Origin of the sequence: Rhodococcus jostii RHA1 (assembly GCF_000014565.1) — a bacterium.
Classification (GTDB): Bacteria; Actinomycetota; Actinomycetes; order Mycobacteriales; family Mycobacteriaceae; genus Rhodococcus_F; species Rhodococcus_F jostii_A.
In genome coordinates, this window is record NC_008268.1 from 5906397 (window position 1) to 6019699 (window position 113303).

The 113303-nt window shown below is 68.3% G+C and carries 112 protein-coding genes and 1 pseudogene (2 of these 113 cut by a window edge); 62 read left to right on the plus strand and 51 right to left on the minus strand.

Annotated features, from left to right (window positions below; translation table 11 throughout):
* Together RHA1_RS26755 and RHA1_RS26760 are read left to right on the plus strand one after the other, a co-directional pair.
* A protein-coding gene (locus RHA1_RS26755) for a dynamin family protein (RefSeq protein ID WP_011597677.1) crosses the window boundary here: on the plus strand, positions 1-1554 show its 3' portion. 291 nt of this gene lie to the left of the window's left edge; 1554 of the gene's 1845 nt are visible here — the last part of the coding sequence; the start codon falls outside the window, past its left edge; its stop codon occupies positions 1552-1554.
* Positions 1551-3047, plus strand: coding sequence for a dynamin family protein (locus RHA1_RS26760; RefSeq protein ID WP_011597678.1), 1497 nt, complete (start codon positions 1551-1553; stop codon positions 3045-3047). Before RHA1_RS26755 ends, RHA1_RS26760 begins: the two co-directional genes overlap by 4 nt.
* 5 nt (positions 3048-3052) lie before the next feature.
* Here RHA1_RS26760 and RHA1_RS26765 read toward each other — a convergent pair whose 3' ends face one another.
* The 4 genes and pseudogenes from RHA1_RS26765 to galT all read right to left on the minus strand — a co-directional run bounded on the left by RHA1_RS26765 (position 3053) and on the right by galT (position 7052).
* The gene (locus tag RHA1_RS26765; RefSeq protein WP_011597679.1) at positions 3053-4372 is read right to left on the minus strand and encodes a DUF2252 domain-containing protein; all 1320 of its coding nucleotides are present in this window, start codon (positions 4370-4372) and stop codon (positions 3053-3055) included.
* A gap of 42 nt (positions 4373-4414) precedes the next feature.
* Positions 4415-4564: pseudogene (locus tag RHA1_RS53660) on the minus strand (UDP-glucose 4-epimerase GalE); the annotation flags it as partial.
* A 134-nt stretch (positions 4565-4698) separates the two neighbouring features.
* Positions 4699-5889: a galactokinase gene (gene galK, locus RHA1_RS26770; protein WP_011597680.1), complete on the minus strand. Its 1191-nt coding sequence runs from the start codon at positions 5887-5889 to the stop codon at positions 4699-4701.
* On the minus strand, positions 5886-7052 hold the full coding sequence (galT, locus tag RHA1_RS26775) for a galactose-1-phosphate uridylyltransferase (protein ID WP_050787392.1): 1167 nt from the start codon (positions 7050-7052) through the stop codon (positions 5886-5888). Before galT ends, galK begins: the two co-directional genes overlap by 4 nt.
* Positions 7053-7263: 211 nt before the next feature.
* Here galT and RHA1_RS51350 point away from each other — a divergent pair, with 211 nt between their 5' ends.
* A complete protein-coding gene (locus RHA1_RS51350) occupies positions 7264-7956 on the plus strand; it encodes an RNA-guided endonuclease InsQ/TnpB family protein (RefSeq protein ID WP_237727025.1) in 693 nt (230 codons plus the stop codon).
* 215 nt (positions 7957-8171) lie between these two features.
* On the opposite strand, the gene RHA1_RS26785 is transcribed toward RHA1_RS51350, so the two are convergent.
* Positions 8172-8714 carry a DinB family protein gene (locus RHA1_RS26785; RefSeq protein WP_011597683.1) on the minus strand — a complete coding sequence of 181 codons (543 nt, stop codon included), beginning with the start codon at positions 8712-8714 and terminating at the stop codon, positions 8172-8174.
* A gap of 132 nt (positions 8715-8846) precedes the next feature.
* On the opposite strand from RHA1_RS26785, the gene RHA1_RS26790 reads away from it, so the two are divergent.
* Positions 8847-9167, plus strand: coding sequence for a hypothetical protein (locus RHA1_RS26790; protein ID WP_237726962.1), 321 nt, complete (start codon positions 8847-8849; stop codon positions 9165-9167).
* Between the two features lie 70 nt (positions 9168-9237).
* A complete protein-coding gene (locus tag RHA1_RS26795; RefSeq protein WP_005238337.1) occupies positions 9238-9498 on the plus strand; it encodes a hypothetical protein in 261 nt (86 codons plus the stop codon).
* A gap of 6 nt (positions 9499-9504) precedes the next feature.
* On the opposite strand, the gene RHA1_RS26800 is transcribed toward RHA1_RS26795, so the two are convergent.
* Positions 9505-10071 (minus strand): hypothetical protein, encoded by a 567-nt coding sequence (locus RHA1_RS26800; protein WP_009478757.1) that lies wholly within the window; start codon positions 10069-10071, stop codon positions 9505-9507.
* 300 nt (positions 10072-10371) lie between these two features.
* On the opposite strand from RHA1_RS26800, the gene dnaK reads away from it, so the two are divergent.
* The 4 genes from dnaK to RHA1_RS26820 are packed head-to-tail and all read left to right on the plus strand — an operon-like array spanning position 10372 to position 14477.
* Positions 10372-12216 (plus strand): molecular chaperone DnaK, encoded by a 1845-nt coding sequence (dnaK, locus tag RHA1_RS26805; protein ID WP_009478758.1) that lies wholly within the window; start codon positions 10372-10374, stop codon positions 12214-12216.
* On the plus strand, positions 12213-12863 hold the full coding sequence (gene grpE, locus RHA1_RS26810) for a nucleotide exchange factor GrpE (RefSeq protein WP_009478759.1): 651 nt from the start codon (positions 12213-12215) through the stop codon (positions 12861-12863). The genes dnaK and grpE overlap by 4 nt, the downstream gene beginning before the upstream one ends.
* A 22-nt stretch (positions 12864-12885) precedes the next feature.
* Positions 12886-14070 carry a molecular chaperone DnaJ gene (gene dnaJ / locus RHA1_RS26815; RefSeq protein ID WP_011597685.1) on the plus strand — a complete coding sequence of 395 codons (1185 nt, stop codon included), beginning with the start codon at positions 12886-12888 and terminating at the stop codon, positions 14068-14070.
* A complete protein-coding gene (locus RHA1_RS26820) occupies positions 14070-14477 on the plus strand; it encodes a heat shock protein transcriptional repressor HspR (RefSeq protein WP_011597686.1) in 408 nt (135 codons plus the stop codon). Before dnaJ ends, RHA1_RS26820 begins: the two co-directional genes overlap by 1 nt.
* A gap of 86 nt (positions 14478-14563) precedes the next feature.
* Here RHA1_RS26820 and RHA1_RS50630 read toward each other — a convergent pair whose 3' ends face one another.
* Complete coding sequence (locus RHA1_RS50630; RefSeq protein WP_162130654.1) at positions 14564-14704, minus strand: hypothetical protein; 141 nt, start codon at positions 14702-14704, stop codon at positions 14564-14566.
* Positions 14705-14757: 53 nt separating this feature from the next.
* Positions 14758-15234: a hypothetical protein gene (locus RHA1_RS26825; RefSeq protein ID WP_009478762.1), complete on the minus strand. Its 477-nt coding sequence runs from the start codon at positions 15232-15234 to the stop codon at positions 14758-14760.
* 289 nt (positions 15235-15523) lie between these two features.
* On the opposite strand from RHA1_RS26825, the gene RHA1_RS26830 reads away from it, so the two are divergent.
* On the plus strand, positions 15524-16150 hold the full coding sequence (locus RHA1_RS26830) for a response regulator (RefSeq protein ID WP_025432069.1): 627 nt from the start codon (positions 15524-15526) through the stop codon (positions 16148-16150).
* Position 16151: 1 nt separating this feature from the next.
* Positions 16152-17336: a sensor histidine kinase gene (locus RHA1_RS26835; RefSeq protein ID WP_009478763.1), complete on the plus strand. Its 1185-nt coding sequence runs from the start codon at positions 16152-16154 to the stop codon at positions 17334-17336.
* A gap of 16 nt (positions 17337-17352) precedes the next feature.
* Here the strand turns inward: RHA1_RS26835 and RHA1_RS26840 are convergent, their stop codons facing one another.
* From RHA1_RS26840 to RHA1_RS26860, 5 genes are all read right to left on the minus strand, one after another.
* Positions 17353-17916, minus strand: coding sequence for a type 1 glutamine amidotransferase domain-containing protein (locus tag RHA1_RS26840; RefSeq protein ID WP_009478764.1), 564 nt, complete (start codon positions 17914-17916; stop codon positions 17353-17355).
* 69 nt (positions 17917-17985) lie between these two features.
* On the minus strand, positions 17986-19464 hold the full coding sequence (locus RHA1_RS26845) for an FAD-dependent oxidoreductase (protein ID WP_011597687.1): 1479 nt from the start codon (positions 19462-19464) through the stop codon (positions 17986-17988).
* Positions 19464-20645 carry a zinc-dependent alcohol dehydrogenase gene (locus tag RHA1_RS26850; RefSeq protein ID WP_011597688.1) on the minus strand — a complete coding sequence of 394 codons (1182 nt, stop codon included), beginning with the start codon at positions 20643-20645 and terminating at the stop codon, positions 19464-19466. Before RHA1_RS26850 ends, RHA1_RS26845 begins: the two co-directional genes overlap by 1 nt.
* The gene (locus RHA1_RS26855) at positions 20642-21049 is read right to left on the minus strand and encodes a ChaB family protein (RefSeq protein ID WP_011597689.1); all 408 of its coding nucleotides are present in this window, start codon (positions 21047-21049) and stop codon (positions 20642-20644) included. The genes RHA1_RS26850 and RHA1_RS26855 overlap by 4 nt, the downstream gene beginning before the upstream one ends.
* Positions 21050-21107: 58 nt before the next feature.
* Positions 21108-21602, minus strand: a complete 495-nt coding sequence (locus RHA1_RS26860) for a CinA family protein (protein ID WP_009478768.1) — start codon at positions 21600-21602, stop codon at positions 21108-21110.
* Positions 21603-21776: 174 nt separating this feature from the next.
* On the opposite strand from RHA1_RS26860, the gene RHA1_RS26865 reads away from it, so the two are divergent.
* Positions 21777-23354, plus strand: coding sequence for an AMP-binding protein (locus RHA1_RS26865; protein ID WP_011597690.1), 1578 nt, complete (start codon positions 21777-21779; stop codon positions 23352-23354).
* 111 nt (positions 23355-23465) lie between these two features.
* Positions 23466-24632: an FAD-binding oxidoreductase gene (locus RHA1_RS26870; protein WP_009478770.1), complete on the plus strand. Its 1167-nt coding sequence runs from the start codon at positions 23466-23468 to the stop codon at positions 24630-24632.
* 9 nt (positions 24633-24641) lie between these two features.
* Here the strand turns inward: RHA1_RS26870 and RHA1_RS26875 are convergent, their stop codons facing one another.
* Positions 24642-25394 (minus strand): FAD-binding oxidoreductase, encoded by a 753-nt coding sequence (locus RHA1_RS26875; RefSeq protein WP_011597691.1) that lies wholly within the window; start codon positions 25392-25394, stop codon positions 24642-24644.
* Positions 25395-25453: 59 nt separating this feature from the next.
* Positions 25454-26674, minus strand: a complete 1221-nt coding sequence (locus tag RHA1_RS26880) for a globin domain-containing protein (protein WP_011597692.1) — start codon at positions 26672-26674, stop codon at positions 25454-25456.
* A 191-nt stretch (positions 26675-26865) separates the two neighbouring features.
* On the opposite strand from RHA1_RS26880, the gene RHA1_RS26885 reads away from it, so the two are divergent.
* The 6 genes from RHA1_RS26885 (at position 26866) to pyrE (ending at position 34015) form a co-directional block, all read left to right on the plus strand.
* Positions 26866-27903: an alpha/beta hydrolase gene (locus tag RHA1_RS26885; protein WP_009478773.1), complete on the plus strand. Its 1038-nt coding sequence runs from the start codon at positions 26866-26868 to the stop codon at positions 27901-27903.
* 169 nt (positions 27904-28072) lie between these two features.
* Positions 28073-30625 (plus strand): ATP-dependent chaperone ClpB, encoded by a 2553-nt coding sequence (gene clpB / locus RHA1_RS26890; RefSeq protein ID WP_009478774.1) that lies wholly within the window; start codon positions 28073-28075, stop codon positions 30623-30625.
* Positions 30626-30768: 143 nt separating this feature from the next.
* A complete protein-coding gene (locus RHA1_RS26895) occupies positions 30769-31704 on the plus strand; it encodes a DUF5666 domain-containing protein (RefSeq protein WP_011597694.1) in 936 nt (311 codons plus the stop codon).
* Between the two features lie 94 nt (positions 31705-31798).
* Positions 31799-32602, plus strand: coding sequence for a TtfA family protein (locus tag RHA1_RS26900; protein WP_041812485.1), 804 nt, complete (start codon positions 31799-31801; stop codon positions 32600-32602).
* Positions 32603-32669: 67 nt separating this feature from the next.
* Positions 32670-33464 (plus strand): SDR family NAD(P)-dependent oxidoreductase, encoded by a 795-nt coding sequence (locus RHA1_RS26905; RefSeq protein WP_009478777.1) that lies wholly within the window; start codon positions 32670-32672, stop codon positions 33462-33464.
* 20 nt (positions 33465-33484) lie between these two features.
* The gene (gene pyrE / locus RHA1_RS26910) at positions 33485-34015 is read left to right on the plus strand and encodes an orotate phosphoribosyltransferase (protein WP_011597696.1); all 531 of its coding nucleotides are present in this window, start codon (positions 33485-33487) and stop codon (positions 34013-34015) included.
* A gap of 57 nt (positions 34016-34072) precedes the next feature.
* On the opposite strand, the gene RHA1_RS26915 is transcribed toward pyrE, so the two are convergent.
* From RHA1_RS26915 to RHA1_RS26930, 4 genes are all read right to left on the minus strand, one after another.
* A complete protein-coding gene (locus RHA1_RS26915; protein ID WP_011597697.1) occupies positions 34073-35341 on the minus strand; it encodes an MFS transporter in 1269 nt (422 codons plus the stop codon).
* A gap of 34 nt (positions 35342-35375) precedes the next feature.
* The gene (locus tag RHA1_RS26920) at positions 35376-35813 is read right to left on the minus strand and encodes a MarR family winged helix-turn-helix transcriptional regulator (RefSeq protein ID WP_011597698.1); all 438 of its coding nucleotides are present in this window, start codon (positions 35811-35813) and stop codon (positions 35376-35378) included.
* A gap of 93 nt (positions 35814-35906) precedes the next feature.
* Positions 35907-36362 carry an SRPBCC family protein gene (locus RHA1_RS26925; protein ID WP_011597699.1) on the minus strand — a complete coding sequence of 152 codons (456 nt, stop codon included), beginning with the start codon at positions 36360-36362 and terminating at the stop codon, positions 35907-35909.
* Positions 36359-37906, minus strand: a complete 1548-nt coding sequence (locus RHA1_RS26930) for a flavin-containing monooxygenase (RefSeq protein ID WP_011597700.1) — start codon at positions 37904-37906, stop codon at positions 36359-36361. The genes RHA1_RS26925 and RHA1_RS26930 overlap by 4 nt, the downstream gene beginning before the upstream one ends.
* Before the next feature lie 130 nt (positions 37907-38036).
* Between RHA1_RS26930 and RHA1_RS26935 the strand changes: the two genes are divergently transcribed.
* Entirely contained in the window at positions 38037-38534 is a 498-nt protein-coding gene (locus tag RHA1_RS26935; RefSeq protein WP_011597701.1) for a DnaJ family domain-containing protein, read from the plus strand.
* Between the two features lie 4 nt (positions 38535-38538).
* On the opposite strand, the gene RHA1_RS26940 is transcribed toward RHA1_RS26935, so the two are convergent.
* A complete protein-coding gene (locus RHA1_RS26940; RefSeq protein WP_011597702.1) occupies positions 38539-39807 on the minus strand; it encodes a benzoate/H(+) symporter BenE family transporter in 1269 nt (422 codons plus the stop codon).
* 245 nt (positions 39808-40052) lie between these two features.
* On the opposite strand from RHA1_RS26940, the gene RHA1_RS26945 reads away from it, so the two are divergent.
* Positions 40053-40346: a hypothetical protein gene (locus tag RHA1_RS26945; protein ID WP_041812091.1), complete on the plus strand. Its 294-nt coding sequence runs from the start codon at positions 40053-40055 to the stop codon at positions 40344-40346.
* A 5-nt stretch (positions 40347-40351) separates the two neighbouring features.
* Here the strand turns inward: RHA1_RS26945 and RHA1_RS26950 are convergent, their stop codons facing one another.
* Positions 40352-40993 carry a ScbR family autoregulator-binding transcription factor gene (locus RHA1_RS26950; protein WP_011597704.1) on the minus strand — a complete coding sequence of 214 codons (642 nt, stop codon included), beginning with the start codon at positions 40991-40993 and terminating at the stop codon, positions 40352-40354.
* A gap of 103 nt (positions 40994-41096) precedes the next feature.
* On the opposite strand from RHA1_RS26950, the gene RHA1_RS26955 reads away from it, so the two are divergent.
* Positions 41097-41825, plus strand: a complete 729-nt coding sequence (locus RHA1_RS26955; RefSeq protein ID WP_011597705.1) for a lysoplasmalogenase family protein — start codon at positions 41097-41099, stop codon at positions 41823-41825.
* Here the strand turns inward: RHA1_RS26955 and RHA1_RS26960 are convergent.
* Positions 41809-42255, minus strand: coding sequence for a hypothetical protein (locus tag RHA1_RS26960; protein WP_009478787.1), 447 nt, complete (start codon positions 42253-42255; stop codon positions 41809-41811). The genes RHA1_RS26955 and RHA1_RS26960 overlap by 17 nt on opposite strands.
* Positions 42256-42369: 114 nt before the next feature.
* Between RHA1_RS26960 and RHA1_RS26965 the strand changes: the two genes are divergently transcribed.
* The 5 genes from RHA1_RS26965 to RHA1_RS26985 all read left to right on the plus strand — a co-directional run bounded on the left by RHA1_RS26965 (position 42370) and on the right by RHA1_RS26985 (position 47457).
* Entirely contained in the window at positions 42370-42966 is a 597-nt protein-coding gene (locus RHA1_RS26965) for a hypothetical protein (RefSeq protein WP_011597706.1), read from the plus strand.
* A gap of 4 nt (positions 42967-42970) precedes the next feature.
* The gene (locus RHA1_RS26970) at positions 42971-43663 is read left to right on the plus strand and encodes a TrmH family RNA methyltransferase (protein ID WP_009478789.1); all 693 of its coding nucleotides are present in this window, start codon (positions 42971-42973) and stop codon (positions 43661-43663) included.
* A gap of 34 nt (positions 43664-43697) precedes the next feature.
* Positions 43698-44816, plus strand: a complete 1119-nt coding sequence (locus RHA1_RS26975) for a glycoside hydrolase family 76 protein (protein ID WP_009478790.1) — start codon at positions 43698-43700, stop codon at positions 44814-44816.
* 68 nt (positions 44817-44884) lie between these two features.
* Entirely contained in the window at positions 44885-46240 is a 1356-nt protein-coding gene (locus RHA1_RS26980) for an LLM class flavin-dependent oxidoreductase (RefSeq protein WP_011597707.1), read from the plus strand.
* Positions 46241-46290: 50 nt separating this feature from the next.
* Positions 46291-47457 (plus strand): GTP-binding protein, encoded by a 1167-nt coding sequence (locus tag RHA1_RS26985; protein WP_011597708.1) that lies wholly within the window; start codon positions 46291-46293, stop codon positions 47455-47457.
* Here RHA1_RS26985 and RHA1_RS26990 read toward each other — a convergent pair.
* The gene (locus RHA1_RS26990) at positions 47454-48119 is read right to left on the minus strand and encodes a DedA family protein (protein ID WP_011597709.1); all 666 of its coding nucleotides are present in this window, start codon (positions 48117-48119) and stop codon (positions 47454-47456) included. The two genes, RHA1_RS26985 and RHA1_RS26990, sit on opposite strands and share 4 nt — an antisense overlap.
* A 25-nt stretch (positions 48120-48144) precedes the next feature.
* Complete coding sequence (locus RHA1_RS26995) at positions 48145-48876, minus strand: VTT domain-containing protein (RefSeq protein ID WP_009478794.1); 732 nt, start codon at positions 48874-48876, stop codon at positions 48145-48147.
* A gap of 204 nt (positions 48877-49080) precedes the next feature.
* Here RHA1_RS26995 and fbaA point away from each other — a divergent pair, with 204 nt between their 5' ends.
* Positions 49081-50115: a class II fructose-bisphosphate aldolase gene (gene fbaA / locus RHA1_RS27000; RefSeq protein WP_011597711.1), complete on the plus strand. Its 1035-nt coding sequence runs from the start codon at positions 49081-49083 to the stop codon at positions 50113-50115.
* A gap of 59 nt (positions 50116-50174) precedes the next feature.
* Here the strand turns inward: fbaA and RHA1_RS27005 are convergent, their stop codons facing one another.
* Positions 50175-51305, minus strand: a complete 1131-nt coding sequence (locus RHA1_RS27005) for an Rv0361 family membrane protein (protein WP_041812095.1) — start codon at positions 51303-51305, stop codon at positions 50175-50177.
* A 138-nt stretch (positions 51306-51443) separates the two neighbouring features.
* On the opposite strand from RHA1_RS27005, the gene RHA1_RS27010 reads away from it, so the two are divergent.
* The 4 genes from RHA1_RS27010 to RHA1_RS27025 all read left to right on the plus strand — a co-directional run bounded on the left by RHA1_RS27010 (position 51444) and on the right by RHA1_RS27025 (position 54471).
* Positions 51444-51860 carry a DUF3151 domain-containing protein gene (locus RHA1_RS27010; protein ID WP_005260038.1) on the plus strand — a complete coding sequence of 139 codons (417 nt, stop codon included), beginning with the start codon at positions 51444-51446 and terminating at the stop codon, positions 51858-51860.
* Positions 51861-51924: 64 nt separating this feature from the next.
* On the plus strand, positions 51925-52992 hold the full coding sequence (locus RHA1_RS27015) for an FUSC family protein (RefSeq protein WP_081437476.1): 1068 nt from the start codon (positions 51925-51927) through the stop codon (positions 52990-52992).
* Positions 52993-53064: 72 nt separating this feature from the next.
* The gene (locus RHA1_RS27020; RefSeq protein ID WP_009478799.1) at positions 53065-53991 is read left to right on the plus strand and encodes a cation diffusion facilitator family transporter; all 927 of its coding nucleotides are present in this window, start codon (positions 53065-53067) and stop codon (positions 53989-53991) included.
* Between the two features lie 69 nt (positions 53992-54060).
* Complete coding sequence (locus RHA1_RS27025; protein WP_011597714.1) at positions 54061-54471, plus strand: hypothetical protein; 411 nt, start codon at positions 54061-54063, stop codon at positions 54469-54471.
* Between the two features lie 3 nt (positions 54472-54474).
* Here the strand turns inward: RHA1_RS27025 and RHA1_RS27030 are convergent, their stop codons facing one another.
* Positions 54475-54936 carry a pyridoxamine 5'-phosphate oxidase family protein gene (locus RHA1_RS27030; RefSeq protein WP_011597715.1) on the minus strand — a complete coding sequence of 154 codons (462 nt, stop codon included), beginning with the start codon at positions 54934-54936 and terminating at the stop codon, positions 54475-54477.
* Positions 54937-54999: 63 nt separating this feature from the next.
* Here RHA1_RS27030 and RHA1_RS27035 point away from each other — a divergent pair, with 63 nt between their 5' ends.
* The gene (locus RHA1_RS27035; protein WP_011597716.1) at positions 55000-55956 is read left to right on the plus strand and encodes a helix-turn-helix transcriptional regulator; all 957 of its coding nucleotides are present in this window, start codon (positions 55000-55002) and stop codon (positions 55954-55956) included.
* A 17-nt stretch (positions 55957-55973) separates the two neighbouring features.
* Here RHA1_RS27035 and RHA1_RS27040 read toward each other — a convergent pair whose 3' ends face one another.
* Together RHA1_RS27040 and RHA1_RS27045 are read right to left on the minus strand one after the other, a co-directional pair.
* Positions 55974-57143 (minus strand): thiolase family protein, encoded by a 1170-nt coding sequence (locus RHA1_RS27040; protein WP_011597717.1) that lies wholly within the window; start codon positions 57141-57143, stop codon positions 55974-55976.
* Positions 57144-57173: 30 nt separating this feature from the next.
* On the minus strand, positions 57174-58580 hold the full coding sequence (locus RHA1_RS27045; RefSeq protein WP_011597718.1) for an MFS transporter: 1407 nt from the start codon (positions 58578-58580) through the stop codon (positions 57174-57176).
* Between the two features lie 107 nt (positions 58581-58687).
* Between RHA1_RS27045 and RHA1_RS27050 the strand changes: the two genes are divergently transcribed.
* Genes RHA1_RS27050 through RHA1_RS27065 form a run of 4 tightly spaced genes read left to right on the plus strand, consistent with a single transcriptional unit; the run spans position 58688 to position 60881 of the window.
* A complete protein-coding gene (locus tag RHA1_RS27050; RefSeq protein ID WP_011597719.1) occupies positions 58688-59287 on the plus strand; it encodes a molybdopterin-dependent oxidoreductase in 600 nt (199 codons plus the stop codon).
* The gene (locus RHA1_RS27055; RefSeq protein WP_011597720.1) at positions 59277-60044 is read left to right on the plus strand and encodes a ferredoxin reductase; all 768 of its coding nucleotides are present in this window, start codon (positions 59277-59279) and stop codon (positions 60042-60044) included. Before RHA1_RS27050 ends, RHA1_RS27055 begins: the two co-directional genes overlap by 11 nt.
* 19 nt (positions 60045-60063) lie before the next feature.
* On the plus strand, positions 60064-60336 hold the full coding sequence (locus RHA1_RS27060) for a DUF6510 family protein (protein WP_005238458.1): 273 nt from the start codon (positions 60064-60066) through the stop codon (positions 60334-60336).
* 41 nt (positions 60337-60377) lie between these two features.
* Complete coding sequence (locus RHA1_RS27065) at positions 60378-60881, plus strand: winged helix-turn-helix transcriptional regulator (protein ID WP_016883536.1); 504 nt, start codon at positions 60378-60380, stop codon at positions 60879-60881.
* Between the two features lie 39 nt (positions 60882-60920).
* On the opposite strand, the gene RHA1_RS27070 is transcribed toward RHA1_RS27065, so the two are convergent.
* Both RHA1_RS27070 and RHA1_RS27075 read right to left on the minus strand, forming a co-directional pair.
* On the minus strand, positions 60921-61694 hold the full coding sequence (locus RHA1_RS27070) for a site-2 protease family protein (protein WP_011597722.1): 774 nt from the start codon (positions 61692-61694) through the stop codon (positions 60921-60923).
* The gene (locus RHA1_RS27075; RefSeq protein WP_029539526.1) at positions 61691-62344 is read right to left on the minus strand and encodes a hypothetical protein; all 654 of its coding nucleotides are present in this window, start codon (positions 62342-62344) and stop codon (positions 61691-61693) included. The genes RHA1_RS27070 and RHA1_RS27075 overlap by 4 nt, the downstream gene beginning before the upstream one ends.
* Before the next feature lie 218 nt (positions 62345-62562).
* Here RHA1_RS27075 and RHA1_RS27080 point away from each other — a divergent pair, with 218 nt between their 5' ends.
* The gene (locus RHA1_RS27080; RefSeq protein ID WP_005260012.1) at positions 62563-63852 is read left to right on the plus strand and encodes an adenylosuccinate synthase; all 1290 of its coding nucleotides are present in this window, start codon (positions 62563-62565) and stop codon (positions 63850-63852) included.
* Between the two features lie 85 nt (positions 63853-63937).
* Positions 63938-64369, plus strand: a complete 432-nt coding sequence (locus RHA1_RS27085; protein ID WP_237724131.1) for a racemase — start codon at positions 63938-63940, stop codon at positions 64367-64369.
* Here the strand turns inward: RHA1_RS27085 and RHA1_RS27090 are convergent.
* Positions 64305-64898: a methylated-DNA--[protein]-cysteine S-methyltransferase gene (locus tag RHA1_RS27090; protein ID WP_371112957.1), complete on the minus strand. Its 594-nt coding sequence runs from the start codon at positions 64896-64898 to the stop codon at positions 64305-64307. The genes RHA1_RS27085 and RHA1_RS27090 overlap by 65 nt on opposite strands.
* A 32-nt stretch (positions 64899-64930) precedes the next feature.
* On the opposite strand from RHA1_RS27090, the gene RHA1_RS27095 reads away from it, so the two are divergent.
* Positions 64931-66469: an alkaline phosphatase D family protein gene (locus RHA1_RS27095; RefSeq protein ID WP_011597724.1), complete on the plus strand. Its 1539-nt coding sequence runs from the start codon at positions 64931-64933 to the stop codon at positions 66467-66469.
* On the opposite strand, the gene RHA1_RS27100 is transcribed toward RHA1_RS27095, so the two are convergent.
* Positions 66442-66654: a hypothetical protein gene (locus RHA1_RS27100; RefSeq protein WP_041812105.1), complete on the minus strand. Its 213-nt coding sequence runs from the start codon at positions 66652-66654 to the stop codon at positions 66442-66444. The genes RHA1_RS27095 and RHA1_RS27100 overlap by 28 nt on opposite strands.
* Before the next feature lie 62 nt (positions 66655-66716).
* Between RHA1_RS27100 and yczR the strand changes: the two genes are divergently transcribed.
* Positions 66717-68201 (plus strand): MocR-like transcription factor YczR, encoded by a 1485-nt coding sequence (gene yczR, locus RHA1_RS27105; protein WP_011597726.1) that lies wholly within the window; start codon positions 66717-66719, stop codon positions 68199-68201.
* A gap of 51 nt (positions 68202-68252) precedes the next feature.
* Here the strand turns inward: yczR and RHA1_RS27110 are convergent, their stop codons facing one another.
* A complete protein-coding gene (locus RHA1_RS27110) occupies positions 68253-69350 on the minus strand; it encodes a CaiB/BaiF CoA transferase family protein (RefSeq protein WP_009478823.1) in 1098 nt (365 codons plus the stop codon).
* A gap of 145 nt (positions 69351-69495) precedes the next feature.
* Here RHA1_RS27110 and RHA1_RS27115 point away from each other — a divergent pair, with 145 nt between their 5' ends.
* Complete coding sequence (locus tag RHA1_RS27115) at positions 69496-69873, plus strand: VOC family protein (RefSeq protein ID WP_009478824.1); 378 nt, start codon at positions 69496-69498, stop codon at positions 69871-69873.
* Between the two features lie 6 nt (positions 69874-69879).
* On the opposite strand, the gene RHA1_RS27120 is transcribed toward RHA1_RS27115, so the two are convergent.
* From RHA1_RS27120 to RHA1_RS27135, 4 genes are all read right to left on the minus strand, one after another.
* Positions 69880-70782, minus strand: a complete 903-nt coding sequence (locus RHA1_RS27120; protein WP_011597727.1) for an SDR family oxidoreductase — start codon at positions 70780-70782, stop codon at positions 69880-69882.
* Between the two features lie 98 nt (positions 70783-70880).
* Positions 70881-72347, minus strand: a complete 1467-nt coding sequence (locus RHA1_RS27125) for a carboxylesterase/lipase family protein (protein ID WP_011597728.1) — start codon at positions 72345-72347, stop codon at positions 70881-70883.
* Positions 72344-73873, minus strand: a complete 1530-nt coding sequence (locus tag RHA1_RS27130) for a carboxylesterase/lipase family protein (RefSeq protein WP_011597729.1) — start codon at positions 73871-73873, stop codon at positions 72344-72346. Before RHA1_RS27130 ends, RHA1_RS27125 begins: the two co-directional genes overlap by 4 nt.
* Positions 73874-73937: 64 nt before the next feature.
* The gene (locus RHA1_RS27135; protein ID WP_011597730.1) at positions 73938-75371 is read right to left on the minus strand and encodes a dihydrolipoyl dehydrogenase family protein; all 1434 of its coding nucleotides are present in this window, start codon (positions 75369-75371) and stop codon (positions 73938-73940) included.
* A gap of 88 nt (positions 75372-75459) precedes the next feature.
* Here RHA1_RS27135 and RHA1_RS27140 point away from each other — a divergent pair, with 88 nt between their 5' ends.
* Both RHA1_RS27140 and RHA1_RS27145 read left to right on the plus strand, forming a co-directional pair.
* Complete coding sequence (locus RHA1_RS27140) at positions 75460-76212, plus strand: SDR family oxidoreductase (RefSeq protein ID WP_009478827.1); 753 nt, start codon at positions 75460-75462, stop codon at positions 76210-76212.
* 9 nt (positions 76213-76221) lie between these two features.
* Entirely contained in the window at positions 76222-77586 is a 1365-nt protein-coding gene (locus RHA1_RS27145; RefSeq protein ID WP_009478828.1) for an NAD(P)/FAD-dependent oxidoreductase, read from the plus strand.
* 1 nt (position 77587) lies between these two features.
* Here the strand turns inward: RHA1_RS27145 and RHA1_RS27150 are convergent, their stop codons facing one another.
* Positions 77588-78847 carry a hypothetical protein gene (locus tag RHA1_RS27150; RefSeq protein ID WP_011597731.1) on the minus strand — a complete coding sequence of 420 codons (1260 nt, stop codon included), beginning with the start codon at positions 78845-78847 and terminating at the stop codon, positions 77588-77590.
* Positions 78848-78951: 104 nt separating this feature from the next.
* On the opposite strand from RHA1_RS27150, the gene RHA1_RS27155 reads away from it, so the two are divergent.
* Entirely contained in the window at positions 78952-79731 is a 780-nt protein-coding gene (locus RHA1_RS27155; protein ID WP_009478830.1) for an FAD:protein FMN transferase, read from the plus strand.
* A 1-nt stretch (position 79732) separates the two neighbouring features.
* On the opposite strand, the gene pgi is transcribed toward RHA1_RS27155, so the two are convergent.
* On the minus strand, positions 79733-81385 hold the full coding sequence (pgi, locus tag RHA1_RS27160) for a glucose-6-phosphate isomerase (protein ID WP_011597733.1): 1653 nt from the start codon (positions 81383-81385) through the stop codon (positions 79733-79735).
* 69 nt (positions 81386-81454) lie between these two features.
* Between pgi and RHA1_RS27165 the strand changes: the two genes are divergently transcribed.
* Positions 81455-82909, plus strand: a complete 1455-nt coding sequence (locus RHA1_RS27165; RefSeq protein WP_029539525.1) for an NAD-dependent succinate-semialdehyde dehydrogenase — start codon at positions 81455-81457, stop codon at positions 82907-82909.
* A gap of 38 nt (positions 82910-82947) precedes the next feature.
* On the opposite strand, the gene RHA1_RS27170 is transcribed toward RHA1_RS27165, so the two are convergent.
* Positions 82948-83244, minus strand: coding sequence for a chorismate mutase (locus RHA1_RS27170; RefSeq protein WP_005238528.1), 297 nt, complete (start codon positions 83242-83244; stop codon positions 82948-82950).
* Between the two features lie 273 nt (positions 83245-83517).
* Between RHA1_RS27170 and pcrA the strand changes: the two genes are divergently transcribed.
* Positions 83518-86004 carry a DNA helicase PcrA gene (gene pcrA, locus RHA1_RS27175; protein WP_011597735.1) on the plus strand — a complete coding sequence of 829 codons (2487 nt, stop codon included), beginning with the start codon at positions 83518-83520 and terminating at the stop codon, positions 86002-86004.
* A 77-nt stretch (positions 86005-86081) separates the two neighbouring features.
* On the opposite strand, the gene RHA1_RS27180 is transcribed toward pcrA, so the two are convergent.
* Positions 86082-87143, minus strand: coding sequence for a M23 family metallopeptidase (locus RHA1_RS27180; RefSeq protein WP_009478835.1), 1062 nt, complete (start codon positions 87141-87143; stop codon positions 86082-86084).
* Positions 87144-87374: 231 nt separating this feature from the next.
* Here RHA1_RS27180 and RHA1_RS27185 point away from each other — a divergent pair, with 231 nt between their 5' ends.
* The 3 genes from RHA1_RS27185 to sucD all read left to right on the plus strand — a co-directional run bounded on the left by RHA1_RS27185 (position 87375) and on the right by sucD (position 91584).
* A complete protein-coding gene (locus RHA1_RS27185; protein WP_011597736.1) occupies positions 87375-89327 on the plus strand; it encodes a hypothetical protein in 1953 nt (650 codons plus the stop codon).
* A 169-nt stretch (positions 89328-89496) separates the two neighbouring features.
* Positions 89497-90666 carry an ADP-forming succinate--CoA ligase subunit beta gene (sucC, locus tag RHA1_RS27190; RefSeq protein WP_005238541.1) on the plus strand — a complete coding sequence of 390 codons (1170 nt, stop codon included), beginning with the start codon at positions 89497-89499 and terminating at the stop codon, positions 90664-90666.
* A gap of 15 nt (positions 90667-90681) precedes the next feature.
* On the plus strand, positions 90682-91584 hold the full coding sequence (gene sucD / locus RHA1_RS27195) for a succinate--CoA ligase subunit alpha (protein ID WP_005238543.1): 903 nt from the start codon (positions 90682-90684) through the stop codon (positions 91582-91584).
* Positions 91585-91644: 60 nt separating this feature from the next.
* Here the strand turns inward: sucD and RHA1_RS27200 are convergent, their stop codons facing one another.
* Positions 91645-92271 carry an IMPACT family protein gene (locus RHA1_RS27200; RefSeq protein WP_009478837.1) on the minus strand — a complete coding sequence of 209 codons (627 nt, stop codon included), beginning with the start codon at positions 92269-92271 and terminating at the stop codon, positions 91645-91647.
* A gap of 126 nt (positions 92272-92397) precedes the next feature.
* Between RHA1_RS27200 and RHA1_RS27205 the strand changes: the two genes are divergently transcribed.
* The 4 genes from RHA1_RS27205 to purH all read left to right on the plus strand — a co-directional run bounded on the left by RHA1_RS27205 (position 92398) and on the right by purH (position 97387).
* Positions 92398-93468, plus strand: a complete 1071-nt coding sequence (locus tag RHA1_RS27205) for a DUF5336 domain-containing protein (protein ID WP_011597737.1) — start codon at positions 92398-92400, stop codon at positions 93466-93468.
* A gap of 112 nt (positions 93469-93580) precedes the next feature.
* The gene (locus tag RHA1_RS27210) at positions 93581-95104 is read left to right on the plus strand and encodes a cell division protein PerM (RefSeq protein ID WP_011597738.1); all 1524 of its coding nucleotides are present in this window, start codon (positions 93581-93583) and stop codon (positions 95102-95104) included.
* A 68-nt stretch (positions 95105-95172) separates the two neighbouring features.
* The gene (gene purN / locus RHA1_RS27215; protein ID WP_009478840.1) at positions 95173-95838 is read left to right on the plus strand and encodes a phosphoribosylglycinamide formyltransferase; all 666 of its coding nucleotides are present in this window, start codon (positions 95173-95175) and stop codon (positions 95836-95838) included.
* Complete coding sequence (gene purH, locus RHA1_RS27220) at positions 95831-97387, plus strand: bifunctional phosphoribosylaminoimidazolecarboxamide formyltransferase/IMP cyclohydrolase (RefSeq protein ID WP_011597739.1); 1557 nt, start codon at positions 95831-95833, stop codon at positions 97385-97387. Before purN ends, purH begins: the two co-directional genes overlap by 8 nt.
* Positions 97388-97442: 55 nt before the next feature.
* On the opposite strand, the gene RHA1_RS27225 is transcribed toward purH, so the two are convergent.
* Positions 97443-97676 carry a hypothetical protein gene (locus RHA1_RS27225; RefSeq protein ID WP_009478842.1) on the minus strand — a complete coding sequence of 78 codons (234 nt, stop codon included), beginning with the start codon at positions 97674-97676 and terminating at the stop codon, positions 97443-97445.
* 402 nt (positions 97677-98078) lie between these two features.
* Between RHA1_RS27225 and RHA1_RS27230 the strand changes: the two genes are divergently transcribed.
* Together RHA1_RS27230 and RHA1_RS27235 are read left to right on the plus strand one after the other, a co-directional pair.
* The gene (locus RHA1_RS27230; RefSeq protein ID WP_050787394.1) at positions 98079-98891 is read left to right on the plus strand and encodes a DUF559 domain-containing protein; all 813 of its coding nucleotides are present in this window, start codon (positions 98079-98081) and stop codon (positions 98889-98891) included.
* Between the two features lie 258 nt (positions 98892-99149).
* A complete protein-coding gene (locus RHA1_RS27235) occupies positions 99150-100244 on the plus strand; it encodes an N-acetylmuramoyl-L-alanine amidase (RefSeq protein ID WP_050787395.1) in 1095 nt (364 codons plus the stop codon).
* On the opposite strand, the gene RHA1_RS27240 is transcribed toward RHA1_RS27235, so the two are convergent.
* Together RHA1_RS27240 and RHA1_RS27245 are read right to left on the minus strand one after the other, a co-directional pair.
* Positions 100245-101210: an alpha/beta hydrolase family protein gene (locus RHA1_RS27240; protein WP_011597742.1), complete on the minus strand. Its 966-nt coding sequence runs from the start codon at positions 101208-101210 to the stop codon at positions 100245-100247.
* A 17-nt stretch (positions 101211-101227) separates the two neighbouring features.
* On the minus strand, positions 101228-101800 hold the full coding sequence (locus RHA1_RS27245; RefSeq protein ID WP_011597743.1) for a DUF4126 domain-containing protein: 573 nt from the start codon (positions 101798-101800) through the stop codon (positions 101228-101230).
* 162 nt (positions 101801-101962) lie between these two features.
* On the opposite strand from RHA1_RS27245, the gene RHA1_RS27250 reads away from it, so the two are divergent.
* Positions 101963-102274, plus strand: coding sequence for a hypothetical protein (locus RHA1_RS27250; RefSeq protein ID WP_011597744.1), 312 nt, complete (start codon positions 101963-101965; stop codon positions 102272-102274).
* Positions 102275-102281: 7 nt separating this feature from the next.
* Here the strand turns inward: RHA1_RS27250 and RHA1_RS27255 are convergent, their stop codons facing one another.
* Entirely contained in the window at positions 102282-102926 is a 645-nt protein-coding gene (locus tag RHA1_RS27255) for an HxlR-like winged helix-turn-helix transcriptional regulator (RefSeq protein ID WP_011597745.1), read from the minus strand.
* A gap of 138 nt (positions 102927-103064) precedes the next feature.
* On the opposite strand from RHA1_RS27255, the gene RHA1_RS27260 reads away from it, so the two are divergent.
* The 4 genes from RHA1_RS27260 (at position 103065) to RHA1_RS27275 (ending at position 107079) form a co-directional block, all read left to right on the plus strand.
* Positions 103065-103478 (plus strand): VOC family protein, encoded by a 414-nt coding sequence (locus RHA1_RS27260; RefSeq protein ID WP_041812110.1) that lies wholly within the window; start codon positions 103065-103067, stop codon positions 103476-103478.
* Complete coding sequence (locus RHA1_RS27265; RefSeq protein WP_011597747.1) at positions 103475-103657, plus strand: hypothetical protein; 183 nt, start codon at positions 103475-103477, stop codon at positions 103655-103657. Before RHA1_RS27260 ends, RHA1_RS27265 begins: the two co-directional genes overlap by 4 nt.
* Positions 103658-103720: 63 nt before the next feature.
* Complete coding sequence (locus tag RHA1_RS27270) at positions 103721-105106, plus strand: ATP-binding protein (RefSeq protein WP_009478852.1); 1386 nt, start codon at positions 103721-103723, stop codon at positions 105104-105106.
* Positions 105106-107079: a vWA domain-containing protein gene (locus tag RHA1_RS27275; RefSeq protein WP_009478853.1), complete on the plus strand. Its 1974-nt coding sequence runs from the start codon at positions 105106-105108 to the stop codon at positions 107077-107079. The genes RHA1_RS27270 and RHA1_RS27275 overlap by 1 nt, the downstream gene beginning before the upstream one ends.
* A 50-nt stretch (positions 107080-107129) precedes the next feature.
* On the opposite strand, the gene RHA1_RS27280 is transcribed toward RHA1_RS27275, so the two are convergent.
* Both RHA1_RS27280 and RHA1_RS27285 read right to left on the minus strand, forming a co-directional pair.
* A complete protein-coding gene (locus RHA1_RS27280; protein ID WP_011597749.1) occupies positions 107130-108152 on the minus strand; it encodes an agmatine deiminase family protein in 1023 nt (340 codons plus the stop codon).
* A complete protein-coding gene (locus tag RHA1_RS27285) occupies positions 108152-109132 on the minus strand; it encodes a nitrilase-related carbon-nitrogen hydrolase (RefSeq protein ID WP_009478855.1) in 981 nt (326 codons plus the stop codon). Before RHA1_RS27285 ends, RHA1_RS27280 begins: the two co-directional genes overlap by 1 nt.
* 162 nt (positions 109133-109294) lie before the next feature.
* Between RHA1_RS27285 and RHA1_RS27290 the strand changes: the two genes are divergently transcribed.
* The gene (locus tag RHA1_RS27290) at positions 109295-109906 is read left to right on the plus strand and encodes a TetR/AcrR family transcriptional regulator (protein WP_005238594.1); all 612 of its coding nucleotides are present in this window, start codon (positions 109295-109297) and stop codon (positions 109904-109906) included.
* Here the strand turns inward: RHA1_RS27290 and RHA1_RS27295 are convergent.
* The 3 genes in view from RHA1_RS27295 to RHA1_RS27305 are tightly spaced (at most 55 nt apart) and all read right to left on the minus strand, a layout consistent with a single transcriptional unit that may run on beyond the window.
* Positions 109866-111446, minus strand: coding sequence for an APC family permease (locus RHA1_RS27295; RefSeq protein WP_011597750.1), 1581 nt, complete (start codon positions 111444-111446; stop codon positions 109866-109868). The genes RHA1_RS27290 and RHA1_RS27295 overlap by 41 nt on opposite strands.
* Before the next feature lie 55 nt (positions 111447-111501).
* Complete coding sequence (locus tag RHA1_RS27300) at positions 111502-112392, minus strand: universal stress protein (protein ID WP_009478857.1); 891 nt, start codon at positions 112390-112392, stop codon at positions 111502-111504.
* A gap of 34 nt (positions 112393-112426) precedes the next feature.
* On the minus strand, positions 112427-113303 hold the 3' portion of the coding sequence (locus RHA1_RS27305) for an NAD-dependent succinate-semialdehyde dehydrogenase (RefSeq protein WP_011597751.1). The gene runs 578 nt beyond the window's last position; only the last 877 of its 1455 coding nucleotides appear in the window; the start codon falls outside the window, past its right edge; its stop codon occupies positions 112427-112429.

A 113303-nucleotide genomic window follows, 5' to 3' on the forward strand; every position in this document is an offset into this window, starting at 1 on the left:
GCGGAACTGCTCCTCGCCGATCCGGGTGCCGACCCGATCCGGGTTCCTCTTCCGCTCGACGAGCTGAACGGCATCACGCCGGCCTCGCCCCGCGCCGAGGGCAGGGAGGTGCTGCGGGTGGAGGTCAACGTCCCGAGCCCGCTCCTCGCCGACGGTCTGGTCCTGGTCGACACGCCCGGCGTGGGCGGTGCCGGCAACCCGCACGCGGCGAGCACACTCGGGCTGATCCCGGCGTCGGATGCCGTGTTCGTTCTGTCCGACGCCAGCCAGGAATTCACCGAACCGGAGCTCGGATTCATTCGCCAGGTCACGAGCCTGTGCCCGTCGGTGGCGTGCCTGATCAGCAAGACCGACCTGTACCCGCACTGGCGAGAGATCGTCGAAGCCGACCGCGGGCACCTCGCGCGGGCCGGTCTCGACGTTCCCCTGATCCCGATCTCCTCGGTGCTGCGTTCGCACGCGCTGCGACTGCAGGACGAGGAACTCAACACCGAGTCCGGTTTCGTCGACCTGTACGCGTTCCTGCGCGAGCGAGTGGTGGCGCGGGCGGAGGCGAACACGCGCCGGGCGGTGTCGCTGGACGTGTCCTCCGCGGCCGAGCATCTCACCCTGGGGATCGGCAGTGAGCTTGCCGCCCTGCGCGATCCGGCGAAGGGCGTCGCCGCGGTCGCCGAACTGCAGAAGGCGAAGGCCGCCGCCGAGGAGCTGCACAAGAAGACGTCGCTGTGGCAGCAGACGCTGGGTGACGGTATAGCCGACCTGGCCGCGGACATCGATCACGACCTCCGGGACCGGTTGCGCCGCGTCACCCGGGAGGCCGAGGAGACCGTCGACGAGGGCGACCCCGGCAAGGATTGGGACGCGCTGGGTCAGTGGCTCGAGCAGGAGTTCGCCACCGCGATCGGCGACAACTTCGTGTGGGCCCACGACCGCGCGCTGTGGCTGGCCGAGGTGGTGGCGCAGCACTTCGCCGAGACGGGTGCGGTCGAGCTGCCGCACCTGGACGTCGCGGACGTCGACGGTGTCCTCGAACCGGTGGCCTCGCTCGCGGACCTCGAGGCCGGACGTATCGGCATCACGCAGAAGGTTCTCGTCGGGATGCGCGGGTCGTACGGCGGCGTCCTCATGTTCGGTCTGATCACCACCATGATGGGGATGGCCCTGGTCAATCCGATCTCGATCGGCGCCGGAGTCCTCCTCGGCACGAAGGCGTACCGGGAAGACAAGGAGAGCCGGATCCTGAAGCGGCGGGCGGAGGCGAAGGCCGCGATCCGCCGGTTCGCCGACGACGCCAGCTTCCAGGTGGGCAAGGAGTCGAAGGATCGGCTCCGGTCGATTCAGCGGTTGCTGCGCGACCATTTCAGTGCGATCGCCGAGCAGGCGCTGCGGTCGATCAACGACTCGCTGCGCGCCGCGCAGGAGGCGGCGAATCTCGAGTCCACCGAACGGACCCGCCGGATCGCGCAGCTCGAGAAGGACCTGCACGTTGCATCCGAACTGAAACAGCAAGCCGCGCAACTCGTCGCAGGCGACGCGGGAGCGGTCACGGCATGACGGCCGCTCCGCTTCACGAGGCCCGGGCACTCATCGCGTCCGCCCGGCAGTTGTACGCGGGCAGACCCGAGATCCGGGATCAGCTGACCGAATGCGCGCGGCGACTGGAACAACCGTTGCGGGTGGCTCTTGCCGGTTCGCTGAAGGCCGGCAAGTCCACTCTGCTCAATTCCCTGGTGGGTCAGGACATCGCGCCCACCGACGCGACCGAATGCACCCGCGTCGTCACCTGGTACCGCAGCGGGTCGACGCCCACCGTGACGGCCTGGTACCAGCCGGACCCCGGTAGCGGCGCCCAGCGTTCCGCCAACGTCCCGGTGCTGCGCCGGGACGGACATCTCACGTTCGACCTGGGCCACCTCACCGCCGACCAGGTGGACCGCCTCGACGTGGAGTGGCCGTCGTCCGCCCTGGCTCATACGACGATCATCGACACCCCGGGCACGTCCTCGTTGTCGAGGGACGTCTCGGCCCGCACCCTCGAGATGCTCACCCCCGACAACGAGGCGTCCGGCGCCGACGCCGTGGTCTACCTGCTGCGCACGCTGAACGCGACCGACGTCCAGTTCCTCGGTCAGATCGGCGACCACGTGGGCGACGAATCGGGACCGCTCGGTGTGGTCGGTGTCGTGTCGCGGGCCGACGAGGTGGGGGCGGGACGCCTGGACGCCATGATGTCCGCGAAGGAAGTGGCGTCCCGGTTCGCGGGCGAACTCGAGCGCACCGGGCTGTGCCAGGCCGTGGTCCCCGTCGCGGGTCTGCTGGCGCTCGGTGCCCGCACGATGCGTCAGGCCGAGTTCACCGCGTTCCAGCATCTGGCCGAGGTCCCGGTGGACGACCTGAACCTGGCGATGCTGTCGGCCGACCGGTTCGCGCGTGAGGACAGTCCGCTTCCAGTGGACGCCCGGATGCGCGCTCAGCTGGCAGACCGCTTCGGGCTCTTCGGGATCCGGATGGCCGTCACCCTGATCCGGCTGGGCACCAAGGACTCGCCGACGCTGGCGGCGGAATTGGTGGAACGCAGCGGCCTCGACGAATTGCGTCAGGTGATCGACATCCAGTTCGGGCAGCGGGCCGACCAGTTGAAGACCCACTCGGCGCTCGTGGCACTCAAGCGGGTGCTCACGGCGCATCCGGTGCCGGGTGCGGGTGAGATCCTGATGTCGGCCGAACGGCTGCTCTCCGACGTGCACGGTTTTCAGGAACTGCGCCTGCTCGGGCGCCTGCGGTCCACCGAGGTGGGGTTGCCCGCCGACGACGTGGCCGAGTTGCAACGCCTGATCGGCGGATTCGGGATCCAGATCGCCGAACGACTGGGCACCGACGGCGACGACTCCGTGGAGTTGCAGCGGATGCGGGCACTCGCCGCGGTGCGGAAGTGGCGCGAACGGGCACGCCACCCGTTGCTCGACCAGTTCACCGCGCGGGCCTGCACCGTCGCCGCCCGCAGCGCGGAAGGTGTTCTGGAGGAACTGAACACCGTCCGACTGTAGCTCGGTTACGTCGCGGAGACGCCCGCGATCTCGCCTTCCCGGAACGCGTTCACGAACAGTTGGTGATCCCTGCGGCTCACCTCGGCGTACGCGATGCCGAAGTCGATGATCTCGCCGACGAACTCGTCCAGCCTGCCGTCGACGACGTTCCGGATGGCGTCCTCGGTCTGGAACGTGACGAGGGTCTGATCGCTGTCCTCGTCGGAGACGCAATGCACCTTCGCCGTCGCCCGGCCGAGGTCCTCGAGCACCGGCGCGATGTCCTCCGGTTCGGTGAGATCCGACCAGTCGAGGTCCAGTTCGTACGGGGAGAGTTCGGCGACCACGAAACCGGTGCCGCCGATCTCCGTGTAGCCGAGCAGCGGATCCGTGTGGACCTGCAGCGCGCGCTGACTCACCACCGTGCGGTGTCCTTCGTGCTCGAAGTAGTCGCGGACCCGGGATTCGTCGACGACGCGGCTGGGCGCAGCGACGTTGCCCTGCTTGAGTGAGAGCACGATGTCGTTCTCGAGCGCCTGGGTCGCCCCTTCGATGAGCACGTTGTACGCAGGAAGACCGGCGCTGCCGATCCCGAAGCCCTTCCGCCCGACCACGTCCTTGATCCGGTAGAACACCGGTCGCGTGGATCGCTTGCTGCTGGGCACCCTCTCGATGTACGTGTCCAGCGCCTCGCACACGGTCGCGCGTTCCTCCTCGTCGAGTTCGCGGACACCGCGGCCCCGCCGGAAACGCCGGTCGTAGTCCTCGATCACCGTGACGGACTCGAGCAGGTCCACCCGGGTGGCGAGGCGCGCGCTCAGCAGCAGGTCCTGGATGGCGCCGCGCGAATTGTCCAGGCGCAGCGCGTACGCCTCGTCCGCTTCCCGCTGCACATAGTGCAGGACGTGCTCGACGTAACTGCGCAGGTAAGTGTCGGCGAGTGCCCGGACATCGCTCTCGGGGAGGGCCTTCTGCCACCCCATCAGTGCGAGACTCGCGACGAACCGGCGAAGATCCCAGCTGAACGGCCCCACGTACGCCTCGTCGAAATCGTTGACGTCGAAGACGAGGGTGCCCTCCGCATTCATGTACGTGCCGAAATTCTCCAGATGCAGATCGCCGTGAATCCACACCCGGCCGGTGCGCTCGTCCGCCCACGGATCATCGAAGTCACGCAGATCGTCGTAGAAGAGGCAGGCGCTGCCCCGGAAGAAGGCGAACGGATCGGCGGCCATCTTCCGGAACTTCGTGCGAAACGCACTCGGATCCGCCTCCATCAGATCGGCGAAGGCCTCGACGAGGACCTCCACGATCCGACCCTGCCTTGCGGAATCGTCGACGTCCACCCCAGCCTCCTTCTCGCGGTCGACGGGACGCGACACGCCTCGTCACGACCGCACTGCACCACGGTAGCGTTCCCGCGCGCCCAGCGACTGCAGATACGTCCACGCATCGGCCACGATCGAATCGAGGTCCGTGTGTCTCGGTCGCCAGCCCAGTTCGGCCTGCACACGTTCGCCGGACGCGATGAGGACCGCTGCTGCAGGATGCCCGCTTTCATAACGGCCACGCGGTCGCCCATGGTCATGGCCTCCACCTGGTCATGGCCTCCACCTGGTCGTGGTCGCCCATGGTCACCGCCTCCACCTGGTCGTGGTCGTCGAAGGGGATCTCAGAGTCGGTGCGCCGAGCCCGACGGCTCGGCGTGCAGGAACTGGGGGACGGGCAGGGACGCGCTGCCGGCGCGTCGGGCGACGTTCTCGGCGACGGCGTTTACCCGGTCGGCGGGTACGAGGGCGATCGCGGAGCCGCCGAAACCGCCGCCGGTCATCCGCGCACCCCAGGCCCCGGCTTCGAGGGCAGCGTCGACGGCGGAGTCGAGTTCGACGGAGCTGACCTCGTAGTCGTCGCGCAACGAGGCGTGCGAGCGGTTCAGGGCGTCGCCGATGTCGGAGATCCGGCCGCGGTCGAGCAGGTCGGCGACTTCCCGGACGCGGCGGATCTCGCCGAGCACGTGCCGGACCCGCTGTGCTGCCGGGGAACTCAGCGCCGCGACGGCCGTGTCGGTGTCGGCGACGTCGCGCAGGGTGGCGACGCCGAGGTCGGCGCAGGCCTTCTCGATGGTGGCCCGCCGGGTGCCGTACCGGCCGTCGACCAGCCGGTGCGGCGCGTTGGTGTCGATGACCACCAGCCGGGCGTCCGCGGAGTCGAAGTCGAGCGGAACGTGCCGGGTGGCGCCGTCCCGGCAGTCGAGGAGCAGGGCGTGGCCGGGGCGGGCGAGCATCGCGACCGACTGGTCCATGCCGCCGGTGGACGCGCCGGCGATCTCGTTCTCCGCGAGGATGGACGCGGTGATCAGCGGCCGGCGGCCGGCGTCGTCCGTGGGCAGGCCGGCGAGGTCGGCGACGGCGAGCGCGAAGGCGCACTCGAGCGCGGCCGAACTCGACAGCCCGGAGCCGACGGGGACAGTCGAATGCACTGCGACGTCGAAACCGGTTCCCGCCGTGAGGTGTCCGGACCGGCGTAGCGCCCACACCACCCCGGCGACGTACGCGGCCCAGCCGGCCGGATGTCCCGGGGCGACGTCGTCGAGCGGACCGTGCCAGGACTCGCCGGTGTGCGTGGACACGGCGTGCAGGATCCCGTCGCCGCGCACGCGGACGGCGACGACGGTCACGTAGGGGAGCGCGAACGGCAGAACCAGTCCGCCGGCGTAGTCGACGTGCTCACCGATGAGGTTGACCCGGCCTGGTGCCGTCCAGACGCCGTCCGCGGCGCCGCCGAACGTGCTGCGGAACAACGCCTCCGCGGGGTCCGCGACCGCGGCGGCGTGGACGGGGGCGACCCACTGCGCCGCACTCACGACGCCACCTCCCGCAGCCGGTCGGCGATGCGCTCGGGGGTGGTGTCGTTGACCCACGCCCCCATCCCGGATTCGGATCCCGCCAGGTATTTCATCCGGCCGGGGGACCGCATCATCGAGAACAGTTGCAGGTGCAGGCGTCCGAGTGGGCGGTCCTCGCCGACGGGCGCCTGGTGCCACGCGGCGATGTAGGGCACGGCGTCGACACCCTCGAAGAACCGGTCGACCCGCCGCAGCAGTTCGAGATAGACGTGGGCGAGTTCGTCGCGCTCGTCTTCGGACAGTTCGGTGAGGTCACGGACGTCGCGGTGCGGTGCGAGATGTACCTCCAGCGGCCAGCGCGAGGCAGCGGGAACGTACGCGGTCCAGTGTTCGGCGGCCAGGACCACGCGCCTGCCGGATCGTGTTTCGGCGTCGAGGACGTCGGCCAGCAGGAGCCGCCCGGTGCTCTCGAAGTGCTCGCGGGAGCGCCGGATCAGCGCGTCCGTGCGGGGCGGCAGGTACGGGTAGGCATAGATCTGTCCGTGCGGATGGGTCAGGGTGACGCCGATTTCCTTGCCCCGGTTCTCGAAGCAGAACACCTGCCGGACCCCCGGCAGCGCCGACAGTTCGGCGGTGCGGTCGGCCCAGACGTCTACGACGGTGCGGACCCGGGCGACGCTCAGGGTGGCGAAGGCGGCATCCGGGTTGCTGGTGAAGCACACGACCTCACATCTGCCGGCTCCCGGTGCCAACGGCCACAACGCTTCTCCGTCGACGCAGTCCGGAAGGTCCTGCTCGGCGGCGGCCGTCGCCAGCGACGGGAACCGGTTCTCGAACACCACCACGTCGTAGTCGTCGGCCGGAATCTCCGTGGGCGCCTTGCCCGGCACACTCGGGGCGAGCGGCGACGCGTCCGGCGGCGGCAGGAACGTGCGGTCCATCCGCTGGGCGGCGATGACCACCCATTCCCCGGTGAGCACGTCGAACCGCATCTGCGCCTGCGACACCGCCGGCGGCAGCGGACGTGAATCAACAAGCTCGCGGGTGGCTCCGCCCGACACGTACGGCTCCGAGTCGTCGAAGTAGATCAGTTCGCGGCCGTCCGCGAGGGTCGTCCGGGTCTTACGCATCCGGAGCCGTGTGCCGGTCTCCCGCGCATCCTGTTCGTCACGCACGGTCATCGACGAGTCCTTCCCGGTTCTCCCGTGTCACCAGCCCACCGGGAATGGTGGGACGGATTCCGTACAGGACTGCTGTCCCGGGCAACGCGTGCAGCCCGAGGTTTGGTCACTGGAGTTCGGTGAGTCCAGATCCGATTCTGTCCTCTGCCCTTCGAAAGTCAACACAAACGAACAATTTTGCAACTTTTCGATCATCGCGTGTTGGACGCCGATGAAGTGCACAGTTGTCGAGAACCCCCGCCTGCTCCGCCGCGCCGAATGCAGGATCGAAAGAGCCCGGCGAGAGGTGGCGAGAAAACAGAAAGGATCCAACAACCGACGAAAGGCGGTTCGCAAGGTCGCTCGCCTGCACGCCAGGGTCGCCGATGCACGCAGGGACTTTCATCACCAGACTTCGACCAGCATCATTCGCGATAACCAAGCGGTGTATATGGAGAATTTGGCCGTGAACGGTCTCGCTCGCACGCGGTTGGCGAAGTCAGTTCACGACGCCGGCTGGTCAGCTTTCGCGTCGATGCTCGAGTACAAGGCGATCCGTTATGGACGCACATTCCATCGTATCGATCGGTGGTTTCCGTCAACCAGGATGTGTTCGACGTGTGGGACTGTCGGCGAAAGGAAGCCACTGAACGTCCGCGCGTGGACTTGCGGATGTGGCTCCGTCCACGACCGAGACCACAATGCAGCCAAGAATATCCTCGCGGCGGGACGCGCCGAGAGACTAAACGCCTGTGGAGCGAGGGTAAGACCGGCAGCGATGTCGGCGCAGCGCGGCGAAGCAGGAACCCACCGAGGTAGCCGACCGGCTGCGGTAGAAAATCCCGACCCCAGGGTCGAGGAGGATGTCAAAATGACTTTTTCTGGGCAAGAAGAAGCTGGGGAGGCGAGTACCACTTTGAGGTAAGGGCCACCTGATAATGGGTTGGGTCCCGGGTGGGGAACCGTACCCCTGGGGTAGGTAGCCGGTGCCCCCGCGGCGGGGCACCATGGTTTTCACCAGTCGGCGAAAGGTTGGACCGCAGGAGGTAAGTCAACACTCGAAACGCCACATGCTGAGAAGAGAACACCTCACCGGAACCCGAACCCGGTGAGGTGTTTTCGTCTGTTCTGCCGGGTGGGTCAGAACTCCATGCCCGCGTCGGCGCCCATCTTCATGGTGGTGTTTCCGCCGTCGAGGGATTCCCGGATGATGTCGGCGTGACCGGAATGGTGGCCGGTCTCCCGGATGATGTGGAGCAGGGTGCGGCGGATCGTCCACCACTGCCGCTCGGGTGCCCAGGGTGCGGTGGGCAGGGGGACGAGCACGTCCAGGTCGTCGAGGCCGGCCACGGCGGCCTCCGTCGCGCGGGCCACCTCGGCGTACTCGGCGAGCAGTCCCTCGAGGGTTTCGTCGTCGCGCATGTAGTACTTCTCCATCGCCCACTCCATGTCGAATTCCGCGTTCTCGTCCGGCTCGAGAATGGTTTCGACCCAGTGCTTTTCCGTGTGGGACACGTGCTTGATCAGTCCGCCGAGCGTCAGGTCGCTGACGGTCGAACGCTGCCGTGCCTGTGCGTCGTCGATGCCGCGGACGGTGATCAACAGGGTGGCTCGCTGCTCCTGGAGGATCTGGAGGAGGTCGGCGCGCTCACCGGTGGCCGGGGACTTCTGCGAAGTGGTCATGAGAAGAACAGTAGAAGCAATTGAGGTCAGAAACGGTCCTCATTAGGAAGGCCTTCTCAGGGTTTTTCTCGGGGTCCAAGTTGGGTGCCTTCCTGGATGTGCGGAAAGCGTCCGCCGCGAAGGATTCTCGGTATGAACTTCGACTCTCCGACACCGGCGCCCCGGCCTTCGCGCCGACGCGTGTGGCCCCGCGTTCTCGGCGGCATGGTGTCGCCCGTCCTCGTCGCCGTCACGGTGGGAGCCGGCACGTTCGCCTACGCCTCGACCGCCGCGGAGAGCGACGCCGGCGGGCAGATGGAATTCAGGCGAGCCCTGACGATTCCACCGCTCGCGCCGGGTGTTGCGGGCCCTTATCTGGGTACCCCCACGGTGACGCGCCATCTCGATATCGCCGGGTCGAGCCGGATCGGCGCGGGCGAACCCGCGATGCCCCACCAGCCCGCACCCGGGTGACCCCGCCCGGTTCTCTCTTCGGAGTCCGCCCAGCCCACCGATGATCAGCCCATCGATGAAAGGAATCATCATGATCCGCACGACGATGACCGCACTGGCAGCCGTGGCTCTCGTGTTCGGCGCCGCGTCCGTGACCCAGACCGCTGCCGCCCACCCGGCCTGCAACTCCTCCTACGAGGGCACGACCAACGACGAGTACGACCCGGACCCCGACTTCACGGGGACGACCAACGACGAGTACGACCCCGATCCCGAGTACTCGGGCACGTCCAACCGCGAATACGACCCGGACCCGGAGTTCCACGGCAGCACCGATCCGTGCCAGGTGTGAGTCCGGTCAGCGGTTCCGGCGCAGCCACGGAGACACACCGGGAGCGAACAGGGCGAGCACTCCCACCGCGACGAGGGCGCTGTAGGCGAGCGGCGCCCATTGCAGCACACCGGCGGTCGCGTCACCGGCGTCGGACAGCAGGGTCCACAGGCCCACTCCGCCGGCGACGCTGAGGACGCCGACGACGGCGAGGGTGATCTGGCCCGCCGGTTTCCGGGCGCGCAGGAGTTGTATGCCCAGCAGTCCGAGGAGGATCAGGACGACGGCGATGGCACCGCTGCCGATCAGCGTCAGGTTCACCGTGTCGGTGATGTCCGTCGCGGAGTCCCCGGGATTGTCCGCGGCGACCGACGCCTCGAGGGCGTCGCGGACGGCGCCCAGGTCGAGCGCGATGGCGCCGGCGATTCCGGCGAGAACGACGAACGATCCCACCCAGGCGGACAGCGACACCGCGACGGCCTTCGGGGTGTCATCGGTGGGGGTGGCGCGCAGCGGGCTGACCGCGAACTCCGGACGCGGCGGTACGGGTCGCGGCGGTTCGGGCCGGCGTGGCGGCTGTTCGGGTGTCGTCACGCTGCGATCCTATCGACCTGCCGTAGCGTGGCGTGCCGACGCGCGGGTCCGCGTCGGCGGCCTCGCTACGGGAAGGCCTCGAAACAAGGCGCCGAAAAAAGATGTGGGCATCCGGGAACAAATCTCCGCACCCCTCCGTTGAGCCTTACGACAACATGAGCGTGCAAGACTCAAGTTCGAATTGACTCCCGACGGTGTCGGAGTGCAAACTTGAGCGGAGGGCGCTCACTAAGCGCCAACATCGCAGTTCAGTAATGAAAAACCTGCCCACAGGACTGCAAAACGAAAGTGAGGAACACTATGGCTCGTGCCGTCGGTATCGACCTCGGTACAACGAACTCGGTCGTGTCTGTGCTGGAAGGCGGCGAGCCCGTAGTGGTCGCCAACGCCGAAGGTTCACGCACCACCCCGTCGATCGTCGCCTTCGCCAAGAACGGTGAGGTGCTGGTCGGCCAGCCCGCCAAGAACCAGGCCGTCACCAACGTCGATCGCACCATCCGCTCCGTCAAGCGCCACATCGGTACCGACTGGAACGTGGAGATCGACGGCAAGAAGTACACGCCCCAGGAGATCAGCGCGCGCACGCTCATGAAGCTGAAGCGCGACGCCGAGGCGTACCTGGGTGAGGACATCACGGACGCCGTGATCACCGTCCCCGCGTACTTCGAGGACGCCCAGCGTCAGGCCACGAAGGAAGCCGGCCAGATCGCCGGTCTCAACGTCCTGCGCATCGTCAACGAGCCCACCGCGGCCGCACTGGCCTACGGCCTGGACAAGGGCGACAAGGAACAGACCATCCTGGTCTTCGACCTCGGTGGCGGCACCTTCGACGTCTCGCTGCTCGAAATCGGCGACGGCGTCGTCGAGGTTCGCGCCACGTCCGGTGACAACCACCTCGGTGGTGACGACTGGGACGAGCGCATCGTCACGTGGCTCGTCGACAAGTTCAAGGCTCAGAACGGCATCGATCTGACCAAGGACAAGATGGCACTGCAGCGTCTCCGCGAGGCTGCCGAGAAGGCCAAGATCGAACTGTCCTCGTCGCAGAGCACGTCGATCAACCTGCCCTACATCACCGTCGACGCGGACAAGAACCCGCTGTTCCTCGACGAGCAGTTGTCCCGCAGCGAGTTCCAGAAGATCACGTCCGATCTCCTCGACCGCACCCGCGCGCCGTTCCAGGCCGTGATCAAGGACAGCGGCATCGCCGTCAAGGACATCGACCACGTCGTGCTCGTCGGTGGTTCCACCCGTATGCCCGCAGTCTCCGATCTGGTGCGCGAGCTGACCGGTGGCCGTGAGCCCAACAAGGGTGTCAACCCGGACGAGGTCGTCGCCGTCGGCGCCGCCCTGCAGGCCGGTGTCCTCAAGGGCGAGGTCAAGGACGTGCTGCTCCTCGACGTCACCCCGCTGTCCCTCGGCATCGAGACCAAGGGTGGCGTGATGACCAAGCTCATCGAGCGCAACACCACCATCCCGACCAAGCGTTCCGAGACCTTCACCACCGCTGACGACAACCAGCCTTCGGTGCAGATCCAGGTGTTCCAGGGTGAGCGCGAAATCGCCTCGCACAACAAGCTGCTCGGCTCGTTCGAGCTGGCCGACCTGCCGCCCGCCCCGCGTGGCGTGCCGCAGATCGAGGTCACCTTCGACATCGATGCCAACGGCATCGTGCACGTGACCGCCAAGGACAAGGGCACGGGCAAGGAGAACACGATCAAGATCCAGGACGGCTCCGGTCTGTCCAAGGAAGAGATCGAGCGGATGGTCAAGGACGCCGAGGCTCACGCCGAGGAAGACAAGGCCCGCCGCGAAGAGGCCGAGGTGCGCAACCAGGCCGAGTCGCTGGTGCACCAGACCGAGAAGTTCATCAAGGACAACGAGGACAAGGTGCCCGCCGACGTCAAGGAGAAGGTCGAGGCTGCCATCAAGGAAGCCAACGACGCTCTCGCAGGCACCGACATCGCGGCCGTCAAGACCGCGGTCGAGAAGCTGGCCACCGAGTCGCAGGCCCTCGGCCAGGCGATCTACGAGGCCAGTGCCGCTGAGGAAGCCGCCAACACCGACGGCTCCGGCGCGAATGGTGCCGACGACGTCGTCGACGCCGAGGTCGTGGACGAGCCGTCCGACTCGGAGAAGAAGTGACGTCCGACAACACCGAGCAGGAACCGGTCACTTTCGTGGACAAGCGGAAGATCGACCCCGAGACCGGTCGGACACGGGACGCGGAGCCGGTAGTGGAGCCCCTCGCGGGCACCGCTGCCGCCCCGCAGCCCGGCTCGGTGGACGAAGGGGCCCTGCCGGAGACGGCAGCTCCGGAGACGGACGAGTTGGCGGAGCGCACCGCCGACCTGCAACGACTGCAGGCGGAGTACGCCAACTACCGCCGCCGCGTCCAGCGCGACAAGCAGGCCGACATCGCGAACGCCAAGGCGTCCGTCGTCGGTGAGCTCATCGCGGTGCTGGACGACCTCGACCGTGCACGCAGCCACGGCGACCTCGACTCGGGGCCGCTGAAGGGTGTGGCAGACAAGCTCACCGGCACTCTCACGTCGCTCGGCCTGAGCGAGTTCGGCGCCGAGGGCGACGCATTCGATCCGGCGCTGCACGAGGCAGTGCAGCACGAGGGCGAGGGTCACGACCCCGTTCTCGGCACGGTGATGCGAAAGGGCTACAAATTCGGTGATCGCGTCCTGCGGCATGCGATGGTAGCTGTGATCGATCGCGCAGGCGATGCCGGCGCGAACACCTCCGACGAGGCGGCGAAGCCCGCCGAGTCGGAACAAGAGTAAGAGCGAGAGGAGGAGACGCCCAGTGAGCCAACGGGAGTGGATCGAAAAGGACTTCTACAAGGAGCTGGGCGTCTCGTCCCACGCATCCGCGGACGAGATCAAGAAGGCGTACCGCAAACTCGCCCGCGACCTTCATCCCGACGCGAACCCCGGCGACACGAAGGCCGAGGAGCGTTTCAAGTCCGTCAGCGAAGCACACGCCGTGCTCTCGGACCCTGCCAAGCGCAAGGAATACGACGAGGCCCGGCGACTGTTCGCGAGCGGCGGTTTCGGGCAGGGCGGCGGCGGATTCAACCCCGGAGCCGGTGGTTTCGGCCAGGGCGGATTCGACATCAACGACCTGTTCGGTGGCGGCGGCGCGGCGGCCGGTGACGGCGGCTTCGGCGACATCTTCGGTGGCCTGTTCAATCGCGGCGCCGGTGGCGGCGGCGCGACCCGCACGACCAACCGTCCCCGTCGTGGCAGCGACGTCGAGACGGAGACCACCCTCGAATTCCGCGAAGCCACGCTCGGCGTCACGGTTCCGCTGCGTCTGACCAGCCCGTCGCCGTGCACCACCTGCCACGGCAGCGGTGCCAAGCCGGGAACCAGCCCGCGAGTCTGCCCGCGTTGCAACGGGACCGGAATCGTCAGCCGCAACCAGGGCGCGTTCGGGTTCAGTGAGCCGTGCGACGACTGCCGCGGTACCGGCTCCATCATCGACTCGCCGTGCGAGGTGTGCCACGGCAACGGCGTCACCAACCGGACTCGCACCATCACCGTCCGCGTCCCCGCGGGTGTCAGTGACGGACAGAAGATCCGGCTGGCAGGCCAGGGTGAGGCCGGCCTGCGCGGCGCACCGTCCGGCGACCTGTTCGTCACGGTCCGGGTGCGTCCCGACAAGGTGTTCGGCCGCAACGGCGACGACCTCACGCTCGTCGTTCCCGTCAGTTACGGTGAGCTCGTGCTCGGAACCACCGTCTCCGTCCCCACCTTGGAGGGGCGTGTCGGTGTGAAGATTCCTGCGGGCACCGCCGACGGCCGGGTTCTGCGGGTTCGCGGGCGAGGCGTCCCCAAGCGTGCCGGTGGCGCCGGTGACCTACTGGTCACGGTCAAGGTCGCCGTTCCGCAGAAGCTCGACGACCCGGCCACCGAAGCATTGAAGACCTATCTGGAAGCAGAGAAGGCCAGCGGATTCGATCCGAGGGCCGGGTGGGCGGGTGCTTGATGAGCGATACGACTCAGGATCCACGCGAGAGCGCCGTTGATCCGGACGCCCAGATCTTCGTGATCTCGGTGGCCGCGGAACTCGCCGGCATGCATGCGCAGACGTTGCGCAACTACGACCGGCTCGGTCTCGTCACCCCGCACCGCACGTCCGGTGGCGGCCGACGGTACTCGCCGCGGGATGTGGCGTTGCTCCGCGAGGTGCAACGCCTCTCGCAGGACGAGGGTGTCAACCTCGCCGGGATCAAGCGGATCATCGAGCTCACCAACCAGGTGGAGGCTCTGCAGCACCGGGTTCGCGAGCTGGCCGAGGAGATCGCGAAGATTCACGCCGGGTACCGGCGCGACCTCGTTCCGATCCCACGGAGCAACGCGCTCGTCGTGTGGAAGCCGCGGCACCAGCGCTGACCCGGCGATCTCTCGGGTGAACCGAACCGATGTCGCACTGGTCCTGTCGGAGTGAACCAGTGCGACATCGGGCCCCAACCCCCGGCTTATCGGTCGCGGTTGCCCCAGCGGGGCCCGCGACGGGTGCGTGATCGCGGAATGTTCATCTCCTCGAGACGTGCCTTGATCTCCTCGGTGGTCCACATCGTGCGGGAGACGGTGGGGGTGGGGGTCTCGGTGACGTGCATGATCATGTTCTGCGGCTTTCGTCGAGTGTTCGGTGGATGGTCGGGATCGGCTGTCAGGGGTGTCCGTACAGGTGGTAGCCGGCGTTCATGTTCGGGTAGCCCGAGTCGATCCAGCTGCTGATGCCGTAGGCGTGGCCGTAGTTGGCGTCGACGCGGGTTCCGTCCACGTCGGTCGTGTTGCTGTAGTTGTCGGCGCGGAACACGGCCTGGGCACCGCCGGGGAGCGAGTACGTGGCATCCACCTCGACGCCGTTCGGGTCGGTGGAGAATGCCTTCACGATCTGGCTGCTGTGCGGGGCGAGGTAGTCCGACGGCGCCTGAATCCACTGCCCGTAGGGGTTCGACGAACCCGCGAGGACCATCGGCAGGTCGGTGTCGTTGCTGATCGTCATCGCGATCGTCGGTCCCGATGTCGGCATCGTGCCCGCCGTGGCAACCCCGGCGGCGGCGATGGCGAATCCGGTGACGGCCACTGCGGTGGCGGGCAGTGCGATGAAGAGTGCGACGCGGCGACGGGCGGTGGTGCGCATGATGGCTTCTCCTGGGTTCTGGAACTTCGGGGGTCTGACGCTTTGGGGTGGAACGTCTGGGGCCGTGGGGTTTTCGGTTTCCGATCTCCCCGTTTCCGGTGTGTGTCAACTATGTCGTGAATGCGCGCCGTCGTCTGTCCACCGACAGGACGGAGGGCGGGATGAATCCGGTGTCCACCGATCGGGGGACAGCGGGCCCGCGAAGTGCTCCGCGCGGGCCTGCTCTCGTGAGAAAGTGAGCAATGGACTTCGCTGGAGTCGCTTCGCATCGGACCACGCCGTGAGCGCCGTGCGGGTCGTGGTGGGCGACGACCACCCGATCTTTCGGGACGGTGTCGTCCGTGCGCTCCTCGCGAGTGGCGACATCGAAGTGGTCGGTGAGGCGGACGACGGTGCGGCGGCGCTCGCCCTGATCCGCGAACTCGCCCCCGACGTCGCACTGCTCGACTATCGGATGCCGGAGCTCGACGGTTCCCAGGTGGCGGCGGCCGTGCGACGAGCCGAACTCGCCACGCGCGTGCTGCTGCTGTCTGCGCACGACGAATCCGCGATCGTGTACCACGCGTTGCAGGAGGGGGCGGCGGGATTCCTGCCGAAGGAGTCGACCCGGGCGGAGATCGTGAAAGCCGTCCTGGACTGCGCACAGGGCCGCGACGTCCTCCCCGCCTCCCTCGCGGTCGGACTGGCAGGCGAGGTGCGTCGTCGCAGTGAACCGGTCGGGCCGGCGCTGAGCGGTCGGGAGAAGGAAGTGCTGGCGCTCATTGCGCGCGGGCAGAGCATTCCCACGATCGCCGGTGAGCTGTACCTGGCGCCGTCGACGGTCAAGACCCATGTCCAGCGCCTCTACGAGAAGCTCGGGGTCAGCGACCGCGCCGCCGCGGTGGCCGAGGCGATGCGACGCGGCTTGCTGGAGTGACGTGCCGCATCCGTCCCAGAGTCGCGTAGTTCGTCGTTACAGCACCGAGGCGGTCCGGGTGACCGCCATACTCCGGTTACCGCTGATCGGTCTGATGGCGCTGCTCGGACCGGTGATCCGCGTGACGCACTGGCAACCCGACGTCTTCGCGGGGCTGCTGATCGGGTATGCGGCGGTCGCTCTCGGCTGGCTGATCTTCGTCCTGGTGCGGGACGTCGGACCGTGGGCGGGCTGGGTGTCCACGGCCGCGGACGTCACCGCGGTGGTGGCGTTGTGCGTCGTCTCCGGCGGCGCGACGTCGGTGCTGCTCCCGGTGTTCTTCCTGTTGCCGATCTCGGTGGCGTTTCAGTACCGGCCGCGTCTGACGGCGATCGTCGGCGTCTGCACCGCCGTCGGGTACCAGGTGGTGTGGATCGTCTACTCCAAGCGCGACGACGCAGTCGGCTTCCCCGACGAGGTGTACCTCTACTTCGGTTTCCTGTTGTGGCTCGCGGCCGCGACGACGGCGTTGTCGTACGTGCTGGTCCGGCGCTCTGCGACGGTGATCTCGCTGATGGATGTGCGCAGGCAGTTGATCGCCGAATCGATGGGTGCCGAGGAACGCGAGCGACGGCAACTGGCCGAGGACCTCCACGACGGGCCCCTGCAGAATGTGCTGGCCGCCCGGCTGGATGTGGAGGAGGCCCTGGAGCGGAACCCGGACGACATGCTCGTCGCCGCCGAGTCCGCCCTCCGCGAGACCGCGGCGCAGCTGCGGTCCACCGTCACCACACTGCATCCGCAGGTCCTCGCGCAGCTGGGCCTCACCGCGGCGCTGCGCGAGCTCGCGGATCTCTACGCCCGGCGGGGGTTCGAGATGACGGTGAGCGTCGACGACGTCGGTCACCCCGACTGCCAGGAGCTGCTCTACCGGGTGGCGCGGGAACTGCTCACCAACGTGTCGAAGCACGCCCGCGCCACCACGATCGAACTCGCACTCACCCGCGCCGGCGGGCGGACCACGCTGACGGTCGCCGACGACGGCGCCGGATTCGACCCGGCCGTCGTCCCGGAACGGGTGGCGCAGGGGCACATCGGACTGGCCTCGCACATCGTGCGGGTCGAAAGCCTCGGCGGCACCTTCGACGTCACGTCCTCACCCGGATCGGGCACCCGAGTGGTGGTGACGGTCCCGGACTCCGGCTGATCCAGGCCCGACGAGGTCACTGTGGGTGGCGGCCCTCGGCGAATTCCTCGACGATCTTCGCGCAGAACGCGGGTAGGTCGTCGGGGTTGCGGCTCGACACCAACCCGTTGTCGACCACCACTTCCTCGTCGACCACGGTTCCGCCCGCGTTGCGGATGTCGGTGCGCACGCTGGGATACGACGTGAGAGTGCGGCCGCGGACGACGTCGGCCTCGACCAACGTCCACGGTCCGTGGCAGATCACGCCCACTGGTTTGCCCGAATCGACGAAGTCGCGGACGAAGGCGACGGCGGACGCGTCCATCCGGAGGTGGTCGGGGTTCGTGGTACCGCCCGGCAGGATCAATGCGTCGAAGTCGGCGACCGACACGTCGCCGACGGCGGCGTCGACGGCATAGGTGCCTGCCGCGTTCACATCCGAGTTCATGGCCTGGATCTTGCCGGGGGACAACGAGATCAGCCGGACCTCCGCGCCGGCGTCCTCCACGGCCTTCCGGGGTTCGACGAGTTCGACTTCCTCGACGCCGTCGGTGGCCAGGATCGCGACCTTCCGGCCGCGAAGTGTCTCTGCCGATGTCATGGGCACTTCCTTCCTTTCGTGGGTACAAGCGACGGGTACCCAGGTGGCCCGCGGCCAATCGGGTGGGGATCAGAGCCGTCGGAGATCGGTGGTTGCGGGGCCCTCGAGAAGTGTTCCGCCGGCAGTGAATCGGGACCCGTGCAGCGGGCAGTCCCACGACGCCTCCGCATCGTTCCAGCGGAGCACACCACCGAGGTGCGGGCAGACGGCGCAGACCCGCTCGGTGTGACCGTTCGAGGTGTACTCGCCGACGGGCAGCAGTCCCTCTCGCACGATGCGAGCCCGGCCCTTCCCGCGTTGTCTCCCCACGAGTGCGTCGCCCCAGCCCGCAGCCATCTCCCTCGCCACCTCGCCGTTCGCCTTCACCGCCGCGGGAAGGTCGAAAAGCTGCGTCGGCGAATAGCTCTGGAAGGCCTCCGCCCACCGCATGTGGCCACCGAGAATGCGTCCGGCGAGCGCAAGAGCGGCGGCGACGCCGTTCGAGAGTCCCCACTTTCCGTACCCCGTCGCGACGAGAATGCCGTCTCTGCCGGGAACCAGTGGGCCGACGTAGGGAAGCGCGTTCAGCGAGGAGTAATCCTGCGCCGACCAGCGGTGGGTCGGCGTCGCCCCGGGAAAGTGACGGCCGGTCCAGGCCAGCAGATCGTCGACCGCGGCCTGTGGCGACGTGCTTCGCCCGACGTCGTGACCGTTGCCGCCGACGACCAGAACACGGCCGTCGTCGGCCGGGCGCAGCGACCGTGTGGGCTGATCGGCGGTCAGGTACATGCCGCCGGGGGCACCGCCCGGCACCCGGAACGCCGCCGCATAGGATCGCTCCGCCGTCAGCCGCGCGAAGAATCCTCCGCGGTCGAGGATCGGCGTTCCCGTCGCGAGAACCACGCGGCGGGCTTCGATGTCGCCGTCCGGCGTCGCCAGGACGTGGAATCGCACCAGCGTCCGGACCGATGTCACGCGACGGTGCTCGAACACGTCGCCGCCGTGCGTGATCAGGTCGCGGGCCACCGCATGGAGAACGGGCATCGGGTCCAGGAACGCCTGGTCGTCGATTGTGACGGCGTCGACGTGGGGCACCGGGATGTCGAGTTCCGGCACCAGGCGGACGGGCAGGCCCGCCGATCGGGCGGCCGTGTATTGAGCGCGCACCGCGTCGACGCCGGACTCGGTCTGCGCGAACGTGAAATCCGGTGCCGTGCCGACGGGAATCCCGCGGTCGTGGCAGTACCGGAGCAGCCACTGCTGGCCCTCCAGATTTCCCTCGACGTACGACCGCAGGATGTGCACTGCGTGACGTCGGCCGATCTCGGCGAGCCGGGTACCTTGCAGCACACTGACCTTGCCCGTGGTGTTCCCCGTCGTGACGGCGCCGATGGTCCGCGCTTCCACGACGGCGACGTGTTGTCCCGCACGGGCGAGCAGCAACCCGAGGATCAGTCCGGTCACCCCCGCGCCCACCACCACGGTGTCGTACCGTCCACGTTCGTCCCATGACCGCCCGGTGACCGCACCGCGGTGCCCGGCGACGTGATCGAGCCACAGAGAAGGCATTACGGCTTCAGGAGAATCTTCACAGCGCCGTCTTCCTTCTTCTGGAAGATCTCGTACGCGTGCGGCGCGTGGTCCAGTGGCAGTTCGTGAGTGGCGAACGTGTCGACGCCCAGGGGGTCGGCGTCGGTGAGCAACGGCAGAATGTCCGGGACCCACCGCTTCACGTTGGCCTGGCCCATCCGCACCTGAATCTGCTTGTCGAACAGGGTGAGCATCGGTATCGGGTCGGCCATTCCGCCGTACACCCCGATGAGCGAGAGGGTGCCGCCGCGCCGCACGATGTCGATGGCCGAGTACAGGGCGTGCAGCCGGTCGATTCCCACCGTCGACATCAGCGGGCCCGCGAGGGCGTCGGGCAGGTACGACGTGACCTGTTGCAGGAGTTTCGCGCCGGGGGAGCCGTGCGCTTCCATGCCGACGGCGTCGATGACGGAATCGGGGCCGCGGCCGCCGGTCATCTCCCGGATCACGTCGCCGAGTTCGCCCTCGGCGTCGGTCAGGTCGACCGTCTCGATGTGTCGTGCCTGCGGGCGGGCGAGACGCTCGGGCACGAGATCCACGCCGATGACACGAAAACCGTTGTGCGCAGCGATGCGTGCCGCCATGTCACCGATCGGCCCGAGCCCGAGAACGACGACGGAACCGCCGTCGGGTATGTCCGCGTACTCGACGGCCTGCCACGCCGTCGGCAGCACGTCGGACAGGTACACGAAGCGCGAATCCGGTGGGCCGTCGGGAACCGTGATGTGGGTGTTCTTCACGTGCGGCACCCGAAGATACTCGGCCTGGCCGCCGCGAACGCTCCCGTACAGTTTCGAATACCCGAACAGCGCCGCACCCGTACCCTCGTCCCGGTTCTGGGTGATCTCGCACTGCGTGAACAGCTTTCGGTCGCACATGTGGCAATTGCCGCAGGATATCTGGAACGGGATCACCACCCGGTCGCCGACCTTCACGTCGGTCACCTCGGACCCCACCTCGCGGACGATGCCCATCGGTTCGTGGCCGAGGATGTCGCCCTCGCTCATGAACGCGCCGAGCACCTCGTACAGGTGGAGGTCGGAGCCGCAGATGTTGGTGGTGGTGATCTCGACGATCGCGTCGGTCTTCTGTTCGATCACGGGGTCGGGGACGGTGTCGACGCTGACCTTCCGTTTGCCCTGCCACGTCACGGCTCTCATCGGGCTCTCCGGTTCGCCTTCTCGATCGCGTCGACGAGTTCGTCCTTGGTCATCGTGGACCGGCCGTGTATGTCGAGCCGCTGCGCGATGTGCACGAGATGGTCTTTGCTCGCATTGGCGTCGACTCCCTCGGCCGTCTCACCGGACGCGTTCGGGCCGCCGCTCTTCGCGCGCTCGTCCGACGGGCCCTTCTCGTCCTTGGCCTCCCAGTGGTCCCCGACCTTCTCGTAGCCGTGTTTGAGGGCGTCGTACGCGACGCGATGCGCCCGTTCCTCGTCCCCGTACTGATCCATTGCGGAGTCGTACACCTTGGCGAACGTGCGCTGCGCCTTCTCGGACGACTTCTTCAGCGTCTCGGGGAGCTCGCTCTTCTTCGGCTTGCCGCTGTCGGTGGTCTTCGGCACGGAATTCCTCCTCGGGTGTAGCGGTGCCCGTTCGGACGAATACCCGACTCTCGGAGATCTATGCGAGCGGCGGAGGAACTCGACCGGGCGCGGAGACCAACGCCTGCTCGAGCAGTTCCAGGGCACGGTCGGTCGTTGCGGTCACGACGTCCTGCGGTTCACCGTCGAATCGGTGCATCTCGGTGTCGATGCGGCCGTGAGCGAAGAGTCCGAACCAGACGGTCCCCGGCGGTTGCCCGTCCTGAGGGTCGGGGCCGCCCGCACCGGTCACCGCGACGGCGATGTCGGCTCCGAGCAGTTCGGCGACCGCTCCGGCCATCGCGCGGGCACTGGCCTCGCTGACGACGGGACCGTCCGGCACCTTCAGCACCCGGTGCTTCACTTCGCTGGAATACGCGACCACGCTGCCCCGATACCAGTCGGAGGAGGCGGGCGCCGCGCCGAGAATGCACGAGATCTGCCCGCCGGTGAGCGATTCCGCCGTTGCGAGGAAGACGTGCGCGCTCTGCGCAGCGGTCGAGATCCGTTCTGCGATTCGGTGCTGCGGACTCATGGACCTCACGTTATCGGACGTGTTCCGGCGCGGAGTTGCCGTCGGCACCCGCGAGCTAGGTGGAACAGGTTTCAGTTTTGCCGGTTTCCGGTTAGGGTGTCGGTGACCCAGGACACAGAAAATCCAGGCCGCCGGACCACGCGCCTCGGCGTCGCGGGAGTAGAAGGATTACAGATGACCGACGAGTTCGCAGATCTGCATCGACCCGCCTTCGCTGCAGACCTCCTCATCACTGCACTGGAACGCAACTCCGACAAGCCTGCGCTCTACCTCGGCGACGTCGTCCTCACCGGCGGTGAGATGCGCGATCAGATCAGTTGCTTTGCGCAGGCACTGGCTTCGCTCGGAATCGGTAAGGGCACGAGCACCGCCATGCTGTCCAAGAACAGGCCCGAAGTGCTCATCAGCATGGGCGCCACCATGATCTCCGGATGCCGCGCCAGCGCGCTGAACCCGATGGGCTCGCTCGACGACCATCTGTACATCGTCGGCGACGCCGAGATCCAGACGTTGATCTTCGATCCCACCGCCTTCGAGGAGCGCGCCGCCGAACTGGAGGCGCAGTCGCCCTCGATCGAGAACGTGTTGTCGTTGGGGCCGTCCGAAGTGGGCACCGACATTCTCGCGCTCGCCGAGACGTTCACCCCGCGACGCCTGCGGGCGGCGGACGTGGCCGCCGACGACAACAGCAGCATGGTCTACACCGGCGGCACCACCGGCAAGCCCAAGGGCGTCGTCGGCTCGTACCAGTCCGGCGCGACGCTCAATCAGATCCAGATGGCCGAATGGCAGTGGCCCGACGAACCGCGTTTCCTCATCTGCACGCCGCTGTCGCACGCCGGCGCCGCGTTCTTCATCCCGACCCTGCTGCGTGGTGGCGCGCTGATCGTGCTGCCCGCGTTCGAGCCCGGTGCCGTCCTCGAGGCGATCGAGAAGCACAAGATCTCGGCCACGATGCTCGTCCCCACCATGATCTACCTGCTGATGGATCACCCCGACCTGCCGAAGCGGGACGTGTCCAGCCTGCAGACGCTGTTCTACGGCGCTTCGGCGATGTCGCCGGCCCGGTTGAAGGAGGGCATCGAGAAGTTCGGCCAGATCTTCTTCCAGTTCTACGGCCAGACCGAATGCGGAATGACCATCGCGGTGCTGCGGAAGGAAGAGCACCTCGCGGACGATCCCAGCCGGCTCGCGACGTGCGGGCGTCCCGTGCCCTGGCTGAACGTCGCCCTGCTCGACGACGACCTGAACGAGGTCCCGCAGGGTGAGCTCGGCGAGATCTGCGTCCGCGGCCCGCTGGTCATGAAGGGGTACTGGAAGAAGCCCGACGAGACCGCCGAGGCGTTCCGCGGTGGCTGGCTGCACACGGGCGACGTCGCGCGCAGGGACAAAGACGGATTCATGACGATCGTCGACCGCAAGAAGGACATGATCGTCACCGGCGGATTCAACGTGTTCCCCCGGGAGATCGAGGACGTCATCTCGGCGCATCCCGCCGTCGGCTCGGTCGCGGTGGTCGGCGTTCCGGACGAGAAGTGGGGCGAGGCCGTCAAGGCGTGCGTCGTGTTACGGGCCGGGCAGACGGTCGATGCCGCCGAACTCGTCGAACGGGTACGGGCCGCGAAGGGATCGGTGCACGCCCCCAAATCGATCGACTTCGTCGACGCGCTGCCGCTGACCCCGCTCGGAAAACTGGACAAGAAGGCGCTGCGCGCCCGGTACTGGGAAAGTGCAGACCGAGCGGTCGGATAGCACGACCAGGGCGGGAAACAAGGGACCTGGTCTGCGGCGTGGCGCCCGCGCCTATAGTCTGCCCAAGTACTTCGCGGCGGGGCCGCGTTCGGTCGGTGACGAGGATGCGCGGTGGATTCACAGGCAATATCGCTGGTCCGGTCGAGTTTCAAGGCTATCGCGGCGGTGCCGGACGGGCCTCAGACTCTGTCGCGGTCCTTCTATGCCCTGCTGTTCGCGCGGTATCCCGACGCCCGGGACTTCTTCCCCGCGGCCATGGACGCGCAGCGCGACCGGTTGATCTCCGCCGTCCAGTACGTGATCGAACGGCTCGAGGAGGAATCCGGGCAGATCCTCGCCTACCTCGCCCAGCTCGGCCGCGACCACCGCAAGTACGGAATCGAGGACGCGCACTACGTCGCCGTCGGCAACTCCCTGATCGCCGCGGTCGAGCAGTTCCCCTCGACCGAGCCGTGGACCGACGAACTCGAGCAGGCGTGGCGCGACGTCCTCGCCGTCGTCGCCGCCACCATGATGGATGCGGCCAACGCCGAGAGCGGCCCGCCGGCGTGGGGCGCGACCGTGATCGAGCACCTTCAGGTCCGCAAGGACGTGTCGATCGTCCGCCTGCAACTCGACGAGCCGATGACCTACACCGCCGGCCAGTACGTGAGCGTGCAGGTGCCGTCGCGTCCCCGGATGTGGCGGTACCTGTCACCGGCGAACCCCGCCAACGACCAGGGCATCATCGAGTTCCACGTCCGACGGGTGTCGGGCGGCTGGGTCAGCCCCGCCATCGTCAGCCAGACCCTCGTGGGTGAGCGGTGGGCGATCGGATCCCCGCTCGGCGACCTGGGAGTCCGCTACGGCAACAGTCGCGACATCCTCATGATCGGATCGGGGACGGGCATCGCCCCGCTGCGCGCGCAGATCCTCCAGATGTCGCAACGCGGACAGGACCGCCGCGTCCACCTCTTCTTCGCCGGCCGGTACCCCTGCGACCTCTACGACCTGGGCACCCTGTGGGCACTCGCGGAGCAGAATCCGTGGCTGACCGTCGTCCCGGTCACCGAGGAGGACGAGGACCCGTGGTGGTACACCGGCCCGAGCAGCGCCGCGTTGCCCGGCATGCACCGCCGGCTGACCGGCAAAGTGGGGCAGGTCGTCGCCGACTTCGGGACGTGGGCCGAGCGCGACATCCAGCTCGTCGGCTCCGACGCGATGATCAACACCACCAAGTTCCGGCTGCACGCGGCGGGCACTCCGCCGGAAAACATCCGGCACGATCCGTCCTACTGACCCGAAGGCTCAGTACGGGTCGAACTGAATGTTCGCCGTGGGCGTCCCGGTGTCGCGGAGACGGTCGAGGGTGGCGCGGACCATCGCCGCCGAACCGCACACCAGCACCTGGTGCTCGGTGAACGCGCCGTAGGACGTCACGACGTCGGGCAGTGAGCCCTCGATGAGATCGTCCTCGGTGAACCCCACGTCCACTCTGGTGCGCTCGTACCATTCGTCGGTCCAGTCCGGATTCACGACGTTCTCCACCACCGGAATGACGGTGAGCCACGGCAGATCCTGCAGCAGCAGGTAGAGCATGTCCGACGCGTAGAGATCGCGCGGCGTCCGATCGCCCGTGAACAGGAACACCCGCGGCGGATTCGGCCTGCGCGACAGGTCCAGCAGGATCGACCGGAACGGGGCCAGGCCGGTGCCGCCGGCGATCATGATGACGTCCGGCCCGTCCTCGTCGACGGACATCGTGCCGCGCGGTTCGAGGATCTGCCACTGGTCGCCGGGCGACGTCCCCGTGACGATGTCGCCGCTGACCCAGCCGCCGGGAACCGTCCGAACGTGGAATTCGAGCTTGCCGTCCAACGACGGCGGCAGAGCGGGGGAGAGTCTGCGCAGCAGCCGCGGGTTCTGGGGCACGCTCACGTCCACGTACTGCCCCGGCACGAACGGGACGTAATCACCGACGAGGCGGATCACGGCGAGGTCGTGCCGCAGACGGTGATGCTCGACGACGGTGCTGGTCCAGGTGGTCTGCGTGGCTTGCATGGCGTGATGTTCTCCCGACGGTCGAACCGGATGGCGGATGGGCGGGGACGGCTGCGGAACTAGATCAGGGGGTCGTGCCGGATCAGTTCGGGCGGTGTACCGCCGCCCTGCAACGCGTACACGGTGGTCTTGATCATCGCCGGCGAACCGGAGATCTGGATCTGCCGGTCCGCCCACGACCCGAACCGGGCGACGACGCGGCCGAGCTGCCCCTGGAGTCGTTGATGCAATCCCGGCGGCGCCTCCGGAGCGGGAATCGTGTGCCACCACGGGTCCTCGTCCTCCTCCGACACGGGAACCACGGTCAGCCACGGATTGCTCAGCGACAGATGCCACAGGGTCTCGATGTCGTACAGATCGCACGGGTACTTGCCGCCCACGAACATGTGGACCCGCGGATTGTTCGACCGCATCGCCATTTCCATCACCTGGGCGCGCAGCGGCGCGATGCCCGTCCCCGAACCGATCATCAGGACGTCCTGCCCGCTGTCGCGGTCGACCTCGAGGCCACCGAGCGGGGAGCTGAGCAGCCAGCGGTCGCCCACCTGCGTCTCGTTCACGATGGCGGGGCTCACCCACCCACCCGACACGCGGCGCACGTGGAACTCGAGCTGACCGTACGGATTGGCGGGGATGGCCGCCGACAGATACCGCCACATCCGGGGCCGTTGCGGGATCTGGACGCTGAGGTACTGGCCCGCACCGTAGGGGATGGGGGAGTCGGTCTCGAGACGGACGATCGCGAGGTCGTCGAGGCGGCGTTCGTGATCGACCACGGTGGCGCCCCACGCGGCGGGCAGGTCGTCGTTGTCCGCGGCGTCGGCCATCGTGTGGAGGAGGAGGTCGAGCAGTTCCGTCCAGGCCGCGGTCAGCGAGGGTGTCCAGATGGCCTGGGTGAAGGAGCTCTGCACGGAGACCAGCAGCGCATTGCCCGACGCGAAGTAGTGCCTGCCCTCGACGCCGTACTTGCGGTGGTCGCGGCCGAGCTGGCTCAGGAAACCGAGGACCCGGCCCTCGTCGTCGAGGTTGTCGATGACGAACTGCAGTGCCTGGAACAGGCGGTGGCCCTGCTGATCCAGCGCAGCAGGGAAGAGCGCGCGGAATTCGGGGTGCTCGGCGAACAGGGTGGCGTAGAACGTGGTGGTGAGCCGGTAGCGTCCGTGTTCGGTGGACACGATCGACGAAAAGCTGGCGCGCAGACGCGAAATCACGAGCGGATCGAGGCAATCTCGTGTCAAGCCGTCCCCTGCCTCCGTGCCTGCTGATTCGAACACCCGCATTCTAGCCGTCCCGCGCGCGGACCCGGGGTTACGGCAACGGCCGGTTGGGCGTTCGCCCCCGGTATTTCGGTGGGTCGCCATTGAGCTGTGACCACCGGCAAGGCACGATGCATCCAGTAAACAGGCGGCGTTACCGAGGGGGGCCCATGAGAGTTGGCTGTGTGCGGGATCGGGGTCGGTTTCGTCCGGGGGTGGCCGGTTCGGTCCGGGTTCGCCGGACCGCCGCCGCCGTCGTGGCGGCCGTGATGTTGACGGTGATCAGCGGCGGAAGCGTCGTCTCGGCGGAACCACGGACGACGATCGAGTCGATCTCGGCCGACGAGGCGCCCGACGGTTCGCGGTTGATCGAAGTCACCCCGGTGGGTGAATCGCAGATGAGCTTCACCGTCCACTCGACCGCCATGGACAAGGACATCACCGTCCGGGTCATCCGGGCCGCGTCGGAGAAGCGTCCCACCGTCTACATGCTCGGCGGCGTCGAGGGGAACTCCGAGCAGTTCGGCTGGGAGCAGAAGGCGGACATCGAGAAGTTCTTCTCCGACAAGGACGTCAACGTGGTCATCCCGTTCGGTGGCCAGTCCAGTTACTACGCGGACTGGAAGCAGGACGATCCCGAACTCGGGCGGAACAAGTGGCAGACGTTCCTGACGAAGGAACTGCCGCCCATCGTCGACTCGGCGCTCGAGACGACCGGGAAGAACGCCATCGCCGGGCTGTCCATGTCGGCCACCAGCGTGCTCAACCTCGCGATCTCCAAGCCCGGGCTGTATCAGAGCGTCGGGGCGTACAGCGGGTGCGCGATGACGAGCGACCCGGTGGCGCGCCGGTTCGTCGAGATCACGGTGTCGGACTTCGGCGGCAACCCCGAGAACATGTGGGGTGCGGCCAACGATCCGCTGTGGGCCGCGAACGATCCGTACGTCAACGCGGAGAAGCTCCGGGGGACCACCCTCTACATCTCCAACGGCAGCGGGCTGCCGGGACCGTACGACACTCTCGACGCCCGGACCGTCGGCGGCGACCGCCGCAACCTCGCGACGCAGGTCGTGGTCGGTGGTGTCATCGAGGCCGTCACCAACGACTGCACGATGCGGCTGGCGGAGAAACTCCGCGCCCTGGACATTCCGGCCACGGTCGACCTCCGGCCGGTCGGAACACACTCGTGGGGGTACTGGCGCGACGACCTGTCCGCGTCCTGGCCGACGATGGCGGCCGCGATCGGGGCCTGACATCCCGCCCCGCGAAGCGTCGCGGGGCGACAGAATGGGTGTAGCGGAACTTTTTTTAAAGTTGAGCGGAACAGACTCAACCCTTCGCGCGTTAAAAAGATGACAGCGTCGCCACGTGCCACTCGGCCGCAGGCGGCGGACCGCTCTACAACGCCAGAAGAGGTGAACAGTGGACTCGTTCAATCCGACCACCAAGACCCAGGCCGCGATGACCGCTGCGCTCCAGTCGGCGTCGTCGGCCGGTAATCCCGACATCAGGCCCGCGCACCTGCTCGTGGCCCTGCTCGACCAGACCGACGGCATCGCCGCCCCGCTGCTCAAGGCGGTCGGCGTCGATCCCACCGTGGTCCATCGTGAAGGGCAGGATCTCGTCGACCGGCTGCCCAAGACGACGGGCGCCACGACCACACCGCAGCTCGGCCGCGAGGCCCTTGCCGCACTCACCGCAGCACAGCACCTCGCCACCGAACTCGACGACGAGTACGTGTCGACGGAACACCTGATGGTCGGTCTCGCCTCGGGTGAGTCGGACGTGGCCGGACTGCTGAAGCGGCACGGCGCCACCCCCGAGGCGCTGCGTGATGCGTTCACCACGGTCCGCGGCAGTGCGCGCGTCACCAGCCCGGATCCGGAAGGGACGTACCAGGCGCTCGAGAAGTACTCCACCGACCTCACCGCGCTGGCCCGCAACGGCAAGCTCGACCCGGTGATCGGCCGCGACAACGAGATCCGCCGCGTCGTGCAGGTACTCAGCCGCCGGACCAAGAACAACCCGGTGCTGATCGGCGAACCCGGTGTCGGCAAGACCGCCATCGTCGAGGGACTCGCCCAGCGCATCGTCGCAGGCGACGTTCCCGAATCGCTGCGCGGCAAGTCCGTGATCTCCCTCGACCTCGGATCGATGGTGGCGGGCGCCAAGTACCGCGGCGAGTTCGAGGAGCGACTCAAGGCCGTCCTCGACGACATCAAGAACTCGGCCGGTCAGGTCATCACGTTCATCGACGAGCTCCACACCATCGTCGGTGCGGGTGCCACCGGTGAGTCCGCGATGGACGCGGGCAACATGATCAAGCCGATGCTCGCCCGAGGTGAGCTGCGGCTCGTCGGCGCGACCACGCTCGAGGAGTACCGCAAGTACATCGAGAAGGACGCCGCCCTCGAACGTCGCTTCCAGCAGGTGCTGGTGGGTGAACCCTCCGTCGAGGACACCGTCGGCATCCTGCGCGGGCTCAAGGAGCGGTACGAGGTGCACCACGGTGTGCGCATCACCGACTCCGCGCTCGTCGCCGCCGCCACGCTCAGCGACCGCTACATCACGTCCCGGTTCCTGCCGGACAAGGCGATCGACCTCGTCGACGAGGCCGCGTCCCGGCTGCGGATGGAGATCGACTCGCGACCCGAGGAGATCGACACCGTCGAACGCATCGTCCGCCGGCTCGAGATCGAGGAGATGGCGCTGCAGAAGGAATCCGACGCGGCGTCGAAGGACCGGCTCGAAAAGCTGCGGCAGGAACTGGCCGACGAACGCGAGAAGCTCAACCAGCTGACCACCCGCTGGCAGAACGAGAAGCAAGCCATCGACTCCGTGCGCGGGGTCAAGGAGCAGCTCGAGACGCTGCGCGGCGAGGAGGAACGCGCCGAACGCGACGGCGACCTCGGCCGGGCCGCGGAGCTGCGGTACGGCCGCATCCCGCAGCTCGAGAAGGAACTCGAGCAGGCGGCCCGCGAGTCCGGCGCCGCCGCCGACGGCGACGTCATGCTCAAGGAGGAAGTGGGTCCCGACGACGTCGCAGACGTGGTCGCCGCATGGACCGGCATCCCGGCCGGCCGCATGATGGAGGGCGAGACCGCCAAGCTGCTGCGGATGGAATCCGAACTCGGCAAGCGGGTCGTCGGCCAGGAAGAGGCCGTCGTCGCCGTATCGGATGCGGTTCGCCGCGCCCGCGCCGGAGTCGCCGACCCCAACCGGCCCACCGGTTCGTTCCTGTTCCTCGGGCCCACCGGCGTCGGCAAGACTGAACTCGCGAAATCCCTCGCCGACTTCCTGTTCGACGACGAGCGCGCCATGGTCCGCATCGACATGTCCGAGTACAGCGAGAAGCATTCGGTGGCCCGGCTCGTCGGCGCCCCGCCCGGATACGTCGGGTACGAGGCGGGCGGCCAGCTCACCGAGGCCGTGCGACGGCGTCCGTACACGGTGGTGCTGTTCGACGAGGTGGAGAAGGCGCACCCCGACGTGTTCGACATCCTGCTCGCCGTCCTCGACGAAGGCCGGCTGACGGACGGTCAGGGACGCACCGTCGACTTCCGCAACACCATCTTGATCCTCACGTCCAACCTCGGTGCGGGTGGATCGCGGGAGCAGGTGATGGATGCGGTGCGGCACGCGTTCAAGCCGGAGTTCATCAACCGGCTCGACGACGTCGTGATCTTCGAGTCGCTCACGGAAGAGCAGCTCGAGTCCATCGTCGACATCCAGCTCGACCAGCTGTCCCGCCGGCTCGCGGCGCGGCGGCTGACGCTGGATGTATCCGACTCGGCCCGCTTCTGGCTGGCGGTCCGCGGCTACGACCCCATGTACGGGGCCAGGCCGCTGCGCCGGCTGATCCAGCAGGCGATCGGCGACCAGCTGGCGAAGCTGCTGCTCGCCGGTGACGTCAAGGACGGCGACACCGTCCCCGTGAAGGTGTCCGAGACCGGGGACGCGCTCGTCCTCGGCTGATCCGTGGGTGAGTGGCGCGGTGTGCTCCCGCACGCCGTGCCACTCACCTGTGTTTTCACAGCGACGTCTTAAGTTTCGCCGTTACCCTGGACCGTCCGTAACCGCAGCACACCGGCCAGACGAACCCGAGGGAGGGGCCGATCATGACGAACCCCGACGACCCGCGCACCCCACAGGAACGTGCGTACGACGGAACGGAGTCGTGGACCCCCGACGATTCCGCGTCGAGGGCTGGTGACGAGGACCCCACCCAGGCATGGTCGCGACAGGACCAGCCGACCGAGCACCTCGGATCGGCTGAGCAGCGCACCGAGCACCTGGGTGACGCAGGCAGGCCGACCGAGCAGTTCTACACGTCCGATCCGACCGCGGCGTACGGGCAGAACCAGCCCAATCCCACCCAGGCCTACCCGACCTACGATCCGCGGTACGACCCGCAGGCTCCGCCGCCGAACGCCACGCAGGCGTACCCGCCGTACGACGCCCAGCAGTACCAGGGCGGATATCCGACGGGGCAGTACCCGAACCCCCAGTACCCGGGCTCGCAGTACCAGGCGCCGGTCGCGGAGAATCCCGAGGAGAAGAAGCCCCGGCGGATCGGCACCTGGATCGCCGCCACGGCAGCCGCACTGCTGTTGATCGCCGTCATCGGTTTCGGTGTCGCCCTCGTCACGTCCGCGCCCAACAACTCCTCGAGCACCACGGCCGCAGGCCCGACCACGTCCCGTCCGCCCGCCACGACAGCGCCGCCGAAGACGACACCGCCGCCGTCGACCACGTCGGAGTCGCCGCTCGATCAACTTCCCGGCGGAATCGGCGAGGCCATCGGTGCTGCGGGCGCCGCGTTCGGAACGATCAGCGCCAACGACGGCTCCACACTCACCCTGGACGCCCTCGGCGGTTCCCGGTTGACGGTTCAGACCAACGCGCAGACCAACGTGATCGCACTCGACGGCACCACGGTCGCCGATCTGAAGCCCGGGTTCACCGTGATGGTGCAGGGAACGAAGGTCGAGAACGGCACGATGATGGCCGAGACGATCATCAGCACCGAGCTGCCGAAGCTCGGCGGTAACTGAGACGATGGGTCCGGGCAAAACCGACACGGGGTGTCCGGGTACCGCTTCGCCTCGTAACGGCGTCGACTCGCTAGGCTGATCACCGATGACGGGAATGTGGTTCGTACTGGCGTTGATCGCACTCGCAGGCGCGTGCGCGCTGCTCTATTTCGATCGCTCGCGTCGTGATCAGACAGGTCGGGTGCGGCAGATCTGGGCCAAGGCCCAGGGCTACACATACGACAACGTCGAAGAGAAGCTGCCCGGCCAGTTCCATCGCGCCGCGCTGGCCAAGCAGGAGTACCTCAGCGCCATCGATGTGGTGAAGGGCGAACGCCGGGGCGAGTCGTTCATTCTGTTCGACCTCGAGGAGACCGCGACCATCGTCGCCGTGCGCCGCCGTGTGGGCTCAGACGTCGACATCGACCTGCGCCTCAAGTCGACCCCGCCGCCGAAGGACTCGGATCTCGAACTCCTCGGTGCCATCGGACCGCGGGTCGTGTTCGCCACCGACCTCGAAATCGCCCGCAGGGTCTGCGATCAGCGCATGGTGGCGTTCACCGAGTCGGTGCCGCCGCACGTGAACATGCTGTGGAGCGAGGGCGAGTGGACCCTCGGTTCGCTGCCCATCGGCAGCAGCGGACGCGAGTGGGATTCGGCCATCGAGGCCGTCGCCCGGCTGTCCGGCATCCTGCACGTCCTGCCCCCGATCACCGAACCGCGGGGACTCGACCGTGGCCACCACGACCCGAGCCGGCCGCGACTGCGGGAAGGCGCTCCCGCCGAGGCGCGTCCCGCGCGTCCGGCGTCTCCCCGGCAGCAGACCCCAGGCGCTCCCCGCCCGCCGGCCCCCGGCGCTCCCCGTCAGCAGACCCCCGGCACTCCTCGCCCGCCGGCCCCCGGCGCTCCGCGCCCGTGAGTGCCTGACGAGTCCTGGGACTCGTTAACCGCGCACAGGCGCGCAGCGCCTTGCTACCGTCACCGGTATGTCGACGCCCCCCAGTTCCGCCCGACCCGTTGCCCTCGTCACCGGCCCGACGTCGGGGCTCGGTGCCGGTTTCGCGAGGAAGTTCGCGTCTCTCGGTTACGACCTCGTGCTCGTCGCGCGTGACGAATCCCGCTTGCAGGCCCTCGCCGACGAGATGAAGGCGTTGTTCGACACCGAGTCCGAGATCCTGCAGGCCGATCTGGCGACGGCGTCCGGGCGCGAGGAAGTGGCGCAGCGCCTCGGGAAGGGTGTCGAGGTGCTGGTCAACAACGCCGGATTCGGCACGTCGGGCGAATTCTGGACGGCGACGCCGGAGCTGTTGCAGTCCCAGCTGGACGTGAACGTGACCGCCGTCATGCAGCTGACCCGCGCGGCGCTGCCCACGATGATCGCGTCGGCGAACGGCACCGTCATCAACGTGGCGAGCGTCGCCGGCCTGCTGTCCGGGCGGGGATCGACCTATTCGGCGAGCAAGGCGTACGTGATTTCGTTCTCCGAGGGATTGGCGAACGGGCTGGGCGGCACGGGTGTGCGGATCCAGGCGCTGTGCCCGGGGTTCATTCGCACCGAGTTCCACGAGCGCGCGGGCATCGAGATGAGTTCGATTCCGAAGCCGATGTGGCTGAGCGTCGACCAGGTGGTCGCGGCGTCGCTGGCCGACCTCGAGGACGGCAAGGTCGTGAGCATTCCCGGTCTCCAGTACAAGGTGCTGACGACTGCCGGTCGCCTCGTCCCGAAGAGTCTGGTCCGAAGGTTGACCAACGTGTTCGGCCGGGGGCGTGCCCGCACGTAGAGGTGGGTAGGGTTTCGGGCATGAGTGATCGCGAGGATCTGGCCGCGTTGGTGCGTGAGCTGGCTGTTGTGCACGGCAAGGTGACGTTGTCTTCGGGCAAGGAAGCCGACTACTACGTGGACCTTCGCCGCGCCACGCTGCATCACGAGGCGGGCCCGCTGATCGGGAAGTTGCTGCGTGAACTGGTGGCGGACTGGGAATTCGACGCCGTCGGCGGACTGACGATGGGTGCCGACCCGGTGGCGATGGCCGTGATGCACGCCCCGGGCAGGCCGATCGATTCGTTCGTGGTGCGCAAGGCCGCGAAGGCGCACGGCATGCAGCGGCAGATCGAGGGGCCGGACGTCGTCGGCAAGCGTGTCCTCGTCGTCGAGGACACCACGACCACGGGCAACTCTCCGCTCACCGCGGTGAAGGCGTTGCGCGACGTCGGGGCGATCGTCGTGGGTGTCGCGACCGTCGTCGATCGCGCTACCGGTGCCGACGAGGTGATCGCGGCCGAGGGTCTCGAGTACCGTTCGCTCCTGGGTCTCCCCGACCTGAATCTCTGACCGCACACATGAGTGGCGAAGTGTGCCGAGGCACGCCTCGCCACTCACGTGGGGTGGTCAGTCGGCGTCGGCGACCGTGACGGCCAGTGCTTCCTCGACGCTGTGCGGTTCGGGATCGTGCTCGTCGACGTGGGCGAGGACCTTGCGTCCGGTCGCGAGCACGATGATCGCGGCGGCGGTGCACACGGCGCCGACCCAGAACGGCATGTGGATGTTGCTCTCACCGAGCTTGCCCGCGACCCACGGTGCGGCCGCGCCGCCGACGAAGCGGACGAAGCTGTACGCCGCGGACGCCGTCGACCGCTCGACGGGTGCGGAGATCATGACGGTCTCGGTGATGAGCGTGTTGTTGACACCGAGGAAGAGCCCGGCGAGCACGACACCGACGACGAGCACGGTCTTGTTGTCGGTGAATGCGGCCATCATGGCGAGGTCGAGGGCGAACAGCGCGAGGGCCAGCATCATCATCGGCAGCGTGCCGAAGCGCCGCTGCAGCCGCGGGGCGAGGAACACCGACGCGACGGCCAGCGCCAGGCCCCACCCGAAGAAGATGAATCCGATCGAGTATGTGCCCATGTCGAGGGGGAACGGTGTGTACGCGAGCAGTGTGAAGAAGCCGTAGTTGTAGAGCAGTGCGGTGATCGCGACGGTGAGCAGGCCGCGGTGGCGCAGGGCGAGGAACGGCGCGGCGATCGACGTGCGGTGTTCCGGTTTGGGCGCGGACGGCAGCATCACGACGATGAGGATGAACGCGACGGCCATCAGGGCTGCGACGCCGAAGAACGGTGCGCGCCAGCTGATGTTGCCGAGGACACCACCGACCAGCGGGCCGACGGCGATGCCGATGCCCAGCGCGGCCTCGTAGAGGATGATGGCCCGGGCGACGCCGCCGCTGGCCGCGCCGACGATGGCGGCGAGCGCGGTGGCGATGAACAGGGCGTTGCCCAGTCCCCAGCCGGCGCGGAAGCCGACGATCTGCCCGATGGTGCCGGAGCTGCCTGCCAGCGCCGCGAACACGACGATGACGGCGAGTCCGGTGAGGAGGGTCTTCTTGGCGCCGATCCGGCTCGACACGACGCCGGTGATGAGCATCGCGACACCGGTGACCAGCATGTAGCTGGTGAACAGCAGCGACACCTGGGACGGCGTGGCGTCGAGTTGTTCGCCGATCGGCTTGAGGATCGGGTCGACGAGCCCGATGCCCATGAACGCGATGACACTGGCGAAGGCGACTGCCCACACCGACTTCGGCTGGTGGAGGAGGCTCGGTGGAGCCTCGCTGGATGTGCTGTTCGTGACGGTTGCGGTCGTGGTGCTCACGGCCACCTCCTTCGATGTACGTCGGGGTGTGGATGGGTGGTCAGGCGCGCGCCGACGACTTGACGATCGAGCGCAGTTCCGACTGGCCCTGTGTCAGTCGTTCGAGTTGCTCGGGTTCGAGGTCCGCGAAGTGCGGGGCGAGTGCACCCGCGATCTCGTTGCGGGCCACGGTCAGCCATTCGCGGCCCAGGTCCGTGATGGACACCCGGACTGCCCGGGCGTCCTCCGGATCGGGTCGGCGGGCGACGTATCCGCGATCGGCCAGCTTCTGGAGGAGGGCGGTGGCGGACGGTTGCGAGCATCGGTCGATGCGGGCGAACTCGCTGATCCGAATCTCGCCCTGGTCGTCGAGCAGGGCGAGGGCACGTGTCCACGGCCGGGGGTGAGCCTCGGATCCGAAGGAGCTCGCGAGCCTGGTGAATCGGTGAGAATTCGTGACCAGGTCGACGAGCAGGCTCTGCAGCCGTGTGTCGTCCATGGGAAACACATTACATAGGCTAACTAACTATGTAAACCCGACGAAGTGCCGCTCGGCCCGCATCCGCCCCTCGGCGAGTGCGGGCCGCGAAGCTCAGGACGAGTGCTTCGCGCCCTGCTCGACCTGACGCCGCAGGGTGGCGTCGGTATGGCGGATCGCCTGCGCGACGAACGGCTCGATGATCTTGCCGAGCGCCTTACCCGCGAGTCCACCGGGCAGGTCGTAGCGGAAGTCGACCGTCAGGCGGGTCTCGGTCTCGCCGATTGCCTCGAACTGCCACCGCGACTGGGTGTACAGGCCGTCGATCGATTCGAGCTCGATCACCGAATTGCGTTCCCACTCGGTGACCTTCACCACAGAGCCGAGAGTCTTGGGGCCGACCTTCATCGCGGCGTCGTAGACCGCGCCGAGGCCCCGGTCCTGGTCGCCGATCGGATCGAACTTCGTGATCCCGAACATCCAGGACGGGACGTGGCGATAGTTGTCCACGTAGTCGAACGCGGCCGCGACCGGTGCGCCGGCGACGGCAGTGTGATGGATCTCGATCATCGTGACTTTCCTGACGGGTGGAGGGCGGGGGACTGCTCTGTCCGGTACGGCCGGATGGCGTAGTTCTCGAGGTCGAATCGGGCGAGGCGACGGCGAAGGGACCCGGTGGACCAGGGCCACGCGGCGAAGTTCCTGCCGTCGGCGTCGAGGTAGTAGCTACTGCAACCGCCGTTGTTGAAGACGGTGGGCTCCAGACCCTTCTGCACGGCGTCGTTGAACCGGCGGAACGGCTGATCGCGCACTTCGAGCACTTCGATGCCCTGTCGCTCCGCCGTGGTGAGTCCGTCGATCACGTAGTCGAGCTGGGTCTCGGCCAGTCCGAGAAACGAGTTGTACACCAAGATGTTCGGGCCCAGCATGATGTACGCGTTCGGTGCGCCGGGCGTCGTGGTGGCCAGGTAGGCCTCGGGGCTCTTCGACCACTTCTCCGACAGCAGCGTTCCGTCCCGGCCGCGGATCCGGCTCGCGATCGGTGGATGGCTCACGTCGAAGCCGGTGCCGAAGATGATGACGTCGACCTCTCGGCGGGTGCCGTCGGCTCCGACGACCACGCGTCCGTCGACCTCGGCGAGGGCGTGCGGAATCAGTTCGACATTGCTCTTCGTCAGCGCCGGAAGATACGTGTTGGACAACAGGAGGCGTTTGCACCCGAGCGTGAAGTTCGGTGTCAGGGCCGCGCGAAGTGCCGGGTCCGGTACCTGCCTGGCCAGCCACCGGGTACCGATGGGGTTGAGGAGCCGGGCGGTACGTTCGCAGCGCATCACCCAAGTGAGTGTCCGCAGGATGACATCGAGGAGCCGCCGGAGCGCGCGCTGCACTGCGGGCACCCGCGCGAACGCCCACTGGGCGATGCGGGGGAACGGAAAGTCCAGGCGCGGCACCACCCAGGCCGGGGTGCGCTGGAAGACGTACAACTCCTCGACGTCCGGCTGGATCTCGGGGATGAACTGCACCGCGGACGCGCCGGTGCCCACGACGGCGACCCTCTTCCCGGTGAGGTCGACGTCGTGGTTCCAGCGGGCGGAGTGGAAGACGTCGCCGTCGAATCGGTCGATTCCGGGTACGGCAGGCGTGCTCGGTTCGGTGATGGGGCCCGCCGCGAAGATCACGTGCTGGGCGACGATCGTGCCGCGGCTGGTGTCGAGGATCCAGCGTCGGCGCTCGTCGGACCATGCGGCTTCGCGAACGTCGGTCTGCATCGAGATCCTGGACTGCAGACCGAACGTGTCGACGGTGTCCTCGATGTAGGACAGCAGCTCCGGTTGCAGGGCGAAGTTGCTGCGCCACCGCGGATTGGGGTGGAAGGAGAACGAGTACACGGGGGCGGGGATGTCGACACCGCACCCGGGGTACGTGTTCTCCCGCCACACGCCCCCGACGCGATCGGACTTCTCCAGGACGACGAAGTCCGTGATGCCGGCGCGTTCGAGCTTGACCGCGGCGGCGATCCCGGACAGTCCGGCGCCGACCACGACGACGCGCAGGTGCCGCTCGTCTCCGCCGCCGTCGGGTGCGGCGGCGTGCTGAGTGGTTGTCGCTGTCATGGCTTCTTCCCTGGGTGGATGCGGAACCGTCGTCACCAGTCCAGTTATCTGAGACGCATTGTCACAGTAAAATGAAGTATGTGTCTTGGCAAGTGCCGTCGGTAACCCCGGGTGGACGGGTCCTGGAAGAATGTCCTCCGTGACCGAGCGCAAACCTCCCGGGGTGAGCTTCGAGAGCTGGATCGACAAGCAGATCCGGTTGGCTCAGGAGCGCGGCGACTTCGATGATCTCCCCGGCGCGGGCAAGCCGATTCCGGCGGGCGATGTCGACGACGAACTGTGGTGGGTGAAGAACTACCTTCGCCGCGAGAATCTGCCCACCGACTCGCTGCTTCCCACTCCGCTGCAGCTGCGGAAGGAGATCGAGCGGTTGCCCGACACGATCCGCGGTCTGCCGTCCGAGCGTGCGGTGCGGGACGTGGTGGCCCAGCTCAACCTGCAGATCGTCGCCTGGTTGCGGGCGCCCTCCGGTCCGCGGATCCCGGTGAGCCCGGTCGATGCGGACGAGATCGTCGCGACCTGGCGGCAGCAGAACCGGCCGTCGCCGAAGCCGCCGGTGACGGCGTCGCCGGAACCCGATCCGGATCCGCCCCGGACAGGCACGCGGTGGTGGCGGCGGGGACGGTGACGGATCACTCCTTCCGGAAATCCCCCGATTCCATCACCCGGGACACGAGCAGTCCGGCGATCAGCCCCCAGAATGCGGCCCCGATGTTGAGGAACTGCACGTTCGACACGGTCACGAGGAAGGTCACGAGAGCGCCGAGCGTGTGCCGGGAGCTGAACGCGGCGACGAACGAACCCTGCAGCGCCCGGAGCATCGCGAGCCCGCCGAGCGTGGCGACGAACGCGACCGGGGTGGCCAGCATCAGCTGAACGAACAGCGGCGCGAACAGGCCGACGACCATGGCGAGCAGCCCGCAGACGACGGCCGCCGTGTACTGCCTGGTGCGCTGCCCCGACGCCACCAGCAGGGCGTTGGTCGGACCCGTCAGGCACGTCGAGACGGCTCCGACAGCGGAGGTGGCGAGGGACCAGACCCCGCACAGGACGGTGCCGACGTTCATCGGCGGCTTGTGGCCGGCGGATGTCAGCACGGCCGCGCCCTGACCGTTCTGCACGACGATGACCGTGATCGCCAGCGGCACGACCAGTTCGGTGATCGCCTGCCAGGTGAACTGCGGAGCCTGGAACATCGGTGCCGCGATCCAGGGTGTACCCGAGCCGGTCGGGTGGAAGCGGCCCGTGACCGCCACCGCGGCTGCCCCGACGAGCAGTGCGCCGAGGATCGGTGGCATCCACCGGCCGAGCGCGGCGCGCGATGCCAGGACGACGAAGACGACGACCATCGGAACGGCCACGGCCGCATCGGTTCCCACGGCACGGACCAGGTCGGTGCCGAACTTCAGGAAGACGCCGGCCACCATGGCCATGACGATCGGCATCGGGAGCATCGCCATGACCTGACGCACCCGCCCGGTCAGTCCGAGGGCGAGGACCAGTAGCCCGGTCACCAGAAACGCGCCGAGGACCTCCGGCCACGACAGGTGGGTGAGCGAGCCGCCGACGATGATCGTGCCGGGGATCGTCCAGAAGAACGCGAGCGGCTGACGGTACAGCCAGCTTGCGAGGGCGGTCATGATGCCGTTGAGGAAGAAGACGCCGAAGATCCACGATGCCATCTGCTGGGGCGACAGTCCGCCCGCGGAGCCGGCGGCCAGGATCACGGCCACGGGCCCCGTCGCGGAAAAGATCAGGCCGATCAGCCCGTTGGCGGCGTAGGTGGCGCCGAGGTCGCCGATCAGGCGGCGCGGGCCCGCGGGCGGCCACGGCGGTCGTTCGAAGCGAGGGGGACGCGTCTGCACGTCGTCGCTGCGAGTCGGTTCCTCGGTGGTCGTCATGAGGCCTTCCTGCTCGGGCGATGCTCACGATGTACGCAGAGCGGTCATTCCATCCGCACTGCGTACATCACGGCTGTGGTCTGGATAATAACCACCCGCGTCCCGAAGCCCCACGCCGGGCCGCTGAACCCTGGGTGGGGCGCATTCCATCCCTGGGGTGCACGACACTCGGGCGGCATCACGACAGACTCGAAAGTGTCGACTCGACACCACCCGCACCGACGAACCATGCGAAGAAGGGCCACATGGCTGAACTCACCCGAATTCCCCGGCAGCGACGCACCGCGTCCGCGCGGCGCGCCACGGTGGCACCGCAGCGTGAACCACGTTGCGTAGTCGAACGGACGTCGACGTTCCTGGCCTACGGCCTACTCGCGTTGTTCGGCGGGCTCGGCATCTTCGGAACGATCTGCTCGGTCGATGCCATCCCGGACGGCGCGCGGATCGCCGTCGTCCAGCCGACGCCGACGCAGTCGCACCCGCTCGATCTGCCACATCCGGCGCCGGACACTCCCGAGCCCACCCCCGGCGGGGTCTGAGCCCGTCAGGACGCGACGTCGTCTCGCAGTGACGCGAGTTCGAGCAGGCGGGGCAGCATGTCCTCCGAAGAAATCGAGGGCAGGAGCAGCGCCCACATGTCGGCCAGTCGCTCGTACAGGTCGGAACGTCCGGTCAGTGCCTCCGACACCAACTGCATGCCGGTGAACGAACTGACCAGGAACCGGGCGAGTGCCGCGGGGTCGACGCTCGCGCGCAGTTCACCCGCCTCCCGTGCCTTGCCGGCGAGTGCGACGAGGGTGTCGGTCCAGTCGATGTAGGGATCTGTGGCCGGGCCGCGGGACGTACCGAGTTCCAGGGTGAGTCGCACCCCCGCGCGCACGATGGGTTCGGTCAGCAGCTGGCGCGCCATCTCCTTGGCGCACAACAGGATCGCCTCCATCGGTGACTGCGCCGTCGCGAGCACTCGCTGCGCTGCCAGCATCGCCATGGCGTGCTGTTCCTTGATCACGGCCCAGGCGAGTGCTTCCTTGGACTCGAAATGAAAGTACAAGGCGCCCTTCGTCACGTCGGCATAGGAGAGGATCCCGCTCAGGCTGGCACCGCCGTACCCGAGCTTCTCGAAGCTCAGTGCCGCGCCCTCGAGTACCTGATGGCGGGTGGCTGCCGCGCGCGCCTGTTTTGCCATCACCTGTGCCCTCACAATCGCGGATTCTCCGTCGCGTCCACTCTCAAGTCAACCACTCTTCGGGCCGGTAACCTCGGCACGTCCGCGAGTGTGGGAGGAAGACGTGAAGTCGAAGAACAACTGGAGTGTCGAGCACGCGGTGTTCGCCGGTGCGACACTGGCCACCGTCGTCGGGGCCGTCACCGGACGTGAACGGTGGCAGCAGGTCGCGAAACCACTGATCGCGCCCGCGCTCGCCGCCCGCGTGCTGCGGCGCCGCGCCGACACGGACCCCGCCGACGCCGCGCTCCTCCTCGCCGGTCTCACGGCCGCGACCGTGGGCGACGTCTTCATGATCGATCCCGACGACGACGCCCGCCTGGTGCGTGGCGCGTCCTCGTTCGCCGTCATGCAGGTCGGCTATTCCGCGTTGTTGCTGCGCCGGGGCGCCCGGCCCACCGCGCCCGCACTGCTTCCCCGGTTCGCCGGCTGGGCAGGCGCGGCGGCGCTGCTCCGCGGGCGGGCGAAGGAGGTCGCCGTGCCGCTGACCACGTACGGGTCGCTGCTCGGCACCACGTCGACCCTGTCGGCCGATCCGTCCCTCGCGCCCGGCGCGGCCGTCGTCGCGAATGTGGCCGTGCCCGGAGCCGACCGTCGCAGCTGGCTCGGCGTGGGCGGGATGCTGTTCACCGCCTCCGACGGCCTGATCGTGGTGCGGCGCTTGTTCATCCGGGGTGAGCGGGGGAGGGCTGTGGCGGAAGGCGTGATCCTCGCCAGCTACGCGGCGGCCCAGTTGCTGCTCGTCGAGGGGATGCTCACGCTCGGGCGCCGCCGGGTCACGGGCAGAGCATGATGTGGTCCCGGTCCTTCGGATCCACGAGGATGGTGATCGTCTCGCCGGGAACGAAGCGGGTCGCGTTCTCCCGCCGCACCTCGTAGACGACGCGTCCGGCGTAACTCTCGGAACCGGGCACGGTCAGCCGCAGATCCAATTCGGTGAGCTCGCCGTTGTCGGGAGTGCGGCTGAGCGGAGTGGCGTGCTCGATCCGCGCCCAGCCCTCGAGCCCGTGTCGTTCGAGTAGGCGGTCGGCGCGGCTGGGCCGTTCGGCCGCCATCATCCCGAACCCCAGCGCCGAACCGAAGGCGGCGACCAATCCCATGATCTGGTACGGGATGGTGGCCGGAGGGGTGTGCTCGATCAACCATCCCAGCCAGACGGCGAGGACGATGACGTAGCCGACCGTGACGAAGCAGACCGTCCGCACGATGCGCTGATGATTCATCGATTGCCTCCACCTCCAGGTTAGCCCGTCCCGGCGTCGCCGAGGCGGCCCCACCGCCGCACTGCCGTTAGAGTGCAGTGTCGGCAGCAGGTAAGCGTGTGTGGAGGTGGCCGTATGGCGTGGCGTCGGGTGTCGTTGGTGTGTCTGAGCATTGGCTCGGCCATGATGCTCGCAGGGTGTGGTGGGTCCTCGGACGCGGTGGCTCCGCCGCCGTCCACGACGACTGTCGCGGCTCCTGTGACCACCACCACGACCACGGTTCCGCTGACCACCACCACGACCGTTGCGCCGCCGCCCACGACGACGGAAGCGCCGACCACGACGCTCGTCGACGTCCCCTACGAGCACAACGAGTCGTACTTCTTCACGTCCCCGGACGGCGGGTTCCAGTGCGGCATCATCAAGCTGCCGAACCGCACCGAGGCCGGATGTCAGGGGTCGACGAGCCCGGTGCCGCCGCGCCCGGCCGACTGCATGGTCGACTGGGGTCACGGCATCCGCGTCGAGAACGACGGCGAGGCGTCGTTCATGTGCGCGGGTGGCCTCGTCTACACGTCGGGCGGCGACGAACCGGACGCGGCCCTGCCCGCCGGGGCGAAACTGACCAAGCTCGGCTACACGTGCAGCACCACGGCCACGGCCGTCACGTGCACCAACGACGAGACGTCGCACGGTTTCACCGTCGCTCCCGATTCGAACCAGACGTTCTGACGTCATGAGCGGAGTCGAAACCGGCCGGGTCGAGGTCGAAAACGCCGAGGCGGGGCCGACCGAATGGGGGGACAACCCGAACGGCGTGGGCCCGTGGACCGAGGAACACGACACCCCGGTCCCCGCCGACCCGCGCTACGACCCCGAACTGCTGGCCGGCGGCGATCGCCGCAACGTGGTCGACGCCTACCGCTACTGGACACGGGAAGCGATCGTCGCGGACATCGACAGCCGCCGCCACCCGCTGCACGTGGCCATCGAGAACTTCGGCCACGACGCGAACATCGGGACGGTGGTGCGCACCGCCAACGCGTTCGCCGCCGCCGCAGTCCACATCGTGGGACGTCGACGCTGGAACCGGCGCGGGGCCATGGTCACCGATCGGTACCAGCACGTCCTCCACCACTCGGACGTCGACGGCCTCGTCGAGTTCGCACGTGAGCGGGGTCTCACCATCGTGGCCGTCGACAACACGCCCGGATCCGTCCCGCTCGAGACGGCGAGTCTGCCCCGTGACTGCGTGCTCCTGTTCGGCCAGGAGGGGCCGGGAGTCACGGACCAGGCGAAAAAGGTTGCGGCGATGACGGTGTCGATCGCTCAGTTCGGTTCCACCCGCAGCATCAACGCGGGCGTAGCCGCAGGAATCGCCATGCATGCGTGGGTTCGTCAGCACGCCGACCTCGACCGTGCCTGGTAGCGGAACCCCCGGCGAATAGGCAAGATCAACTCTCATGCAGGACTCGTGGTCGGCGCGCGCGGACGCCGCTGAAGAAGCGGTGGTGAGCAGGCACCTTCGCCGGCTGTGGGCGCTCCCGGGCACCACCCTGGGCGTCGTCGCCTGGCCGGCGGTGCGGCGCGAGCGGCTGTTCCTCAGCTGGCACTACTGGTGGCAGGCCCACCTGCTCGACTGCGCCGTGGACGCGCTCGAACGGGACCCCACGCCGCGCCGTCGCCGTCGCATCGTGAAACTGGCGCGCAGCCACCGTCTGCGGAACGTGTCGGGCTGGACCAACAACTATTACGACGACATGGCCTGGCTGGGTATCGCCCTCGAGCGTGCCCAGCGAATGCACTTCATAGACAACAGAAGTGCGGTGCAGGCGCTCGAATCCCAGTTGTTCGACGCCTGGGCGCCCGAGGCCGGGGGCGGCATCCCGTGGCGGAAGGGCTCGAACTTCTACAACGCACCGGCCAACGGGCCCGCAGGGATCATGCTGGCCCGCACCGGAAAGCTGTGGCGCGCCCAGGCCACGGCCGACTGGATCGACGACACGCTGCGGGACGTGCACACCAACCTGATCGTCGACGGCATCCATCCGGGCGGTGAAATCGAAAGGAACGTCTACTCGTATTGTCAGGGCGTCGTGCTCGGTCTCGAAACCGAACTCGCCGTGCGCCTCGGTTCGCCGCGGCACCGCAACAGGACGCACCGGCTCGTCGACGCCATCGACGAGCACCTCGCACCCGACGGCGTCATCGACGGCGGCGGTGGGGGAGACGGTGGCCTGTTCAACGGGATCCTCGCGCGGTATCTGGCGTTGACCGCGGTGATGCTGCCGTGGGAATCGCCTGCCGACATCAGGGCGCGGGAGATCGCCGCCCAGCTCGTGCTGAGCTCCGCGGAATCGGCCTGGGAGAACCGGCTGCAGATCGAGGGGCAGCCGCTGTTCGGCCACGATTGGACCAAGCAGGCGCAGCTGCCTGGGCTGGGCGGGGGAATCGCCACGTTCACCGGGGGCACCGTGCGGTCGTCCGGGATCCCGGAACGCGACATGTCCGTCCAGCTCGGAGGCTGGATGCTGATGGAGGCCGCGCACATGGTCTCCGCGGCAGGGTATCCGCGACGCTAGAGCGACGGTTCGAATCACGCGAAAATTAACCGTGTCGTCCCCGATTCGGCGCTGTTAGACAGTTCGTTATGTCAGATCAACAGCGGCAGCTGAGTCTCAACGCGTTCATCTACCCGGCCGGGCACCACGAGTCGGCGTGGCGCCACCCGCTCACGACGCCCGAGCGGCTGTACGACGTCTCCTACTTCCAGGACATCGCGCGGACCGCGGAAGCCGCGAAGCTGGACGCGATCTTCTTCGCCGACGGCCCGGCCCTGCGCAGCGACGTCGAGCACGGCGCCGCCGGAGCGCTCGAACCCATCACGCTGCTGACCGCCATCGCGACCGCCACCGAACGGATCGGTCTGATCGCGACCGCGTCCACGACGTACTTCGAGCCCTACAATCTGGCGCGGCTGTTCGCCTCCCTCGACCACATCTCCCACGGCCGGGCCGGCTGGAATATCGTGACCACCGGAACCGACCTGGCGGCCGCCAACTTCGGGCTGGCCAGCCACCCCGACCACGCCGACCGCTATGCGCGGGCGCGGGAGTTCGTCGACGCGACCGTCAAGCTGTGGGACAGCTGGGAAGACGACGCCATCCTGATCGACAAGGCCGCGGGCATCTACGCGGACCCGTCGAAGATCCACGAGATCAACTACGTGGGCCGCCACCTGCGGGTGCGGGGACCGTTCAACGCGCCACGCTCCCCGCAGGGCCACCCGGTGCTGGTGCAGGCGGGTGCGTCCAACGAGGGTCGCGCATTCGCGGGCCAGTACGCCGAGGCCATCTTCACCGCGCACCAGCGGCTGTCGGACGGGCAGGCGTTTTACGCGGACGTCAAACAGCGCGCGACGCAGTACGGTCGCAACCCTGAGCACGTGAAGATCCTGCCCGGTATCAGCCCGTTCCTCGGCGACACCGAGGCCGAGGCCCGCGACCTGGAACGCGAATTCAACGAACTCACGTCGCCCGAGTACGGGCTCGCCCAGCTCGAGGGCCTCACGGGTTCGAGCGTGCGACACCTCGAACTCGACGCCCCCGTGCCCGCCGGACTGTTCGGCGACGCCGGCGACGTCACGGACAACCAGCAGAGTCGCCTGCAGGTGATCGCCGGGATCGTCGAGCGGGAGAACCCGACTCTGCGTGGATTGCTGCACCGTCTCGCCGGTGCGCGCGGGCACCGGGTGGTCGTCGGGACGCCGCTGCAGGTGGCCGACACCATCGAGGAATGGTTCACGCAGGGCGCGGCCGACGGTTTCAACGTCATGCCGCCGTACTACCCGCGCGGTCTCGAGGTGTTCGCGGAGAAGGTGGTCCCGATCCTGCAGGAGCGTGGACTGTTCCGCACCGAGTACTCGGGCACCACACTGCGCGACCACTTCGGTTTGCCCCGCCCCGAGAGTCAGTACGCGGACGCGTCCGGCGCTGTCGCGTTGTAGTCGAGTACGCCGGCGAATCCCGGCTTAATGAAAACAGTTATCATTTCTGGATGACTGTCACCCGGCCACTCCCCGTCACCGTCCTGTCCGGCTTCCTCGGCGCGGGCAAGACCACCCTGCTCAACCACCTCCTCGCGAACCGGGACGGCCGGCGCGTCGCCGTCATCGTCAACGACATGAGCGAAGTGAACATCGTCCCCCAAGCACTTCGTGCAGGGGGTCCCCCAGCCGCCCTCGTCGCCGGGCAGGGACACCTGGACCGGACGCAGGAGAAACTCGTCGAGCTCACCAACGGCTGCATCTGCTGCACCCTGCGGGAAGACCTCGTCGAGGCCGTCGCGCGGCTGGCGAAGGAGGGCCGGTTCGACCATCTCGTCATCGAATCGACCGGCATCTCCGAACCGATGCCCGTCGCCGCCACGTTCGACTGGGAGTTCGAGGGCGGGCTCAGCCTCGGATCGGTGGCCGCCCTCGACACGATGGTGACGGTCGTGGACGCGTCGACGTTCCTCGGCGAGCTGGCCAAGGGCGAGCGACTCGACGACCGCAACCTCGAGGCGGGGGAGGGCGACGAGCGCAGCATCTCCGACCTGCTCGTCGACCAGGTGGAGTTCGCCGACGTCATCCTGCTGAACAAGACAGATCTGGTGAGCGAGAGTGCTGCCGGCGCGGCGGAAGCCACGGTGCGCAGGCTCAACCCCACCGCGAGACTGCTGCGCACCGCACGCGGCGTCGTGGATCCCGGCGAGGTTCTCGGGACGGGCCGGTACAACCCGGAGGCCGCCGCCGAGCTGCCCGGCCGGGCCGAGGAACTGGCAGGGGGCCACACCCCGGAGACCGAGGAATACGGCATCCGCAGCGTCACCTACCGGGCGTCGCGGCCGTTCCACCCCGCCCGGCTCGATCAGGCGCTGGGGCGGTTCACCGGCGTGCTCCGGAGCAAGGGGTTCTGCTGGATCGCCAGCCGCCCCGACCTCGCCGCCGTGTGGTCGCAGGCCGGCCCGAACCTGGTGATCGAGCCGGCCCAGCTGTGGGCGTCCGCGGACGAGACACCGGGGCAGGAGATCGTGTTCATCGGTGTCCGCCTCGACCCCGACGGTCCGCGGCGCATCCTGGACCCGGCGCTGCTCACCGACGACGAACTGGCGTCAGGATCGGCGGCGTGGGTGCGCTTCGACGACCCGCTGCCCGCGTGGGAAGCGGTGCATCGGCACTAGTCGAGTACTTCTTCGACGGCCACTTCTTCAGGCGGCCGCGCCATCTCCTGCCGGTAGTGCCACACCCCGAGCGCGGTGCCGATCACCAGCAACGCGACCATCCCGGCGAGCACGGCCGGCATCAGCCACGACACCCGGTCCAGGAACGAGCCGAAGTAGAAGCCGATGAGCAGCAGAACAGGTGCCCAGAAGATGGCGCCGATGGTGCTCGCGATCGTGTACTTGGTGTGGTTCATCTTGGCCGCACCGGCGACCAGCGGGCACAGGGTGCGGACCCACGGAATCCAGCGGGCGATGAGCACTGCCCAGAAGCCGTGCTTCTCCAGCAGGACGTTGACCTTGTGGAGGTTGGCGTAGTTGAGATACTTCCCGCCCTTGCGGGCCAGGATGCGGTTGCCGGTGCGGTGACCGATGACGTACCCCACCTGGTTTCCGCAGATGGCGGCGATCATCGCGCCGACCGACAACGCCCACACGTGGCCGGAGCCCGACGCATGGTTGGCCAGCACGATTCCGGCGGTGATCAGCATCGAGTCGCCGGGCAGGAACAGGCCCAGGATCACCGCGCACTCGATGAACACGAACGCGAGGACGACGACCCAGACCAGCGCTGGGCCGGCCGAGACGAGAGGCCCGAAGCTGCCTGCTGCCGTGGTGACCATCGTCAGTGCGCTACCCCGATCGGTTTCAGGACGTCGGATCGGTGGGGGTGGTGACGGGTTGCGCGTCCTCGGTCGTGGAGCCCGCGCTCTGACGGGACCTCACGACGCGCTTGCCCACCTCGACGATGATCGGCAGGACCGACACGAAGACGATCAGCAGGAAGATGATGTCGACGTTGTCGCGGATGAACTCGATCTGACCGAGCAGGTAGCCGAGCAGTGTGACACCGGCGCCCCACAGGACGCCGCCCACGATGTTGTACGTCAGGAACAGCGAGTACTTCATCCGCGACGCACCCGCGACGACCGGCGCGAACGTACGCACGATCGGAACGAACCGGGCAAGGATGATGGTGATCGGGCCGTGCTTCTCGAAGAAGGCGTGCGACTCGTCGATGTACTTCTTCTTGAAGAACCGCGCGTCGTCGTTCTTGAACAGGGCGGTACCGCCCTTGCTGCCGATGAAGAAGCCCACCTGGTCGCCGAGGATCGCGGCGATCGGGATCAGAACCAGAAGCACCCCGATGGGGGCGAACGGTTCGATCTCCGTCGACTTCGACGCGGCGATGAGTCCCGCGGTGAAGAGAAGCGAGTCGCCGGGGAGCAGGGGGAACAGCAATCCCGACTCGATGAAGACGACCAGGAGAAGTCCGACGAGCACCCACGTGCCGAAGGAGTTGAGGAGGTTCACCGGGTCGAGGAATCCCGGCAACAACGCGAGGTTGGTCACGGAATCCGATGCTGCCTGCACAATCACGGCCCTCAGCGTACCGGCGTATTCCCCGACTGACGGAATACTGCAGGTCATGGAGTTTCGGCCGGGTCGTGGACCTGCCGAAACGGGGCGCCGTGACAGCCACCGGGAGACGTACGCTACCGGTATTGCCATACTGCTAGGACCACATCGCGCGCTGCGCTGATCGCGCGCGCCGAAATCGACTCTTTATGGAGGACTGCCGCCGTGCCAATCGCGACTCCCGAGGTCTACGCCGAGATGCTTGGTCGGGCCAAGGAGCACTCCTTTGCCTTCCCCGCCATCAACTGCACTTCTTCCGAAACCATCAACGCCGCCATCAAGGGCTTCGCGGACGCCGGTAGTGACGGCATCATCCAGTTCTCGACCGGTGGCGCCGAGTTCGGTTCGGGCCTGGGCGTCAAGGACATGGTGACCGGCGCGGTCGCACTCGCCGAGTTCGCACACGTGATCGCCGCGAAGTACGACGTCACGATCGCCCTGCACACCGACCACTGCCCCAAGGACAAGCTCGACACGTTCGTCCGGCCGCTGCTCGAGATCTCGAGGCAGCGCGTCGAGGCCGGCCGCAACCCGCTGTTCCAGTCCCACATGTGGGACGGGTCGGCTGTCCCGATCGACGAGAACCTGGAAATTGCCCAGGAGCTCCTCGCCAAGGCGAAGGCCGCCAACATCATCCTCGAGGTCGAGATCGGCGTCGTCGGTGGTGAAGAGGACGGCGTGGAAGCGGAGATCAACGACAAGCTCTACACCTCGCCCGAGGACTTCGAGAAGACCGTCGACGCGCTCGGCACCGGCGAGAACGGCAAGTACCTGCTCGCCGCCACGTTCGGCAACGTGCACGGCGTCTACAAGCCGGGCAACGTGAAGCTGCGTCCCGAGGTGCTCGAGACCGGCCAGAAGGTCGCCGCCGCCAAGCTGGGCCTGTCCGACAGCTCGCAGCCGTTCGACTTCGTCTTCCACGGCGGATCGGGCTCGCTGAAGTCGGAGATCGAGGCTGCGCTGAACTACGGCGTCGTGAAGATGAACGTCGACACGGACACCCAGTACGCGTTCACCCGCCCGATCGCGGGCCACATGTTCAGCAACTACGACGGCGTCCTGAAGGTCGACGGCGAGGTCGGCAACAAGAAGGTCTACGACCCGCGCAGCTACCTGAAGAAGGCCGAGGCCGGCATGGCGGCCCGCGTCGTCGAGGCCTGCAACGACCTCAAGTCCGCGGGGCGTTCCGTCTCCGGATAGGCGCTTCGCGCCCGTGCGCCTTTCCGGTAGCCACCGCTACCGGAAGGGCGCATAGTCGTTTATCGGGGGTCGCAGATCTTCCAGGTGCCGTCGACCTTCTCGAGGTTGAACGTGCGCCACGACTGCTCGCCGGGGTTGGCGGCCGTGTGGGCCTTCACCTGGGCGATGGCGCTGTCGCCGGTGATCTGCACGGCGTCGACGCCGCCGACCACCGGAATGTTCTGCTGGTTCACGGCGACCTGGTGGACCTCGGCGAAATCCTGATCCGAGATGCCCTGGTAGTACTCGGCGAGGCTGCCGCAGGTGCTGGTACGCAGCGTTGCCAGATCGCCCTGGGTGAGCGCCGCGACGAACGTGTCGATCGTTCCCTGCACCTGCGCCTCGGGTGAGTTCTCGGCCTGGTTGTTGTTGTAGACCACCGCCCCGGCGACCGCGATGGCGGCGACGACGATGACGCCGGCGGCGATCGCGGCGAACAGCCACGCCTTGCCGTGCCTCTTCGCGGGCTGCTGCGCCGCGGCGACGCGTTGCGGCGCGCTCTGCTGGGGCGGCAGCACCCGCTGCGGTGCGGCCTTCGGCGGTGTGGGCGCCGGCCGCGGGGGAGCGTGCGGCGGCGGCACGGGCCGCGCGTTCTGAGGCTGGTTCGCCTGTGCGGCGGGTCGGGGCGGTGGCGGCGTCGCCGGGACCGCGGGCTTCGTCACCGGGATCGCGACCGTCTCGTCGTCGGACGGCGGTTTCGCCTGCCCCTGCGCCGCCGGGTTCTGTGTGGTGGGTGGGCGGTGCATCTTCACCGTCGCGGCGTCGCCCGAGGCCGGCACGCCCTTCTGCGTCGGGATCGCGGTGGTGGCCGCCTCGGATGCCTTGTCCGCGGGTTGCGCGGTGGCGTTCGCGCCGGCCTGAGGTGCCTCGGCTCGCGGGCGTGGCGCGGGAGGCTTGGGCAGTTCGGGCTGCGGCTCGTCGGCCTTCTTCTCTGCTGCCTTCTCTGGCGCCTTCTTCTGCGGGGGCTTCGGCTCGGGCGACTTCGGTGCGGCGGGCGCTGCGCCCGCCGCGGGCCGCGCGGTCTTCGCAGGCTTCGCGGTCGTGTCGGCGCCACCCGTGCCCTTGCCGGTGGTAGTGCCGGCCGCGGCCGGGCCGGACGGTGTGTCCGCGGCCGGCTTCTGAGTCGATTCGTCTTTCTTCGGGTCCTGCACTCGCTGCCCCTCGGTCTGCAGAGAAATGAACGTTGGGGGCAGCCTAACGACATCGTGCGTCATCGGAGACCGGGACAGGGCGCGTCGCGGACGCGGGCCGACGCAGTGACGGCGCCGCGGCGGGGGCACAATAGGCGCATGACGTCTTTCGGTGACCTTCTCGGACCACAGCCCACGCTGCTCCCCGGGGACGACGAGGCCGAGTCGGCCCTGTTGAACCACGAGGATCCGGCTTCCGTCGCAGCCGCCCATCCCACCGCATCCATCGCATGGGCCTACCTGGCCGAGGCGGCCCTCCAGGCCGACGAGACCATCGCGGCGTACGCCTATGCGCGCACCGGGTACCACCGTGGACTGGACCAGTTGCGTCGCAACGGGTGGAAGGGTTTCGGCCCGGTTCCGTACAGCCACGAACCCAACCGTGGTTTCCTCCGGTGCGTCGCCGTGCTGGCGAAGGCGGCGAAGGCGATCGGCGAAACGGACGAGTACGCGCGGTGCCTCGATCTGCTCGAGGACTGCGATCCCCGAGCCGCCGAAGCGCTTGGCGTCGGTTAACGCCCTCAGCTCGGCGAAAGTCCGTGGCCGGGACGGGCTGAGGACTTCGGCCCAGCGACTGCGGGTGTCGGCACTGCCCATCCTGCAGTGCGCGATCGCTGCCGGCGCCGCCTGGTGGGTGGCGACGGTGGTGATCGGTCACCCGACGCCGTTCTTCGCGCCGATCGCGGCGGTGGTGTCGCTGGGGCTGTCGCTCGGCGCCCGCCTGCGCCGTTCCGTCGAATTGGTGGCCGGTGTCACGATCGGGATCGGGGTCGGCGACCTCATCGTCTCCGTCATCGGGAGCGGTACCTGGCAGATCACTCTCGTCGTGATGCTGGCGATGTCCGCGGCCGTATTGCTGAACAGCGGACCGATCTTCTCGATGCAGGCGGGTAACTCCGCGGTGCTCGTGGCGACGCTGCTGCCACCCGGCGGCACCGCGGGCATCGACCGCATGGTGGACGCCTTGACCGGTGGTCTGGTGGGGATCGCCGTCGTCGCGCTGATTCCCACTCATCCCGTGGGGCGGGCGCGGAAGTACGCCGCGAACATTCTCGGGACCGCGTCCGAGGTGATGCAGCTGCTGGCCGACGGTCTGGTGGCCAACGACGACAAGCCCATCGAGCAGGCCCTCAAAAAGGCGCGGGCAACGCAGGCGTCCATCGACACGCTGCGGACCCACCTCGCGGGCGGCCGTGAGATCAGCCGAATCTCGCCGCTGTACTGGAACACCCGCGGCAGGCTCGAACGACTCACCGCGGCCGCGGACCCACTCGACAATGCGTTGCGCAACATCCGGGTTCTCGCGCGGCGTTCGCTCACGCTGGTGCGTGACGACGAGATTCTCAACCCACGGCTCGTCGACCAGGTGGAGAAACTCGCCCACGCCTTGGAGACCCTCCGGCAGATGGCGCTCGCCGACCCCGGGCAGCAACCCGATCAGGCGGAGGCGGCGCGGGTGCTGCGTTCGGTGGCGTCCGGATTGAAACCGGAACTGGTGGAGAACGCGGGCTTGTCGGCCACGGTCGTCTTCGCGCAGATCCGGTCGCTGACCGTCGACCTTCTGCAGGTCGCAGGGCTGAAACGCATCTCGGCTATCGCCACCCTGCCGCCGACCGTGGAGAAGCCGGCCTATCGTCCCGAGCTCTGACCGCCCGAGCGCGCTGTTGAACATATGCGTATGTACGCATATGATCGGCACAACTCGGGAGGAGGCTCACCCATGGGAGTCGGTCACGGCCATTCGCACGGCCATACGCAAGGCAGCGGTGAGGTAGGCCCGTCGCGGGGGCGGATCCGCCGCATGGTGATCGCTCTCGTCATCCTCCTCGCATTCCTGGTTCTCGAGGTCGTCGTCGGTCTGACCGTCAACTCCCTGTCGCTGCTCGCCGACGCCGGGCACATGCTGACCGACGTCGTCGGAATGTCGATGGGGCTCGTCGCACTTGTCCTGGCACGCAAGGGCAGTGCCACCGCGGCCCGGACCTTCGGCTGGCATCGCGCCGAGGTGCTCACGGCCATGGCCAACGCAGCGATGCTGCTCGCCGTCGCGGTCTGGGTGTTCTACGAGGCGATCTCCCGCATCGGCGACGCCCCCGAACTTCCCGGCATGGCGCTGATCCTCACCGCAACCGTCGGACTCGCCGCGAACCTCGTGGTGATGCTGATGCTGCGCGCCGATTCCAAGGACAGCCTGGCAGTCCGCGGCGCCTACCTCGAAGTGCTCGCGGACGCCGTCGGCAGCGTCGGCGTCCTCATCGCCGGCGGCGTCGTGCTGGCGTTCGACTGGGCCTACGCCGACATCATCGTCGGTGTCCTCATCTCGCTGTGGGTGGTGCCGCGGGCGATGAAACTCGCCGCCGCGTCACTGCGCATCCTCACGCAGGCATCCCCCGAGGACGTCGATGTCGAATCGGTGCAGGCCGACCTCGAAGCGCTGCCAGGGGTCACCGGTGTGCACGACCTCCACGTGTGGACGCTCACGACGGGAATGGACGTGGCCACCGTCCACCTCACCACGGACGCCGACTCGTCCGTCGTCCTCGAATCGGCGCGGACCGTCCTCGAGAGCCACTTGCTCTCGCACGCGACAGTGCAGGTGGAATCCACCGCCAACGGACGCCACTGCGCCGAGAACGTCACCTGGTAGGCGCCCTGTCTGTTTCGTCCGGTATCGCGGCGGGAAATCGTTGCGGGACGACTCACGAAGGGGAACACCATGTCCACTCTCGCAGCGTTCGCACGACCCGTCGCCGTTGCCGCACTCGGTGCGGCCGCCCTCTTCGCAGCACCGGCCACCGCCTCCGCGGCGCCGTTCATGCCCGATCCGCTGGCGAACTGTAAGCCCGCCGCGACGCTCGATGTCGAAAAAGAAGGCAACGAGGTCGAGTGGGAGTTCGAGGGGCCGAAGGACGCCACGACCGACGCTCAGGTGACCTACCTCAACATTGGCGGCCAGGCGCCGACGATCGGCTCGTCCGGGCCGTTGACGAACGGTGAGGGTGTCGAACGCGAACTGCCCGGATTCACAGCCCATCTGATCCCCGGCGGAACCTACGATCCGGACGGTCCTGCCAAGAACGGCGCTGCAACCTGCCCCCTCGGTTTCGGATTCGCGGTCACGCAGTGACCGTCACTTGGTGAACCGGGTGACCTCCGCACCCGGCCGCCACAGATCGACGTACAGGTGGTCGCCGTCGACGGTGGTGAGCACCACCTCGTCGAGGCCGAGTTCGAAGACCTCCGCCTCGGGGATCTCGTCGGGGTAGTGCGCGAGGATCTGCTGTTTCCGCTCCCCGAGAATCTCCTCTGCGCGGCCGCTGAGCTTGGCGTCGCCGCCTTCCATCGTGTGGTGACCGGGGTTGCTGTGGAGAGAGAATCGCGGATCGCGTTGCAGGTCCTGCACTTTGCGGGCACCGACCATCGAGCCGAGTAGCAACGCGCCTTCGTAGAATTCGATCTCGGTGCCGCTCACCCTCGGGGAACCGTCCTTGCGGAGCGTCGCCAGCACGTGGTGCTTGTGCGCCTCGAAGCGTGCGGCGACAGCCTTGGCGAGGTCGGGTGCTTCGGTCTCGAACTGCGTCCAGTTGGTCATGCCGACCAGTGTGCTCTCCTATCCCTGACATCTACTGTCGGTGATTTTCACTAGGATCGGAGAATGCGTTCGAGTCGGCTGGTCGAGGTGATGCTCCGTCTGGAGGGCAGTCGCGGGGCCACCGCGCAGCAACTCGCGGACGAACTCGGGGTCTCGGTCCGCACCGTGTATCGCGACGTCACGGCGTTGTCGGCGGCCGGTGTGCCGTTGTGGACGGAGAGCGGACCCGGTGGCGGAATCCGGTTGCTCGACGGCTGGCAGTCGAAACTCGGTGGCATGACGGGCGCGGAGACGTCCGCGTTGATGTTGCTCGGCGTCCCGTCGATCGCCGACGATCTCGGTCTTCGCGACGTCGCCGCTGCAGCGCAGTCGAAGCTGTTGGGGGCGTTGCCGGTCCCGTTGCGCGCAGGGGCTCAGCTGTGGCGGGATCGGCTCTACGTCGACGCCCCCGGTTGGTTCGACGGGCCACGCGACAACGGCGAGCTCCCGGTGGTGGCGTCCTCGGTGCTCGAGGGCCGGCGTCTCGGCATCCGCTACCGCAAGGGGAGCCGTTCGGCAGCACGAACTCTCGACCCTCTGGGGTTGGTGGCGAAGGCCGGTGTCTGGTATCTCGTTGCGCAGCATCGCGGACGGACGCTGTCGTATCGCGTGTCGCGGATCAGTGACGCGACCGTGCTGAAACAAGCGTCGGTGCGGCCCGACAACTTCGATCTGGGTGCGTGGTGGACGGCGTCGGTGGCCGAATTCGATCGTGCGCTCCTGCGATTCCGGTGCCGGGTGCGGCTCTCGCCCGCGTCGTGGCAACGGCTGCCCCGAGTGGTCGGTGTGGAGGCCGCACGGGTCGAACCCGGACCGCCGGACGGCGACGGCTGGGTGACCGTAGACCTGGTACTCGAGGCCGAGGACGTGGCGCTCGACCAGTTGACCGTTCTCGGCGGGGGAGTCGAGGTGCTCGAGCCGCACTCGTTGCGAGAATCGCTGCGTGCGGTGGGAGACGCGATCGCCCGCCGGAACGGCTGAGGTGGACTACTGCCGCGTCACACGAGTCGTTCGAGCACCGTGGCATTGGCGAGTCCGCCGGCCTCGCACATGGTCTGCAGCCCGAACCGGGCCCCGCGCTGCTCCATCGCGTTCACCAGCGTGGTCATGATGCGGGCGCCACTGGCCCCCAGTGGATGTCCGAGTGCGATCGCACCGCCGTGCACGTTGACGCGGTCCAGGTCGGCTCCGGTGTCTGCCGCCCAGGCCAGGACCACCGACGCGAACGCCTCGTTGACCTCGAACAGATCGATGTCGGAGATGTCGAGTCCGCTGCGCTGCAGCACCTTGCGTGTCGCGGGAATGACGGCGGTGAGCATCATCAGCGGGTCGTCGCCGGCGACGGCGAAGCTGTGGAGCCGGGCCAGCGGCCGCAGTCCCAGGCGTCCCGCGATCTCACTCGTGGTGATCATCAGCGCCGCACTTCCGTCGGACAGGGGACTGCTGTTGCCCGCGGTGATCGACCAGTCGATCTGGGGGAACCGCTCTTCGTAGAAGTCGCTGCGGAACGCCGGTCGCAGGCCGGCGAGCGCGTCGAGCGTCGTGTCCGGCCGGAGGGCCTCGTCGACGCTCAGCTCCGGCAGGACGGCGAGTTCCTTCGCGAAGTTCCCGGCACTCGTTGCGGCCGCAGCCTTCTGGTGGCTGCGCAGGGCGAACTCGTCGAGCTGGGTGCGGGACAGTCCCCACCGGGCGGCGATGAGTTCGGCGCTGATGCCCTGCGGGACGAGGCCGTCGGGGTAGCGGCGCTCGAAGCCCACACCCATCGTTTCGCGTCCGATGCTGCTGGACCCCATCGGAACTCGGCCCATCGATTCGACACCGGCGGCGACGACGATGTCGTAGGCACCCGACATCACGCCCTGCGCTGCGAAGTGCACGGCCTGCTGGCTGCTGCCGCACTGCCGGTCGACGGTCGTTCCGGGTACGGATTCGGGGAATCCGGCGGCCAGAAGCGCGCTGCGGGTGATGTTCTGGCTCTGGTCCCCGACCTGGGTGACGGTGCCGCCGATGACGTCGTCGATCAGTGCGGGATCGATTCCCGTGCGTTCGACGAGGGTCGACAGGCTGTGGGCGAGAAGGTCGACGGGGTGCACTCCGTGCAGGGCGCCCGAGGGCTTACCCTTACCGATCGGCGTGCGGACGGCCTCGACGATGACGGCGTCTCTCATGATCGTTCCTTTCGGTGCTGTGAGTACTTGTCAACCGCGGGCGGTTGACAAGTACTCACGGGGTGGATTCATCCGTGTGGCGGCGAGTGCGGCGACGACGGCCGCCGCGGCCACCGCCGACCAGGCGAGTTGGAACGCGGAGTGGGTGTCTGCGTAACCGGTGGTCGTACCGAGGATTGCGACCAGCATGCTCACACCCAGCACGGTTCCGATCTGACGACTCATGGTGACGACGGCGCTACCGGTGGCCGAGCGCGACTGCGGTAGTCCGGCGGTGGCGGACGACAGGATCGTCGGCAACGCCAGTCCGACCCCGACACCGGCGATCATCCAGCCGGGCAGCAGTTCCGACGCATACTGTGGTTCCCTCCCGACGGACGAGAGAACGAGCACGGCACCGGCCGCCCACAGGGCACTGCCCGCCGCGGTGACCGCTGCGGCCGAGAACGTGCGGGACAGGAACTGGCCGACCACCGCGAACACCGGCACCATCAACGGGCCCGGCGCGATCGCGAGACCCGTCAGCAGCGCGGAGTAGCCCCACACCTGCTGCAGCCACAGGATGTTCGCGAGCAGGCCGGCCGCGAAGGCGGCACTGAACGCGAGCGCGGTCACGTTCGACCAGGCGAACGTGCGCACCTTCAGCATGGCGGGTTCGATGAGCGGCTCACGCTGTCGGCTGTTGCTCCACCAGAACAGTGCGACGGACACGGCAGCGACGGTGAAGGCGAGCGCGATTCGGGGGTCGCCCCAACCCCAGTCGGGTCCCTGGACCAGTCCGAGTGCGAGGGCGCCGATACCGACGGTCAGTAGCGCAGCTCCGAACAGGTCGAGGTCCGCGTCGCGGGCGGCCGGGCGGAAGTCGGGGACCAACCGGACGGTGGCGATCAGGAACGCGATTCCGATGGGGACGTTGATCAGGAAGGCCCAGCGCCACGACGCCTCGACGAGCAGGCCACCCACCACGGGTCCGAAGGCCGCAGCCGCGGCGCCTGACGCGGCCCAGATCCGGACCGCGCCCGCACGTCTGGCTTCGGGGACCGTGCTGATGAGCAGTCCCAGGCTGGCTGGGGTCAGGGCGGCCGCACCTACGGCCTGGAGCAGTCGGAAGGCGACGAGCAGCCACAGCGAGGGGCTCAGCGCGCATGCCGCGCTGGCCGCGGTGAACAGCGCCAACCCGAGAAGGAATCCGCGCCGGCGGCCGACGCGGTCGGCCCAGCGTCCGAGCGGAACCAGGAGGGCGGCGAACACGATCGCGTAGCCGCCCAGCACCCAGCTGAGGTCGCCGAGGCTGTACCCGGGATAGCTCGCCGCGATGTCGCCGAACGCGACGTTGACGACGAACAGATCGAGGCTGGCGACGAACGACGCGCCGGAGAGGACGGTGAGGAGCGGGCCGAGCCGCACTTCCTCACGCACCTGACTATTGAGGGCCATAGTCAGCAGGCTACACCTGACTATGGCGAAGGAAAGTCAGGTGTGACCGACGCCTCGGATCGACGGTTTGCGCTGCGAAGACCCCCGCGGCGGTCCTAACGTGAGGCATGGCTGTTCTGACCCCCGGCTTCCACGGCAGACCTCGCAGCGAGCACTCACTTCCGCCCGGGCAGTACGAGGTCGGCGATTTCCCGGTCCTCTCGGCAGGACCGACGCCCCGCGTCCCGACCGAGACGTGGACGTTGACCGTGACGGACGAGACCGGCCGGCGCCACGAGTGGTCGTGGGCCGAATTCACGAAGCTCCCGCAGGATCGGCCGACGGTCGACCTCCACTGCGTCACGCGATGGTCGAAGTTCGGAACCTCGTGGAAGGGCGTCTCCCTCGACACCCTGTTCGCGGGCGTCGAGACGTCCGCAGGATTCGTCCTCGTCGGCTGCGACGGCGGCTACACCACCAACCTTCCCGTCTCCGACATCCTCGGCGGCAAGGCGTGGATCGTGCACACTTACGAGGGCGCGCCACTCGCGCCGGTGCACGGGGGTCCGGCTCGCCTGCTCGTGCCCCATCTCTACCTGTGGAAGTCCGCGAAGTGGGTTCGGACGATCCAGCTCGTCACCCAGGACGTCCCTGGATTCTGGGAACAACTCGGGTACCACGATCGCGGCGACCCGTGGCGGGAGCAGAGGTACCAGGGTGACCAGTGAACTTCTGGGCCGCGCCGTGCTCAGCTGGCGAGTGGCGGAACTCGTCGAGTCGTGGCCCGAGACGGCGAGCGCGCGGGCCCTGGTCCTCGAGGTCCCGGACTGGCCTGGGCATCGCGCCGGGCAGCACGTCGATCTCCGCCTGACCGGTCCCGACGGATACACCACCGAACGGAGCTACTCGCTGGCGTCGCCGGCCGAGCGTTCACCGGACGGGTGGCGACTGCAGTTGGTCGTCCAGCGGGTGGCGGACGGCGAGGTGTCTCCGTATCTCACCGACGTGTTCGCCCCGGGCAGTCTGATCGAGGTGCGCGGACCGATCGGTGGCTGGTTCGTGTGGTCGCCGCGCGAGGGTGGCGGCGCGCCGGTGCTCCTCGTCGCGGGTGGGTCGGGGATCGTGCCACTGATGTCGATGATTCGCGAGCGCCGGTTCCGCCACGACCGCACGCCGTTCCGGCTCGTGTACTCCCTCCGGACGCGGGCCGACGAATTGTTCGCGGACGAGCTGAACAGGCCCGGGAGCGGCGACGGGGGAGTCGAGACGTTCGTTCTCCACACCCGCGAGGACTCGCCGCGGCGCCCGGCCGGTCGGATCACTGCCGCCGATCTCGCGGCGTGGGGATGGCCCGCGGACTTCGCGCCGCGCTGCTTCGTGTGCGGGCCCACCGGATTCGTCGAGGAGGCGGCTCGCCTGCTGCTCTCGCTCGGGCACTCGCCGGACGACATCAAGACCGAGCGGTTCGGTCCCTCGGGGCCGTGACCGGAGGAAGGAATTGTCGATGAGTACGTTGCAGGGCAACGACTTCGAGGACGGGAACGTTCTCGGCGGGCCGTTCGCGGAGATCTTCGTTCACGACCTCACCGCGGCGACCGGACAGTGCCGGTTCTGCGGTCTCGACGGGCCGATGGCGGCCGTGCACGTCTATACGCGTGCGCCCGGTGTCGTCGTGCGGTGCCCGGGGTGTCAGGAGGTGCTGCTGCGGCTGGTGTCGACTCCGCGTGGGCTCGAACTCGACGCCAGCGGGCTGTCGCACCTGTCCTGGAAGTTGTAGCTGCTGACTATGGAATTTGAAAGTCAGCTATGCTGAGGTGTATGGACGCGGCACGGTTGGACGGCTTTCTGGCAGATCGCGACACCTGGCGGGCGACGCACTGCTCCATCGGCAAGGCGATGGACGTGATCGGCACGCGTTCGGCCGTCCTGATCCTGCGCGAGGCCTACTACGGCACCACGCGATTCGACGACTTCGCGAAACGGGTCGGCATCACCGAGGCCGTGGCGGCGTCCCGGCTGCGTGAACTGACGGCCGAGGGCCTGTTCGAGCGGCAACCCTACAAGGAGCCCGGGCAGCGCACCCGCTACGAATACGTGCTCACCGAGAAGGGGCGCGACCTCCTGCCCGCCGTGCTCGCGCTGATGCAGTGGGGCGACAAGTACCTCCAGGGCAAGCACGGTGCGCCGATCGGGATGCGGGACGATGCAACCGGCGAAGCCGTGCGCGTCGAGGTCCGCAGCCCCGACCGCGAGGTGCCGTTGGCGGAACTGCGGCTGACCCCCAACTTCACCGAAGAGGATGCGCGCCGGTCCCGCCCGTGAGTACTTGTCAACCGCGGGCGGTTGACAAGTACTCACGGGTCAGAGCCAGAAGCGCATCAGGTAGTTGCCGTACTGCGCGTAGATCTCCGGCACCCCGGACAGTTCGAACAGCCGGTAGATGACGTCGAAGAACACCACGTTGATCGACGGCACGAACAGCAGCGCCACGAGGATCAGGAGGCCGTACGGCTTGAACTGGTCGACGGACCTGCGGGTGCGCGGCGGGAGGAACGGTTCGAGCGCGGCGTACCCGTCGAGTCCGGGGACCGGCAGGAGATTGAGTACGGTGGCCATCACCTGCAGGAACGCGAGAAAGCTCAGTCCCGTCCAGAACACCTGGTGGTCGCCGCCCAGCCCGAACCAGCGGATCACGGCGAGCAGGACGATCGCGGACACCAGGTTCACGGCGGGTCCGGCGAGCGACACCCGCGCCTGCACCTTCGGCGAGAACAGTCCGGTGCGCAGGTACACGGCGCCGCCGGGCAGCCCGATCCCGCCGAGCGCAATGAACAGCACCGGCAGACCGATCGACAGCAGCGGGTGGCTGTACTTCAACGGGTTGAGCGTCAGGTAGCCGCGTACCTCGACGTCGGTGTCGCCGTGCCGCCGCGCGGTGTACGCGTGCGCGAACTCGTGCAGGCAGAGCGTCACCACCCATCCCGCGACCACCAGCAGGAACACCCCGACGTGGCCGAGCACCGACTCCAGTTCGGCGCGCCACGCGAGAACGCCGCCGGCGACCGCGACAGCGACGACCAGAAGGAACACCGGGCTGGGACGGACCGCGGTGGTCCGCGCCCTGGGCAGGCTCATCGGACCAGCAACCACTCTTGATCGTGCCGGTAGAACGTCGAACGCTTGACCTCGCGCGGGTTCGGCACGCCGTCCCGGTTCAGCGCCGCCGCGGGCGACCCGAGTTGCACGGCGCGACCCTCGACCCAGCGGCGGGGCAGCCAGCGCCTGCGAGGCTCGACCGACGCCCGCAGACCGGGCATCCGTGGGGTCGGGGCGACGTTCATGCTCGGCGTCGTCCCCGAGAACAGCCGGGTGTCGTCGACGTAGGCCTCGCCGACGAGCGGACCCCCGTCCGGACCCGTGACGGTGGCGCACCCGACGAGCGCGATCCCCGCGTCGTCGCGGATGAGGGGGACCGGCCTGGCCGTCCCCTTCAGCGCGGTGCGGGCGCCGCGGGCACCGGAGGACAGGTGGTAGGCATCGGTCGCCTCCGAACGATGCTCCGCGACGTACGCGAGTTCGATGTGCAGGCGATCGGTGCGCATCAACCGGGTCAGGGTGGCCGCGAAGGCGGCGTCGCTGCCCACCACGATCAGTCGCGGATCCACGACGACCTGAAGTTTGGAGAAGACCTCGTCGAAGTCGTCCTTGTCCGGGACGGCAGGTGCGCTCGAGGTCGAAATGGAGCCCAGAGGCAGGGGAAGCGGCACGTCGCCGCAAATGAGCACTACGGGGGTCAACGCCACTCCTCGCCCGGATGTCCCGCCGCGATTTCCGCAGCTTCCCTTTCGGATCATCCTAGTGGCACGCCCGAGATGGCCTCCCCAGCCGTACTGCGGGGTCTGTTCTCCGTGCCCTCGGCTAGACTGTTCCCCCGGCCACTGCCTACGAACGGCAGGACCACGCAGTCGGATACGACTGTACGTCGACCGTAGGAGACAACGTCATGCCGGCAATCGTCCTGATCGGCGCCCAGTGGGGCGACGAGGGCAAGGGCAAAGCTACCGATCTACTGGGCGGACGCCTGCAGTGGGTGGTGCGCTACCAGGGCGGTAACAACGCCGGACACACAGTGGTTCTTCCGAACGGCGACAAGTTCGCTCTCCATCTGATCCCGTCCGGAATCCTCACTCCGGGCGTCACGAACGTCATCGGCAACGGTGTCGTGGTGGACCCGGGAGTGCTGCTCACCGAACTCGCCGGACTCGACGAGCGGGGCGTGGACACCAGCCGCCTGCTGCTCTCGGCCGATGCGCACCTGATCATGCCGTACCACGTGGCCATCGACAAGGTCACCGAACGCTTCCTCGGGGCCAAGAAGATCGGCACCACCGGCCGCGGCATCGGGCCCTGCTACCAGGACAAACTCGCGCGTGTCGGCGTCCGCGTGCAGGACGTGCTGGACGAGAAGATCCTCACCCAGAAGGTCGAGGCGGCACTCGAGTTCAAGAACCAGGTGCTCGTCAAGATCTACAACCGCAAGGCCCTCGACCCGCAGCAGGTCGTCGACGAGGTGCTCGAGCAGGCCGACGGTTTCAAGCACCGCATCGCGGACACGCGCCTGCAGCTCAACGAGGCACTCGAGCGCGGTGAGACGGTGCTGCTGGAGGGTTCGCAGGGCACGCTCCTCGACGTCGACCACGGCACCTACCCGTACGTGACGTCGTCCAACCCGACGTCCGGTGGCGCAGCGGTCGGTTCGGGCATCGGACCCACCAAGATCACGACGGTGCTGGGCATCCTCAAGGCGTACACCACCCGCGTCGGCTCGGGCCCGTTCCCGACCGAACTCTTCGACCAGAACGGCGAATACCTCGCCAAGACCGGTGGCGAGGTGGGTGTCACCACCGGCCGTGCCCGTCGCACCGGATGGTTCGACGCCGTGATCGCCCGCTACGCAACGCGTGTCAACGGCATCACCGACTACTTCCTCACCAAGCTCGACGTGCTCAGCAGCCTCGACACCATCCCGATCTGCGTCGGCTACGACGTCGACGGCGTGCGGTACGACGAGATGCCCATGTCGCAGACCGACGTTCATCACGCCAAGCCGATCTACGAGGAAATGCCCGGCTGGTGGGAGGACATCTCCCACGCCCGGACGTTCGAGGAACTTCCGAAGAATGCGCAGAATTACGTCCTGCGCCTCGAGGAGTTGTCGGGAGCGTACATCTCCTGCATCGGCGTCGGCCCCGGCCGCGACGAGACCATCGTCCGCCGCGACGTGGTGCGGTAGCCTGCTCGCCCGTCGCCGAATGTGACATCGGTTCAGGTGAATTGAACCGATGCGACATTCGGCGATCCGCGATACATTCGAGCCGATGATCAGGACTGTCGAAGCGAGTACCCGGGCACCGGCCGGCCGGTGGTACGACAGCTTCCATGCAGCGGCCGCCGTCCTGGAGGCATTCGGGTACGACTCGTCGGACGCCGGCAGGTGTGTGGCGGTGGTGTCGACGGATCTCGGTGTCTGGGTGTTCGAGGGCGACCCGCGGTCGACGGTCGACGCGTTCGTTCACGCCGTGGGGCGGGCGATCGTCGCCGGCGGGCAGGCGTTCGTGCTGGGATGCGCCGGGGTGACCGGGGTCGATCAGCGGGTCGTCCGGACCCTCCGGGTTCCCGACGGCGACAGGATGGCGGCGGCCGCGGCGCTGGCGCGTGAACTCGTCGACGACCCGCAGCCTCTGATCAGAACAGCACCGGGTCGTCGAAACCCGGAGTGTGTTCGAGGGCCAGCAGCTCGCGCTTGGTGAGGGTGCCGCCGCCGGCGGAGAAGCCGCCCACCTGCCCGCCTGCGGCGAGGACGCGATGGCACGGGATCACGATCGGCAGCGGGTTGCGGCCGAGGGCCTGACCGACGGCCTGCGCGGCCCCCGGCTTGCCGAGTTCCGCCGCGATGTCGCCGTAGGTGAGTGTGGTGCCCGGGTCGATCGCGCGTGCGATGTCGTAGACGGTGCAGTCGAATTCGGGGACTCCCTCGAAGTCGAGGTCGATCCACCGCAGATCGTCGAGTGCGCCGCCCAGATGTTCGCGTATCCCGTCGATGGCCCGCTGGACCGGTGCAGGCGGCTGGTGCTCCACCGCATCCGGGAAGCAGTGTTCGAGACGCTGCCGGGTGGATTCGGGTGAACCTTCGGGCAATTGCACACCCACGATCCCGGCGGCCCGCCATGCGATGGCGCAGGTGCCGAGGGCCGTGTCGAACAGGGCGATTCCTGTGGTCACCAATCCAGTATGCCTCCCACATCTGACGTTCACCTTCCGTTGACCACGGTTGGACATCCTCGAAGCTCGCCGACCGAGGAGATGTTTTCGTGTATCTGTCCCGCCGTACCCTGCTCCGCTCCACCGCACTCGGGTTGCTGGCCGTGCCCGCTGCCGCGTGCTCCGACTCCGGCAGCACGGGTCCGGCGCTGGTCCGTGAACGACCCACCCTGACGCATGGTGTCGCGACCGGGGACGTGCGGGCCGACGGTGCGCTCGTCTGGGCGAGGTCCGACCGTCCCGCCACGATGATCGTGGAGACCTCGGCCACCGAGTCCTTCACCGACCCGGTGCGATTCGAGGGTGGACTGCTCACCCCGGACACGGACGGCACCGGACGGCTGCGTGTGACCGGACTACCCGCCGGGCAGAAGGTGCACTACCGGGTGACCCTCGAAGGTGACGACGGCGCCACCTCGGAGGCGGTGACGGGTGTCTTCCGTACCGCTCCGAGCGCCGCAGGCGACGTCCGGTTGCAGTGGTCCGGGGATACGGCGGGTCAGGGATACGGCATCAACCCGGACGTCGGAGGAATGCGGATCTTCGACACGATGGCGGCGCGCGACCCGCACCTGTTCCTGCACTCGGGCGACGTCGTGTACGCCGACGGTCCGCTGAAGGAGTCCGTCACGCTGCCGGACGGACGCGTGTGGCGGAACACGGTCAGCGAGGCGAAGAGCGCGGTCGCGCAGACGTTGGACCAGTACCGCGGCCAGTACGCGTACAACCTCACCGACGACAACTACCGCAGGTTCAATTCCTCTGTGGCGCAGATCGTTCAGTGGGACGATCACGAGACCGTCAACAACTGGTACCCCGGTGAGGTCCTCGACCTCGACGCGTACACGGAGAAGAGCGTGGACGTGCTGGCGCAGAGGGCATTCCAGGCGTACCACGAGTGGCTGCCGGTGGAGCCGGCCGACGGGGTCGACGGTCGCGTGTACCGCAAGATCGGGTACGGCCCACTGCTCGACGTGTTCGTCCTCGACATGCGCACCTACAAGGACGCGAACGGGGTCAACACCGGTGCGGCCGGGCAGATTCTCGGTGCGGCCCAGAAGGACTGGCTGATCCGGGAACTCGGTGCGTCGACGGCGACGTGGAAGATCATCGCCAACGACCTCCCGCTCGGCGTTGTGGTCCCGGACGGCGACACCGCGTTCGAGGGCGTCGCGAACGGGGAGCCCGGTCAGCCGTCGGGCCGGGAATCCGAGATCGCCCAGGTGCTGTCGGCGATCAAGGCGGGACGGATCACCGGGACGGTGTGGCTCACCGCGGACGTGCACTACACCGCCGCGCACCGGTACTCGCCCGACCGCGCCGCATACAAGGATTTCGACGAGTTCTGGGAGTTCGTCTCCGGTCCACTCAACGCGGGCGGCTTCGGTCCCAACGACCTCGACGCCACGTTCGGCCCCGAGGCCGTGTTCGTGCACGCGCCGCCCGCACCCAACTCGTCGCCGCTCGACGGATACCAGCACTTCGGTGAGGTGTTCATCGACGGGCAGACGTCGGAGTTGCGGGTGGACCTCCTCGACGCGGCCGGGACGGTGCTGTTCAGTCAACTGCTGCCGCCGCCGGTGCGCTGATCGTCTGAAGAAGGCCAGTGCGGATCTTCTGGACTGCTCGACTGGTCGGGAAAGATCCCACCGAGTGGGGCGCCGATGCGGAACTGCTCCAGGCGAAACAAGCCCGTACCTCCCTCTTTGGGGTCGTAGTGCGCGACCGCTGCGGCCAGGAGGGCCATGCATGCGAGGGTGATCAGTGTCGTCATGGATTCGAGCTTCGCCAGAACTGGCTTTGAGTTGAATAGCCAAGAGGTTGATACTGGACTGCATGATGACTCGCGTACTCGGTGCACGCTCCCTGGCCAGGGATCTCGGTAACTGGCAAGACGACAGCGGCCGCCGGTCGGCGGCGCGGCCCGCCTACCGGGCGCTGGCCGACGGGATCCGGTTACTCGTGCACGACGGCCGCATCCCGCTGGGGGTCGCGTTGCCGAGCGAGCGCGAACTGGCGTCGATGCTGGAGTTGAGCCGGACCACGATCACGTCGTCGTATTCGGTGCTCCGGGACGAGGGGTATCTCATCAGCCGTCAGGGGTCGCGCAGCACCGTCGCGCTGCCGCTGGGGGCACGGCAGAACGGGCTGATGTTCCGGGCACACCAGCCCGGTTCCGACAGCTCGGTGGTCGACCTCAGCTACGCCGCGATGGCCGCGCCCGCGGAAGCGGTCGAGCAGGCCTACTCCTATGCGTTGCAATCGCTTCCGCAATTCCTGCCCACTCACGGGATGGAGCCGGTGGGGATCGGCGCGTTGCGGGACGTCATCGCGGCGCGTTACCGGGCGCGCGGGCTGGAGACCTCGCCCGAGCAGATCATGGTCACCTCCGGCGCTCAGCATGCGCTGCGGCTGCTCCTCAACGTGCTCACTGCGCCGGGGGAGCGGGTGCTGGTCGAGCACCCCACGTACCCCAACGCGCTGGAGGCGATCCGCAGGGTCGGTGCGCGTCCGGTCCCGGTTCCCGTCCGTCCGGAAGGCGGGGCCTCCGGGGCGTGGGATCTCGACGGAATCCGCAGCGCCGCCCGGCAGACCGCGGCCCGGATGGCGTACCTGATCCCGGACTTCCACAACCCCACCGGACTGTGCCTCGACGCGTCCGGGCGGGCCGAACTGGCGCGGATCGCGCGCGACACCCGCATGACCCTGGTGGTGGACGAGACCATGGTCGACCTGTGGCTGGACGAACCATCACCGGGGCCGGTCGCGGCGCACGGCAGGGGCGCCGCGAAGTCGGAGGTCGTGACGATCGGGTCGGCGGCGAAGTCGTTCTGGGGCGGGCTGCGCGTCGGCTGGATTCGCGCCGATCCGGCGCTGATCACCCGGCTTGCCGGGGCGCGGGCCGCGGTCGATCTGGGCACGCCGGTGATGGACCAGCTCGCGGCGGCACATCTGCTCTCCGACGACGAACTCGTCCTCGCCCGGCGCCGGGCGGAACTGCGGGAACAGCGGGGCGCGATGCTCGACGCTCTCGCCGACCGCCTGCCGGACTGGGTCCCGACCATCGGTTCGGGGGGAATGTCGCTGTGGCTGCGCATGCCCGCACCGGTGTCGACGGCGCTGGCCGCGACGGCCCCCAACTTCGGGGTGCTGCTGGCGGCGGGACCGCGGTTCGGGGTGGAGGGCGCGTTCGAGCGGTTCGTCCGGCTCCCGTACGCGCGGACGTCCGACGAACTGCGTCGCGGTGTCGACTGCGTCGCGGCAGCGTACGAGACGCTGGCCGTCGACCGAGAGCTCACGGAACCGTCCCTCGTCGTCTGAGCACGTGAGTGGCGAAGCGTGCCGGAACACGCATCGCCACTCACGTGGGGGTCAGGTCCAGACGGTGTCGATGTCGACGCCCTCGCGGGCAGGCGGGGTGGGTGCGCCGGCCGGGGTGCGCGAGAACCGCGGCGCCGGGGCGTGCTGCGTGACGCCGTCGAGGTCGATCAGCGATCCGCGGGCGGCGATGTGCTCGTTGGACGGCGCCTCCGCGAACGTCAGCACGGGCGACACGCAGGCATCGGTGCCGAGGAAGATGGCCGCCCACTCGTCGCGGGTCTTCGACAGGAACTTCTCGGCGAAGACCTTCTTCATCTGCGGCCACGCCGAGATGTCCATCTGCTGCGGGAGTTCGGCGGGGTCGAGTTCGAGGCCCTGCAACAGCAGAGCGTAGAACTGCGGCTCGATCGAGCCGACGGCCATGTACTTGCCGTCGGACGTCTCGTAGGTGTCGTAGAACGGCGCGCCGGTGTCGAGCAGGTTGACACCCCGCTCGTCGGACCAGACGCCGCGGCCGCGGAACGCCCACATCATGTGCGACAGGGCCAGCGCGCCGTCGACCATGGCCGCATCGACGACCTGGCCCTTGCCGGACGTTTGGCGCTCCACCAGCGCCGACAGGATCCCGAAGATCAGGAACATCGAACCGCCGCCGAAGTCGCCGACCATGTTCAGCGGCGGCACGGGACGCTCACCCTTGCGGCCGATGGCGTGCAGGACCCCGGTCAGCGAGATGTAGTTGATGTCGTGCCCGGCCGCGCTGGCCAGCGGACCCTCCTGGCCCCAGCCCGTCATCCGTCCGTACACGAGTCGCTCGTTGCGCCCGAGGCAGACGTCCGGGCCCAGGCCCATACGCTCGGTGACACCGGGGCGGAAGCCCTCGATCACGACGTCCGCGCGCTCGATCAGACCGAGAACCTTCTCCACCTGCTCGGGGTCCTTCAGATTGGCCTCCACGACGCGACGACCCCGCTGGATCTGGTCGTACGGGCCGTCCGGCGGGATCACTCCGGGACGCTGGACGCACACCACGTCGGCGCCGAGATCGGCCAGGAGGGCGGCGGCGTGCGGGCCCGGTCCGAGGCCTGCGAATTCGACGACGCGAATGCCCGCGAGGGGGCCCTTCTTCTCTGTAACTGGAGCAGACACGCGAGTTCCTCATTCCGGTACGAGACAACCTGTCGAATCGACGTTAACTTGCGACCCTCGGTCCGTGTGCCCCGGGTCACGGGATACCGCCGTCGGTGAGCCCGCGCTCTTGCCTGCCCGCGGGTGCGCGGGGCACAGTTGATTCATGAGTTTTCAGGGTGAGCTCGTGAGTTTCGTGGCCAGCACCGATCTGGACGTCTCGGAGATGTTCTACGTGGAGACCCTGGGGCTGACGCTCGTCTCACGGGACGAGTTCGCGTTGGCCCTCGATTGCAACGGCTCCCTGCTCCGGGTCACGCTGGTGCAGGCGAAGGCCGACACCGGGTACACGGTGCTGGGGTGGAAGGTCGGCGACCTGAACAAGGTCGTCGAAACACTGCGCAGCAAGGGCATCGAGTTCACCGAGTACCCGGGCATGGATCAGGACGAGCACGCCGCCTGGCGCGCCCCGGACGGCATCCGCGTCGCGTGGTTCCGGGACCCGCACGGCAACGTGCTGTCGCTCTTCGAGGATCCGAACTGACCGGCGTCAGCGGCGGGCCGCACCGCGGTCGGCGAGCAGTGCCTCGGTGGCGTCCCACAACCGCGCGGCGAGTTCGGCGTCACGTGCGTCTTTGCTCGGCTGAACAACCTTGCAGCCCTTGACGTATTCGCCGGTGAACTTACCGCTCTCCGTCGCGGTGGCGGTCCAGACCACCGTGTCCGCTGCCTTCGCGACGTCCGACGCGAACGGGGTCAGGAGTGTCCCCACCACCTGGTAGCCGAACAGACCCCGCCCGAGGGAGGTGCCGCGGACGAACCCGGGGTCGGCGCAATTGACGACCAGCCTCGCAGGATCGGACCGGCGCGCCAACTCGCGGGTGAACAGGGTCAGGGCGAGTTTGGAGTTGTTGTACGCACGCTGGCCGTGGAACGTGTCCTTCGTGCCGTCGAGGTCGTCGAAGTCGAGGTGCCCGCCGCGATGTCCCGACGAGCTGACGTCGACGATGCGCGCCGGATGCCGGTAACCGGCGGCGTCGGCGGTCGACGCCTGCGCCATCGCCGGAGCCAGCGACGTCGCCAGCACGAACGGCGCGAGGTAGTTCACGGCGAACATCTCTTCGACGCCGTCCACCGTCAGTTGACGATGCCCCACGTCGATGCCCGCGTTGTTCACCAGCACATCGATCCGCGGGAACCGGTGCAGCAGTTCCTCGGACAGCCTGCGCGCACGGTCGAGCGAGGACAGGTCGGCGAGCGCCGAGTTCAGCCGGTCGCGGTCGGTGTTCTCGGACAGTTCGGCGATCACCGCGTCGATCTTGTCCTGGTCCCGGCCGACCAGAACGACGGTGGCCCCGCGGCGTGCGAGTTGGCGGCAGGTCTCCAGGCCGAGCCCCGAGGTGGCACCGGTGACCACCATGGTGCGGCCTGCGAGATCGTTCGACTCGGTCATTCTCGCCTCCCGAATGCAGGTCTCTACGAGACTAGGGCAACCGGGAGGGTCGCACCATGGAACGAAAACACCGCGAATCCGCCCGCGACTGCCGCCGGCTAGCGTCGGTGCTCGTACCCCAGCCAGGCGCGTCGACGCTCACCGAGCGGATCGTTCTCCACCCGGCTCGTGGCGTCGATGATGAGCGTCTCGCGGCGCTCCGGCGAGTACCGGGGCCATCCGGGTGCCGGGGTCCCGTGCCGGGCGAAATGCAGCCAGTGCGACTGAACGGTGTCGGTGACGGCCAGCAACCCGCGGCGGCCCCCGAACGCGGTGAGCAGCCGCGCCCACGGCCCGGTCAGCCCGAACACCGCGTACATCTCCGTCGCGTGAGTGGCGCCCAATCCGAGGATGTGAAGCAACCGGGGTGCGAAGTCGTACCGGTAACTGTAGGTCGGTGCGACGGTCGTGTGACCCTGCGCGCACAGGACGGACGGTTCCCAGAACGTCACGTCGCCGCCGAGGTCCGCGGCCGCACGCCTCCCGGGATAACCGGGGTAGGCGGCGATGGCCCGTTCCTTCACCGACGCGTCCACGTGCGAGAACATCTTGTCGATCCGGGTGGGATCGGTGGGCAGAATGTTCAGGAACCGGGGAAAGACCCTGCCCTCGTGACGGTTCGTGCCGATGATCAGCGGAACCGGGTGCCCGGAACCGGACGCGAAGCAGTCGAGCGGATGCGTGGGAAGGAAGAAGCCGTCGACAACGGGCGCGAACGCGCGGGTTCCCGGTTCTTCATCGGCGCCCCGGCGCGCCAGTGTCGTCCCCGCTTCGACGAAGCCGGCGGGGTCGGCGGTCTCGAGCCACGTCGCGGCCTCGGAGAGCGGGACCCCGGCGATCTCGAGGAATTCGCGCGACCACCGCGCGGCCCGCTCGGGGTGGTACGCGGACGCCACCGGTGGGCTCTCCGCGATGGCCTGCGCGAACAGGCCTTTCGCGGCGGGGGTGGTCATGAGTGTGGTGACGGCGTTGGCGCCCGCGGATTCGCCGAAGACGGTGACGTTGTCGGGGTCGCCGCCGAATTCGGCGATGTTGCGCTGCACCCATTCGAGTGCGGCGACCTGGTCGCGGAGTCCGAGGTTGGAGTCGAAAGGTCGTTCGGGGGTGGAGAATTGGGTGAAGTCGAGGTATCCGAGCGATCCGAGGCGGTAGTTGATCGACACGTACACGATGTCGCCGCGGCGGACCAGCGATTCGCCGCTGTAGAGCGACGAGGACGAGGTCCCCCCGGAGTAGGCGCCGCCGTGGATGAACACCATCACGGGTCGCGGCGACTCGGATGTGGACCCGGGTGCGAGCACGTTGAGGGTGAGACAGTCCTCGTCGGTCTCGTCACCCTGCGGGGCGGGGGACCCGAAGTGGAAGGCCCGCCGGACCCCCGACCACGGTGCGACCGGTTGCGGGGCCCGCAACCGCAGCGGCCCGACCGGGGGAGCGGCGTAGGGAATCCCACGCCATGCGGTCAGGTCGTCGATCCGGCGTCCTCCGACGGCGCCGGCTTCGGTGTGGACCTCGAGAGCGCTCACAGGCCCTGCCCGTAATAGCCCCGGTACCCCTGCCAGGCCAGCCTGCGCTCCCGGCGCGGATCGTCCTGGACGGTGGTGACGGTGTCGAACACGAGTGTTGCCCTCCTGTCGGTGTCGTACTTCGGCCACGACGCCAACGGTGTTCCCTGCGAGGCGAAGTGCAGCCAGTGTCGCTGTACGGTGTCCGTCACGTCCTTGAGTCCGCGACGACCACCCGGCAGGGTGAGGCCGCGGCCGATCAGGGTGTCGGCGATGTCGAACACCGCGAACAACTCGAATCCGTGTGTGGCGTCCAGTCCGAGCCATTTCATGGCGCGCGGAGCGAAGTCGAAACGATAGCTGAAGGTGGGGGCGAACGCGCAGTGGGCCTCGGCCAGTTCGATCGACGGCTTCCAGAACGTGAGATCGCCGCCCAGGTCGGTGGCCGCGTCCGGCGCCGGGTAGCCGGGATACGCGGCGGTGACGCGGGCCTCGGCGCCGGGGTCGGTGAGTGCGAACATCCGCCCGATCCGGTCGGGGTCGGTCGGCAGCGCGTCGAGGAGTTTCGGGAACAGGGTGCCCTCGCGGGCGTTGGTACCGATGATCAGCGGAACCCGGTGCGCCGAGCCGTCGGCGAACGCGTCGAGCGGAGGCTTCGGCAGGAAGTCGCCGTCGATCACGGGTCCGAACGGGTGCAGTCCCGGCGTCTCCGACAGCACCTTCGCGCCGAGACGATTTCCGGCCCGGCCCAGTGCGCCGACCGGTGACGAGGCGAGGGCCTCTGCGGCGGTGTCCGGTTCAGCCCCGAGCAGCGTCACGTAGTCGGATGCCCACCGGGCGGCGCGGTCGGCGGTGGTGACGAGGCCGGGGGCGGAACTCTCCGAGATCGCCCGTGCGAACAGTCCTTTCGCGGCGGGGGTGGTCATGAGTGTGGTGACGGCGTTGGCGCCCGCGGATTCGCCGAAGACGGTGACGTTGTCGGGGTCGCCGCCGAATTCGGCGATGTTGCGTTGCACCCATTCGAGTGCGGCGACCTGGTCTCGGAGTCCGAGGTTGGAGTCGAAAGGTCTTTCGGGGGTGGAGAATTGGGTGAAGTCGAGGTATCCGAGCGATCCGAGGCGGTAGTTGATCGACACGTACACGATGTCGCCGCGGCGGACCAGCGACTGTCCGCCGTAGAGCGCGGTGGCCGACATGCCCAGCGTGTACGCGCCGCCGTGGATGAACACCATCACCGGGCGCGCCCCGGATGTGCCGGGCGTGGCCAGCACGTTGAGAGTCAAGCAATTCTCGCTGGACGGCTGATACTTGCCCGGACGGAGTGCGGTGAACTTCTTGTGCTGCACGGCGGCGTCGCCGAATTCGGTGGCATCGAGCTCGCCGGACCACGGCGTGACCGGCTGGGGTGCGCGAAACCGCAGCGGCCCGACCGGGGGCGCCGCGTAGGGAATTCCCCGCCACGCGACCAGGTCGCCGACGCGCCGGCCGCGGACCACCCCTGCGGTCGTCCTCACCAGCGGGTCGGTCGTGAGAGTGTCAGACGCCATGTCCGAAACTATACGGAGATCACCTGAGAGGGCGTTCAGGTCCGCCGGCGGCGCTCCACACGGCTCAGCTCCGCGCCTCCAGCAGCCGCAGCCACACCTCGCTCACGGTCGGGTACGACGGGACCGCGTGCCACAGCGTGTCCAGCGGCACCTTCCCGACCAGCGCGATGGTGGCGGCATGGATGAGCTCGCCGACGTCCGTGCCCGCGAACGTCGCCCCGACCAGGGTGTCGGTGGCCCGGTCGATCACGAGCTTGGCGTGACCACTGAAATCGTCGCGCGCCAGTGACGAGCCGGCGACGGCGATGTCGACCTCGACGGTCTCCACGTCCACGCCGGCGTCGCGTGCCTCCTTCTCGGTGATCCCGACGGCCGAGACCTCCGGGTCGGCGAACACCACCTGGGGAACCTGGCCGTGGTCGGCGGTCGCCCGGAACCGGGCCCCCTCCAGCGGCCTGCCCTCGGCGCGGGCGGCGATCACGTCGCCGCAGACGCGGGCCTGGTACTTGCCCATATGAGTGAGCAACGCGCGGCCGTTGGCGTCGCCGACGGCGTACAACCATTCGTCCGCCGTCGTCAGGTGGTCGTCCGTGGTGAGGAATCCGTGGGAGTTCAGCAGTCGCGCGTCGAGGCCGAGCGCCGACGTGGCCGGAGTGCGCCCGGTCGCGACGACGACTTCGTCGACGACGAGCGGATCCTGTCCCGCCACGTCCAGCGTCACCGGACCACCGTGGATGCGGCCGATCCCCGTGTCCCGGGCGTCGGCTCGCTCGACGCCGCGAAGGTCCGCGCCGAACAGGATCCGCGCACCCTTCTTCTCCAGCGAGCGGGCCACCCGCTCACCGGCGAACGGCTCGTTCTTGGGGAGCAGCGCCCGGCCGCGCACCACCATCGTCAGTTCCTCGACGCCGAGGTCCAGTAGCCACGTCGCGCTCTCACATGCCACGACGCCGCCGCCGATCACGGCGACCCGGCGCGGAATCTCTCTCAGGTTGGTGGCGTCCCGCGAGATCCACGGCAACGACGCCCGCAGGCCGGGGGTGTCGGGGACCGCGGCGGTCGTCCCGGTGGCGACCACGACGGCGTGCCGGGCGCGCAGCTGACGGGAATCGCCGACCGTCACCGTGCGGTCCCCGGTGATGCGTGCCGATCCGCGGATGACGTCGATTCCCTGCGAGTCGGCCCACATCACCTGCGAGGAGTCGTCGTGGTTGCTGGTGAACGAGTCGCGTCGCGCCAGCACGGCGTCCACGTCGAGCGGCCCGGCCGACACTCCGGGCATGTTGCGCGCCGCCCCGAGGACCTCACCGGGACGCAACAGTGCCTTGCTGGGCATGCACGCCCAGTACGAGCATTCCCCGCCGACGAGTTCGTGTTCGATCAGCGCCGCGGTGCGGTCGCTGCCCGCGATGGCGTAACTCGCCGCGTTCTCACCGGCGGGGCCGCCTCCGATCACGATGACATCGAACTCTTCCGCGCCGCTCCCAGAGTCAGTCATACCTGTAACCGTAAGCCGGTCGGTGCTGGATGTCAGAGGTTCCGGCGGGCCTCTCGCGTTGTTACCCGCGGGTAGATAGTGTGGCGGAATGACGCGGCAGAAGATTCTGATCACCGGTGCCAGCTCGGGACTCGGCGAGGAGATGGCTCGCCGGTTTGCCGCCCAGGGACGAGACCTCGCGCTGTGTGCGCGACGCGTCGAGCGGCTCGAGTCCGTGCGTGACGAGTTGCGGGCGGCGCATCCCGGGATCACCGTCGCCGTCCGTGAACTCGACGTCACCGACCACGACGCGGTGATCCGGGTCTTCGGCGAACTGCGCGACGAGCTGGGCGGGCTCGACCGCGTCGTCGTCAACGCCGGACTCGGCAAAGGGGCCCGGATCGGAACGGGCCGGGCCGACGCCAATCTCGCCACCGCCCGCACCAACTTCGTCGGTGCCCTGTCGCAGTGCGAGGCGGCGCTCGGCATCTTCCGCGAACAGAACGCCGGGCACCTGGTGCTCGTGTCCTCGATCAGTGCCGATCGTGGTCTGCCCGGCCCGAAGGCGGCGTACTCGGCGAGCAAGGCGGGAGTGTCGGCCCTAGGTGAGGCGCTCACCGCGGAGCTGGCGAAGAGCCCGATCGTGGTGACCACGCTGCTGCCCGGGTACATCGCCACCGACATGTCGGGCAGGGCCGGCGACAGTGCCAAGATGACGGCCACCCTCGACGACGGCGTCGATGCGATGGTCGCGGCCATCGAGAAGGAGACGAACCGCGCTGCTCTGCCCGGAATCACATGGCGAGGAATCGACCTCGCATTGAGATTCCTTCCTCATGCATGGACATCCCGGTTCGTGTAGGACTGACCTATGACGACCGCCCAGGAATCCTCGTCCCTCGGCCTGCAGCGTTCGAGGCCGCGTGTCGTCATCGTCGGGGGAGGGTTCGGCGGAATCCACGCCGCCCGGCGGCTCCGCGACGTCGACGTGGACGTCACCCTGCTCGACCGGGGAACCAGCCACCTCTTCCAGCCGCTGCTCTACCAATGCGCGACGGGGTTGCTGTCCGAGGGCGAGATCAGCAGCCCGCTGCGGCACCTGCTGCGCGGCAACCGCAACGTGCACGTCGCCCTCGGGGAGGCGCACGCGATCGACGCCGTCAGCAGGGTCCTGACCGCCAGTCGCTTCGACGGATCCACGTTCGACCTGCCCTACGACTACCTGATCGTCGCGGCGGGCATGCGACAGACGTACCACGGGCACGACGAGTACATCCAATGGGCGCCGGGGATGAAGACCCTCGACGACGCGCTCGCCATTCGCCGGAAGCTGATCTGCGCCTTCGAGATGGCCGAATCGCTGCCCACTGCGGAGGAACGCAGGCCGTGGCTGACCTTCGCCGTCGCAGGCGGTGGGCCCACCGGGGTCGAGCTGGCGGGCCAGATCCGGGAACTCGCCGTGCACGCTCTCGCCCACGAGTTCCAGTCCATCGACCCCTGCGAGGCCCGGGTCCTGCTGTTCCACGGCGGCGACCGCGTTCTCCCGTCGTTCAATCGGAAACTGTCCGCGGCGGCGCAGCGGACCCTCGACAAGATCGGCGTCGAAACGCACCTCGGTGTGCACGTCACCGACGTCTGCGAGACCAGCATCGAGACGACGGCCAAGAACGCCGCGCGCACCAAGAAGCGCTACGGGGCTCGCACGATCCTCTGGACCGCAGGCGTCGAGGCCGTGCCGTTCGCGGAAGCTCTCGCGAATGCACTGGGCGTGAAGCAGATTCAAGGCGGGCGCATCGCCGTCGAACCCGACCTCACCGTGCCCGGACACCCCAACGTCTGGGTGATCGGCGACCTGATGTCGCTGAACGACCTCCCCGGCGTGGCCGAGGTCGCGATGCAGGGCGGCAGGCACGTCGGTGGGTGCATCGCCCGCACAGTCGCGGGGGGAACGCCCGACCGCAAACCCTTCAAGTACCGCGACCTGGGGAGCGCGGCGTACATCGCCCGCAGGCACGCGCTGCTCCAGGCGGGCCCGATCCGGATGTCCGGGTTCCTGGGCTGGGTGTCGTGGGGCGCCATCCACATCGCGTTTCTCGCCGGGTACCGCAACCGGCTCGGCACCCTGCTCAACTGGGCCGTCACGCTGGCGTCGCGAACGCGCCGGGAGCGGGCGATCACCTACGGCGATCCGCAGTCGGCGCGTCTGCCCTACGCCGAACCCGCGTCCGAGTCCTGACTCACCAGCCGCGGGCATCGAGACCGTGCCGGGCGAGGACGGTCGTCGCCCGCTCCCGGAGTTCCGCGCGGTCCGGACTGTCCAGCGACTCGAGCGCGAGGGTGTAGCTGCCGCCGAATCGGCTGAGATAGGCGGACAGCCGGGTGCGGCTGGTCACGACACCCGGATGCATGGCCCGGGTGGCGATGCCGGTGGCGCGGTGACCGCCGATCGAGACGAGGGCCTCGGGTAGCGGTCCGATGTTCGAACACAGCACGTCCCGTTCGCCGGGGTTGCCCGTGAGGGCGTGCGCCACCCGGTCGGGGACCAGTTGCAGCATTTCCTCCGGGAACCCGGCCGGGCTCGTCATCGCGGGCGCGGAGAACGCCGCGCGGCTCGCGGCCCGCACATCCGCGACGGTGTCCTGCGGGTGGACGTTCACCTCGACCATGGCGACGGAGTTCGCGGTACCCGACGAGGTGGCCGCGCCCCGCAGGTCCATCGGCACACTGATCGTGAGCGGGCGGGTTTCGCCGTCCCGCCGCGCCAACTCGGCCACCACGGCCAGGAACAGGCTGTTCGGCCTTCCGCCTGCCTGCTCCGCGGCGGCGTCCCACCGCTCGGCGTCCACGTCCAGCACCGCCGACACAGGTGAGTGGCAAAGTGTGCCGGGGGACGCTTTGCCGCTCACGTGCAGGAAGCGCCGGAGTTCCCCGCGACGGGCCCCGCTCACCACGAGACCGGCGACCGCACGCGCGGTTCCCTCGGTCACGCGGCGGGCGAGCCGGGTGGCGTCCCACATGTCCGCGACAGCGCCTTCCGCACCTCCCGGATCCGATGGGGGCAGTCCCTGCAGCGCCGCCGCGATGGCGGCCGCCAGTCCGCGCGCATCCGCGATCACGTGCGAACACACCAGCGACAGCACCGTGCCCCCGCCGGCCGGTCGTGCGCACGCCAGACGCCAGGCGGGACCCCGCTCGGGGTCCACCGACAACGAGCCCTGCTCGTCGGCCCACGCGAGGACCGCCCCGGCCTCGATCTCCGCGTCCTCGACGGGAAAGGCGTCGATACTCGGCTCGAACCGGGGCCGCGCGCCGGGAATCCGCGGACGCACCACCCGTTTGCCCAGCGGTCCGCGGGCGAAGTCTGCGCTCAGGGCATCGAGGGTCGAGGCGTTCACCTCCCCGTCGGTACGCCACAGTCCCTGCATCACGATCGGCGTTCCCCACCCCCGATGGGTGCGCAGGAACATCTCGTCGACGACGCTCAATCGGGCGCTCACCAGCGAAGTGTACGACCGGTCGAGGTGGGCGCAGGACGCCGACCTCTGGACAGCCGGCGCATACTGGAAGTGCAGCGCTGTACGGACCGCACACGGAGAACGCCATGGTTAGCGTCGAGAAATGGAAGGTGTGGGGTTCCGTCGTGGAAGTCGACGTCACCGAAGGCGCCGCCCTACCCGAGGCTGCAGCGCTGATCGCGGCCGTCATCGACGAGACCGAATCGGTCTGCGACATCCACCGCGGCGACGCCGAGATCCACGCCGTCAACCTCTCGCAGGGCGCGCCGGTGAAGGTCAGCCGGCGGATGTCCGCACTGCTGCGGTCGGCGCTCTGGGCCGCCCGGATGACCGACGGGGTGGTGAACCCGCTCGCCACCGAATCCCCCGACGAGGACCTGATCCCCACCGTGCACCCGGCACCCAGCTTCCTCGACGTCCAGATCGACGACGACGTCGTGTTCGCGCCGTGGGGCGCCTCGTTCGACATCACCGACACCGCCAAGGCCGACACGGTGGACCGGGCGGCGGAACTGGTGGCCCGGCAACTCGAGTGCGGGGCCGCCGTGCGTATCGGCGACGTCGTCGCGACGGCCGGGCACTGTCCCGCCGGCGGTTGGCAGATCCCGGTGCCCGGCGACGGCGAGGTCGAACTGGTGAACGGGACGGCGATGGCGACGGCCTTCGCGCCCCCGGCTGCCGAACCACCCACCGCCACCGAGTGGGAGACCGTGTCGGTGATCGCCGACGACGCGCTCTGGGCATACGCGGCCAGCGTCGCTGCCCTCGCCCGCGGCATCGGTGCGATCCGCTGGATCGAACAGCACGAATTGCGCGCCCGGCTGGTGGATCGTTCGGGCCGGGTCTACACCACCGAGAGCTGGTGAATCAGGCCCGTCCGCGCTGACGGCGGTACCAGCGCACCAGGCTGTCCGTCGACGAATCGCTTTGCGCGGCCGGTTCTTCCGCCGCGGTGAGCACCGGCTGCAACTCGACGGCCTGCGTCTTGCCGAGCTCGACACCCCACTGGTCGAACGAGTCGATGCCCCACACGACGCCCTCGACGAACACCTGGTGCTCGTACAGGGCGATGAGCTGTCCGATCACCGACGGGGTGAGCTTGGGCGCGAGGATCGTGGTGGACGGCCGGTTGCCGGGCATGACCTTGTGCGGCACCAGATGTTCGGGCGTTCCCTCGGCCGCGATCTCCTCGGCCGTCTTGCCGAACGCCAGGACCTTCGTCTGGGCGAAGAAGTTGCTCATCAGCAGGTCGTGCATGCTGCCGGTGCCGTCCGCCGTGGGCAGGTCGTCGGTGGGTTCGCCGAAACCGATGAAATCGGACGGGACGAGCCGCGTGCCCTGGTGCAGGAGCTGGTAAAAGGCGTGCTGCCCGTTGGTGCCGGGTTCGCCCCAGAAGATCTCACCGGTGGACGTGGGGACGGGCGTACCGTCGGCACGCACCGACTTGCCGTTCGATTCCATCGTCAACTGCTGCAGGTAGGCCGCGAACCGCACGAGGTCGTTGGAATACGGCAGTACGGCACGGGATTCGGCGCCGAAGAAGTTCGAGTACCAGAGGCCGATCAGGCCGAGCAGGACCGGCGCGTTCTCCTCGAGCGGCGCCGTCCGGAAGTGTTCGTCCACGGCGTGGAAGCCGGCGAGGAACTCCGCGAACCGCTCCTTGCCGATCGCCGCCATCACCGACAGCCCGATGGCGGAATCGACCGAGTACCGGCCACCCACCCAATCCCAGAATCCGAACATGTTGGCCGTGTCGATTCCGAACTCCGCCACCCGATCGGCGTGCGTCGAGACGGCGACGAAATGCTTTGCGACCGCCTCGTTTCCGAGGCCGAGACCGCCCAGCAGCCACCGCCGCGCGGCGGTGGCGTTGGTGAGCGTCTCGAGCGTCGAGAACGTCTTGGACGCCACGATGAACAGGGTGGTGGCCGGGTCGAGGCCCTGCAGGCTGCGCACCAGGTCGGCGGGGTCGACGTTGGAGATGAACCGGACGCTGATGCCCGCGTCGGCGTAGTGCCGCAGCGCGCGGTACACCATCACCGGACCCAGATCCGATCCGCCGATACCGATGTTGACGACGGTCTTGATTCGCTCGCCCGTCGCGCCGCGCCATTCACCGGAGCGCACCCGATCGGTGAAGTCGCCCATGCGGTCGAGGACCTCGTGGACGTCGGCCACGACGTCCTGCCCGTCGACGACGAGAGACGCGTCGGCGGGCAGCCTCAGCGCCGTGTGGAGGACGGCGCGGTCCTCGGAGGTGTTGATGTGCTCGCCCGCGAACATCGCGTCCCGGCGTGCCTCCAGGTCGGCACTGCGCGCCAGTTCGAGGAGCAGCCCGAGGGTGTCGCGGTCGATGCGGTGCTTGCTGTAGTCGATGTACAGGTCGCCGGCCGTGACGGTGAGCTCCTGCCCGCGTGCCGGGTCCTTCTCGAAGAGTTCTCGAAGATGGACGGACTGAATTTGTGCGTGATGATCACGCAATTTCTGCCAGGCAGCGGTTCCGGTGATGTCTGAGCTCACGAGATTTGAGCTTAATGCCCGCGCGTCGAAACTTCCGTGCGAACTTCGGTGCGGCGCATGATGGACGTCATGGATGCTGTCGAACTCATGCGAACCGTTCCCACAACCCTCTTCCTCGGCGGCGAGAAGCGTGACGCCGAGAACGGCGCCACGTTCACCGTTTTCGACCCCGCCACCGGTGACGCCCTCACCGAGGTCGCGGACGCCAGCCCCGCCGACGCGATGAAAGCGCTCGACGCCGCGGTCGCGGTGCAGCGGGAGTGGGCGGCGACGCCGGCACGTGAGCGCGGGGAACTGCTCCGCGCGGTGTTCGAGAAGATCACGGCCCGGGCCGACGACTTCGCGCTGCTGATGACCCTGGAGATGGGCAAGGCGCTGCCGGAGAGCGCGGCGGAGGTCAAGTACGGCGCCGAGTTCTTCCGGTGGTTCAGCGAGGAGGCCGTGCGTATCGCCGGCCGCTACACACCGGCACCCGCGGGGAACGGACGCATCCTGGTGACCAAGCAGCCCGTCGGGCCGTGTCTGGCCATCACACCGTGGAACTTCCCGCTCGCGATGGGCACCCGCAAGATCGGTCCCGCACTGGCCGCCGGCTGCACGATGATCGTCAAACCTGCCTCGGAGACTCCGTTGACGATGCTCCTGCTCGCCGAGGTGATGGCCGACGCGGGGCTCCCGAAGGGCGTGCTGTCCGTGCTGCCGACGTCGAAGTCGGGGGAGGTGACCGGTCCGCTGCTCGACGACCCCCGGCTGCGGAAGCTCACGTTCACCGGCTCGACCGGGGTCGGCCGGATGCTCGTCGAGAAGTCGGCGAAGGGGCTGCTGCGCACGTCCATGGAACTCGGTGGGAACGCGCCGTTCGTGGTCTTCGACGACGCCGACGTGGACAAGGCGGTGGCCGGCGCCGTCCTCGCCAAGATGCGCAACGGCGGCGAGGCCTGCACCGCGGCCAATCGCTTCCACGTCGCCAACAGTGTGCGGGAGGAGTTCACCGCGAAGCTCGTCGACAAGCTGTCTTCGTACACGCTCGGACCCGGCACGGATCCCGGCACGACGCTCGGCCCGCTGATCAATGCGGATCAACTCGAGAAGGTCGGGGAACTGGTGCAGGACGCCGTCGGCGCCGGTGCCCGGGTGCGGCTCGGCGGGGTCGCACCGGAAGGTCCCGGTTACTTCTACCCGGCGACCGTGCTGGACGAGATCCCCGCGCAGGCTCGGATCCTGAAGGAGGAGGTGTTCGGTCCGGTGGTCGCGATCGCCGGGTTCGACACCGAGGAGGAGGGCATCGCCGCGGCCAACGACACGGAGTTCGGCCTGGCGTCGTACATCTTCACCCGGGATCTGGACCGTGCACTCCGTGTGGCCGACGCCCTCGAATCGGGCATGGTCGGCATCAACCGGGGAGTCATCTCGGACACCGCTGCCCCCTTCGGCGGCGTCAAAGCGTCAGGCTTCGGGCGCGAAGGGGGCAGTGAAGGCATCGAGGAGTACCTGGAGACCAAGTACGTGGCACTCGAGCCGTAGCGACCGCCGTCGGGGGACGGGCGGGCCGCTTCGGGAAATCAGTGACCGAGGCGGCCGCGCCCGAGGCGCAGCAGCAGCATGGCGAGTGTGTGGCCTTCCTGGCCGAGCTCGTTGAACCGCTCGAGCACCTTCATCTCACGACTGTGGACGAGGCGGGGACCGCCGGACGCCATCCGGGTGCGCCCGATGAGCTGCGAGACCTCTGCGCGGCGCTTGATAGCGGCGAGAATCTCGGCGTCGAGCTTGTCGATCTCCTGGCGGAGAACCTCGATCTCGGCCTCGCTGGTGGGCACAGCGGTTTCCTTGGCGGCTGATGCGACGGTCTGAGTGCTCATTGGTTCGTCTCCCTCTTGTCAGAACTTGGATCGTTGTTTTGGCTCGAGTCGTTACCGATCCAGGCTCGTTTGACGAAAAAAGCCCCGGATCCGGTGCGGACCTCGGGGCTCGTGAGCTGTTCAGTTCACGGGCACCGGAGGCCGGTACCCGTAAAAAAATCGCCACAGGGGGCGCGACGGCGGACTGAACATGTGTACCAGTTTGCCATGGCGGTACCGCGCAGGCCAAGCGGCTGTGACGCTGTCGGTACACGCCGGTAAGTTTGATAGACGATGAACACTATCTCCGGCACCGCTTCTCCCCTGAGCGCCACGTCGACTCCGCACGCCGCCGCACCGGCGCGCGCAGGGTCCGATGCGCTCCTCCAGGGCCTCAACCCACAGCAACGGGAAGCGGTCGTGCACGCCGGTTCTCCGCTGTTGATCGTCGCGGGTGCGGGCTCGGGCAAGACGGCTGTGCTCACCCGCCGCATCGCATATCTGCTGGCCGAGCGGGGGGTGATGCCCGGTCAGATCCTGGCCATCACGTTCACCAACAAGGCTGCCGCGGAGATGCGGGAACGCGTCGCCCACCTCGTCGGCCCCAGGGCCAACAGCATGTGGGTGTCCACGTTCCACTCGAGCTGCGTGCGGATCCTGCGGGCCCAGGCGGCGCTGCTCCCCGGCCTCAACTCGAACTTCTCCATCTACGACGCGGACGATTCGCGGCGACTGCTGACGATGATCGCCAAGGATCTGAACATCGACACCAAGCGCTACTCGGCTCGGCTGCTCGCCACCCACATCTCGAATCTCAAGAACGAGCTCGTCGATCCCGATCAGGCGAGTGCCGACGCCGACAAGGATCCGGCGGAACTGCCTCGGCTGATCGCCAAGGTGTACGGGCACTACCAGCAGCGGTTGCGTTCGGCGAACGCGCTGGACTTCGACGACCTGATCGGCGAGACGGTCGCGATGCTGCAGGCGTTCCCCCAGGTGGCGGAGTACTACCGCCGGCGGTTCCGCCACGTGCTGGTCGACGAGTACCAGGACACGAACCACGCCCAGTACATGCTGGTACGCGAGCTGGTCGGCGGAACCGCGGACGGCGAGGACGCGGACCACCGGGTCGCCCCGGCCGAGCTGTGCGTGGTGGGCGACGCGGATCAGTCGATCTACGCGTTCCGCGGCGCCACGATCCGCAACATCGAGGAGTTCGAGCGCGACTACCCGGACGCCCGCACCATCCTGCTGGAGCAGAACTACCGCTCCACCCAGAACATCCTGTCGGCGGCCAACTCGGTGATCTCGAAGAACACCGGCCGGCGTGAGAAGCGGCTGTGGACCGATTCGGGCGTGGGTGAACTCATCACCGGCTATGTCGCGGACAACGAGCACGACGAGGCGTCGTTCGTGGCGTCCGAGATCGACAAGCTCGTCGATTCCGGCGACGCCAAGTTCGGCGACGTCGCCGTGTTCTACCGCACCAACAATTCGTCCCGTGCCCTCGAGGAGATCTTCATCCGGCTCGGCGTTCCGTACAAGGTCGTCGGCGGAGTGCGGTTCTACGAGCGCAAGGAGGTGCGCGACATCGTCGCGTATCTCCGTGTCCTCGCGAACGAGAACGACACCGTCAGCCTGCGCCGGATCCTCAACACACCCCGCCGCGGCATCGGCGACCGCGCCGAGGCGTGCGTGGCCGTCCATTCCGAGCAGCGGGGCATCAGCTTCGCCGAGGCACTGCGGGACGGCGGTGAGGGCCGCGTACCGCTGCTGAACACCCGTTCCCAGAAGGCCATCGCGTCGTTCCTCGAGCTCATGGACGGACTGCGGGTGCTGCTCCCACCGGAGACCACTGCGGACGACGTCGTCCCCGACCAGCTCGGCGACATCGGCGACGTCGTCGAGGCGGTCCTGGAACGGACGGGATACCGCGCCGAACTCGCGGCGAGCAGTGACCCCCAGGACGGGGCGCGCCTCGACAACCTCAACGAGCTCGTCAGCGTGGCGCGTGAGTTCAGCTCCGACGCGCGGAACGCGGCCGGCCTCGTGGAACCGCCGGAGGACGGCGACGTCGACGCCCGCGACGGCGAACCGGACCCCGGTTCCCTCGCCGCCTTCCTCGAGCGAGTGTCCCTGGTCGCGGACTCCGATCAGCTGCCCGACAACGACGAGGGCGTCGTCACGCTGATGACCCTGCACACCGCGAAGGGGCTCGAGTTCCCCGTCGTCTTCGTCACCGGGTGGGAAGACGGTCAGTTCCCGCACATGCGAGCGCTCGGCGACCCCACGGAACTGTCGGAGGAGCGCCGGCTCGCGTACGTCGGCATCACCCGTGCCCGGCAGCGGCTGTATCTGACGCGGGCCGTCATGCGGTCGGCGTGGGGCCAGCCCATCCAGAACCCGGAGTCGCGGTTCCTGCAGGAGATCCCGTCTGATCTCGTGCACTGGCGTCGTGAGGACCCCGGCACCGGTATCGGTTCCGGTGGTGCGATCGGCGGTGGCCGTGCGCGTGGATCGGGATACGGCGGTCAGGGCTTCGGCGGCGGTTCCGGTTACGGCGGCGGGTCGGCAGGCACGCCGAGCTTTGGTGCCGCCCGCACCCGCAACAACAACCTGGTGCTCACGGTCGGCGACCGCGTCAGTCACGACAAGTACGGCCTCGGCACGGTCCTCGAGACCAAGGGCGCCGGGCCGACCGCGACGGTCACCATCGACTTCGGCAGCGCGGGCAAGGTCCGGCTGATGCTGATCGGTGGCGTCCCGATGGTCAAGCTGTAGAGACACGAAAAGACGACTGCGGCGCATGCAATGCATGCGCCGCAGTCGTGTGTTCGGGTGGTGCCGAGAGGTTTCGGTCAGTCCATCTCGGGGCCGAGGCTGATGCCGCGGGAGGCCAGCCAGGGGAGGGGATCGATCTTGTTCTCGCCAGCGAGGTGAACCTCGAAGTGCAGGTGCGGGCCGGTGGAGAAGCCGCGGTTGCCGACGGTCGCGATCTGGTCGCCCGCCATGACCTTCTGGCCGACGGTGACGGTGGAGGTGTTGATGTGGCCGTAGACGGTGATGGTGCCGTCGGCGTGCTTGAGGCGGACCCACATGCCGAACCCGGAAGCCGGACCCGAGTCGATGACCTCGCCGTCGGCGACGGCCACGATGGGGGTGCCGATGGGGGCGGCGATGTCGACGCCTGCGTGCAGGGTGCCCCAGCGGCTTCCGAAGTTGGAGGTGAAGGTTCCCACGGCGGGGAGGACGAACAGGGGGCGGCGGGCAGCGGCTTCGCGGGCGGCGCGCTCTTCGCTGAAACGCTGTCCCTTGGCGAGCAGGTTGCTGAACTGCGACAGGTCGGTGGGGTTCGCGATGTTGAGGACCTGCGGGGCGTTCGAATCGGACGCGGCGGTGTCGGCGACCGTGGAGAACTGGGCGGCCTGCGGCTCGGCGGTGGTTCCGATGGTGCTCGACTCGTCACTGGCGAGGGCGACCTCGGAGTGGTCGGAGGAGCTGGACGATCCGCTGGTGACGGCGGCCTGGCCTGCGGCGACTACGGCGCCCGCTGCGACTGCGAGGACTGCGGCGCGACCTTTGAGAGCTGAGGGGGGAGTCGGGATGCGGTGGGCTCCGCGGCGGGAGTGGGAGGGTGCGCCCTCGAAGGACTCGGAACCGCTGCGGGGGGTGAAGCCGGGAATCTCGGACTCGGTGTCGACGGTCTCGAATCCGGTGCCGGCGTCGACGCTGTCGGGGGTGGAGCGTGGGGACTGCGAATTGCGGAAGAACATGCTGGAAATCTCAGAACTATCGGTCTCGGGATAACGCTCGACCGACCTCGAGGGGTACGTGGGCGCGACTTCGTCGTTGTGACCCCGCAACTCGTCATCGTGGTGACTCACAAAACGGCTGGCCGTGAACTGGCTGCGATGGTGCATACGCCCGTCCGTCCTCCTGCTCGTGACCTGCCTGTGACTTGGACCCTGGCGACGGTAACGAAACGGTTGCGATGCGCGCAACCTGTAACGCGGAGGAACGGCTACATGTGACGGGCATCACAAACTGAGCTGGGGAAACGTCGAACCCACTTTTCGTCTCGGTTCAATCTCGCCCCTGCCCACGCGTGTCACAACCCCGGGGAGACAGGGGGTTAGCGCTAGCGTCGGCGTGTGGCGTCATCAACTCGATCCCCGGACGGGCGTAGGGCCGAGCCCGAACGTATTCCTTCGTCCGGCGGCGCCGGTCTGTCGACCGTCGACGAGCCCGATCCCGCCCGTGCGCGCCGGGGGTGCGTGTTCGCGGTCGTCCTAGGTCTCGTCGGGGGCGTGGGGGTGGCGTCGGCGCCCGTCCTGCATGCCGTCCGTTCGGTCGATGGGGCAGCCGCGCCGTCCGCGATCGGCGCGGCCGCGCTGTGGGCTGCCGTCTTCGCCGTCGCGGCACCCGTCCTGGCCGTCCCCGCGGTTCTCGCGCGCCGCACCGCAATCGCGGGGGCGCTGCTCGCCGGTGCCGGTGCAGTGTCCGTCGGCGCCGCCGTGCTCGACACGCAGCTGTGGACGGACGCCATCGACGCCAATCGACTCGAATTGTTCCGGCCCGAGACGGCGGCCGAACTCGCCGCCGGGTCCGGCGCGTACGCCGCCCTCGCCGGACACGTGCTGATCGCTTTCGGGGGCCTCCTCGGCATGGTCGCGGTCCACCGGGAATCGCTGATGGACGGTTATGGCGACGCGCGCAGCTCCGAACAGGTCGGACGGGCGACGGGTGCCCGCGTCGGGTTCCTGCCGTCCGCGGTCGCGGTGGTCGCCGCCGTCGTGCTCGTCGGCGCGCTGTTCGCTCCCGCCTTCGTGTCCGAGGATCCGGTCATTCTCGTCCCGACGGTCGTGGAGTCCGATCTCGCCGCGTCCGTAGGTGCCGGGCTGCTGGCGGCGGCCGTTCTGATCGTGGTCGCCTCCGCACTGGCGTCCATCTCGCCGCCCGTCGCGTCCGGCGCGCTCGTCGGGGCCGGCCTGGCCGCGCTCGGCGTCGTCGGGACCCGCCTGGTGGCCGGACTCGCCGCGGGCGAACGGATCCATCCCGGGCCCGGCGCGGTGTGGGGCACGGTCGGCGCCGGTGTCCTCGTGCTCGTCGGCGTCTGCATCCCGATGGTCGACCGGGCTCGCGACAGCAGGATCCTGAAGACGCTCGCCACCCCCTCGTCGTCCGCGCCCGCTCAGGGCGGCCCGGTGAAGAAGGGGGCCGTCACCCCGTCCGCGAAGGGCGTCGCCAAGGCGGCGCTGCGAGCCGAGGCCGCCGCGGCCCGCGCCCGAATCGCCCGCTGGCACGTGGCCGCCGGGACCGCCGGAATCGTCACCGCCCTGCTGGCCGCCGCCGGGGCCCTGCTCCCCGTCCTCGACATCCCGACCGACGCCGTGCGCCCCGACATCTACGCCACCCGCGTCGTGCTCGTCGCCGCCCTCGTGCTCGTCGTCGGCTGCGTCTGGCTGCTGCTGTCGGAGTTCGCCTCCACTGTCCGACCCGCGGTCGGAGTGCTGTGGGTGACGATCCCGTTCTCCGTCGCCGCGGTGTCGCAGTCCGTCGTGCTCGCCACCGACGTTCCCGGAATCGGCGCCGGAATCGGCGCGGCGCTGCTGTGGTGTGCGGCCGTCACCGCCGGCGTCACCGGCGTGCTGACGTGGTTCGCCGGTTCGGCGGAACGCGAGGAGATCGACACGTCCGAGGAGCCGTCCACCTCGATCGCGGTCCTCGCGGTCGGTGGCCTCGGGGCGGTCGCCGCGTTCGTGGGCCTGGGACTGCCGCTCTTCCACGGGACCGACGCACGCGGCGACGAATACGCGCCGGCGTCGTTCGCGGAGTTCCCGTGGAACCTCGACGTGTGGGGACGCGTCCTGCTGGGCGTCGCGGTGGTCCTCGCAGTGATCGTCGCCTCACGTGCCCGGCCTGCCAGGGCGGTGGCACTCCTGCTCGGTTCGGCCGTTGTCGTGGGGGTATACCTCCTGTCGTGGCCGCTCACCGCGGCCCGGGTGACCGACCCCTCAATGGGGGCCGGTGTCGTCCCGACAACGGTGGGCATAGTGTTGATTGCGGCTGCCGCGGCCCTCACGACACGCAGCAGAAATCGGTGAGGTCCGCCCCGTCGACTGCGGTGAGGCCCGCCTCAGTACGTGTTATCGCGTGATGTGGACCACATAGCAGACACGCGGGCGCAGACCGGGCCCGGCAACTGGTTAAAGTCCAAAACAGACCCGCTCCTACCCCTCGAGCGGGTGTCAACGCAGACGAGACGGTGAGCAGATGGATCTCTTCGAATACCAGGCGAAGGAACTCTTCGCCAAGCACGAGGTGCCGACTTCGGCTGGGCGTGTTACCGACACGGTCGCCGGCGCACGCGAGATTGCCGAAGAAATCGGCAAGCCCGTGATGGTCAAGGCGCAGGTCAAGGTCGGAGGCCGCGGCAAGGCCGGCGGCGTCAAGTACTCCGCCGACGCCGATGCCGCCCAGGCCAACGCCGAGGCGATCCTGGGCCTCGACATCAAGGGTCATGTCGTCAAGAAGCTGCTGGTCGCAGAGGCGAGTGACATCGCCGAGGAGTACTACATCTCCTTCCTGCTCGACCGCACCAACCGCACCTACCTGGCCATGTGCTCGGTCGAGGGTGGCGTCGAGATCGAGGTCACCGCCGAGGAGAACCCCGACGCTCTCGCGAAGATCCCCGTGGACGCCGTCAAGGGTGTCGACCTCGCGTTCGCGCGCAGCATCGCCGAGGCAGGAAAGCTGCCCGCCGAGGTGCTCGACGCAGCGGCCGTGACGATCCAGAAGCTGTGGGAGGTCTTCATCAACGAAGACGCTCTCCTCGTCGAGGTCAACCCGCTCGTCCGCACGCCGGACGACCAGATCCTCGCGCTCGACGGCAAGGTCACGCTGGACGAGAACGCTGCGTTCCGTCAGCCCGGCCACGAGGCGTTCGAGGACAAGGACGCCACGGACCCGCTCGAGCTCAAGGCCAAGGAAAACGACCTCAACTACGTCAAGCTCGACGGTGAGGTCGGCATCATCGGTAACGGCGCCGGCCTGGTCATGTCGACCCTGGACGTCGTCGCCTACGCAGGTGAGAAGCACGGTGGCGTGAAGCCGGCCAACTTCCTCGACATCGGTGGCGGTGCCTCCGCAGAGGTCATGGCGAACGGCCTGGACGTCATCCTGAACGACGCGCAGGTCAAGAGCGTGTTCGTGAACGTTTTCGGTGGCATCACCGCGTGTGACGCGGTCGCCAACGGCATCGTCGGCGCCCTGAAGACGCTCGGTGACGAGGCCAACAAGCCGCTGGTCGTCCGCCTGGACGGCAACAACGTCGAAGAGGGTCGTCGTATCCTCGCCGAGGCCGCCCACCCGCTGGTCACGGTCGTCGGAACCATGGACGAGGCTGCCGACAAGGCTGCCGAGCTGGCCTTCGCCGCAAAGTAAAGGGACTCAAAAAACATGGCTATCTTCCTGACCAAGGACTCCAAGGTCATCGTCCAGGGCATCACCGGCGGCGAGGGCACCAAGCACACCGCGCTGATGCTCAAGGCCGGCACCCAGGTCGTCGGCGGTGTCAACGCCCGTAAGGCCGGCACCACCGTCACCCACGACGGCGGCGTCGAGCTGCCCGTCTTCGGCACCGTCGCCGAGGCCATCGAGAAGACCGGCGCGGACGTCTCCATCGCGTTCGTTCCCCCGGCCTTCGCCAAGGACGCCATCGTCGAGGCCATCGACGCGGAGATCCCGCTGCTCGTGGTCATCACCGAGGGCATCCCGGTGCAGGACTCGGCGTACGCCTGGGCGTACAACGTCTCCAAGGGCAACAAGACCCGCATCATCGGACCCAACTGCCCCGGCATCATCACCCCCGGCGAGTCGCTGGTCGGCATCACCCCGGCCAACATCGCGGGCACCGGCCCGATCGGTCTCGTGTCCAAGTCCGGCACGCTGACCTACCAGATGATGTTCGAGCTGCGTGACTTCGGCTTCTCCACCGCCATCGGCATCGGCGGCGACCCGGTCATCGGCACCACCCACATCGACGCCATCGAGGCGTTCGAGAAGGACCCCGAGACCAAGGTCATCGTGATGATCGGTGAGATCGGTGGCGACGCCGAGGAGCGTGCCGCCGACTACATCAAGGCGAACGTCACCAAGCCGGTCGTCGGCTACGTCGCGGGCTTCACCGCCCCCGAGGGCAAGACCATGGGCCACGCAGGCGCCATCGTCTCCGGTTCCTCGGGCACCGCGCAGGCCAAGAAGGACGCCCTCGAGGCTGCCGGCGTGAAGGTCGGCAAGACGCCGTCCGAGACCGCTGCGCTCGCTCGCGAGATCCTGCAGAGCCTGACCGTCCAGGCCTAGGCGCTCCGCGCCCGTGCGTGGTTGACGAGTCCAGACACTCGTCTCCCACGCACGGGTCGTTCAGGCATCGACCCACATCTCCCCGGCCGGATCGAGTGTCCCCGTCCCCGACGTGACGGCAGCGACCAGATCGGCCAGCTCCGCCGAGTCCCTCGCCGCGAGGGTGAGGACCGCGGATTCCCCGTATGTCGTGTCCACCACGACGACGCCCCGCCCACGCAACTCCGACTCGACGCGTCCCGCCTCGACGTGGCCGACGGCGAGGGTGTGCAGGTGGCGCAGTTCCCTTCGGACGAGCGGTGCGGCATCGACCGCCGTGGCCACCGCGCCGGAGTAGGCGCGCACCAGTCCGCCCGCCCCCAGCTTGATTCCCCCGAAGTACCGTGTCACGACCACCGTGACGTCGACGAGATCACGGGCCTTGAGTACCTGCAGCATCGGTATGCCTGCGGTGCCACCGGGTTCGCCGTCGTCGCTCGCACGCTCGACCCGGTCACTGGGCCCGTTGCCGATGATGTACGCCGAACAGTGATGTCGCGCATCGGGATACGCGCGCCGCTGATCCTGGACGAAAGCCTGCGCCGCCTCTGTGTCCTCGACGCGCCGCAGGGCGGCGATGAAACGGGAGTGCTTCACCTCCGTCTCGAGGGTGAGATCGGCGGTGCGGGGAGCGAGGGTGTACGGCACCGGACCATTGTCTCCTGCTCTGTTCCCGCCGCTGCGTGCCGCGAGTGACGGCAGTGACCGCCGGGTATACGTAGGCTAGCGTCGGAAGAGCGCACGCAGACGACCACTTGTCGACTAGGAGAAGTCATGACGTTCACGCCCGGAGGACCGAGTTACGGTCCGCCCGCGCAACCGACTGCAGGGGGAGAACCGAAAGGCCTGGGCTTCTTCCTTCTGATCGGTGTCGCAGTTCTCGGTGTCCTCAACCTACTGCTCGGGTTCGCCCCGTACGCCACCTTGGCGCGAGAGTCCGTGAACTCCTTCGAAGCGAACACGGACGGGCTCGGCCTGCTGTTCCTCGGTGGTCTCCTCGCGGCGGTCTCGCTCCTTCCGAAGCAGTCCTATGCGGGCGCGGCAGCGGCGGCGTCCGTCGCTGGCTGGGTTGTCGCGTTGTTCGTGTTCCTGAACGTCGACGCGGATTCCGGTTGGGGCGCGATCCTGATCCTCGTTCTCGGATTCATCCAGTCGGCTGTGGCCGTCGCGGCCACACTGTTCGACATCGGTCTTCTCAAGCAGCCGGCGCCCAAGCCGTCCGCGGCCGGAGGCTTCGGTCAGCCCGGTCAGGCGTCGCAGGGTTACGGCCAGGGCGCCCCGCAGGGCTACGGGCAGGGCTCGCAGCAGTCGTACGGACAGCCGCCGCAGGGCTACGGCCAGAGCGCGCCGCAGGGTTACGGGCAGCAGAGCCAGTCGCAGCCCGGCTACGGGCAGCAGAACCAGCCCGGCTACGGCCAGCAGGGTTACGGCCAGCAAGGTCAGCCCGCGCAGGGCCAGCCCGGCTACGGCCAGGGCTACGGGCAGCCCCAGCAGCCCGGTTACGGGGCCGCTGCGGGTGCTGCCGGGTCTGCGTCGTACGACGCCCCGACCACCGCCTACCAGCAGCCGCAGTACCAGGGGTACTCGCAGCCGTCGAGCCCGTCGCAGTCCACCGGAACGCCCAGCTCGCAGTACCCGGCCGGGACCAGCTACGGTTCCGCGCAGCACGCGGCGCCTGCGTACGGCTCGCAGTCGGAGTCGTCCCCCGTCGAGCGCACGCTGGAGTACGGCGAGCAGCCGTCCACCGAGGCGAAGCCGGCCGAATCGGTCGACAAGCCCGAATCGGAGGGCTACAGCGCGCCGACCCAGGCGTTCGACACGCGTGCCGACAGGGACGACAAGTAGCGGCCCAACCAGCAAGGTGGCCTCTGACCGAACGTGGTCGGAGGCCACTTCTGTGCGGCGCGCCTGACCGCTGTCGCGGCGTCGGAGTGCCACTCTCGAGGGGATGAGTTCTTTGGTTGATCGTGCGCAGCGCGTCGCGCAGGGTGCTCGACGGCGAGCCGTCGGTGACGAGGAGCGGCAAGTCCCGCGACAGCGACCCGTGCCCGACGCCGACGAGATGCGGGCATTGCTCGCTGTCGCGTTCCGGCCGGCGGGCGTCACCGTCGTCCTGTTGTCCGCACTCATCGTCGTCACGCTGGTGGCGGCGAACAGCGACCTCACCGGAACGTTCGGTGCCATCGCGGCGTCGTGGCTGGCGATTCACCAGGTGCCGTTGACGATCGACGGCACGTCACTCGGAGTCCTCCCGTTGATCCCGACAGCGGGGATGGTGTGGGTGGTCGCCCGTGGCTGCGCCGGCGTGGTGCACCCGGCGTCCTCGCGGCGGCACGCTCTGCAGGTGATCGGCGCTGCGGTGGCCGGACCGCTGGTCGTGACGGCGATCAGCCTCGCTGTCATCGCGGACGCGTCGGCGGTCATCCCGTTGTCTTCCCCGAACGCGCTCGCCGCGTTCGGGTGGGTGCTGTTCGTGCACCTGCTCGCGTCGGTGATCGGTGTGACGGTCGCGATGTGGCCGACGCTGGGTGCGCAGGTTCCGTCGTGGGTCCGGGACGCGGTGCGGCCGGGACTGCGTGCGTTGACGGCGATTCTCGGTGCCGGCGCGGTCATGGTCACGATCTCGCTGCTGATGGAGTGGTCGACGGTCGGCTCGCTGCTCGAACGTGGCGACGGCGTCGTCGGAATGCTCGGACTGACGATCTTGTCGGTGCTGTATCTGCCGAACGTCGTGGTGGGTGCCGCGGCCGCGGTCATGGGAGGGACGGCGCAGATCGGGGACGTCTCGGTCAGCGTGTTCGGGAACGTCGGTGGTTCATTGCCGCCGTTGCCGCTGCTCGGCGCCGTTCCCGACGGGGTGTCGGGTGGCGCGTGGCCTGCGCTGCTGGTGATTCCGCTGCTGATCGGTGTGATGCTCGGACGCGATTGCGGGCGCCGCGTCGCCGGGCAGGAAGCGCTGTTCACCGTGCTGACCGCTGCCGCTGGGGTGGGCGTGGTGACGGCGGTACTCGGCCTCGTGTCCGGCGGCAGGCTCGGCGCATTCGGCACGGTCGAGCTGAACTGGTGGGCGTTCGGGCTGCTCACGTTCGCATGGCTCGGACTCGCGGGCGCGGTGACGGCGGTGGTCGTGGCCTGGCATCGGAGCCGGGGCGCCGCGGACGAGGACGACGCCGACACCGAGGACGAGGAGCCGCACCTTCCCGGCGCGGAGGAGGTCCCGGCGATCGCCGCCCCGATCACCGAGGAGCCGGTGGTCCCTGAAGACGTCGCGCCGAGTCGGGTGATCGAAGCCGAACTCGTCGATGACGCCGAAGCACCGGCGGCGCCGGTTGCACCGCAGGACACCGACTCCGACGCCGAGGTCGTGGTGGATGTCGAGGTCGAGGACGACACGGCGGCGGAGGAACCGGAGGGGTCCGGAGACGCCGCCGAGAGCACGGAAGCCGACCTGCCCCGAGGGCCCGCAACCCCCAGCGACTAGGCTCTTGGTCGGTCGACGATGCGACCGCCCCCATTTTCGCCCGTCTTTCGATTCACCCGGCCTTTCGATTGTTCAGGAGTAGAGCGCTGACTTCCTCGCGTGACCACCTGGAGCCCACGACCGGTTCGCCGGCGCGGATCGTCGTACTCGCCTCCGGTGCGGGAACCCTCCTGAGGTCGCTGATCGAAGCAACACACACGGACGGGTATCCCGCCGAGATCGTCGCCGTCGGCGTCGACCGCGACTGTGACGCGACCACCCACGCGAACGCGGCGGGCATTCCCCACTTCCGGGTGAGCCTGCGCGACCACGCCGACCGTGCCGCCTGGGACGTCGCGCTGACCGAGGCCGTCGCCTCGCACCAGCCGTCGCTCGTCGTGTCGGCGGGGTTCATGAAGATCCTCGGCCCCGCCTTCCTGGATCGCTTCGGCGGTCGCATCATCAACACGCATCCCGCGTTGCTGCCCGCATTCCCCGGCGCGCACGCGGTCCCGGATGCGCTGGCCTACGGCGTGAAGGTGTCGGGATCGACCGTCCACCTCGTGGACGCGGGTGTCGACACCGGCCCGATCCTGGCGCAGGAACCCGTGCCCGTGCTCGACGGCGACGACGAGTCGACCCTGCACGAGCGCATCAAGACTGTGGAGCGACGGTTGTTGGCGGACGTCATCGCCGCTGTCGCCACCCGTGGAGTTGTTTCCGATGGACGAAAGGCCGTGATCCCCAGTGAGTGAACGCAAGGCAGTACGCCGAGCGCTCGTCAGCGTCTACGACAAGACCGGTCTGGTCGAACTGGCTACGGGCCTGCACAAGGCAGGCGTCGAGCTGGTGTCGACAGGGTCGACCGCAGCGAAGATCGCCGACGCCGGCATCCCGGTCACCCCCGTCGAGGCGCTGACGGGCTTCCCCGAATGCCTCGAGGGCCGGGTCAAGACGCTGCATCCGCGGGTGCACGCCGGCATCCTCGCCGACACCCGGAAGCCGGAGCACCTTGCGCAGCTCGAGGAACTCGGCATCGAGGCGTTCCAGCTGGTGGTCGTGAACCTGTATCCGTTCACGCAGACCGTCGCATCGGGTGCGACCCCCGACGAGTGCGTCGAGCAGATCGACATCGGCGGGCCGTCCATGGTGCGCGCCGCCGCGAAGAACCACCCGTCGGTCGCGGTCGTGGTGGATCCCGCCCGCTACGACGACGTGCTCACCGCGGTCGCCGACGGCGGTTTCACGCTGCCCGAGCGCACCGCGCTCGCCGCGCAGGCGTTCCAGCACACCGCGTCGTACGACGTCGCGGTCGCCAGCTGGATGACGTCCACGCTGGTTGAACCCGGTGACTCGCAGTTCCCCGAGTGGGCAGGCGCCACCTGGGACCGCTCGGCCGTCCTGCGGTACGGCGAGAACCCGCACCAGGCTGCCGCCCTCTACGTGAACCCTGCCGCCCCGGCCGGTCTGGCCCAGGCGGAGCAGTTGCACGGCAAGGAAATGTCGTACAACAACTACACCGACGGTGACGCAGCCTGGCGTGCGGCCTTCGACTTCAGTGAGCCGGCTGTCGCGATCATCAAGCACGCGAACCCGTGTGGCATCGCGGTCGGAGCCGACATCGCCGAGGCGCACCGCAAGGCGCACGCCTGCGACCCGGTCAGCGCGTACGGCGGGGTCATCGCCGCGAACCGCGAGATCACCGTCGAGATGGCCGAGCAGGTCGCCGAGATCTTCACCGAGGTGATCATCGCCCCGTCCTACGCGGACGGTGCGCTCGGAGTCTTGCAGCGCAAGAAGAACATTCGCGTCCTCCTTGCCCAGGCACCCACCGCGACGGGAATCGAACTGCGTCCCGTGTCCGGGGGAGCGCTCCTCCAGGAGCGCGACGTGCTCGACGCCGAGGGTGACGACCCCGCCAACTGGACGCTGGCCGTCGGCGACGCCGCCGACGAACAGACCCTGAAGGATCTCGAGTTCGCGTGGCGCGCGTGCCGTTCGGTGAAATCCAACGCGATCCTGCTCGCCTCCGACGGTGCGTCGGTCGGCGTCGGCATGGGCCAGGTCAACCGCGTCGACTCCGCGCACCTTGCGGTGCAGCGGGCCGGTGACCGGGTGGTCGGGTCGGTGGGCGCGTCGGACGCCTTCTTCCCGTTCCCCGACGGACTGCAGGTGCTCGCGAACGCAGGCGTCAAGGCAGTCGTGCAGCCGGGTGGTTCCGTCCGCGACAACGAGGTGATCGATGCGGCCAAGGAAGCCGGCATCACCATGTACCTGACGGGTGCGCGGCACTTCGCGCACTAGCATTCGGCAGCTCTCGAACGGGTCTCGGCGTCATGCCGGGGCCCGTTCTGCGTCGTCAGGCGGCTGCGGCCCCGTGGGCTCGGCCCGTGCCCTGGAGTTCGCGAGGCGAACCGGTGATGACCACGCGGGCGGCGCCGCGGCTGCGGACCTCGCTGATCAGCACACCCAGGCCGGCCTCGTGGGCGGCATCGCAGTGCGACAGGTCGAGGGTGACGGCGTAACCGGTGAGGTCGTCCGGCAGATCGAGATACGGGGGAGAAGTGGACAGTTGGTTGATGCGAAGTTTCATGGGGTGCTCCTGAAAGTGAAAGGTAAAAGAAAAGGCACCCGAGGGGTTTGCCCTGGGTGCCCGAGAATGACTTGGTTGAGTCTCAACATTCTCGGGGTGCGCCGAACTTGGTGATGTGCTTGTCGGCGAAGCAGCGACGCCATGCGGGTACGGATGCGAAGAGCGCGTCAAGCTGCATCATGGCCGTACCTTTCTGCGTGTCGTTGCTGGTTGGTAGATGACCGTACATCACCGGTTGAGGGTTTGCACTTCCAATATCCGGCCGCTGCGCAGAAATGCAGGGTTGTACTCGATGTTTACCTACAGTTCTGCGCAGTGACGCTTCTGTGGATCGCGACATGCGTTATCCACAGACCCGGAATTCGCGACTCTTGTCGAGTGCCGGACTGTCAGGGTTCGACGATGGGGGAATTCCAGCAACCGTTCCGGGGATCGGAAGCGCTGCGAGACGGGCAGCTCACGCGACACGGTCTACGCACCTACCGGCGCCTGCACCGGGACGTGTACGTGCACAGAAGTGCCGAGGTGACAGCACTCTCCCGCGCACGTGCCGCCTGGCTTTGGGCCGACGGTGAGGCGGTACTCGCAGGCTTCTCCGCGGCCGCCGTACACGGAACCCGGTGGATCGGCGGGGGCGAGTCGGCGACGCTCATCCGGCGAGGCAGCCGGCGATCCGTCGACGGCATCGAAGTGCGTGCGGATGCCCTCCTGCCGGACGAAGTGTGTCGCGTGGGCGAGATGCTCGTCACCACTCCGGCGCGGACAGCCTTCGACCTGGGCCGATGGCTGCCCGTCGACCGCGCCGTCGAGGTACTCGACACCCTCTGCCACGACACCGGACTGCGCCCGGCGGAAATTTCCTCGGTGGCCGGACGGCATCGGGGCGAACGTGGACTCGCGTCGCTGCGTAACGTCGTGTTGCTCGTGGATCCCGGTGCCGAGTCCCCACCGGAGACGCGCACTCGCCTCGTCCTGATCCGTGGCGGGCTGCCCGCACAGGAGACTCGGATACCGATCGAGGATCGCCGCGGCCGCGTCTTCGCCCGTGCGGACCTGGGCTGGAGGAGGTGGAAGGTGCTCGTCGAGTACGACGGCGAACAGCACTGGTCGGACGAACGTCAGCGCACGTGGGACATCGAGCGGACGGAACGGCTCGCCGAGCTCGGGTGGGTGGTGGTGCGGGTGAACGCGGAGCAGTTGCGTCGGCGGCCGTAGGTGATCGTCGCGCGAGTGCGGGACCGATTGCGGCAGGCAGGCGCCCCGGTGTGAGTGCGCAGAACCGCAGGCCTCCTCTCGGCGTTTGCCTGCGGAACTGCGCGTTCGGCCCCACACTTTGGTCACAGGTTGCTTTCGATCCGGCCTCGAGCTGCCCGCACGCACGGTGCAGCTGATTCACTCGGGGCTGATGTGACTCGAGTGGCACCTGTGGAAGGAGAGTGGCGCCCGGACTGCGACGGTGCGCCCATCCCCGTTATGAACCGATTTGCGATCAAGGCCGGCCTCGGCGCCTGCGTCCTGGGTGCGTCCGTGCTCATCCCTGCTCACGTTTCGGCGGAACCCGCGGCGACGGCGACCGGCACCGAACTGTCCGGGACGACGGTGTTCCTCGACCCCGGACATCAGGGTTCCAGCGAGGGCCACGACCTCGCGCAGCAGGTGAACGACGGCCGGGGCAACACCAAGGACTGTCAGACGAGCGGCATGACGTCGCTCGGCGGGGTGCCCGAGCACACCATCAACTGGAACGTCTCCCAGCTGGTGAAGAGCAGCCTCGAGAGTCTCGGCGCGAAGGTCGTCCTGAGTCGGCAGGACGACACCGGCTGGGGCGGATGCGTCGACGAAAGAGCACGTGCGGCAAGCGAATCGAATGCCGATCTCGCGGTGAGCATTCACGCGGACTCGACGGCGCAGGGCGAGGACGCGAGTAAACACGGATTCCACATGATCATCCCGTCGCTGCCCATCCCCGACGAGAAAGCGGACGCGGCGCAGTCCGGCGGCGGCCTCGAGGCGTCGAAGATGATGCGCGACGCCTACAAATCCGACGGCTTCGTTCCCGCCAACTACGCCGGCGTGAACGACGGCCTCCAGACCCGCGCCGATGTGGCCGGACCGGCGCTCACTCAGATTCCGCTGGTGTTCGTCGAGATGGGCAACGGGTCCAACAAGGAGGACTCCGCCCAGCTGGAGAGCACCGACGGCCAGTTGAAGCACGCGATCACCATCACGACGGGCATCGTCACCTACCTGCTGACGGGGTCGGAGGCGGCGCCTGCGGAGGAGCTGGCGGCGGCACCGGCGGCCACCACGACGACGCCCGAGGCGAGCGAGGACAGCGCGTCGTCGACCACCACCACGACCCCGAAGGCGACCACCCCGAAGGCGGCACCGAAGTCGACGGCACCCGATTCGGCGCAGTTCTCCGAGTTGATGGAGATGCTGGCGCCGCTGCTCGAGGTCGAGGGCCTCGACGGGCTTCAAGACCTCGTCAACGACAAGAACCTGGGGCTCGTGTCCGATCTGGCGAGCACGCTGATGGCCGTGATCACCGGGGCGGGCGGGAACTGATCACAGCGCGGCGATCCACCTGCTGAACGGTTCGGTGAATTCCGCCGAGTAGGGGAGCGGTTCCACGTAATCCGGTCCGGTGGACGGACGGTCGCCGACGTCCTTGAGGACGTGATTGGCGTTCGTCATCCGCACCGGTGTCAGCGCGGTGTGCGCGAGGGCGGCGTTCAGGCCGTCGACGTCCGCCAGCTGCACCTGAATGTCCTTGGCGGAGCAGCTCGTGAGGACGGGGAAGCCGGCGGGCAGCCTGCCGGCCAGCGCGCGGGGGTCGAGCGCGTCCTCCTCCGCGAGCGCTTTCGCGTTGGCGTGCACCAGCCCGGAGTTCTGCAGGGGTTCCGGAAGGTCGTCGGGGATCGTCCCCGACGTGCGCAGGGATTCGACGGTGTCCGCGAGGGCGAGCCGGAGTTCGTCGGCCAGTTCCACCGGCAGCTGGCCGGTGCCGACGACGGCGTCGAGCTGTCCGTGGATCTGCGTGGTGAGCAGATCGAGGAGCCGGACACTCAGCGGTTCCAGCAGCCCGACGGCGCGCACGCGCGACTCGTCTTCCGCGGTGGCGAGAGCGAGGGCGACGAGCCCGCCGTCGCTGTGACCGATGACGATCAGCCTGGACGGGTCGACCCCGGGTTGGGCGGCCAGGAAGTCGAGGCCCGCGGACGCGGCGTCGACGAAGGTGGTGAATCCGAGACCCCCGACCTCTTCCACCTCGTAGGGGCCGAGGGCGGTCTCGCCGCTGCCGATCTTGTCGTAGCGCAGGCTGGGGATGCCGTGCTGTTCGAGCACGTCGGCGAGGTGGCGGAGCGTTCCGATGTCACCGGGGAGCAGGGCGCTGTCGCCGTTGCGATCGGTGGGACCGCTGCCGGCGAGCAGCAGCGCGGCAGGCGCCGACCCGTTCGCGTGGTCGGGGGTGCGGAGGCTGCCGTAGTACGTGACGGCACCACTGTCGAACGTGATCTCGGTGTCAGGCATGGGGACTGTCTACCAGTTCACGTCGCGCGCAGTCGCCGCACCCGTTGCACCCCCCGCCACGCGAACCACAGCAGGAACGCGAGTAGCGGGATGACGAGCAGCGGAAGCAGCAGGGCGATCAGGGATGTGACGAACGAGACGACGTCCTCGATCACCGACACCACGGGATTGGCCAGTCCGCCGGTGGAGGCCGTGCTCACGGCACGGGTGCCGGTCTGCGCGGTGCTGAACGCCAGAGCCGTGGGCGCGCCGATGACGATTCCGGCGATCGCGGCGGTCGACGGGTCCACGTCCGCGAAGGCCGCCCAGGTCGCGATGACACCCGCCACGGGGCCGGTGACGTTGCCGATCACGGACAGCACGTTGTCGACGAACGGGATGAGATCGGCGGTCAGTTCCACCACTGTCGCGATCGACAGCGCCACCAGCGCCCCGGTCGAACCGAGCCACCGCATCGACTCGTTCAGGGTCACCCCGAGCACCTCGAAGTGCACCGCGGCGCTGAGCATCAGCAACGGCAGGAACGTGCGCAGTCCCGACGCGGCGGCGAGGCCGAGACCGAGCAGTCCGGGCAGAACCCAGGTCTCCATGCACGGAGTGTAGGGGCCCGGCGACCACGGCAGGCGGGCATCGCGGCCGAGATCTCAGAGAAGCATCACAGAACTCACACAATCGGCGATTAGCGTCTGCATCACCAGTTGTTCCAACGGATTACGTCCGAGACAGCCCCGACTCCAGGAAGGTGCCGCACCATGAACGTCGTACAGCTGACCGCCGGTGATGTCGTCGCCGCCATGTTCTCCCTCGACTTCGTCGACGGCGGATTCCGCCGGGAGGCGCTCGAGCGGATTCACCGGGGAGCGATCGACGAGTGGGTGATGGCGCTCACCGGGTCGGGTCTGTTCTCGAACCGCGCGGTCGCGGACGTCGTCCGGGCATGGCGCGAGGATCCGCGAGTACTGCTCGATTCCCTTCTGGTGGAGGCTGATCCGGTGACGTTCGACCGCTACCGCTCCGCCTGGTACGAGTTGGACGTCGTGGCCTCGTACGGTGCCGCCGCGTAGGCGGACCTCAGGGAATGCTGAAGATGTCGGCGAACGTGGCGAGCAGCGCCGGGTCGCCGGTGACGGACACGCTGCCGAGGGCGATGGCGTCCTCCGGGGTGATCTCGCGCGCCATCAGTGCCTTCACCGCAGGCCCGGTCTCGATCACGAGGTCGGGCCGGTCGGCCGCGCCCTCCACGACCTCGAGTTCGCCTCGGTCGATGCGGGCCGACAGCACGATCGGCCCGAGTCGCAGTTCATAGGTGAGGCTGACGTCCCGCGCGACGTCGGGGTGGAACGTCGACCGCAGGGCCATCACCATCGAGTCGACGGTCACGGCATCGTCGGGGTCGGGTTCGCCGAGAGTGCGCGCACCCCACCGGCCCAGCGACTTCACGGCGTCCTCCAGAGCGTTGCCGTAGTCGGTGAGTTCGTAGACCACGGCGTTCGACGGCCGGGGCAGCGCGCGGCGCGCGATCACGTCGGCGTCCTCGAGTTCCTTCAGGCGGGCCGACAGGATGTTCGACGGGATGCCGGGCAAACCCTGCTTGAGATCCGTGTATCGCCGCGGTCCGACGAGGAGATCTCGGACGATGAGCAGTGCCCAGCGTTGTCCCACGATGTCCAGGGCGTGTGCGAGTCCGCAGTACTGCCCGTAAGCGTGCCGTGCCATGGTTTCAACTATAGACCGAAGTTGCCTATTGATATCATCAAGTTTCTTTTTACAACATTGGTACGTGATCTGCTCCACAAAGGTCGTATGGCTCGTCACTTGAAATCGGCTCCACCTCACCGACGGAAAGAGAATTCGATGTCGACCATGATCTTCGTGAACCTCCCCGTGAAGGACCTCGGCAAGTCGACGGCCTTCTACGAGGCGCTCGGCTATAAGAAGAACCCGCAGTTCTCGGACGAGAACGCGTCGTCGATCGTCGTCAGCGAGCACATCCACGTCATGCTGCTGACGGAGAAGTTCTTCTCCACCTTCACCAAGAAGGCCGTCGCCGACGCCACCACGACCACCGAATCCATCATCTGCATCTCCGCGGACAGTCGTGAGGCCGTCGACGCGCTGGCCGACAAGGCGCTCGCGTCGGGCGGATCCTTCTCCAACGACCCGATGGACCAGGGGTTCATGTACGGCCGCAGCTTCCAGGACCCGGACGGTCACCTCTGGGAGATCATGTGGATGGATGCCGCTGCGGCACAGGGGCAGGAATCGTGAGCACCGCGACCACACCCGTCACGCCGGAGTCGGGAACCGCGCGCACCAACTGGCGCGTCGAGAAGCCGTTGTTCAGCACGGTGCTGTTCGCGGTGTACGTCGGAACCGCGGTCTGGGCGGGTCTGTACCTGCGCGATCGCACGGTCCGCGAACTGCTCCCGCTGCGCCGCGAGGGCTGACCCGGGCGGGTCGGCGCGAGTTAACCGCGTGCCGATTCGCTCGAACCCTCGTAGCGTGGAGTGGTGACGTCATCGGAACACAGACCTTCCACCGTCGGCGAGCTCCGCGAGTCGGGCCACGTTCAACGCACCGTCAAGGAGGAGATCCGCGAGAATCTGCTCGCGGCCCTACGCGACGGTCGTGATCCGTGGCCCGGCATCGTCGGTTTCGAGGAGACGGTGGAACCACAGCTCGAACGGGCTCTCATCGCGGGTCACGACGTGGTGTTGCTCGGCGAACGTGGTCAGGGCAAGACCCGCCTCCTCCGCACCCTCAATCTGCTCCTCGACGAATGGACCCCGGTGATCGCCGGTTCCGAACTCGGGGAGCATCCCTATGAGCCCATCACCCCGGCGTCGATCCGCCGGGCGCAGGAACTGGGCGACACCCTCCCCGTCGCGTGGCGGCACCGCAGCGAGCGGTATTCGGAGAAACTCGCGACCCCCGACACGTCGGTGGCGGACCTCGTCGGCGACGTGGATCCGGTCAAGGTCGCGGAGGGCCGGAGTCTCGGCGACCCGGAAACCATTCACTTCGGGCTCGTTCCCCGCGCCCACCGGGGCATCGTCGCCATCAACGAACTGCCCGACCTCGCCGAACGCATCCAGGTGTCGCTGCTCAACGTCATGGAGGAACGCGACATCCAGGTCCGCGGGTACACCCTCCGGCTCCCGCTGGACGTCCTGATGGTGGCCAGCGCGAACCCGGAGGACTACACGAACCGCGGTCGCATCATCACCCCGTTGAAGGACCGGTTCGGTGCCGAGATCCGCACCCACTACCCGACCCGGCTCGACGACGAGGTCGCGGTCATCCTGCAGGAAGCGCATCTCACCGCGGAGGTGCCCGAGTACCTCCTCGAGATCCTGGCCCGATTCACCCGTCTGCTCCGAGAGTCGACGTCGGTCGATCAGCGGTCGGGTGTGTCCGCCCGCTTCGCTGTGGCAGGCGCCGAAACCGTCAGCGCCGCTGCGGTGCATCGCGGCGCCGTGCTCGGTGAGGCAGATCCGGTCGCGCGGCCTGTCGACCTCGAGACCGTCGTCGACGTGCTGCGGGGCAAGGTGGAATTCGAATCCGGTGAGGAGGGGCGCGAGATCGAGGTCCTGGAGCACCTGCTCCGGCGGGCGACGGCCGACACGGTCCGCACCCGGCTCGGCGGCATCGACCTGGCGGAACTCGTGGACGCGGTCGAGCAGGGCGACCCGGTGGTGACCGGTGAGCGGATCACGGCGAAGGCGCTGCTGAACGAGCTGCCCGAACTCGAGGTCCTCGACGAGCTGGCAGAGCGTCTCGGCGCGGAGTCCGACGGCGAGAGGGCCGCGGCCGCCGAGTTCGCCCTCGAAGGGCTGTACCTGGCGCGGCGGATCTCGAAGAACCCGGACATCAACGGGCAGACGGTGTATTCGTAATGACCCGCAAGGCGGAGCGCGGACCGCACAACGCGCGGTACGGGCCGTACGAGGGTGGTGATCCGCTGGCACCGCCGGTGGACCTGCGCGAGGCCCTGGCCGCGATCGGCGACGACGTGTTCGCGGGCACGTCGCCGCGGCAGGCGCTGCGCGAGATGCTCCGGCGCGGCAACCGGGACATGCGCGGCCTGGACGAGCTTGCGGCCGAGGCCAATCGGCGTCGCCGTGAGCTGCTGAAGCGGAACAACCTGAACGGCACACTCGAAGAGGTCCGGGAACTCCTCGACCGCGCGGTGCTCGAGGAACGCAAGACACTGGCCCGCGCGCTCGACGACGACGCCCGCTTCTCCGAGATGCGCCTCGAGGAACTGTCGCCGTCCACCGCGCAGGCCGTGCAGGAACTCGCCGACTACGACTGGCGCAGTTCGGAGGCCCGCGAGGACTACGAGAAGATCCGGGACCTCCTGGGCCGAGAGGTGCTGGACCAGCGGTTCGCCGGCATGAAACAGGCCCTCGAGGGTGCCACGGAAGAAGACCGCGAACGCATCCGCGAGATGCTCACCGATCTCAACGACCTGCTGGACAAGCACTCCCGCGGTGAGGACACGCAGGAACAGTTCGACGAGTTCATGGACAAGCACGGGGAATACTTCCCCGAGGACCCGCAGAACGTCGAGGAACTGCTCGACTCACTGGCGCAGCGGGCGGCGGCGGCGCAGCGCCTGCGGAACTCCCTGTCGCAGGAGCAGCGCGACGAACTTGATGCACTGGCGCAGCAGGCGTTCGGCGATCCGTCGCTGATCGGACAGCTGGACCGGCTGGACCAGCATCTGCAGGCCGCGCGCCCGGGTGAGGACTGGCAGGGCGCGCAGCGGTTCCGCGGCGACGACGGCATGGGCCTGGGCGAGGGCACCGGGGCGTTGCAGGACATCGCGGAACTCGAGTCGCTCGCCGAGCAACTGTCGCAGCAGTATGCGGGCGCACAACTCGACGACATCGATGCGGACTCTCTGGCGCGGCAACTCGGCGACGAGGCGGCGGCCGATGCGCAGACCCTCGCCGAACTCGAGAAGGCCCTGCGCGATCAGGGCTTCTTCGACCGCGGGGCGGACGGCCAGTGGCGCCTGTCGCCCAAGGCGATGCGGCAACTCGGTCAGACGGCTCTGCGGGACGTGGCGCAGCAGCTGTCTTCGCGTGGCGGGCAACGGGAGACGCGCCGCGCCGGGGCGATGGGGGAGCCGACCGGAGCGTCCCGAGAATGGGCGTTCGGCGACACCGAGCCGTGGGACGTCACGCGCACGATCACCAACGCCGTGCTGCGGGCGGCGTCCGATCCGGTCGAGCGCGGTCGCGTCCCCGTCCGGTTGTCCGTGTCGGACGTGGAGGTGATGGAGACCGAGCAGCGGTCGCAGGCGGCGGTCGCGCTGCTGGTCGACACGTCGTTCTCGATGGTGATGGAGGGCCGGTGGGTGCCGATGAAACGCACCGCCCTCGCCCTGAACCACTTGGTGAGCACCCGGTTCCGCAGCGACGAACTGCAGCTCATCTCGTTCGGCAGGCACGCGCAGGTGCTGACGCCGTCGGAGCTGGCCGGCCTGGACGGCGCGTGGGACCAGGGCACCAATCTGCATCACGCGCTGCTGCTGGCGGCCCGCCATCTGCGCCGGCACCCCAACGCCCAGCCGGTGGTCCTGATCGTCACCGACGGTGAGCCGACGGCCCACCTCGAGCCGGACGGCTTCGCGTACTTCGACTACCCGCCGAGCGCCCGGACCCTCGGTCTGACGGTCCGGGAACTCGACACCCTCGCCCGCCTCGGCGCTCACGTCACGTTCTTCCGGCTCGGTGAGGATCCCGGTCTCGCGCGGGTGGTGGACCGGATGGCCGAGCGGGTCGGCGGACGCGTCGTGGCGCCCGGGCTGGACGGTCTGGGCGCGGCCGTCGTCAGCGACTACATGCGTCGCCGCCGCTAGCCCGTGAGTACTTGTTAACCGCCCGCGGTTAAGAAGTACTCACAGGCGCGTCAGCGCACGGCGGGCTGATGCTGGGTGATGCAGTGAATTCCGCCGCCGCGCGCGAAGAGCGGGCGGGCGTCGACCGACACGACCGTGCGTCCGGGGTAGGCCGCCGACAGGATCGCGACCGCTTCCTCGTCCGCGGGATCGTCGAAGCTGCACGCGATGACGCCGCCGTTGACGACGAAATGGTTGATGTAGCTGTAGTCGACGAAACCCTCCTCGTCGCGCAGGACCGTCGGCGCGGGGACGGTGATGATCTCCCACGACTCACCGCGGGCGTCGGTGGTCTGCTTCAGCAGGTCGATGACGGCCTTGCTGACCTCGAAGTCGGGGTGTTCGGGGTTCCGCTGGTCGTGCACCAGGACGACGCCCGGTGACGGGATGGCGGCGACGATGTCGACATGTCCGCGCGTGCCGTACGTGTCCTGGTCCCGGGTCAGTCCGCGCGGTAGCCAGATGACCTTCGTGGCACCGATCGTCCGGGCGAGCTCGGCCTCGATGTCGGCTTTCGACAGTTCGGGGTTGCGGCCGGGGTCGAGTTGCACGGTCTCGGTCACCAGCACGGTGCCGAGGCCGTCGACCTGGATGCCGCCGCCCTCGTTGACGATGGGCGAGTCGACGAGTTCGGCCCCGGACCGCTCGACCACCAGTGCGCCGATCTTCGAGTCCTTGTCCCACTGGGCCCAGTCCTGGCCGCCCCAGCCGTTGAAGATCCAGTCGACGCCGCCGAGGCGCCCGTCCTCGGACAGCACGAATGTGGGTCCGATGTCGCGCATCCAGGCGTCGTTCAGCGGCGCCTCGACGATGTCGATGTCGGCGGACAGGTATTCCTTGGCTGCGGACACCTGTCCGGGGTCGACGACGACGGTGACGGGCTCGAACCGGGCGACGGCGTGCGCCACCTCGGCCCACGTGGTGCGTGCCTCGTGGTGTTCCTCGGGGGTGTCGCCCAGGGAGTAGCCCTCACTGGGGTAGGCCATCCAGGTGCGTTCGTGCAGTTCGCCTTCCGCGGGCATGCGCCAGGTCATCAGGCCCTCCCGAACGGGGAGGCGTGATCGACCGGCTCGGTGAGGACGCCGTACGTGTCGGGGCGCCGGGTGGCCAGGAACGGGAACAGGGCCAGCCAGTCTTCGCGCTGCTGCAGGTCGAGGTCGGCGACGAGGACTGCGGATTCGTCGCGGGGGGCCTGCGCGAGGATCCGGCCGTAGGGGTCGGAGATGAACGACGAGCCGTAGAACGTGATGAGGCCTTCGCTGCCGTGGCGGTTGGGCACCACCATGAAGGTGCCGTTCGCGATGCCGTTGCCGACGATCACCTGCTGCCACAGCGGCTGGGTGTCGAACTGCGGGTGGTCGGGCTCGGAGCCGATCGCGGTGGGGTACACCAGGATCTCGGCGCCGCCGAGCGAGTACGCGCGGGCGACCTCGGGGAACCACTCGTCCCAGCACGTCGGCAGTCCGAGCTTCACCCCGCCGAGTGCCTCGGCGGTGTGGACGGGGTACGGATCGGTTGCGGGACCGCCGCGGAAGTAGGTGTCCTCGTAGTAGCCGGCGGTGACGGGAATGTGCAGCTTGCGGGTGCGCGCGAGCAGTTCACCGGAGGGGGCGACGAGGATGGCCGTGTTGAACCCGAGACCGTCCTCGTACTGCACGCCGTCCTCGGAGTCGTTCCGCTCGTACAGCGACGCGTGGACGAGGACGCCGTGTTCCGCGGCGGCCTTGGCGGCGAACGTGAACGTGGGGCCGGTGAGGAGGTCCTCGGCGGTACGTCCCGGGTTGTCGCCACCCGGCGTCGACGCGGGGTAGCGGCTCAGTGTGAGTTCGGGGAGGAACACCACGCGCGCGCCGAGTTTCGCTGCCGCGGCGATGCCCTCGTCGAGTTCGGCCCGCAGGTCCTCGTCGTTGTCGTGCCAGCGGTGCTGGACGAGGCCGACGCGGAGCGGGGTGCGTCCCGTCTCGCGCGTCCTCGACAGGGACTCGGGAGGGGTGAGGGCGGTAATCGTCAACATTGTGTTTCCTCGGATGTTCGGTTCGGCGAGCGCCTAAAACGAATTGGATTCGTTAAGTATGGTGGGTGAATGCTCGGCGATCAAGGGGTGGGGCGTGACGATTTCGATTCCTTCGGTATCCACCCTGGTCGCCGGTGACACACACCGACCAGGAGGGCACCCATGCCACGGCCATCACAGCGACTGCTGTCGCCGGAGATCATCACCGAAGCTGCCATGCGCATGGTGGACCTCACCGGTGATTTCACGATGCCGGGTCTCGCCGAACGGCTGAAGGTGCGGCCCTCCTCGCTGTACAACCACGTGTCCGGGAGGGCGGAGATCATCGAATTGATGCGTGCCCGCATGATGGCGGGCATCGTGGTGGCGGACCCCGACGGCAAGTGGAGCGAGACGGTGGCCGGCCTGGCGCGCGAGTATCGGCGCAACTACGCCGAGCATCCTCGGCTGATTCCTCTGTTCACCGCGCACACAGTGCAGTCCGGTGTGGCTTTCGGGCTGTACAACGCGCTGGCGCAGGCATTCTCGGACGGTGGCTTCACGCCCGAGGAGATTCTGCACGCCATCACGACGGTCGACAGCTTCGTGCTGGGGTCGGCGCTGGACCTCGCCGCCCCCGAAGTGGTCTGGGCGACCGCTCCGGAGGCGAACGAGGCCATGCTGGCCGCCCTCGCCACGTCCGGGCCGAACCCCGGACGGGCGGATGCAGCATTCGAGTTCGGGCTGCGGACGCTTATCGCGGGCTTGGTGGCGCAGGCTCCGATCGAGCCGTGAGATCGCCCTCGTCCCGCAACGCGGACGTGTCGCGGTTGAGGGTCTCGCCCCGGAAGAAGGCGGGACTGCGGAAGCGCATGATCATCATCAGCACGGCGCCGAGCAGGAGGATGCCGAAGCCGAGGAAGAAGACGAGGCCGATGCCGCCGATGGACGCACCGCTGGCGTTCTCCGGGTCCATGCTCTCCTGGATCGAGATCACGAACACCGCGAGCAGCATGAGGCCGCCGAGCAGCGGGAACGCGAACCGGAAGACGATATTGCGGAAACTCGTGAACAGGCTGTCCCGGAAATACCAGACACACGCGAATGCCGTGATGCCGTAGTACCAGCAGATCATGATGCCCAGCGCGGCGATCGTGTCGAGCAGCGTGCGCTCGGACAGGAACGTGACGACGGTGTAGAAGACCGCGGTCACCACACCGGCGACGACTGTCGCGTAGGACGGCACCAGGAATCGCGGCGACACCTCGGCGAGCTTCTTGGGGAACGCGCCGTAGGCGCCCATCGCCAGCATCGTGCGTGCTGCAGGCAGGAACGTGGTCTGCAGGCTCGCGACCGAGGAGACGAATACCGCGAGGAACAGCAGCATGCCGCCCCAGTTGCCGAGAACCGGGTCGGCGAGGGCGCCGAAGACGTTCTCGGAGTTGTCCGGGTTGCCGAGACCGAGGCCGTCCTCGCCGACGCCGGCGTACATCATCGCCGCGACCGACACGAGCAGGTAGGTCAGCAGAATCGTCGCGACGCACAGCAGTCCGGCGCGACCGGGGGTCTTCTTCGGGTTCTTCGACTCCTCGCCCAGTGTCAGGCAGGTGTCCCAGCCCCAGAACGCGAAGATCGAACCCGTGAGGCCGATCACGAACGCGCCGAGGGCCAGTCCGGTGAACGGGTTGAACCAGCTCAGGTCGAACGAGAGCCCGGCGGGGGCGTCCCCGTTGCCGACGTGGACCAGTGCCACCACCGCGAACGCGATGAGCAGCACCATCTGGAAGCCGACGAGTGCGACCTGCAGGCGCTCGCTGGTGGTGATGCCGCGACTGGCGATCCACGTGGCGAGCGCGATGAAGAGCAGGGTGGTGCCCACATTCACGAATTTGTTGCCGGGCAGGTCGGCGATGCTCGGGGCGTCGAACAGTTTCGCAATGAACAGATAGAAGAACTGGACCGCGATCGCCGCGAGGTTCGAGAGCACGATGATCGTGGCGATCACCATGCCCCAGCCGCACATCCAGCCGACGTACGGACCGAACGCCTTCGTCGACCACGTGAACGACGCACCGCAGTCGGGGGATTCGGAGTTGAGCTCACGGTAGGCGTACGCCGTGAGGAACATGGGAATGAAGCCGGCGATGAAGATGGCGGGCATCTTCAACCCGACCGCCGCGACGATCAGTCCGATGCTGGCCGTCAGCGTGTAACCCGGTGCCACGGAGGAGATCCCGAGGATCGCCCCGGAGAAGGTCCCGACCGCGCCGGTGGCCAGCCCCTTGGCACTCACGGCGCCGTCGGCCGACGCCGGTGCGCCTTCGCTGTTCGTCATGTCTGAACCTCCGGTCGGGAACGAGCGTGGATCCGGGGCGGGTGTCGCGGACGTTTTACTCACTGTTGGGGAACTCCTGCTTGGGGACGACCACCATGGGCACCGGCAGGACGCGGAGCATCTTGGCCGCGGTGGATCCCAGGAACAGTCGATGAGGTTGGGCGAGCCGGCTGGAGCCGACCATGACGAGGTCGCCGTCCTGCCAGTCGAGTGTGCGGACCGCCGATTCCACGGAGGAGCCGTCGGCGATCGTGACGGACACGGGAAAGTCTTCGGGAAGAGCCGATTTCGCCACTTCGAGGGTGCTCTGCGCGTGGGCGACGGCCCGGTCGCGGATGTCGTCGGGGGTGTCCCGGTGATCGCGGAGGTCGTTCTGCGGGTCAAGTGCGACGAGGGAGACCAGGCGGAGTGGGGTCTTCATCCGCTCGCACGTCCGCACCGCGGTGCGCAACAGCACGTCGGCCCCGGTCCGGGTCCCGAGAGCGCAGGTGACCTCGCGGATCTTCTTTGCGGAGGAGTGCCGCGCCCCTCGGGGTGCGAGGGCCAGCGGAACGTGCGCCGAGTGCAGCAGTTCCGTCGACACGGAGCCGACGGAGTGCCGCCCCAGCAGTCCGTCGCCGGCGGCGCCGACGACGATCGCCTGCGCCCCCAGCCGGGACACCTCGTCGATGAGACCCTGCGCGAACGATTCGTGGAAGCTCAGGTGGACTTCCACGTCGATGTCGCTCGGCACCGACGACTTCGCCTCGTCCAGCCAGCGCTGGGCGCGGGAGGCGAGAATGTCGTCGTAGCCGGTTTCTGCCGGAACTCTCGCCGGGACCGTCCGGTCCGGCGGGAGCACCATGCAGATGTCGAGCTGTGCGCCGAGACTGCGGGCGAGCTGCGCCCCGAGGGCCAGACCGTCCTCCCCGCTGGGGGTGGCGAGATATCCAACGACCAAACGCATGGTGACGGTTCCGATCTGTCTCGGGGCGGGTGGTTTACGCGAAGCCGACGTACTTGGTCTCGAGGTACTCCTCGATGCCTTCGGTGCCGCCTTCGCTGCCGAGGCCGGACTGCTTGACTCCACCGAACGGCGCGGCGACGTCGGAGATCACTCCGCGGTTGACGCCGACCATGCCGCTCTCGAGCTTGTCGGCGACGCGGAACGCACGGTCGACGTTCTGCGTGTAGATGTACGCGGCGAGACCGTATTCGGTGTCGTTCGCGGCGGCGACGCCCTCGGCCTCGGTGTCGAAACCGGTGATCGCGGCGACGGGTCCGAAGATCTCCTCGCGGACGATGCGCGCGTTCGCGGGCACCTCGTCGAGGACGGTGGGCTGGAAGAAGTAACCGGGACCGTCGACGGACTTGCCGCCGGTGCGGACCCGGGCGCCCGCGGCGACGGCGTCGTCGACGAGGGACGCCACGTTGCGGCGCTGCTTCTCGTTGACGAGGGGGCCGACGTTGGTTCCTTCCTCGCTGCCCGGTCCGACGGTGAGCGCGGCGATCCGGTCGGTGAGCTTGGTGGTGAACTCCTCGCGCACCGAGTTGGCCACGATCAGTCGGTTGGCGGCGGTGCAGGCCTCGCCGCCGTTGCGCATCTTCGCGGCCATCGCGCCCTCGACCGCGGCGTCGATGTCGGCGTCGTCGAACACCACGAACGGGGCGTTGCCGCCGAGTTCCATCGACGTGCGCAGCACCTGCTGTGCGGACTGCTCGATGAGGATCTTGCCGACCCGGGTGGATCCGGTGAACGTCACCTTCCGCAGCCGCGGATCTGCGAGCAGCGGTTCGGTGACGGCGGCGGCGTTCGACGCGGGCAGCACCGACAGCACACCGGCGGGCAGGCCTGCCTCGGCGAAGATCTCGGCGAGC

Coding starts and splice junctions, on each gene's coding strand:
- RHA1_RS26760 (WP_011597678.1), top strand. CDS start 1,551: ATGACGGCCGCTCCGCTTCACGAGGCCCGGGCACTCATCGCGTCCGCC.
- galT (WP_050787392.1), bottom strand. CDS start 7,052: ATGACCGTGCGTGACGAACAGGATGCGCGGGAGACCGGCACACGGCTC.
- RHA1_RS51350 (WP_237727025.1), top strand. CDS start 7,264: ATGAAGTGCACAGTTGTCGAGAACCCCCGCCTGCTCCGCCGCGCCGAA.
- RHA1_RS26785 (WP_011597683.1), bottom strand. CDS start 8,714: ATGACCACTTCGCAGAAGTCCCCGGCCACCGGTGAGCGCGCCGACCTC.
- RHA1_RS26790 (WP_237726962.1), top strand. CDS start 8,847: ATGAACTTCGACTCTCCGACACCGGCGCCCCGGCCTTCGCGCCGACGC.
- RHA1_RS26795 (WP_005238337.1), top strand. CDS start 9,238: ATGATCCGCACGACGATGACCGCACTGGCAGCCGTGGCTCTCGTGTTC.
- dnaK (WP_009478758.1), top strand. CDS start 10,372: ATGGCTCGTGCCGTCGGTATCGACCTCGGTACAACGAACTCGGTCGTG.
- RHA1_RS26820 (WP_011597686.1), top strand. CDS start 14,070: ATGAGCGATACGACTCAGGATCCACGCGAGAGCGCCGTTGATCCGGAC.
- RHA1_RS50630 (WP_162130654.1), bottom strand. CDS start 14,704: ATGCACGTCACCGAGACCCCCACCCCCACCGTCTCCCGCACGATGTGG.
- RHA1_RS26825 (WP_009478762.1), bottom strand. CDS start 15,234: ATGCGCACCACCGCCCGTCGCCGCGTCGCACTCTTCATCGCACTGCCC.
- RHA1_RS26840 (WP_009478764.1), bottom strand. CDS start 17,916: ATGACATCGGCAGAGACACTTCGCGGCCGGAAGGTCGCGATCCTGGCC.
- RHA1_RS26845 (WP_011597687.1), bottom strand. CDS start 19,464: ATGCCTTCTCTGTGGCTCGATCACGTCGCCGGGCACCGCGGTGCGGTC.
- RHA1_RS26850 (WP_011597688.1), bottom strand. CDS start 20,645: ATGAGAGCCGTGACGTGGCAGGGCAAACGGAAGGTCAGCGTCGACACC.
- RHA1_RS26860 (WP_009478768.1), bottom strand. CDS start 21,602: ATGAGTCCGCAGCACCGAATCGCAGAACGGATCTCGACCGCTGCGCAG.
- RHA1_RS26865 (WP_011597690.1), top strand. CDS start 21,777: ATGACCGACGAGTTCGCAGATCTGCATCGACCCGCCTTCGCTGCAGAC.
- RHA1_RS26875 (WP_011597691.1), bottom strand. CDS start 25,394: ATGCAAGCCACGCAGACCACCTGGACCAGCACCGTCGTCGAGCATCAC.
- RHA1_RS26880 (WP_011597692.1), bottom strand. CDS start 26,674: ATGCGGGTGTTCGAATCAGCAGGCACGGAGGCAGGGGACGGCTTGACA.
- RHA1_RS26895 (WP_011597694.1), top strand. CDS start 30,769: ATGACGAACCCCGACGACCCGCGCACCCCACAGGAACGTGCGTACGAC.
- RHA1_RS26900 (WP_041812485.1), top strand. CDS start 31,799: ATGTGGTTCGTACTGGCGTTGATCGCACTCGCAGGCGCGTGCGCGCTG.
- RHA1_RS26905 (WP_009478777.1), top strand. CDS start 32,670: ATGTCGACGCCCCCCAGTTCCGCCCGACCCGTTGCCCTCGTCACCGGC.
- pyrE (WP_011597696.1), top strand. CDS start 33,485: ATGAGTGATCGCGAGGATCTGGCCGCGTTGGTGCGTGAGCTGGCTGTT.
- RHA1_RS26920 (WP_011597698.1), bottom strand. CDS start 35,813: ATGGACGACACACGGCTGCAGAGCCTGCTCGTCGACCTGGTCACGAAT.
- RHA1_RS26925 (WP_011597699.1), bottom strand. CDS start 36,362: ATGATCGAGATCCATCACACTGCCGTCGCCGGCGCACCGGTCGCGGCC.
- RHA1_RS26930 (WP_011597700.1), bottom strand. CDS start 37,906: ATGACAGCGACAACCACTCAGCACGCCGCCGCACCCGACGGCGGCGGA.
- RHA1_RS26935 (WP_011597701.1), top strand. CDS start 38,037: ATGTCCTCCGTGACCGAGCGCAAACCTCCCGGGGTGAGCTTCGAGAGC.
- RHA1_RS26940 (WP_011597702.1), bottom strand. CDS start 39,807: ATGACGACCACCGAGGAACCGACTCGCAGCGACGACGTGCAGACGCGT.
- RHA1_RS26945 (WP_041812091.1), top strand. CDS start 40,053: ATGGCTGAACTCACCCGAATTCCCCGGCAGCGACGCACCGCGTCCGCG.
- RHA1_RS26950 (WP_011597704.1), bottom strand. CDS start 40,993: ATGGCAAAACAGGCGCGCGCGGCAGCCACCCGCCATCAGGTACTCGAG.
- RHA1_RS26960 (WP_009478787.1), bottom strand. CDS start 42,255: ATGAATCATCAGCGCATCGTGCGGACGGTCTGCTTCGTCACGGTCGGC.
- RHA1_RS26965 (WP_011597706.1), top strand. CDS start 42,370: ATGGCGTGGCGTCGGGTGTCGTTGGTGTGTCTGAGCATTGGCTCGGCC.
- RHA1_RS26970 (WP_009478789.1), top strand. CDS start 42,971: ATGAGCGGAGTCGAAACCGGCCGGGTCGAGGTCGAAAACGCCGAGGCG.
- RHA1_RS26975 (WP_009478790.1), top strand. CDS start 43,698: ATGCAGGACTCGTGGTCGGCGCGCGCGGACGCCGCTGAAGAAGCGGTG.
- RHA1_RS26980 (WP_011597707.1), top strand. CDS start 44,885: ATGTCAGATCAACAGCGGCAGCTGAGTCTCAACGCGTTCATCTACCCG.
- RHA1_RS26985 (WP_011597708.1), top strand. CDS start 46,291: ATGACTGTCACCCGGCCACTCCCCGTCACCGTCCTGTCCGGCTTCCTC.
- RHA1_RS26990 (WP_011597709.1), bottom strand. CDS start 48,119: ATGGTCACCACGGCAGCAGGCAGCTTCGGGCCTCTCGTCTCGGCCGGC.
- RHA1_RS27010 (WP_005260038.1), top strand. CDS start 51,444: ATGACGTCTTTCGGTGACCTTCTCGGACCACAGCCCACGCTGCTCCCC.
- RHA1_RS27020 (WP_009478799.1), top strand. CDS start 53,065: ATGGGAGTCGGTCACGGCCATTCGCACGGCCATACGCAAGGCAGCGGT.
- RHA1_RS27025 (WP_011597714.1), top strand. CDS start 54,061: ATGTCCACTCTCGCAGCGTTCGCACGACCCGTCGCCGTTGCCGCACTC.
- RHA1_RS27030 (WP_011597715.1), bottom strand. CDS start 54,936: ATGACCAACTGGACGCAGTTCGAGACCGAAGCACCCGACCTCGCCAAG.
- RHA1_RS27035 (WP_011597716.1), top strand. CDS start 55,000: ATGCGTTCGAGTCGGCTGGTCGAGGTGATGCTCCGTCTGGAGGGCAGT.
- RHA1_RS27040 (WP_011597717.1), bottom strand. CDS start 57,143: ATGAGAGACGCCGTCATCGTCGAGGCCGTCCGCACGCCGATCGGTAAG.
- RHA1_RS27045 (WP_011597718.1), bottom strand. CDS start 58,580: ATGGCCCTCAATAGTCAGGTGCGTGAGGAAGTGCGGCTCGGCCCGCTC.
- RHA1_RS27050 (WP_011597719.1), top strand. CDS start 58,688: ATGGCTGTTCTGACCCCCGGCTTCCACGGCAGACCTCGCAGCGAGCAC.
- RHA1_RS27060 (WP_005238458.1), top strand. CDS start 60,064: ATGAGTACGTTGCAGGGCAACGACTTCGAGGACGGGAACGTTCTCGGC.
- RHA1_RS27065 (WP_016883536.1), top strand. CDS start 60,378: ATGGACGCGGCACGGTTGGACGGCTTTCTGGCAGATCGCGACACCTGG.
- RHA1_RS27070 (WP_011597722.1), bottom strand. CDS start 61,694: ATGAGCCTGCCCAGGGCGCGGACCACCGCGGTCCGTCCCAGCCCGGTG.
- RHA1_RS27080 (WP_005260012.1), top strand. CDS start 62,563: ATGCCGGCAATCGTCCTGATCGGCGCCCAGTGGGGCGACGAGGGCAAG.
- RHA1_RS27085 (WP_237724131.1), top strand. CDS start 63,938: ATGATCAGGACTGTCGAAGCGAGTACCCGGGCACCGGCCGGCCGGTGG.
- RHA1_RS27090 (WP_371112957.1), bottom strand. CDS start 64,898: ATGTCCAACCGTGGTCAACGGAAGGTGAACGTCAGATGTGGGAGGCAT.
- RHA1_RS27100 (WP_041812105.1), bottom strand. CDS start 66,654: ATGACGACACTGATCACCCTCGCATGCATGGCCCTCCTGGCCGCAGCG.
- yczR (WP_011597726.1), top strand. CDS start 66,717: ATGATGACTCGCGTACTCGGTGCACGCTCCCTGGCCAGGGATCTCGGT.
- RHA1_RS27115 (WP_009478824.1), top strand. CDS start 69,496: ATGAGTTTTCAGGGTGAGCTCGTGAGTTTCGTGGCCAGCACCGATCTG.
- RHA1_RS27120 (WP_011597727.1), bottom strand. CDS start 70,782: ATGACCGAGTCGAACGATCTCGCAGGCCGCACCATGGTGGTCACCGGT.
- RHA1_RS27130 (WP_011597729.1), bottom strand. CDS start 73,873: ATGGCGTCTGACACTCTCACGACCGACCCGCTGGTGAGGACGACCGCA.
- RHA1_RS27135 (WP_011597730.1), bottom strand. CDS start 75,371: ATGACTGACTCTGGGAGCGGCGCGGAAGAGTTCGATGTCATCGTGATC.
- RHA1_RS27140 (WP_009478827.1), top strand. CDS start 75,460: ATGACGCGGCAGAAGATTCTGATCACCGGTGCCAGCTCGGGACTCGGC.
- RHA1_RS27145 (WP_009478828.1), top strand. CDS start 76,222: ATGACGACCGCCCAGGAATCCTCGTCCCTCGGCCTGCAGCGTTCGAGG.
- RHA1_RS27155 (WP_009478830.1), top strand. CDS start 78,952: ATGGTTAGCGTCGAGAAATGGAAGGTGTGGGGTTCCGTCGTGGAAGTC.
- RHA1_RS27165 (WP_029539525.1), top strand. CDS start 81,455: ATGGATGCTGTCGAACTCATGCGAACCGTTCCCACAACCCTCTTCCTC.
- RHA1_RS27170 (WP_005238528.1), bottom strand. CDS start 83,244: ATGAGCACTCAGACCGTCGCATCAGCCGCCAAGGAAACCGCTGTGCCC.
- pcrA (WP_011597735.1), top strand. CDS start 83,518: ATGAACACTATCTCCGGCACCGCTTCTCCCCTGAGCGCCACGTCGACT.
- RHA1_RS27180 (WP_009478835.1), bottom strand. CDS start 87,143: ATGCACCATCGCAGCCAGTTCACGGCCAGCCGTTTTGTGAGTCACCAC.
- sucC (WP_005238541.1), top strand. CDS start 89,497: ATGGATCTCTTCGAATACCAGGCGAAGGAACTCTTCGCCAAGCACGAG.
- sucD (WP_005238543.1), top strand. CDS start 90,682: ATGGCTATCTTCCTGACCAAGGACTCCAAGGTCATCGTCCAGGGCATC.
- RHA1_RS27205 (WP_011597737.1), top strand. CDS start 92,398: ATGACGTTCACGCCCGGAGGACCGAGTTACGGTCCGCCCGCGCAACCG.
- RHA1_RS27225 (WP_009478842.1), bottom strand. CDS start 97,676: ATGAAACTTCGCATCAACCAACTGTCCACTTCTCCCCCGTATCTCGAT.
- RHA1_RS27230 (WP_050787394.1), top strand. CDS start 98,079: ATGGGGGAATTCCAGCAACCGTTCCGGGGATCGGAAGCGCTGCGAGAC.
- RHA1_RS27235 (WP_050787395.1), top strand. CDS start 99,150: ATGAACCGATTTGCGATCAAGGCCGGCCTCGGCGCCTGCGTCCTGGGT.
- RHA1_RS27240 (WP_011597742.1), bottom strand. CDS start 101,210: ATGCCTGACACCGAGATCACGTTCGACAGTGGTGCCGTCACGTACTAC.
- RHA1_RS27245 (WP_011597743.1), bottom strand. CDS start 101,800: ATGGAGACCTGGGTTCTGCCCGGACTGCTCGGTCTCGGCCTCGCCGCC.
- RHA1_RS27250 (WP_011597744.1), top strand. CDS start 101,963: ATGAACGTCGTACAGCTGACCGCCGGTGATGTCGTCGCCGCCATGTTC.
- RHA1_RS27255 (WP_011597745.1), bottom strand. CDS start 102,926: ATGGCACGGCACGCTTACGGGCAGTACTGCGGACTCGCACACGCCCTG.
- RHA1_RS27260 (WP_041812110.1), top strand. CDS start 103,065: ATGTCGACCATGATCTTCGTGAACCTCCCCGTGAAGGACCTCGGCAAG.
- RHA1_RS27275 (WP_009478853.1), top strand. CDS start 105,106: ATGACCCGCAAGGCGGAGCGCGGACCGCACAACGCGCGGTACGGGCCG.
- RHA1_RS27280 (WP_011597749.1), bottom strand. CDS start 108,152: ATGACCTGGCGCATGCCCGCGGAAGGCGAACTGCACGAACGCACCTGG.
- RHA1_RS27285 (WP_009478855.1), bottom strand. CDS start 109,132: ATGTTGACGATTACCGCCCTCACCCCTCCCGAGTCCCTGTCGAGGACG.
- RHA1_RS27290 (WP_005238594.1), top strand. CDS start 109,295: ATGCCACGGCCATCACAGCGACTGCTGTCGCCGGAGATCATCACCGAA.
- RHA1_RS27295 (WP_011597750.1), bottom strand. CDS start 111,446: ATGACGAACAGCGAAGGCGCACCGGCGTCGGCCGACGGCGCCGTGAGT.
- RHA1_RS27300 (WP_009478857.1), bottom strand. CDS start 112,392: ATGCGTTTGGTCGTTGGATATCTCGCCACCCCCAGCGGGGAGGACGGT.